The organism is Comamonas sp. BIGb0152 (assembly GCF_024809975.1).
Lineage (GTDB): Bacteria > Pseudomonadota > Gammaproteobacteria > Burkholderiales > Burkholderiaceae_C > Comamonas.
On the sequence record NZ_JANUDY010000010.1, the window covers coordinates 56,510 to 171,852 of the forward strand.

A 115,343-nucleotide genomic window follows, 5' to 3' on the forward strand; every position below is an offset into this window, starting at 1 on the left:
AAGAGCGTGGGCGTCATGGGCGATGGCCGCACCTACGACTACGTCGTGGCGCTGCGCGCGGTGCAGACCAGCGACTTTATGACGGCCGACTGGGCTGAGCTGCCTTATGGTTTGCTCAAGCGGGTGTCGAACCGGATCATCAATGAAGTGCGCGGGATCAATCGCGTTACTTATGATGTGTCTAGCAAGCCGCCTGCGACGATTGAGTGGGAATGAGCTGGCTGTAGAAAATAGCCAGAACTAGCTGGAAGGCATTCCATTCTGAGCCCGCTGCAATAGCGGGCTTTTTTGCGTCCGTCAGGCATATCCTTCCGCCGTCCAGCAACAGATCCAAGACAGGATTGGCGAGAACATCTGCTAGCCCATGGAGAGGCGATCAACTTGGGCGCCGACGCTTCCAGCCGAGGAGCGCAACCATAGCTGAAAGAACGAAGGTAGCCCAGGTTCCGAGTGATGGAACTGGCTTGGGTGCTGCCGGTGCCTGCGCGGCGGTGACTTCTATCGTGAATGACTTGGTATCGCTGAGCGCAGTGGGACTGCTGGAATCGCTGGCAGAGATCTCCACCGTGAAAGTGCCGCTCTCGGTGGGCTTGCCGGATATGACGCCTGTCACTGGGTCAAGAACCAGTCCAGCCGGAAGGTTGCTTGCGCTCCAAGTCAAAGGAGCGAGTCCACCAGTTGCCTCTACCGTAAATGGAGCATAGTCTTTGCCCTGCATTCCTGGTGGCAGACTTGCCGTAGCGATAGAAACCGGCGGAATTACCTGGGCTGCAGTGCCGGCAGTCAAATCATCAAAGCCAAAGAAATCGTCTGCGTTACTATTGTTAAATACAACAGAGACAAATGGGTTTTCTGTATCTATGAGGCCATAATAAAATACTGAGCCATCTGCGGCAGGATTGCGGTGGGGGACGGAAACTGTGCTGGATGTGCCATCTGAATAGGTGATGCTCAATTGTCCACCGAAATCAGATATATCTGTCGCATAGAATCCAAATGCCGTCTGCGGTAACGAGAAGCTGATAGTGAAGTTGGTATTGGTTTCTATGTAGTTCGAGCCAGACGTAGCAAATCTGCCCGCTCCTGAAGTGCTGTTGATCGATGCTGACCCAGAGAGGGTAGCGGTTCCGGATGCGCCCATGTTCACTGAAAACGGTGCAGTTGTACCTGTACCGATCGAGTCAAAATTCTCGGTATTTGCTCCATTCAGTCGTGCAACAAATGCATCACGTGCTGCATCGGACTGGGGGCGGGATGCGACGGAGGATCCATTAACAGCATCTTCTCCAAAAAATGTCTCTACTGCGGCATTGGTCAAACCTGATGAAATCAATCCAGCTGAGAGAATGCCGACCCTTAAAACATTAACAAAATGCATTGCATAGCCTCTTGTGCAAAAGCTGACATTTGATACAAGAGCCTTTTTGATCGCAATCCCCAAAACTAGTGATTTTATGGAGGGAGCTCGATGAGCAAAGCATTCAAGGGGAGATGTCGAGACTTCGTAACGCCAATAAATTGCTGGGTTTTGTTTGGAATGGCAATGAGATCCGGCCGTGTGCGAGTTAGGAGGGGGCGTTGTCTTGCGCCACCTTCGCCAACCACTCCCTCGGCGACACCCCCACCTTCCCCGTAAACGCCCGCGATAGCGCAGACGGATTCGCATACCCCAATTCCTCGGCCAGCACCTTGATCGAGCGCCTCTCGCGCAACCCGCTTTGCGCCAGTGCCACGCGCCAGCCCGTCAAATAGTCCGCCGGGGTTTGGCCCACCAGATCGCGGAAGGTGTTGGCGAAGGCTGTGCGGGACATGCCCGCCTGTTCGGCCATGCGCTCTAGGGTCCATGCGTCGCCCGGCGCATCGTGCATGGCCACCAGTGCGCGCGCCAAGCGCGCATCGGACATGCCATTGACGAGGCCCGGGTGTACACCTGCTTCATGGGGGTGATCCAGCAGCCAGCGCAGCAACTGGATCACCACCACCTCGAACAGCCTGTTGACCAGCAGCCGATGGCCACAGTGCAGGTGATCGGTTTCGGACAGCAGCAGCTGCAAGGCCATATCCATGCCCGGCACCTGCGCTAGCGGCAAGGCCACTAACGGCGGCAGTGAGCGGGCCAAGGGGTTGCTGGCACCCCCTTCGAAAACCAGGCGCGCGCAACTGAGGTCTGCCCCTTCAACGGGTGGGTTGTGGAAGCGGTGGGTGAACGGCGTAGGGTAGAGCAGCACGGTGGGCTGATCAAAGCGCAGCGTTTGCGGTACATCGCGGGCGCCCGGGTGGCTCACTTCCAGCGCACCACGGCGCAGCACATGCAGGTAGCCAAAGCCTTCGCCCGCATCAAAGTGGGTCAGGCCGCACAGGGCGCCGGAGTGGTGAAGTTGCGCCTTCACACGAAAGCGCTCCAGGATGCCGGAGAGGCGGTCTAGGGGTGCAGGGGATTGCATCTGTACGAATTGGTTGTATTTGTGAATTAATTAATCCAAATTATACAATTTGGCCGCGCATACTGGCTCTGTGTTCCAACCCCTTCAGGAGTTCTTTATGTCCCGCGTTTCTACCGACAACACCCCCGCTGCCAGCCAAGCCGTGCTGGCCCAGATCCAGAACGCCTTTGGCGCCACGCCGAATATGTTCAAGGTGGTGGCTAACTCTCCTGCCGCCTTGCAAAGCATGTGGGCCGCCTTTGGTGCCTTGGGCAAAGGCAGCCTGGGCACCAGGCTCGGCGAGCAGATCGCGGTGGCCATTGCCAACTACAACCGCTGTGAATACTGCTTGGCCGCGCACACGGTGCTGGGCCAAAAGGCGGGTGCCAGCTTGGCCGACATGTCTGCCGCCCAAATCGGCCAATCCGCTGATGCCAAAACTGCTGCCGCCTTGGCCTTTGCCTTGAAGGTTGTGGCGCAACGTGCACAGATCAGCGAGGCCGACGTTGCAGCCCTGCGCAACGCTGGTTTTGGTGACGAACAGGTTGTGGAAATCATTGCGCATGTGGCCTTGAACCTGTTTACCAACTACATCAATGTTGCCTTGGATGTGCCGGTGGACTTTCCGAAGGTTGCCCTGAAGTAACCCCGCATATGTGCTGGCCACGGGCACATGGCTGCCAAGGAACTGCTCAATGAAAATCGCTGTTTTTGATACCTATGTGCTGCGGCCCGATGGTCGGCGGATGCATTTCGATATCCTTGTCCGGGACCAGAGCCCGGATAAGGATGTGGATGCCGTGCTTGCGCATGGCCGCCGCTATCTGGCGGCCAAACAGCTGCCGGCTGACTCCTTGACCGCGCAGGAATGCCGCTTCTGCCATGTCGAATCGGCGTCGCCATCGGTGGAGGAGGAGATGGCGCGCACAGGCTTTGCCATTATCGAACTGCAGAACTGTGATTGATCTGCTGGCAGGTTCCCAGGCACCAGACAAGGCATAGGCGCGCGCACTGGAACCCTGTCGAAAACGTCCACCCGGCATGGCCCACATGGCGCTGAAGACAGGCCGAATCCGCCGATGACTTTTGCGGCCATCTGTCTCGTCTGGTGCAAGCCGAGAGGACTTGTTGGTGGCGCTGTCTGACCACCACGACATGGCTCTTGCGGATAGGGCTTCGGTCGTGCGGGTGGGCAGGAGATTTCTTGGACCCCGTGCAAGCTCGGACGGCTATGGCTGGCCCGCGATTGCCGCGGGGCGCAGCGCCAGAGTTAGGCGCATAACGCAAGCGCCTAAGTCCATCCCGTCGGTGTGCGGGATTTTTTTCGCCCGCTCAGATGGCATCGATGTGAAGCGGGGCGATACGACGCCATCGGAAAGGGGTGGGCTGTAGTGAGTGACATGGGCGCGGCCTAAGTCCAAGCATGGGGTAGCAGTGAATGAGTTATTAATTAAATCTTTATTCTTATCAATAGCTTTTTTGCTTGGTCCCGGGTTTTGGACGCTGAATTTGGCATCTGAAATACATGCTTGTGGATCAGAAAATCACTATTTTTGGGGATGGCGTAAATAGTGATTACACACTAAAGTACGCGCACGTGTATTTGCAACAAAATGATGCGGGCGCAACATTTTGCGATGCACTTTATCAACCGCAACCCCTCTATGCGCACACCCAGCCTCTTACGCTTCGCATCTGCAGCAAAACGCAGTGCCTCCCCTGCCTCTTCAGAAGGTCGGAAACGGCCTGGTCTGTGGCTGCTCGGCCTTGTAGCCATGATGGGTGCCAGTTCAGCCCAGGCGCAAAGCTGTGCCGTAGGCGAGACGCCTGCGGCCTTCGGATTCACGGGCGGGGAGCAGACCGTCACGGTGCCTGCCGGTGTTTTTAGCCTCACGGCCTACCTCAGCGGAGCGCAAGGCGGCCCAGGCCGCAGCGGAGCGGGCAGCATTGGAGGCAGCCCTAACTCGCCTGGCGGCAGTGGCGGACTTGGCGGACGTGTGCGAGGTACTCTTGCAGTTACTCCCGGTTCCACCTTGTCCGTCTGGGTGGGTGGGCAGGCGTCGCAGGCCGTCAACCCTGGCGGTGTGGGGCAAGGCGTCGACGGAATTGGCGGTGGAGCGACAGACCTTCGCGTTAGTGGCAATGCCATCGGAAACCGGGTTGCCATTGCTGGCGGCGGTGGTGGTGGTGGCAATGCGGGCTGGAGCACCGCCAATGTCATTGCCGGTGGCAGCGGCGGTGTGGGTGGAGGTGGAACAGGCGGCGCAGGTGCCACGGTACCTGGTGGCGCAGGCCCCTTTGGTGGCGGGGGCGGCGCGGTAGGTACCGGCGGTGCGGCTGGTGCCGGATGCGGATCATTCCCTGCGACGCAAGGCAACGCCGCGAACGGCGATGGCGGCGACGCGTTCAACTTCTCTGGTTCTTTCGTCGGTTCCGGTTTTGGTGGCGGTGGTGGTGGCGGTGCCACTATCGGCGCAGGCGGCGGTGGTGCTGGCGTAGGTACTACGAGTTGCCAGCAAAACTGGAATGGCGGCGGCGGGGGCGGGGCGGGTGGCTCCTCCGGGGCCACGGGTTTGACGGCTGTCACCATCAACAATGGGGTTCAGGCCGGAAACGGGGCGGCGCTTCTTTGTTTTGCACCAAGTACATTCTCTGTAGGCGGCACAGCTACGGGGCAGACTGGCAATGTTTCATTGCAGCTCAATGCAAGCAACCCCGCCAGCACCCAGAGCTTCGTGGTGCCTCAAGCCGCTAGCAACTACAACTTTGGCACGCAATTGCCACAAGGTGCCAACTGGAGTATCAGCGTCTTAAGTGCGCCTGCAGGGCAACTGTGTAGCGTGGCCTCTGCATCCGGTACTGCCATTAACAGCAATGTGGCCAATGCCAATCTGAGCTGTGTGACCGTAGCCGTCGGCGTCAATCCGGCAAGCTTGCCCAACGGCGCGTTGAATAGCCCATACTCGCAGACCTTGACGGCAACGAGCGCCAATGGTGGCACTGGCCCTTACAGCTTCTCGGTATCGGCAGGTGCAATGCCAGCTGGACTGACGCTTTCCTCTGCAGGCGCGCTGTCCGGTGCGCCAACGGCGGCAGGTTCGTTTAATTTCACTGCGCAAGCGACTTCCAACAATGGCTTTATTGGCGCGCGTTCTTATACGCTCACCATCGCCCAAGGCAGTCAAGCTATCAGCGGCTTTGCTGCAACTCCCAGTAGCCCTGTCTATGCTCCAGGCGGCACGTTCACCGTCAGTGCGTCTGGCGGCGCTTCTGGTAACCCCGTGGTGTTCAGCTCGACTGCGCCCGGTGTTTGTACCGTCGCTGGCAGCACCGTGACTATGGCGGCCAGCGGCGTTTGCGCGCTGCAAGCCAACCAGGCGGGCAATGCCAACTACAGTGCAGCCAGTCAGGCCGCATTGAGCGTCACTATCGGCAAAGCCGCACAAACCATTACTGCCTTTTATGCGACGCCTGCCAGCCCGGTGTATAGCACCGGTGGTTCGTTCTCGGTGGCGGCCAGTGGCGGCGCCTCCGGTCTGCCGGTGGTCTTCAGCGTGGCTGCATCCAGCAGTGCGGTGTGTTCCATCAGTGGCAATACCGTCTCCATCTTAGGCAGCGGCGTCTGTGCCCTGCTTGCAAACCAGGCTGGCAATGCCAACTACAACGCTGCCACTGAGGCGACTTTGAATGTCACCATCGCCAAGGCCGCACAAATGATTTCCGCGATAGATGTGACACCCGCCACCCCTGCCTACAGCGAGAACGGTAGCTTCACGGTGGCGGCTACCGGCGGTGCCTCGGGTCTGCCTGTGACCTTCAGCGTTGCACCGTCCAGTGCAGCGGTCTGCACTTCGGGCGGAGCCAATGGCTCGGTTATCACCATGGTGGCTGCGGGGGTCTGCACGGTTCAAGCCGGCCAAGCGGGCAATGACAACTACCAGGCAGCGCCACAGACGCAGCGGGATGTGACTATCGGCAAAGGTACGCAGGTGATTAGCTTTACCTCCAGCATCCCTGCGACGCCCAAGGTCGGTGGTTCCTACACGGCGGCAGCCACTGGTGGTCAATCCGGCAATGCGGTGACTTTCGCGGTCGATGCTGCAAGTGCTGCTGTCTGCAGCGCGACTGCGGGCGTGGTGGCGTTCAACGGCGTGGGCAGCTGTGTGATCAATGCCAACCAGTTGGGCAATGCCAACTTTGATGCGGCTGAGCAGGTGCAGCAGACTATTGTGGTCGGCCAAGGAGGCTCGTCGATCACCATCTCGTCCAGCCTCAATCCTTCGCAGCCTGGTCAGAACGTGACCTTTGGCGTTGCGGTGGCTTTTGATGCGGCCAAGCGTGCTGCACTGCAGACCAAGGCGGCGCCTGTGCCAACGGGCAGCATGGAGGTGTTTGACGGCGCCACCTCGCTGGGGGTTGCCCCCTTGGTGGATGGCGCAGCCAGCCTGACCACGAACAAGCTGTATGCGTTGGGAGCGCACGAGATAGTGGTTCGCTACAGCGGCGATGCCAATTACCCTGCCGAAGACAGCCAGGTCTTTGTGCAGACGATCGTAGCGCCCACACCGGTGCCTACCTTTAGCGAATGGGGCATCCTGCTGGCCTCCGGCTTGCTGGCTGCGTTGGGCATGTTGGGTGTGGCACGCATGGGCCGCCGCCGGGTGTAAGCGTTCGGGTTCACGCCATCCCTAGCCGCCTCCGGGCGGCTTTTTACTGCGTGGCTAGGGCTTGGCCTTACCACCTTGTCCCGGATTGCGGCGGCTTACCAGCGGGTGGGCCGCGATCCGGCCGCGCTGCGCCTGTTGCCCGTGAGCAAAACCAAGCCCGAGTCCAGCTTGCGCCTGGCCTATGCCGCTGGTTGCCGCATGCTGGGTGAGAACAAGCCGCAAGAGGCCTATGGCAAATGGGAGGCGATGCAGGATTTACCCGATCTGCAGTGATCGGTTATCGGTCACCTGCAAACCAACAAGGCCAAGCTGGTGGCGCATTTTGCAACCGAGTTCCAGGCGCTGGACAGCCTGCGTGTGGCCCTAGCGCTGGAGCAGCGCCTGCAGGCAGAAGAGCGCAGCTTGGATGTCTTCCTGCAAATCAATACATCAGGCGAGTCGAGCAAGTACGGCCTGCCTCCCGAGGGGGCTGCTGCATTCGTCAAAGTGCTGCCCGTTTGCTCTGCGCTGCGTGTGCGCGGCTGATGACCTTGGCTCTTTTTCTGCCAAGGCCGATCCTCTGCGCCGGTGCTTTGTACGCCTGCCTGGTTTGCGCCATCAGCTGCCGGCCGGCATTGACCTGGAGGAATTGTCGATGGGCATGTCGGGGATGACGAGATGGCGGTGCAGGAGGGCGCCACGCCGTGCGAGGGCAGGGGATTCTTAGCGCCCGTGCCATGCCGAACAACTATTACTGCCCTATGGCTGTTGAGCTGCAGGCGGGCTGATGTGGAGGTAGGTCAGCATGCAAGTCCCGACCACGTTGAACCGGGGTGGAATGAGGGCGCAATTACCCAGTTTCAGGGATAGGAGAAAAACACAAAAAGTAACATAATGATCAATTGTTCACATTTTGATTGCTTCTGATGTTGTCTTTGTTCGCTGCTTTGCCTTCCTGCTCCAGACCTGGGTGGGCCCGCGCCGTGCCGCTGGCTTTGTCGTTGGCGTTGGCTACTTCCATGGCCAGTGCGCAGAGCATTGATACGGTTCCAGACTGGGATGGCATCAGATTTATCAACTCCTTCGGTGTGCCAAACACGGCAACCTATGGGCAAACAATCACCGCGCCCGCGACTCCGGCGACGTTGCGTGCATTTGATGTTCGTATCAATCCGCAGGGCATCGCGGTTCCATTCAAGTTCTACGTCTATGAGTGGGATTCAGTCAACAAGCGCGCCACAAGTGGACAGTTGTACGCAAGTGCCGTGCAAACGATGCAAGCCGTCGATGAGTTTCAAACCTATGGTGTATCCGGCTTGAACATTTCTCTGGAGCCTGGCAAGCAGTATGTTCTTTTTGCCAGCGTGTCTGAAACCTCGGGTCCCAATTCCAACACCTTTTGGGCAAGCGTAGCCGACGGTTCATACGCAGGCGGGCGCTTCGTGTATCTCAATAACGGTCCAGATGTTTCAAGCTGGATCACGGCGAATTGGAACGAGATTTCCAGCGATTTGGCGTTTACTGCTGACATTGAGTTTCAGGGGCTGCCCGTTGCCCCCAATCTGACGATTGCCTCCGTGGGCGACGGTCAGGCCAGTTTTGGCCTCAGCTTGTCTGACTCCGGCTCGGCCCCCTTGCAGCAGTACAGCATTAGCTGCGAGCCGCAAGGCGATGCAGTAGGCGCCAGTGCCAGTGGTGCGAGCAGCCCCTTGGCGGTGACCGGTTTGACCAATGGCACTGCCTACGACTGCACCGCCACAGCAACCAATACCGATGGACTCACCGGTCCTGAGTCGAGCGTGGTCACTGTTACGCCAAAGGCCGCGCCGGTGGCGCCAAAGCCGGTGCCAACGCTGAGCCAGTGGAGCACCTTGCTGGTTTCAGGTGTGTTGGCAGCCATGGCTATGTTGGGAATGGCGCGCGCAGGTCGCCGCCGGGGTTAAGCGCTCTTGGGGCTTAGTCCACCGATGCCAGCCGCCTCCGGGCGGCTTTCTTTTTGCTGCATGGCGCCATCGTGGCAAAGGCGAGTCCCGCCCTCAGGCGCAGAAGGCAGGCATGATCGGCCCAGGCAGCGGCCGCTATGCAGTGCCTTGCTGGCAGGCGCTGGCCCCAACCCCTTTTGTTTTGTATGATGAATGATTCTGCACCACCACCGATTGCCATGTCTTTATCGTCACAACCCGGCAGCAGTCTGCACCACCAGGTGATGGACAGCCTGGGGCGGCTGATTGCCAGCCCCGAGTACGGGCCCGGGGCCACCTTGCCCAATGAAGAGGTGCTGTGCGAGCGGCTGGGGGTGAGCCGCACGGCGGTACGGGAGGCGATCAAGGCCATCAGCGCCAAGGGCATGCTGGAGGCGCGGCCCCGCACCGGCACCCGCGTGCGGCCGCAGGAGCAATGGAGCTTGTTTGATGCCGATGTGCTGGGCTGGCTGTGCAGCCAGGGGGTGGACCAGGAGCTGGGTCGGCATTTGATGGTGATGCGTGGCATTCTGGAGCCGGCTGCTGCATCCTTGGCGGCGCGCATGCACAGCGATGCCCAGTTGCAGGCGCTGCAGCAGGCCTTTGCGGCGATGGAGGCCGCAACCTCCATCGATGAATGGGTGGTCGCTGATCTGGCCTACCACCAGAGCATCTTGCAGGCCACCGGCAACCCCTTGCTGATCTCGCTGGGCGGCATTGTGGCCTCGGCGCTGGAGTCGCTGCTCACCGTCAACGCCCAGCAGGCCGGGCAGTTTAACGATGGCCTGCTCATGCATGGCAAGGTGCTGGCGGCGATTGAGCGGCGCAGTGCCGACGATGCGCAGCTGTGGATGCGCGCGCTGCTGGCCGACACGATTGCGCGCTGGGGTGCGCCGGCCTAAGGCGCATTCTCGTGCTGTCTCCTTCGTTGCACGGATGGCCAAATTCCTAGGGTTTGCTCTGATTTAATCATCATACAAATAAACCGATGATGGCGACTTCTGAAATTCTCAAGGTCGCCATTCCATGTCTCGTTCGCTGTTTGATCTGTCCGGCCGTACGGCGCTGATTACCGGTTCCTCGCGCGGCATTGGGCTGGCGCTGGCCCAAGGGCTGGCGGAATCGGGGGCCACCGTGGTGGTCAACAGCCGCCAGCAGGCAGCGGTGGATGCGGCCGTGGCGCAGCTGCAAGGTCTGGGCCTGAAGGTGCAGGGGGCGGCCTTTGATGTGGCCGACCAGGCAGCGGTGGAAGCCGCTTTTGCCGCATTTGATGCCCAGGGCCTGGCCATCGATATCGTGGTCAACAATGCCGGTATCCAGCACCGCGAGCCCTTGCTCGATGTGTCGCTGGAGGACTGGAACCGGGTCATCAACACCAACCTGACCGCTGCGTTTGTGGTGGGCCGCACGGCAGCGCGCCGCATGATCGAGCGCGGGACGGGCGGCAAGATCATCAACATCGGCTCGCTCACCAGCGAGGCCGCACGCGCCACCGTCGCGCCGTACACGGTGGCCAAGGGCGGCATCAAGATGCTCTCCAAGGCCATGGCGGCTGAGTGGGCCATGCATGGCATCCAGGCCAACTCGATCGGCCCGGGCTATATCCTCACCGACATGAACGAGGCGCTGGTCAACAATGTCGCGTTCGATGCCTGGGTCAAGGCCAGCAACCCCACGCAGCGCTGGGGCCGGCCCGATGAGCTGGTGGGCACGGCCATTTACCTGGCCTCGGGTGCGTCCAACTATGTCAACGGTCAGATCATCTATGTCGATGGCGGCTGGTTGGCGGTGCTGTAAGCGGGCGCGGCAATGAGCACTTTGATAACAGACGTCAAAGTCATCGCGACGGCGCCAGAGGGCATCAACCTCCTGGTCGTCAAGATCGAGACCAACCAGCCCGGCCTCTACGGCCTGGGCTGTGCCACCTTTGCCTACCGCCATTTGGCAGTGCAATGCCTGGTCGAGCAATACCTGCGGCCGCTCTTGATAGGGCGCGATGCCAGCCAGATTGAAGAGCTGTGGCAGCTGATGCACCAGAACGCCTATTGGCGCAACGGCCCCATCGAGAACAATGCCATCTCGGGTGTGGACATGGCGCTGTGGGATATCAAGGGCAAGCAGGCCGGCATGCCGCTGTACCAGCTGCTGGGCGGCAAGCTGCGCGAGGGCGTGCCCATCTACCGCCATGCCGATGGGCGTGATCTGGCTGAGCTGTGCGACAACATCCAGAAGTACCGCGAGCAGGGCATCACCCATATCCGCTGCCAAAGCGGCGGCTATGGCGGTGGCGGTTTTGGCGCGGCACCCGGCACCGCGCCGCAGGGTGCCGCCGATGGCATCTACCTGGATGCGCGCAAGTACATGCGCGAGACGCTCAAGATGTTTGACGCCATCCGCAGCCGCATCGGTTTTGAGGTGGAGCTGTGCCATGACGTGCATGAGCGCCTCAAGCCCGCCGACGCGATCCGCTTTGCGCAGGCGCTGGAGCCGTTTGAGCTGTTCTTTCTGGAAGACGCGATTGCGCTGGAAGAGGGCGATTGGCTGCGCCAGCTGCGCGACAAGACCAATGTGCCGCTGGCCCAGGGCGAGCTGTTCAACCACCCCTTTGAGTGGCGCGGCATCATCGCCGAGCGGCTGATTGACTTTATCCGCGTGCACCTGAGCCAGGTGGGCGGCATCACCCCGGCGCGCAAGCTGCAGATATTTGCCGAGCAGTACGGCGTGCGCACGGCCTGGCATGGGCCGGGCGATATGTCGCCGCTGGCGCATGCGGCCAATATCCATATCGACCTGGCCTCGCGCAATTTTGGCGTGCAGGAATGGTCGGGCACCGAGCCGCCCAATTTTGTGATCCAGGAGCTCAAGGGCCCGCGCGATGCGCTGCTGGCCGTGTTCCCCGGTTTGCCCAGCTTCCGCAATGGCCATGTCTACGCCAATGACCTGCCCGGCCTGGGCGTGGACATTGACGAGCGCGAAGCCGCCAAGTACCCCTGCAGCAGCGCGGTGACCACCTGGACGCAGACGCGCCTGGCCGATGGGAGCCTGCAGACCCCCTGATTCCCAGCATGCCGGGCCAGCAGCGCCGGCTTTTTTCGATTGACAACAAAGACGGAGACAGACAGATGAGCATCCACTTCCCACTGCGCCGCACTGTGCTGGCCACCCTGGCGGCATCGGCAATGGGCGTTGGCGCGGCCTATGCCGAAGTCAAGGCCCGCGTCGGCCACGCCATGCCCGAGAGCCACCCGCAAGCGATTGCGATGAACAAGTTCGCCGAGCTTGCCTCCACCTACACCAATGGCAATGTCAAGGTGCAGGCCTACCATAGCGCCGTGCTGGGCAGCGATGAGAAGCAGCTGCAAGCCGTGCAATCGGGCACGCAAGATCTGTACATCGGTACCCTGGCGCCGCTGTCCTCGCGGGTCAAGGAAGTGCAGGTCTGGGATCTGCCCTTTATGTTCCGCAACTCGGCCGAGGTCTATGCGGTGCTCGATGGCGCCTCGTCCAAAAAGATTTTTGAGAAGATCGCGCCGGCCAACCTGGTGGGCCTGACCTGGACCGGCATGGGCTTTCGCAACCTCTCCAACAGCAAGCACCGCGTGGCCAAGCCCGAGGATGTGAGCGGCCTCAAGATCCGTGTGATGACCAACCCAGTCGCCCTGGATACCTGGAAGACCCTGGGCGCCAATGCCACCCCGATGGCCTTTGCCGAGGTGTTCCCGGCGCTGGAGATCAAGGCGCTGGACGGCCAGGAGAACCCCCTGCAGCACATGTGGGCGAACAAGATGCAGGAAGTGCAGAAGTTCATCACCATCACCAACCATGTCTACACGCCCTCGGCGCTGGTGGCGTCCAAGAAGTTCTGGGATGGCCTCTCGCCTGCCGATAAGGCCGGTGTGCAAAAGGCTGCGACTGAGGCCGGCCTGCTGCAGCGCAAGCTGCTCGACGAAGGCGACAGCGAAGCCATCGAGAACTTCAAAAAGGCCGGCGTAACGGTCGACAGCATGCCGGCTGCCGAGCTGGCGCGCATGCAGGACAAGGTCAAGCCCGTGCTGGCCAAGTTCTCGCCGCAGATTGGCGACGAGTTCGTCAAAGGCTTCTTCGCCGAGATCGAGCAGGCACGCAAGGCCAAGTAAGGCAAAGGGGCCGCTGCTGGGACAGGCGCGGCCCGCTTTCTTCTTTGACTTTTTAAAAAGTGCTGGCGGCGCCCGATGGCGCGGCGCTGCCGGCATAGACATACAAGCATTCAGGTGGTGGCAGGGCGCAAGGCCCGGCTACCGGGAAAGGTGTTGCCATGGGCAAGGTACTCAAAAGGCTCGCTGACGGGCTGATCCGCGCGTTGGAAATCGTCATGGTGCTGTGCATGCTCGTCATGCTGGTGATGGTGTTTGGCAATGTGATGCTGCGGCTGTTCTTCAATACCGGCATCGATCTGTCCGAAGAGGTGCCGCGCTTTGCCTTTGTGTGGATGACCTTTCTGGGCGCCATCGTGGGCATGCGCAAGCGCGCCCACCTGGGCGTGGATTTGATGGTGCAGCTGCTGCCCGTGGCCGGCCGCCGCGTGTGCTGGGGCCTGAGCCAGGCCATCATGCTGGTCTGCTGCGTCTACATCGTCTACGGCACCTGGCTGCAGCACGACATCATCGCGGGCAATGCCTCGCCGGTGGCGCAGCTGAGCATGCTCTGGGTCTACGGCGTGAGTTACTTCACGGGCGCGGCCATTGGGCTGATTTGCCTGTCGAACCTGGTGCGGCTCTTGATGGGGCGTGTGCCAGACCATGAACTCATCGACGTGCAGGAAGAGGGCATGGAAGAAGCCCGCGAGGCCGAGCACGCCATGCAAGCGCAGACCGGTGCACAAGGAGGTCGCGCATGACCATCTTCATTTTTATCTCGTCGCTGCTGGGCCTGATGGCCCTGGGCATGCCCGTGGCCTTTGCCTTGATTGGCTGTGGCCTGGCGCTGATGTACTACATGGGCTTTACCGATCCGCAGATCGTGGTGCAGAATATGTGGGATGGCGCCAATAGCTTTCCGCTGTTGGCCGTGCCCTTCTTCATGCTGGCTGGCGAATTCATGAACGCTGGCGGCATGACGCGGCGCATCATCCAGATGGCGATGGCCTGGATTGGCCACATCCGTGGCGGCCTGGGCTATGTGGCCGTGGGCGCTGCAGTCATCATGGCTTCGCTCTCGGGCTCGGCCGTGGCCGATACCGCTGCGCTGGCTGCCGTGCTGGTGCCGATGATGCGCAAGGCCGGCTATGACGTGAACCGCTCCTGCGGCCTGATCGCCAGCGGCGGCATCATTGCGCCGGTGATTCCGCCATCGATCGCGATGATTCTGTATGGCGTGACCGGTGGCGTGTCCATCACCAAGCTGTTCATCGCCGGCATTGTGCCGGGCCTGTTGATGGGTGTGGCGATCTTGCTGGCCTGGCGCTGGTGCATTGGCCGCGACCCGATCGTGACCGAGCCCAAACGTTCCACCGCCGAGCGCCTCGCTGCCACGCGCCAATCGCTGTGGGCGCTGGTGTTGCCGGTGGTCATCATTGGCGGCTTGAAGTTCGGCTGGTTCACCCCCACCGAAGCCGCTGTGATTGCCGCGATGTACTCGCTCGTGGTGGGCATGTTTGTCTACCGCGAGATCAAGCTGAAGCAGCTGTTCGCGCTGATCTACCGCGCAGCAGAAACCACCGCCATCATCATGTTCCTGGTGTCGGCCGCTGGTGTGTCGGCCTGGCTGATCACCACCGCGAACATTCCGCAGCAGCTGGCTACCCTGGTTGAGCCGCTGATGGACAACAAGATGCTGCTGACCTTTGCGCTGATGGTGCTGGTGCTGCTGGTGGGCACGGCGCTGGATTTCACGCCCACGGTGCTGATCATGACGCCCGTGCTGATGCCCGTGCTCAAGCAGGCGGGCATTGACCCGGTCTACTTCGGTGTGCTGTTCATCATGAACAACGCCATCGGCCTGGTCACCCCTCCCGTGGGCACCGTGCTCAATGTCGTCTGCGGGGTGGCCAAGATACCGATGAGTGGCGCCATCAAGGGGGTGATTCCCTTCATGGTGGCCCAGACGATCGTGATGTTCTTGCTGGTGGTGTTCCCGCAGATCGTCATGTGGCCGCTGGAGATGATGAGCCGCTAAGCCCAACCCTCTCTACCAAACCCCATCCATTGAAGAGCCCCCGGGCGCTTGCCAACGCCAGTGCGAATGCAAGTGCCGGGGCGGGCTTTGCCCAAAAAAGACCAGGAGCCGACCATGAAACTGACACCACGCCGCCGCCTTTTTGCAGGCCTTGCCTGCGCCACTTTGTTGATGCTGGGCCTGGCGCCCGCGCAGGCCCAAGAGGGCAAGCGTGCACGCCTGGGCCATTCTTTTGCTGATTCGCACCCGCGCGCCATCGCCATGAAGCAGTTCGCTGCCGATGTCGCCAAATCCACCGATGGCAAGGTACAGATCGATGTCTACAGCAGCGCCACCCTGGGCAGCGAAGACAAGATGCTGATTGCAGTGCAAAGCGGCACGCAGGACTTGTACATGGGCGCGCTCTCGCCCATCGCGGCGCGCAAGAAGGCGCTGCAGATTTTTGATTTTCCGTTTCTGTTTGCCAGCGATGCCGAGGCCGCCCATGTGCTCGATGGCCCCATTGGCCGCCAGATGCTTGACGGCATTGCCGACATGAAGATGCGCGGCTTGGTCTGGGCGGGGGGAGCCTTCCGCAATATGTCCAACAGCAAGCGGCCGCTGGCGACGATGGCCGACATGAAGGGCCTGCGCGTGCGCGTGATGCAAAGCCCGATGGCGCTGGCCAGCTTCAACGCCATGGGCATGAACGCCGTGCCCATGGCCTTCTCCGAGGTCTACCCCGCGCTGGAGATCAAGGCGCTGGACGGCTATGAGCACCCGGTGGTCGACATGTATGCCAACAAGATGTACGAGGTGCAAAAGTACCTGACCATCACCAACCATGTCTATACCCCCGTCGCGCTGATCGCATCGGACAAATGGTGGGCGGGCCTGACCCCTGCGCAGCAGCAGGCCGTGCAGCAAGCCGCCGAGAAGGCCCGTACCTTGCAGCGCCGCGAAGAGCTGCGCCAGGCCGGCGAGGTGGTGGCCGAGCTCAAGTCGCACGGCATGCAGGTGGGCGAGATGCCCGCCGCCGAGCTGGAAAAGATCCGCGCGGCCGTGCAGCCGGTGATCGACAAGAACCAGGCGACCGTGGGCGTGGAGTTTGCCCAGTCGTTTTATGCGGCGCTGGCCAGCTACCGCAAGACCAAGCCTTAATTGAATCTCTTATCCAAGCCAACTAGGAACTTCTGACATGGAAGCGCTTGTTATCCACGCACCCGGCGATCTGCGCGTGCAATCCGTCCCCGTGCCTGCGCCCGGGCCTGGCCAGATGTTGGTGCGGGTGCGCTGCGGCGGCATCTGCGGATCCGATCTGCATTACTACCAGCACGGCGGCTTTGGCACCGTGCGCATCAAAGAGCCGATGGTGCTGGGCCATGAGGTCTCCGGCGTCATCGAAACGCTAGGCGCCGATGTGACAGGATTCACTGCCGGCCAGCGCATCGCAGTCAGCCCCAGCTGGCCTTGCGGCCAGTGCCGCTTTTGCCAGATGGGCCTGCAAAACCACTGCCTGGACATGCGCTACTACGGCAGCGCCATGCGCACGCCCCATGTGCAAGGGGCGTTTCGCCAGCAAATCGTTATCGAGGCGCACCAGGCCCATTTGCTGGCCGCGCAGGTCAGCGATGCCGAAGGCGCAATGGCCGAGCCGCTGGCCGTGGCGCTGCATGGTGTGCAGCGCGCAGGCCCGCTGCTGGGTCGCCAGGTGCTGGTCACAGGCTGCGGCCCGATTGGGGCGCTGGCCATCATCGCCGCGCGCCGTGCAGGCGCCGCGCACATTGTGGCCACCGACATGAGCGCGCACCCGCTGGCCAAGGCCTTGCAGGTGGGCGCCGATGAGGTCGTGCATGTGGGTGAGTCGCCCGAGGCCCTGGCCCGTTATGCGGCAGACAAGGGCCAGTTCGATGTGCTGTTCGAAGCCAGCGGCAACCCCCATGCCCTGCGCAGCGCGTTCGATGTGCTGCGCCCGCGCGCCACCATCGTGCAGCTGGGCCTGGCCGGCGCCGAGATGACTTTGCCGATCAACACCTTGGTGGCCAAGGAGTTCGACTGGCGCGGTTCCTTCCGCTTCCATGAGGAGTTTGCGACCGCCGTGGCCCTGCTCAACAAAGGCTTGGTGGATGTGAAACCGCTGATCTCCGCCACCTTGTCCTACCGCGATTCGGCCCGCGCCTTTGCACTGGCGGCAGACCGCTCGCAGGCGATGAAGGTGCTGCTGGACTTCGAGTGATCCAGACCGCACCTGCTGATTTCCTACCCCATCCTTCTCTGTTCTTCCCATGAAAATCGTCAAGCTCACCACCTTTATCGTGCCACCCCGCTGGTGCTTTCTCAAGATCGAAACCGACGAAGGCATCGTCGGCTGGGGCGAGCCGGTGGTCGAAGGCCGGGCCCATACCGTGGCCGCTGCCGTCGAAGAACTCTCCGACTACCTGATCGGTCGCGACCCGCGCAATGTGCAGGACCTGTGGAACGTCATGTACCGGGGCGGCTTCTACCGCGGCGGCCCGGTGATGATGAGCGCCATTGCGGGCGTTGACCAGGCGCTGTGGGACATCAAGGGCAAGGCGCTGGGCGTGCCGGTGTATGAGCTGCTGGGCGGCAAGGTGCGTGACCGCATCCGTGTCTACTCCTGGATCGGTGGTGACCGCCCGGCAGACACCGCAGCGCAGGCGCAAGCCGCTGTGGCGCGGGGCTTTACCGCCGTCAAGATGAATGGCACCGAGGAGATGCAGTACATCGACAGCCATGCCAAGGTGGAGCAGGCGGTGGCCAATGTGGCGATGATCCGCGAGGCCGTGGGTAAAAATATCGGCATTGGTGTGGACTTCCATGGCCGGGTGCACAAGCCCATGGCCAAGGTGCTGATGCGCGAGTTGCGCGATTTCAACCTGATGTTCATCGAGGAGCCCGTGCTCAGCGAGCACCTGGAGGTGATTCCCGAGCTGGCCGCCATTGGCGCAGCGCCCATCGCGCTGGGCGAGCGCCTCTACTCGCGCTGGGATTTCAAGCGCGTGTTTGCCCAAGGCGGTGTCGACATCATTCAGCCCGACCCCTCGCATGCCGGCGGCATCACCGAGACCTGCAAGATCGCCGCGATGGCCGAGGCCTACGACGTAGCCGTTGCGCTGCACTGCCCGCTGGGCCCGATTGCGCTGGCCGCCAACCTGCAGATTGATGCGGTTTGCTACAACGCCTTCATCCAGGAGCAAAGCCTGGGCATCCACTACAACCAGGGCAATGACCTGCTGGACTACGTCCACAACCGCGACGCCTTCCACTACCAGGACGGCTATGTCGCCATGCCCGGCGGCCCGGGCTTGGGTATCGAGGTGAACGAGGCCTATGTGGTGGATCGCGCCAAAGAGGGCCACCGCTGGCGCAACCCCATCTGGCGCCATGCGGATGGGAGTGTGGCGGAGTGGTGATCTGAGGTGCCCCAGACCCTGGTGTGCTTACGGGCTGCCAGTTGGAGCGCTGGTGGAGGTTTATGCAACACCGCCATTGGCGCGCAGCACCTGGCCGTTGATCCAGCCGGAGTCCTTGCTGGCCAGAAAGGCGACCACGGCAGCGATGTCCTCGGGCTCGCCCAGGCGCTCTAGCGGGGGCATCTTGGCAAAGTGTTCAATTTGCGCTTCGCTCTTGCCAGCAAAGAACAGCTCGGTGGCCACGGGGCCGGGGGCTACCGCGTTGACGGTGATCTGGCGGCCGCGCAGCTCTTTGGCGAACACGCGGGTAAAGGCCTCCACTGCGGCCTTGCTGCCGTTGTAGATGGCGTAGCCGGGTAGGTTCAGGGCCAGCGCGGTGGTCGAGAGGTTGATGATGCGCCCGCCTGCGTTGAGGCGCGTGGCTGCTTCGCGCAGGGTGTTGAAGACGCCCTGGGTGTTGATGGCAAAGGTCTTGGCAAACAGCGCGTCGCTGGTGTCGGCCAGGGCGCTGGTGCTCAGCACGCCGGCATTGTTGACGAGCACATCAATCTTGCCCAGCTGCTGCTCCACTGTGCTGAACAGCGCCGCGACCTGGTCGGCCTGCGAGATATCGGCGCGCACAGCGATGGCCTGGCCGCCTTCGCTGACCAAGGCCTGGGCGAGTGCCTCGGCTTCCTGGGCCTGGTGGGCATAGTTGATGGCGATGGCATGGCCGTCTTGTGCCAGGCGCCGGGCAATGGTGGCACCGATGCCGCGCGATGCGCCGGTGATCAGGGCAATGGAGGTGGATTGCTTCATGTCTGCTCTCAGTTGGGGAGGGAATGCCTGGATTTTTCACTATTCCACTGCAAAGATCATTGCCGTGATTTGAATTTTATAATTCGGTTTACTTTAACAATGGATGCCGCTACAGCGGCCATCCCCGCCGCTGATGGACCGCTTCCAGGAAATGCAGGTATTTGTGCGCGTTGCCGATCGCAGCAGCTTTGCCCAGGCCTCGGATGATTTGCAGATTCCGCGTGCCACCGTGACCAACCTGGTCCAGAGATTGGAGGCCCGGGTGGGCGCGCGCCTGCTGGACCGCACCACGCGCCAGGTGCGGTTGACCTCGGAAGGGGAGGACTATTACCGCCGCTGCACCCGGCTGCTGGCCGATCTGCAGGAAGCGGAGACGGCCTTTCGCCATGCACCCCCGCAGGGCTTGCTGCGGGTCAACCTGCAGGGCACCTTGGCGCGCTTTTTTGTGATGTCCCATCTGGGCGACTTTGCCCAGCAGTACCCCGGGGTGCAGCTGCACATGGCCGAGGACGACCGGCTGGTGGACCTGGTGCGCGAAGGGGTGGACTGCGTGCTACGCGCCGGCAGCCTGCAAAGCTCGACGCTGATTGGGCGCCAGGTCGCGTCGCTGCGCCAGGTCACCGTCGTCAGCCGCCGCTACGCCGAGCGCCATGGCCTGCCGCAGTCGCTGGATGAGCTGGCCCAACATGCCGCCGTGGCCTATGTCTCCAGCGCCACGGGCCGCCCGGTGGCGCTGGAGTTTTGCGTGGGCAAACAGGTGGTCGAGCGGCGGCTCAAGCCCAGCATCACCGTCAACGGTGCTGATCTGTACACCGGCGCGGCCATGGCGGGCTTGGGGCTGGTGCAGGTGCCGCGCTACCGCATTGCGCAGGCGCTGGACGCGGGGGATCTGCTGGAGGTCCTGCCCGATCTGCCTCCACCTCCTATGCCGGTGTCCGTACTCCATCCCTACAGCCGCCAGCCTTCGGCACGGCTGCGGGTGTTTATTGACTGGCTGGCAGAGCGCTTTGCGCAGGTGGGCTAAGAGTCGCGAACACAACCCTTGATACGTCGTTGCCCTGCCTTGTCGTACTACTGTACTGCCTGCGGCAGGACGCCTAGTCGGGGACGACTAGTCTCAACCGCAAACCTGCGGTTTGCTGGGTCGTGTTAGCGCCTCTAAGCACCCTTTGCAAAGCTCCCTGCGTTGGCCCGCCCCCACGGCTGAGGGCGCTGGATAAAGGCTTGATAAATGGTTGAAGCTGGCGGAAAAGCGTACACCCCGCCATCGCCCTGAGAAGAGAATTATCGGCACGATGAAATCGATTGAATTTAATATGTAAGCAATTATAACTAATTGCTTTTGTTTATTGACAGCACAATTGATTTGAATCTTAATGCAATATGCCTTTTATAGGCCACCTTGCTTGAACCATTTTTTCGAAATGATTATTTGCCTTCGTGATTATCATTGGCGTGAACAATGCATTGATATGCCCAATTCCGTACCAAGCCAATTGATATTCAAGGGCATCAAGCGGCAGTAAATCCCAAAATAATATACCCATGATTTTCTATTGACCGCCAAACCACTGCTTTCCCATCCATGGCCCGGGTGGGCCTGGTTGAATGCATCGCTGATGTATCGCATTGCTCAGTTCTGGGGCTGGCAGGCTTGATAAAAATAAGGCAAATGTTCTTTAATCTTGATGGCTTCCGGGGTCCTCGCGCGTAGCGCAGGGAATGAGGGAGATACGGGTTTTGCCAGCTCTGAAAATCATAAGCCGGGGTATCGTTTTTATCGTTTTACACTGAAGCTGAGGCAGGCCGCTGCCAAGCCGTTCTAGAGATTGATTTCCAGGTATTTTGCGTTGTGAAATTAAATTTCCATTAGAAAGGAGTGTAATCAAAAATACCAAATACCCCATGCCATGCATGCGTTGTCACGGTATTTTTGATGGGAGATTATGAAAGCCACGACCCGTTTACCCAGCAGAGAAGCCCTGTGCGCAAGGCATCTCATCACGGCAGCTTTATTAGTCTCAGCCATGGGGGGCGCACAGGCGCAGGATTTTTTAGCGAATAAGAAATTCTCACCTACCAATATCCCGGCCAACAGCCAGTCCACCCTCACTTTTGATTTTTTTAACACCAGCGGTGGCGCGCTGGATGCAGCGGTCACGGACACGCTCCCAGAGACGGCGCCCCCTGGGCAGCTGTGGTTCTCGCCAGCCGATTTGGCGCTCGCCACGCTCTCTGGCCCCGGCTGCACCGGTGGCGCCCTGGCGCTTTCCGATTTTTTGGATGCCCCTGCTGGCACGAAAGCCCAGACGCTGTCCGTGTCAGGGCTGAACCTGCCCTTCTCGCCCGGCAGCACGGACCCGGCTTGTCAGCTGTCTATCCCCGTGCGCTCGGGCGATGTGAGCGAAGACAGCAACCTCATCAACAGCGTCCCCCAAGGCGGCGCCTACGCCATGGGCGGATCCAATCGCTTGGAGTCCGATCCTTTTTCTGCGACCTTGCGGGTGCGTGCGCCGACCAGCCCCTTTGCCGTCGGCAAGAGCTTTGCGCCAGCCACCATCCCTGCAGGCGGGCGGAGCACCTTGACCATTACGGTCAAAAACAATGAGCCTGAGGCCAAGAGCAATGTGGGCTTTACGGATGCGCTGGTGGCCGGGTTAACGCTGCTGGAGACGCCCACGTTCAGCGGCAGCTGCGGCCCTGCCACCACCCCCAGCGCCATGGGCTCTTCATCGCTCAGCGTGGCGGGGGCGACGGTGGCGCCAGGGGGCACTTGCACGGTGACGGCCTTGGTCGAGGCCAGCGCGGCAGCCAGCGGCGCACTGGTGAACACGATCCCTGCGGGTGCCGTCAGTGATGGCAGCAGCTCCAATGTGGTCCCCGCCCAGAGCACGCTGTATGTGCGCAGCCAGATCAAGATGACCAAGGCCTTCATGAACGGCACCAGTGCCAAAACCAACCTGCTGCCCCAGCCCGCTAACCTGCATGGCCGGTTGTTCACGACGGGGGCGGCATCGGCCGTGGTGGGCCAGGCGGTGCCGGTGAGGGTGTATTTCAGCAACCCGATGCCGCGCGTTTTGACCGGCGGCGACCTGACAGACACGCTGCCAGCCGATGTGGTGGCGGTGGCCAGTGAGGTGGGGGGGACCTGCGGATGGCCGACACCCAAACCCAGCCTGGCCGCCAATGCGACCACCGTGGCGCTAAACGGCTTTACGGTGCCGGCAGCCAACCTCAGCCGTGGCTCGCTGGGGAGTTGCTATGTCGAATTTTGGGTCAAGGCGACCTCGGCCTTGGGCAACACCACGAACGCGCTGAACACCAGCGATGTGGGCTTTGACGGCATCACGGGAGCAGATATCGATGCGGCCACCTCTGCAGACCTGTCCGTCACCGCATCGGGCAGCGGCGGAGCCGTGACCTTGAGCAAGACCTTCTTCAACGATGCGCGCACCGCAAGCCATACCGGCACCACGGGAGGCTTGCAGGTTGCCAAAGGTGAAGCGTTCTGGATGCGGGTGAACGTGTTCAACCGTCTTTACGACACGACCTACAGCCAGGTGGTGGTGTCGGATCTGCTGCCCAATGGCGTCAGGGCGGTGCAGCCCTTGGAGGCCTTGGTCCAGACCAACCCCGATGGAGAAACAGCGGCCGCCAGCTGCGCGGTCAATGGCACCGTCTCTGTCGTCGACGAGGCGGGCCGAGACAGGGTCCGCTTCAGTGGCGCCAGCGTACCTGGCGCGGTAGGCGCGGCGGCCTCCAACGCCAGCCTGAACCAGGGTTGCTTTTATTGGATCAAGCTCGTCAGCAACCAGTCTGGCGGTTACCAGAACACGATTGGGGCGAACACGGTGACGACGGAGCAAGGGGTGTCGAACCCCAGCGCCGTCAACGCCCGGGTGGCCGTGACCGGCGATTTCAGCGCGAGCAAGCGCTTTACCCCCAACCAGATTGGCGCCAATGGCGGCGCCAAGACGCGGCTGGTCCTGCGCTTCGATAACAGCACAGGGGCGACGCCCATCACGAATCTGGCCGTGACGGACGCGCTGCCCGGCAGTGCTGCCTTTGGTTACCTTCAAAACAGCCAGGTGATGGCCAACACTTGCGCGGCGGCGGTCAGCATCACGCCTGGCGCAGCCAATAGCTCGGACAGGATTGACGTTACCGGGGGCACCGTAGCGGCGGGTGGTGCATGCCAGATCGAGGTGGAGCTGACGCACAACGGCGGCAACCCTTTGAACTTTGGCAAGGTGACCAACCGCATCCCGGCCAATGCCATTACCAACGACCAAAACCAAACCAATCCGCTGGAGCTGACGGCAGAGTTGTCCCAGTCGAACATGGGCATCTCCGTCGTCAAGAGCTTTCCCGTGAGTAGCGCGTTTGGTGGCCAGTCTGTGCCGTTGACCTTGCATTTCGCCGCGACGAGCAGCAGCAGCCTGCCGCAAGGCAACATCTCGATCACCGACCATCTACCAGCCGGAATGCTGATTGCCTCCGACCCCAACTTGGCCACGACCTGCAAAAAAGAGGATGGGTCTGCAGCCACCCACCTGACGATGCCTCCGGGGCATGACGCATTTACGTTCTCTGGCTTTTACTTCAGTGCCTATGGAGGTGGCCAAGACAGTTGTGACATGACCATCGATGTGTTTCTGTCATCGACCGGCAACAAGGTGAACAGCATTCCTGCCGGAGCGATCACCACGGACGCTGGAACCACGAACGCATCGGCCACGGAAGCCTCGCTGTCCGCCTTGGTCAACACCGCCGTGCAGATTGCGTTCGCGCCCAAGTCGATCAAAGCCCGTGAAACCAGCACGCTGACCTTGAGCGTGATCAATGTGGGGACCGGCCCGAGAACAGGCTTTGAGCTGACCAATACATTGCCTGCAGGCCTGGCGATTGCCCCCACGCCCAGTGCATTTACCAGCTGCAGCAACGGCGCCATCACCGCGGTGCCGGGCGGCAAGGCCCTCTCCATCACGGGTGCGGATGTAGAGGCCAACGCGAGCTGCGCGATCAGCGTGAAGGTCACCGCCATGGCGGGCACGTATGTGAACGATGCAGACGATCTCAGGGGATCGGCGTATCTCGATACCTCGCCCGCCAAGGACATACTGACCGTCGAGGACGATGGCACCGTGCCACCGAACCCGGGCTCAGGTGCAAGGCCAGTGGCGAGTCTGAACGGGCTGTCCATCGTGGCACTGAGCCTGATGGTGCTGGTCTGGGTGGGGCGAAACCGCCTAAGGGTTCGGCAATGAGGCTTCCACCTGGCACCTTCGGGTGCGCTTCAGATGCACTGCGTGGAGCCATTGCGGGCAGCGGTTGGCTGGCAACGCTGGTCGCCATCGCAGGCCTGCCCTTGGCCGCTGTGGCGCAGCAACGGCCGCTAGCCGAGGAGGGCGCCACCGGCGGCTGGGCTGTTCAGCTCACGCCCTATGTCTGGGCCAGTGGTGTGGGTGGTGATCTGCGGCCTTTTCGGGGCGGCAGTGTGGTATCGATGGACAAGTCATTTCCCGAGGTGATGAAGGACCTGGATGCCGCCTTCTTTTTGACCGGCTATGCCCGCAAGGATCGCCTGGTACTGCTGGGCGATATCAGCTATTCGTCCAGTTCGCGCTCGGGCAAGTTGCCGCTGGGCCTGCCGGCATCGGGCAGCTTCCGCCAGGCCTCTGCCACTTTGGCAGCGGGTTACCGCGCTGTCTCCAGCCCCGATATCAACCTGGATCTGCTGGCGGGCCTGCGCGCCTGGAGCGTCAAGGCCTCCGTCGATGTGGCCGGCGGCCTGGTGCAGACCTCGCCTGAGAAGCGCTTTGTCGATCCCGTCCTCGGCCTGCGTGCCCATATCCCCCTCGCACCGCGCTGGTCGGCTATGGCCTATGGCGATGTGGGCGGCTTTGGCGTGGGCTCGCGGGCCACGCACCAGGTCGCTGCCACCGTCAACTACCAGTGGCGTGAGCAGGCCTTTGTGTCTTTGGGCTACCGGGTGCTGACCCTGGATTACCGCCGGGGCGGCACGCGCATCGATGTGACGATGGCCGGCCCGCTGTTGGGCGCCACCTGGCGCTTTTGAGGACTGCGCATAAAAAAACAGGCACACAGCCTTGGGAGCGGTGTGCCTGTTGACTGGCTTGCCTATGGGCTGGGTGGCCTGCCGAAGCAGGCCCAGGCCTTAGCGGCTCGAGCGGGTCGCAATACCGGCCACCACATGGGCCGGCGCTTCGGTGTAGCGCTTGAACTCCATCGTGTAGGTGGCGCGGCCCTGCGTCATCGAGCGCAGCTGCGTCGCATAGCCAAACATCTCGGACAAGGGGACCTCGGCCTTGATGCTCTTGCCGCCACCGGCGATGTCATCCATGCCTTGCACCATGCCCCGGCGCGATGACAGGTCGCCCATCACCGTGCCGGCATAGTCCTCGGGTGTTTCCACCTCGACGGCCATCATCGGCTCCAGGATCACCGGGCTGGCCTTCTTCATGCCTTCCTTGAAGCCAAAGATGGCCGCCATCTTGAAGGCCTGCTCGGACGAGTCCACATCGTGGTACGAACCAAAGGTCAGGCGCACGCGCACGTCCACCACCGGGTAGCCGGCCAGCACGCCGGCCGCGAGCGCCTCACGCACGCCTTTCTCCACGGCCGGGATGTACTCGCGCGGCACCACACCGCCCTTGATCTCGTCGACAAAGGCAAAGCCGTCGCCGGACGCCATCGGCTCCAGGGTGAACACCACATGGCCGTACTGGCCCTTGCCGCCCGACTGGCGCACAAACTTGCCGTCCACATCCTTGACCGTGTTGCGGATGGTCTCGCGGTAGGCCACCTGGGGCTTGCCCACATTGGCCTCCACATTGAACTCGCGCTTCATGCGGTCGACGATGATCTCCAGATGCAGCTCGCCCATGCCGGCGATGATGGTCTGGCCCGATTCCTCATCGGTGCGCACGCGGAACGAGGGGTCCTCAGCGGCCAGGCGTGACAGGGCCATGCCCATCTTTTCCTGGTCGGCCTTGGTCTTGGGCTCGATCGCTTGCGCAATGACGGGCTCAGGGAAGGACATGCGCTCCAAAATAATCGGCGCGCTCGGGTCGCTCAAGGTCTCACCGGTCGTCACCTCCTTGAGGCCCACACAGGCGGCAATGTCACCGGCGCGGATCTCGTCGATTTCCTGGCGCTCATTGGCATGCATCTGCACGATGCGGCCAATGCGCTCCTTGCGGCCCCGGATCGGGTTGTAGACCAGGTCGCCCTTGCTGAGCACGCCCGAGTAGACGCGCACAAAGGTCAGCTGGCCCACAAACGGGTCGGTCATCAGCTTGAAGGCGAGGGCAGAGAACTTCTCGCCATCGTCAGCACGGCGTGTCAGCAACTCGCCGTCTTCGTCGTCCTCGCTGTGGCCGGTCACCGCAGGCACATCCAGCGGCGAAGGCATGAGCTCGACCACGGCGTCCAGCAAACGCTGCACACCCTTGTTCTTGAAGGCCGAGCCGCACAGCATGGGCTGGATCTCGGTCGCAATCGTGCGCAGGCGCAAGCCGGCCACAATGTCGGCCTCGGGCAGATCCCCTTCGCTCAGGTACTTGTCGGTCAGCGCTTCGCTGGCTTCGGCTGCCGCTTCCACCATCTTGGTACGCCATTCCTGCGCCGATGCCTGCAGCTCGGCGGGAATCTCCCGGTACTCGAACTGCATGCCCTGCGAGGCCTCGTCCCAGATGATGGCCTTCATCTTGATCAGGTCAACCACACCCGAGAACTCGGCCTCGGCACCAATCGGTATCACGATGGGCACGGGGTTGGCCTTCAAGCGGTCCACCATCATCTGGCGCACACGGAAGAAGTCCGCACCGACGCGGTCCATCTTGTTGACGAAGGCCAGGCGCGGCACCTTGTACTTGTTGGCCTGGCGCCAGACGGTTTCGGACTGCGGCTGCACGCCGCCCACCGAGTCATAGACCATGACGGCGCCGTCGAGCACGCGCATGGAGCGCTCGACCTCGATCGTGAAGTCCACGTGACCGGGCGTGTCGATGATGTTGATGCGGTGCGCAGCAAAGTTGCGTTCCATGCCCGACCAGAAGGCCGTTGTCGCAGCCGAGGTGATCGTGATGCCGCGCTCTTGCTCCTGGGCCATCCAGTCCATCGTGGCAGCGCCATCATGGACTTCGCCCAGCTTGTGGCTCACCCCGGTATAGAACAGGATGCGCTCGGTCGTCGTGGTTTTTCCGGCATCGATGTGCGCAGAGATGCCGATGTTGCGATAGCGTTCTATGGGGGTATGGCGGGCCATGTTGACCTCCTTGGGTCGAGTGATTCAGCCGGATTCAGCTGCATGTTGCAGCCCTGTGCGCTCCCACGTTGCGACATCCGGCAGCCTCACAGAGGCACCGGCACAGGGCCAGAAAACAGCAATATTAATAGTACGAAGACAGTCGTACTGTCGTCATGGGTATTGCCCGATTGGGGACAATAGCGCCAGTCTTGCTGCCAGGCGTGCAGACGCAGGCAGAATGGCGCCCTTTGAACTGGCCTGGCAGGCCGATGCACGCGCCCCGTTGGCGCATGGACCCCGGATGATCCCTCACCACCCTGAAGCTGCGCAAATCCATTTGGAAAATGTGCTCACCGCCCTGGGCAACCCCACGCGCCTGGCGGTAGTGCGTGTGTTGGCCGATGGCCAGGAGCGCAGCTGCACGGCGCTCTTGCGCGACCAGACCAAGTCCACCATGACGCACCATTGGCGCGTGCTGCGCAGCAGCGGCGTGATCTGGCAGCGCCCCGTGGGGCGCGAGAACCTGCTGTCGCTGCGGCGCGAGGACCTCGATGCCCGCTTTCCCGGTTTGCTGGACGCGATACTCTCGGCCACGACAAGCGATGCGTTGACGGACGCCAGCACCGCCTGGGGCGAGCGCAGCTAAGCGCTGCCGGCCACACCAGTCATCGCCTGCAGCAGGCGGGTATTTTTGTTTTTTGATGGATGGAGAAGCGCAGCATGCAAGACGCCAAGGCGCTGGTACTTTTTTCGGGTGGACAGGATTCCACCGTTTGTCTGGCTTGGGCTTTGAGCCGCTATGCCCAGGTCGAAACCATTGGCTTTGACTACGGCCAGAACCACCGGGTGGAGCTGGACTGCCGTGGCACCGTGCTCGCCAACCTGCGTGCGCAGTTCCCGCAGTGGGCGGCGAAGCTGGGCGATGACCACCTGCTCAATATCGATGTGCTCGGCCAGATCAGCGATACGGCCTTGACCAGCGATGCCGCGCTGGCCTACCAGGCCGATGGCCTGCCCAATACCTTTGTGCCGGCCCGCAACCTGGTGTTCTTGACCCTCGCCTCTGCCGTGGCCTACCGCCGCCAGTGCCAGGTGCTGGTGGGCGGCATGTGCGAGACCGATTTCTCCGGCTACCCCGATTGCCGCGACAACACCATGAAGGCCATGCAGGTGGCACTGAGCCTGGGTCTGGGCCGGCAGCTGGTGGTAGAGACGCCTTTAATGTGGATCGACAAGGCCGCGACTTGGCAGCTGGCGCAGGATTTGGGCGGCGACGCTTTGACGGCCTTGGTGCAAGAAGACACCCACACCTGCTACAAGGGCGACCGCAGCCAGCGCCACGACTGGGGCTATGGCTGCGGTGAATGCCCGGCTTGCGCGCTAAGAGCGCAAGGCTTTGCCCGCTGGAAGAGGGGCTAATACAACCCTTGATACAGCGTTACAGAGCCTTGTCGTACTTTGGGTACTGCCAGCGGCTCTGCGCCTCGTCTCACCCTTGAAAACCAGGCCTTAGCGCTGCGCCACCAGTGGCGCCTTGCGGTTGGCCATCGCCCGCGCAAACAGCGCCATAAAGCGGGGCGCCACCTTGGCGATGTGGTAGGCCTTGCCGGTCTCCAGCGCAGCCTGGGCATAGCGCTGGCGCCGGGCTGGGTCACCGCGCAGCTGCCGTATCGCCTCGATCCAGTCGTCGTCGTTGTCGGGCAGCAAGAGGCCGTTGACGTTGTGGGTGATCAGCTCGGGCGCAAAGCCCCAGTTGGAGCCGATCACACACCCACCGCGCGCCAGGATCTCCATCAAACCCCAGTTGGCCACGCCATAGCGCAGCGGGTAGAGGAAGAGATCGACCTCGGCCAGCAGCGCCGAGAACTGCGCATAGGGCAGGTGGCCGGGGAACTCAATCACCTCGGCGGCCGGGTAGACCTTGAGCAGGTGGTCGCGAAAGCTCTCCACCTTGCCGCCATAACGCCGCTCCACCCATTGCTGCTCATAGCCATAGGTGGAGGCCTTGGCATCGCCAATGGCGATAAAGCGGGTGTTGTGGCCATCACCGCCGCGCACCATGCGGTCCACCAGCCGGATATAGGTCTCAAAGCCTTTGGCACTCGACAGGTCACGCGCCGAGAACGCGATGGTGAAAGGCTTTTTAGTATCGTTCGCGGCATCGCTGGCCGCGCCAAAATTGCGCAGCGGCGGCTGGATGTCAAAGCCCTCGAACTGCACCGCAATCCGCTCCTGCAGCAGCGGCGGGAACATCGAGCGCGCATAGGCGCTGGGCACGATGGTCAGGTCGCTGCACAGCACCTGGTGGAAGCTCAGCATCTCGGTATTGCGGTCCCCCAGCCGCTGGGCCTGGTCGGGCGGGTAGGCGGCATCCCAGCCATGCGCCAGGTAGCTGGGGAACTCGATATAGCTGACGATGGCCGCCTCCAGCTCGCCATACAGCCAGTTGGGCGCGCCCCACAGCGAATGGGCCACCACCACATCGATCTTGCGGCCCTGCGCGGCCTCAAAGTCTTCCAGCGCCTTGAGCACGCCCCGGCAGATGCGCGCCGAGCGCTCGACCTTGTCCGAGTAGTAGTAGCTCTGGGGGCCAACGATCAGCCCATCGGGCTGGAAGGACAGCAGGTGGTCGCAGTGCTTGTCGTGGTTGGCCTTGTGGCCCGGCGTGGTCATGAACCAGGCGTCTGCCAGGCCCTGGGCACGCAGGTGGCTGCACAGTAGGCTGTACTGGCTCGGGTAGACCGCGCCTACAAAAACAATCAGGGGTTTGTCGTTCATGGGGGGCAAGGGATCGGCTTAAGAGGGAACACCTGGCAGGTCGTCGCTGGCAGCGGCGCTGATGGGAGACAGCGGCACCAGCGGCTCGCCATCCGAGATCTGGTACTTGCGCATCTTCTCCCACAGCACCTTGCGGCTGATGCCCAGCTGCTGGGCGGTGTTCTGGCGCTTCCAGCTGTTGGCATGCAGGGCCTCGATGATGCGGTTGCGCTCTTCCTGGTCCCAGTTGCCGCGCTCGGCCAGCAGCGGGCCGGCCGCAAGGGTCTCGATCGGGAAAGTGGCTGCCGACAGGCTTTGGGCCTGCAGCAGCAGGCGCTCGGTGGCACCGCCGGCATGCCAGTCCTGGGTCTGGCGGGCGGCCACACCGATGCGCTCGCTCAGGTTGCGCAGCTCGCGCACATTGCCGGGAAAGTACATCTGCGCCACGGCATCGAGGATGAACATCGGCGGCCCGCCCAGCCGCTCCATCATCTCCTCGCCCACCACCTTGCGCAAAATGCTGTTGAAGATGGCCAGCTTGTCGGCCTCGCCACGCTCTTCGAGGCTGGGCAACTGCAGCTCGATCACCGCCAGACGAAAGAACAGATCGGCCCGGAACTTGCCCGCATGCACCAGCTCGCGCAGCGATTTGTTGGTGGCCGCCACCAGGCGGAAATCCAAGGTCACGGGCGAGGTCGCGCCCAGCCGGGTGACGGTGCGCTCTTCCAGCACCCGCAGCAGCTTGACCTGCTGGTACAGCGGCAGGTCGGCGATCTCATCGAGAAACAAGGTGCCGCCATTGGCCTGCTCAAAAAAGCCCTTGTGCGCAGTGACGGCGCCAGTGAACGAGCCCTTGGCATGGCCAAAAAACAGCGACTCGAACAGGCCATCCGGAATGGCCCCGCAGTTGACCACCACAAACGGCCCCTGGCCGTAGTGCGTATTGCGCTCGTGCAGGCGTTCGGCAATGCGTTCCTTGCCGGTGCCCGTCTCGCCAAAGATCAGCACGCTGTGCTCGCAATCGGCAAAGGTGTCTACATCGCGCAGCAGGTGCAGCATGCACTCGGCCTCGGCGATGATGTCATCTCCCCGAGGCTGCCTTTGCTTGGTGCTTTGCAGGCGCCGCACAATGCGCACCAGCATGGCCCGCAGCTCGGCGCCGGTAAAGTCAAAGGGCAACACATGCGAGTACTCGGTGGCATAGCTGCCCGGGCCTTCGCCACGCGGCTTGGCGCTGACCCACAGCACCGGCATGCCGCCAAAATTGCTTTCCATCCCCTGGCGCGTGAAGCGCGCACCTTCCAGCACCGAGACACTCACCACCGCAATGGCATTGCCGCCTTGCGCCACCACGGGCGACAGGTTCAGCCCATCGGCACGCACCACATCCACATCCAGATTGACCATGCAGCGCTCCACCCGCTCTGCGATATCTGCTTGGCCTTCCCAGACGTAGATGACCAAATCGTTCTGATTCACGTTCTATTCCCTCTTGTTTTCATAGCGCTGCGCTCTCTCCTGTCTTCATTGCACCAATTGCGCGGTGTCGCACTGGATGCCCAGCAGATCCACGCTGGCGCGGCCCAGCTCAATGCCCAGGCCCTGCAGCAGCAGGTCCAGCACACCGCCAATGGAGTTGAGCAGCGGCGCGAGCAAGGCGCTCACCACCGTGACCACCACATTGAGCAGTGCATTGAGTCCCCCCAGCAAGCCGCCCAGCAGCCCCCCGAGCAAGCCGCCCAGCACGCCGTAGTACTCGGCGTTCTGTACATCCCCCACCAACGCGGGCACCTGCTTCAACAAATTGCTGACGGTTGTGCCCAGGCGCAGCCCGTTGGGGCCACTCATCCGCTCCTCATTCACCTGCATGCCGACCAGGCATTCATCCACGCCGGTGCTGTTGTAGGGGCAGGCCTGTGCGTTGGGCGCCGACGAGTAGGTGGCACCTTGCAGCAGCGAGGTGGAGAGCTTGCTTTGCACCCGCAGCCCGCCCAGCAGATTGAGCAGGTTCAAGTCCACCAGCTCGGTTTTTTGGCAGACGCCATTGGCATTGAGCTGGCCAATGCAGACATCACCAATCGCAGAGCGCACGGAGATATTGGCGCGGCGGTCGTTTCTGGCGGCGGTGCACTGGATGGCTTCCAAGGTACCGGTGCTGCGCACCAGATCGACCTGAATAGGGATGTGCACCCGGATGCCCAGCAGATTGCCCAGCAGTGCGGTCAGCAGGCCGGGGGTGCTGACATTCTTTTGCTCGCCGATGTTGACGGTCAGCCGCACCTGAGCGCTGCGCGCCTTGGTCTGGCCATTGGCCGGGCCGATGGCGTTGCGGGGTGGCTCGACCACGGTGAGGTTGGCATTCAGAATGCCGGGCAGCGTCAGGCCCAGCGCCACGCTGTTGGTGCCGTTGGCAGCAACCAGATGGGTGCGCACCAGGTCACCCAGGCCAATGGCGGCATCCAGCCCCGCACCGATGGGCGAGGCAGCGCCGCCTGCAGAGATGACGGCCAGCAGGCCCTTGTCGCCGCCCAGCGGCAGCTTGATGTTGGCAAGCTGGAAGGCAGCCAGGTAGGCGCGCAGATCCACCAGGGCCGCAATGTTGACCCCGGCATTGAGCAGGCTGTCGCTGCCGGCATTGATCGCCGCGTCGATCAGATCGATCACCGAGGCATTCACATTGGCCAGGTCGTTGGGGGTGAGCAGCGCCAGGTCATTGACGCCAATCGGCAGGCCCAGCACTTTCAGCAGGCCCGATGGTGTGATCTTGGCATTGGCGATGCCGTCCTTGTCGAGGATGGTCAGCCGCTCAATGTCCAGCCCCACCAGCGCGGTGATGCGCCCGAGCAGGCCATTGTTGTTGAAGCGCAGCAGCTGCGAGCCAATCGAGAACGCCGCCACCGGCTCGCTTTCTTTGGCGGCCGTAGCGCTGGCCGCCACCAGGCGCGAGCCCACAAAGGGCAGCAGTTGCAATACCTCCCCTTGCAGCTGCACGCGTACGGCATTGAGCGGGCTGCTGGCCAAGCCAAAGCGCAGCGCATCGGCCTTGCTGCTGTCCCAGTGGCCGCAGTCGATGCGGCGCTGTTCGTTGTCCAGCGACAGCCGCAGCTGGGTGGTCACGCTTTGGTTGGCTGCGGCCTGGCCCAGCCCGCAGGTAGCGGCATTGCCATAAGTGATGGCGTTGACGGCTTCCAACGCGGCGATGTCGGCGATGCGCTGCAGATCGCGCTTGGCGTAGTACATATAGCCAATCTGCACGGTGCCCAGCAGGGTGACCAGCACGGCGGCCATCAGTGCAAACTGCACCAGCACCGCGCCGCGCTGTGCCAGGGGGACGGGGTGGGTGGGGGTTCGGAGTGAACAGGCGAACATGGCGTTAATCCTCCTCACAGCAGCGATGCAAAGTGCACCACGCTTTTTTCATAGAGCTGGCTGGGCTCTGTGATCCACTGGCCCGGCGTGCCAAATAGCGGAACGAGCTGGTAGCGCAGCTCAAACGAGGCACTGCCCGTGCCGCTGCTAGGGCAGGCCGCTTGCCATTGGATGGGGCTGACGGTGAGTTGGTCGGCCACCGTGCCGGGGACGTCACTGCGCTCCAGGCTGGCGCGTACCGATTGCGCCACCCGCAGCTGGATGGTCGCCCGGTTGGCTGCTGCCTGCGTGGGGTGGCAGGGATCACTGACCCCCACGGCCAACACGCCCAAAATGGCCCGGGCGCCATCGCCAGCGGCCCGCGTCAGCGACTGCTGCGCCTGGAAGGCCCGCCAGTACACCGTCAGGCCCAAAAGCATCACGAGCATGAACACCGCAATCAGCGCGAACTCGATGGCGGCCACGCCGCGCTGGCGCAGCGGCTGGGCGCTGTGGCTGTGGACCAGGCAGAGGCGCTTCACAGCATCCTCCTGTCCACCAGCAAGCTGGCCTGGGCCTGCAGGCTGGCCGGCAGCACCAGGCCTAGCCCGGGGATGGCCGGGGCAATGGCGCCTTGGCGGTAGTTGTCGATGCGGTAGCTGACCAGCACCAGGCAGGGCGTATCGACGGTGCAGTCCAGCGCGGGGTTCAGCGCAGTGTCCTGGTTGCAAGCGGTATCTGCCAGGTGGCAGAGCGTGAAGTCAATATCGCCCTCGGCCGGCCGCAAACCCGGCGGCAGCCAGCTGAGCGCATTGGCCGTGGTGCGGCGCGCCTGCAGGCTGCGAAAGGCCCAGGTGGGCGGGTTGTTGCCGATGATGGTGGAGCTGGGGTAGCGCAGCGCCGCTCTGGCGCCTTCCTCGACCGCGTACTGCATCGACTGGCGCACCAAAAACGTCAGTCCGTAGCAGACGATGCCATACAGCAGCGCAAAAAACACCGGGAAGATGATGGCCCACTCGAGCGCATACACCCCACGCTGTTGGCGCGAGCGCCTGCAGCGGTGCTGAGGGGGGGGGCGGTGCGGACGCATATCTGGCTCCTGGGCGCGGCGCTTACTGCTTCACATCCAGGCCGGTGTCAAAGCGCTCGGGGATCTTGGTCTCAAAGCTCTTGAGGTAGCGCAGGTAGCTGCGGCTGGCTTGTTCACCATCGATGGGGCGTGGATGCACACCAGGCGATGCGGCCTGCAGTGCCAGCAGCCGTTCAGTAGCGTTACCAATGACGATTGGCCGACTGCGCCAGATGACCGGGTTCTCCAGCGAAGGGTTGCTGTTTTCAGTAGCGAGCGGGATATAAGGCTGCGTTGCGGGAGAGGCGCGCTCGGCGATCTCCACAATGGGCGCTTGCCGCGTCGCTTCAAGGCTGGGAATATCGACTTCTACCGACGCAACGGCTCGGCTGGTCTCGGCCCGGGCAGCCACGCCAGCCAAGCCGGTCGACACGGCCAAGCCGAGCAGCAGCACGGAACGCCAGAGGGGGAGAGAAGAGGGTTGCAACATGGTGGACTCCTGGTTCTGGGGCGGCTAGGGCGCGATCTTGCGGGCCGGGCTGGCCTCGGGGCTGTCGCTGCCAACGGCGATGCTGCGCAGGGCGGTGGGTACAGCGGGCGTGGGTTCTGCCACGGCGACTTCTGCCGCCGTCGCGGGCACGGGGACTGCGGGCAGCGCCTGGCTGCCCACCAAGGGTGCAGCGGCTGGCGCTAACTCGCCGCCACTGCGCCGGCGCATGGCGGCCTGCACGGTCTGCAGTTGGGCCTGCAAGGTTTGCATCGAGTTCGCATCGATCAAGGCAGGCACATTTTTGGCAGCGGGCTGGCCCAGGCGCTGCAGCAGTTGCGAGGCCTGCGCCTTTTGCTCGCTGGCCAGCAGATAGAGCGCCAGGTTCAGTTGCACCCGCGCATTGGCCGGGGCCAGCTGCGCCGCCTGCAGCACCGGCAGGTGGGCGGCTTCTGTCTGGCCGTCCAGCATCTGGGCATAGGCCAGGTCGCTCAGCACATCGGCATCGATGGGGTTGATCTGGCGCGCCATCTCCAGCTGCGCAATGGCGTTGGGGTATTGGCCCTGGCTGGCATACAGCAGGCCCAGGCCGCGCCGCGCGCGTGCCACCGTGCTGCTATCGGCATCGGCCAACAGCGCCTGGTAGCCTTGCTCGGCTAACGGCCCCTGGCCGGTGTTGCGCAGTGCATCGGCACGCATCAGGCGGATCTGCGGCTGGCTGCCATATTGGCGCTCAAAGGCCTGGGTGTGGGCCAGCGATGCATACCATTGGTTGGCCTGCTGCATTTGGCGAATCAGGTTCAGGTAGGTCTGCTGCGGGTCAATCTGGGTCAGCTGCGCGGCTTTTTCCATTTGCTGCTGGGCCTGGGCGGCGGTGCTTTGCTCGGCCGCGCCATAGCCTTTGGGGCCTTTGGCCGCGCAGCCAGCCAGCAGCAGGGCAGCCAGCACCAGCAGCGGTACGGCAAAGCGTCGGGATGGGGTGTGTGTTGCATGGCGCATGGTTATTTCCCTCCCATGTTCGACAGAGAACGGATCACGGCGGTAAAGCCGGGCCCTGCGGTGATCACGATCAACGCAGGCAACAGGGTCAACACCATTACGCCGGTCATCTTGACGGTGATGGTGCCGATCTTTTCCTTGAAATTGGCCTGGCGTTTTTCGCGCAGCCGAACGCTGAACTCGCGCAGCGGCTCCTGCACCGCGCCGCCATGCCGGTCCACCTGCACCAGCAGATTGACCACGGCGCTCATATCGTCATCAGCCCCCAGCATGGCCAGGCGCTGCAGCGATTGCTCGCGTGTGCGGCCCGAGCTGTAGAGCCGGTTGGCCAGGCCCAGCTCGGCGCTCAGCACCCGCAGCACACTGCCAAACTCGGTCGCCAGAATATGCAGGCTTTGGTCAATGCTCAGACCCACGCCTTGCAGCAGGCGCAGCAGGTCAACAAACAGCGGTAGTTCTTCGACGACCTGCTTGCGGCGTGTCGTCGCCTTGGAGCGCAGGATCCACTTGGGCAGCATCAGACCCAAACCAAAGGCTACAAATGCATAGACCAACGCCATAACGCCCTGGGGCTGCAGCAGCAACAACAACAAGGCGGGCAGTACCAGACACAGAACGATACGGCTGGCGACAAACACCAGGCCACCACGCGCCATCTCGATGCCTGCTTGCTCCATCAGCTTGCGGTCCTCATCGGCAAACAAGGCCTTGGCCAGGCTAGTGTCCAGCCAGGCAGGGGGCTTGAGGCGTTCGAGCACCTGCCGGGCTGTTTCCTGTTCGGCCTGGGCAGCGGCAGACTGAGACGGCTGGGTCTGCAAGCCGGGCATCGGAAAAGGCTGGATCACCGCCGCCGTCGCTTCGCGCTGCTGCAGCAATTGCGCCACGCGCTGCTCGGCCCGCGCGGTGCGCTGCTGGCGCCACAGCAAGCCAGCCGCCAGCAGCGCCAGGCCCAATGCGCCAAGCGCCAAGCTGAGCATCCACAGTTGCTGGGCGGTCATGGCTGCTCCTTGCCGGGGTGCTGCAATAGCCGCTGCCGCTCTGCAAAGGCGAGTCGGTGGCGTTCAAGGCGTATCTGCAAAGGCATGGGCGGGTCTCCTTATCGCAAACGTGCCAGCCGGTACAGCAGGAAGGATCCAAATATCTCCAGTCCTGCAGCCGCAAAGATCATTTTTTGGCCGGTGCCGTCATTCCACATGCGCATGAAGTAGCCCTGGTTGAGCAGCATGATCAAGGTGCCAACGATGATGGGCAGCAGCGCCAACACCCAGGCAGACAGCCGCACTTCGGCCGACAGCGCATGCAGTTCGCGTTCGGCAGATTGGCGGTCTCGGATGTAGGCGGACACGCGTTCGAGCACCTGGTCGACCCGGCCGCCATAGCGGGTGCTCATGCGGAACACGGCAGCCAGCAGGCCAAACTCCGGCAATTTCCAGGTGCGCTCCAACTGCGCCATCGCCTGGCCCAGGTCGGGCGATACGCTGAGCGAGGCGTTCACATGCAGCAGGGCCGCGCCCAGCGGCTCAGGCACATTGCCGCTGGCAAATTGAAACGCGGCGTGGGGGGAGTTGCCGATGGAGATAAGCCGCACCATGTTGTCCAGAAATCCGGGCAACTGCGAGAGCATCTTGGCGCGGCGCTTGCTGACCCGGTGCCAAATGGCGAACCAGACCAACACGGCATAGACCAGCAGCACCAGGCTGCCCATCACTGCACCGCCTTGCAGGCTGGCGAGCAGGACCAGGCCCAGCCCGATGGCCGCCCAGAGCACCAGCACGCGGGGGGCAAGCCCCCAGGCGCCATAGCCCAGGTGGTCATACAGCCACTGGCGCAGGTTGGAGCTGGCGGGCATCGCGCCAGGCATGCGGGGCGGCAAGGCCATGCCCGGCAGCGGGGCAGGTGCAGCGGCCAGCAGGTCGCGCTGGATATCGCGGCTGCGCTGCATATGGCCGGCAATGGATTGGCGGGCCTGCTGCTGCTGGGCACGCGAGAACAACCACAGCGCCAACGCCAGCAGGCCGCAGGCGAGCGCGCCGATGACCAGGACGGCGGGGTGCAGGTTCATCGCGGCCCTCCGCTGCCGCTGGCTTGCTGGCCCCGCCACCAGGCCAGCAATTTGGGCGAATGCGGCGAGATGCCCATGGAGACCCACTGGTCCTGCTCCTGGCCATCGGGGCCGGTCTGGGCCTCGTAGCGGTACAGCTCCTGGGTGGAGATCATGTTGTCGGTCATGCCGGTCACCTCCGTCAATGACAGCAGGCGGCGCCGGCCATTGGAGAGGCGGCCGATCTGCACGATAAAGTCCACCGCATTGGCAATCTGGCGGCGCAGGCTCACCTCGCTGCCCTGAAACCCGGCAAAGCCGGCCAGCATCTCGGCGCGGTACAGGCATTCGCGTGGTGAGCTGGCATGGATGGTGCCCATGGAGCCGTCGTGACCGGTGTTCATGGCCTGGAGCAGCTCCAGCACTTCGCCGCTGCGCACTTCGCCCACGATGATGCGGTCGGGCCGCATGCGCAGGCTGTTCACCAGCAGATCGCGGATGCTGACATGGCCGGAGCCGTCAAAGCTGCCCGGCCGGCTCTCCAGCCGCACCACGTGGTTGTGGTTGAGTGACAGCTCCGCCGTATCCTCGATGGTCACAATGCGCTCGGTGCTGGGTATGAAGCTGGCCAGTGCGTTGAGCAGCGAGGTCTTGCCCGAGCTGGTGCCGCCGCTCACCAAAATATTGCAGCGTGCCTTGACGGCCATCTCCAGGATGCGGCAAATGTCCTCGTTAAAGCTGCCCAGTTGCACCAGGTCTTTGGGGGTCAGCGGGTCCTTGCGGAACTTGCGGATCGAGACGGTGGGGCCGTCGATGGCCAGCGGCGCGATGATCACATTGATGCGGCCACCATCGGGTAGGCGGGCATCGACCATGGGGCTGGATTCATCCAGGCGCCGCCCCAGCGGCGCGAGGATGCGGCGCACGATGCGCAGCACATGCTCGTCGTCCTTGAAATGCGAGGTCTCGCGCTCCAGCAGGCCGCCGCGCGAGACATAGATGTCCTGGTAACCATTGATCAGCACATCCTCGACCCGGGGGTCTTCCAGCAGCGGCTGCAGCGGCCCCAAGCCGGTCAGCTCGCGGCTGAGCGCCTCGGACACCTGGCGCGCTTCCTGCTCGTTCACCGGCACCGCATGCAGGCGGATAAAGCTGTCCAGCTCCAGCTTGACAAACTGTGCAATCGCTGCCTGTGACCAGCGGCCAAATTCCGCGCCCAGCTCCTCGATGCGGCTGAGCAGGTGCTCGTAGGCATGGTGCTTGAGGTCGGCGAGCAACTGGCCGTGCGCCTGTGCATCGGCAGCAGCGGGGGCGGTAGAGGTGTAGTCCGTGGTCGTCATGGTGTGTTCAATGGCCGCGCAGGCGCTGGAGAAGGTGTTGCAATGGCCCGGCCGAGGCACGGGGGCCGGCGGCTTGCTGCGGGTGGTGCTGGTTCAGCAGCAGCTGGGCCAGCTGGCACACCGCCTTCACATAGGGCTCGCTGTTGCGCTGCCACTGCAGCAGCTGGCCTCGGTTGACCTCTTGCATCAAAGGGCGCCGCCGCTCAGGAATGGGGGCCAGCAGCGGCAGTTGCAGCTGGGCCGCAATATGGGCAGCCGCCAGCTCCAGCCTGCTGTCATGGCGGTTGACGATCAAGGCGATGCGCTCTTGGGCGATGCCGATGGCCTGCAACTGCTGCAGCAGCTCGGCGCTCCAGACCACGCTGGCCACGCTCTGGTCGCAGACCAGCCAGATCTGGTCAGCCTGGGGCAGCACCTCGGCCATCACGGGCAAGGGGGTGTCGGCGCCCAGGTCCAGCACCAGGTGGTCAAAGTACTGGGCCAAGCGCTGCAGCAGCGCATCAATCTCGCCGGGCTGGGGCGCAGCGCTGTGGCGGGGCATGGTCAGCAACCGCAGCCCACTGGGGTGGCGCGACAGCGCACTGGCGGCCATGCGCTTGTCCAGGCGACGCTGCTGGCGCAGCGCATCGGCCAGGCTGAACTCGCCCGGGGTGTTGAGGTAAATCGCGCAGTCCCCGCCGCTGGCCCCCATGTCCAGCAGCACGCTGTGCAGGGTCTGGGCATCGTCAGGGGCCTGGGCGGCAGCGCCCCGGGCCGCGCGCGCCGGTGCCAGGCGCTCTTGCAGCTGCCAGGCCAGGTGCGAGGCCAGCAGGCTGCAGCCCAAGCCGGCGCGGGCCGAGAGCAGCGCAGTGATGGGCGCGGCATCGGCGTGGCGCTGGTCCACGGCCGCCGGGCGTGCCAGCAATTGGCCGATCACGCGCTGGGCGGCATCCATGGGGGCGTCCAGGTCCAGAAAATCCTGCACCCCGGCGCGCAGCGCTGCCAGCAGGCATTGGGCGTCTTGTGCATGGCCAATGGCCAGGCGCGGTATGTGCGGAAAGGCCTGCTGCAGCTGGGCCACCAGCGCCGTGGCTGCCTCGACATTGGCGCTGTCGAACTGCACCAGCACGGCTTGGGGCTGCAGCTGCTGCACCTGTTCGGCCACGGTATACAGGCTTTGCGCCAGGTGGGGCTGGGCGCCGGCCAGCAGGCGCTGCATCCAGACCAGGGCCAATGCGCCTTGGGGCTGGGGGGCTTGCACCAGCAGCAGCGGCACGCTGGCCATCGCTTCGGGGGCCTGCGCGCCGGCGCTGGGCACGGGGCCCAGGCTGGGTGGCACGGCGCGCAAAGCGGGGCGCTCAGTAGCGTCGGCCTGCCCCTGTACGGGCGGCTGCTGCAGCGGCTTGGCCTGCCCAGGCCGGGGCGTGAGCAGGTCGGCCAGCGACGGGCTCTCGGCCGCCGGGCCGGCGCTGTGGGGGGCGAGGGAATCCTTGTTCATGGCATCAGTACGAAAAGCCGGGCAATGGGGAGTCTGCGTAGGGCGCACCTACGGCATAAGGCGCCCAGACGCGGCCGGCATTGGGCAGCTCCTGCTGCGCGCCGGGCAGCAAGGCCTCCAGGTTGGTGCCGGCTGGCAGCGGTTGCACCAGGCGCGGGGTGACGATGATCACCAGCTCGGTCTCTTCCTGGGAGTAGTCCAGGTTCTTGAAGAAGGTGCCCAAAATGGGCAGGTCGCCAAGCAAGGGCACCTTTTTGACGTTGGACAAGGTGGAGCGGCTGACCAGGCCGCCAATGACAAAACTCTCGCCATCGGCCAGCTCGACAAAGGTGTCAGCACGGCGGGTGCGCAGGGCTGGCACCGAGATGTCGTTGATGGTCACGCCCTGGGTGTAGTCCAGGTCGCTGGCCTCGGGCGCGACTTTGAGCGCAATGCGTTCATTGGACAGGATGGTGGGCGTCAGCTGCAGCTTGACGCCAAACTCCTTGTACTGGATGGAGATATTGTTGCTGCCGCCGCTGGGCACGGGGATGGGGATCTCGCCACCGGCCAGAAAGCTGGCGGTCTGGCCGCTGTGGGCCACCAAGGTGGGCTTGGCCAGCACGCGCGCCAGGCCATTGCCCTCCAAAAAAACCAGCTGCGCGGTGATGCCCCGGCCGCTAAAGGCCCGGCCAAACCCCAGCACCAGGTTCATCGCGCTGGCAATGGCCGTGGTGCCGCCGTCGCTGCCGCCGTTACCGCTACCTGAGGAGCCTCCGCTGCTGCTGCCATTGCTGCCGGGGGTGTAGACGCCGAACTGGAAGCCATGGTCATTGGCGCCGCCGCTGTTGAGCTGCACGCCTGCGCGGCGCATGGCGGATTTCTTGAACTCCACCACCTGTACATCGACCTGCACGGTGTTGCTGCGCACATCCACTTGGGAGCGGTCGGCCAGAGGGGTGCCCTTGGGGGCTGTCAGGGCCAGCTCGTTCAGCGCCTGCGCATGGGCGGGCAAGGAGCGCAGGCGGCGCTCCAGCAGCAAACGCGGGCCGCTGACCACCACGTTCCAGGTCTGGGGTTCGCCCTGGCTGGGCCAGACCATCAAGGTGGTGCCGCCAGCCGCCTTGGGCGTCAGCAGCAGCTCGGCAGCGCGGGCAGGCCGGGCTGCAGAAGCTTTGGCCGCTGGCCGGCCGGTCTGCGGCAGCTCGCCCAGGACCTGCACATCCAGTACGGCGGGGTCGCCGATGGCAATGCGGGCAATGGCGATGCCGGGCTTGAACAGCTGCTGCTGGCCCTGGACCAGGGCCAGGGGCTGCGCCGTGCCGGCGGCGGGCGCAAGCACCTGGGCTGGGGCCTGGGCCTGCACAGCCAGGCTGCAGGCCAGCAGGGGGAGGCAGGCGGCAGATGCAAGTGCTGGTGTTCTCATGGTCGTTTCCCTCGTCTGTCTCGTTTTGTTCGCTGGGCCTTCAGACCTTCAGGCGTCTGTAGGGGCGCAGCAAGCTGCGCGCTATCGTCAGTAGCGCACGGTCTGCACGCTGGCGCCCTGGTACACCTCCACCGTGCGCGGTCGGGCCACGGGCGCGGTGGGCGCCGGGGCGCTTGCCACCGTCGCTGCGGGTGGCCGGCGGGCAGGCTTGCTGTCGGCGCCGGTGGCCAGGTCCTTGAAGCGCAGGCCGGCAAAGGAGCGGTCCATGTCCTGCAGCTGCTCGCCCTTGGCCAGCTTGCCGGCGGCAGGCTGGAGTGCGGTGGGCAGCGCGGCAAACAGGGCCGGGTCCGGCACACGGCTGTCATCGGGGTGGCGCAAGGCCAAGGTCAGCTGGCCATAGCGCTCGGCCAGCGTCAGGCGTTCGACATCGGCCAGCGGCACGGCCAGCACGGCGGTCGCCGCATTGCGGCCATCCTGCGTATTGCGCCGGGCAGCATTGTTGGAATTGCTGCCGGTTTTGGCGGCCTCTTGCTCTTCTTGCTGGCGCTGGGCCGGGGTGAGGGGTGGGTTCTCGACGCTGGCCGCACCATAGGCCAGCACACGGCTGCGCGCCATCAGCAGGCGGGTCTGGGTGTCCACCTGGGCCTCATCGGTCTTGCCATCCAAGGTAAAGAACACATCGACAAAGTCACCCGGGCGCACATGGTGGCCAGCGGCCATGGGCTCTTTGACGGCCACAGACACGGCCCGTTGCCCTGGCTCCACCTGCAATGCCAGGCCGCTGATCAGCTGCTGCTCAAACAGCGGCGCATCGGCCGCCAAGGCCATCGTGGTGGTGCGGCCCTGCACCTGGTCGGTGCTGGAGAAGCTGGACGCCACGGCAACTGGCAGTTGCGCGAGCTTGGTATCGCCGTCAACCAGGCGCTGGCCTGCGGCCAGGGGCTTGGCGGCCACCACGACTGGGAAAGTGGGGGCCGCCTGTTCTGCGGCGCTACTGGGCGCGGTGATTGGTGCAGCAGGCCGGTTGGCCGACTGGCGGCCCAGCAGCAAGGCGCCCAGGCCCAGGGCCAAGGCTAATACCAGCAGCAGGCCGGCAAGTATCTTGGTGGCGTTCATGGTCGAGGGCTCCTTGGCGTTGAATGCGGCATGTGCTTTGCTGTCGCGGCAGCGCGTGCTGCCGAGGGGGCGACAGCAAAGCACATGAAAAAGGGCGGAGGGTTGAGGCGCATGCGTGTCGTCCTTAGCCGTGCAGAGGGCCTGTGTTGCGCAGCAGCAGCACGATGGCAACCAGGGCCATATAGCCGGCGTAAGGAATGCTGCGCACTGGGCCGCGTGCCGGCTGGCCTGTTGCGGTAGTTTCTGCGCCGGTGGCAGTGGCGGGTTGCAGCAGCGGTGCCCAGCGCAGCGGCAGCCTAGCCTGCAGCATGGCCCCTTGGGGGCTGCGAGCCAGACTGCGCCAGCCCAGCACCGCCATGCCATGCAGACCGGCCAGCAAGCTGGCACCCAGCCAGATCACCAGCAGATGGGCGGACAGCCCAAACCAGAGACCGGCCACTGCGGCAAACTTGACATCGCCCGCACCCATCCAGCGGATGGCATAGAGCGGCAGCAAGGCGGCAAACGCGACCGCCATCCCCGCCAGCCCTTGCCAGGCCAGCAGATCCAGCGGTTGCGCACCCCCGAACAGCGCTACCAGACCCGTTCCCAGGCCCAGCAGCACCATCCAGTTGCGCACCTTGCGGCTGCGCAGGTCCATGACGGCTATGGCGATAAGCCATAGCAGCAGGAGCCAGGTGAAGGCAGTGGTTGCCACGGCTGATCGCTCAGGGTGCGCTCACTCCGGACAGCGCGTCGCTGATATAGCCAAACAAGGTGTTCAGACTGCCTCCCATGGTGGTCAGCACTGCGATGATGGCCACTGAGATCAGCCCCGCAATCAACCCATACTCAATGGCGGTCGCGCCTTCTTCATCGTTCCAGAAGTTTTTGATGATGTTGGTCATGATGCTCTCCATTTACATAGCCCAGCTGAAAAACAGTGGCAGGCGTGGGCAAGCGCCTGTCGCTGTGGAAACCTGTACCTCGTCTGCCGCTACCAGCGCAGCGCGCTGGCAGCACCGGGGCTTGGCAGCTGTTTGAGTAGCTGCGTGTCCCAGCGGTGGTCCAGGCGCAGCGGCAGGCGCTGCGCCGTCAAAACAGGGGGGGCGGGGTAGGGGGGGCTGGGCCGGGCAGGGGCTGCGCGGCTGCTGGCCAGGGGCGCAGTGCCAGGGCTGTAAAGGGGACGCTGCGCCGTGGCAGGCGCGGGGGCATGGGGAGCGTGCTGGGCAAAGAGCTGGTCCAGCCAGTGTTCGGGCAAGTCGCGGGGCAGCAACTGGCCGGTGGTGCGGGTCAGGCGCAATTCGTTGATGCGCTGGTCATACATGGCGTCGGCGGCGTCCAGCATCAAACGCTGCACATCGAGCTGGGCATCGAGCACCTGCGACAGGTTGCCCCGGCCCACTTCCATCAGGCGCCGGTAACCGTCAAAGGCGGCGCTGGCTTCGCGCACGGCATCGCGCAGCTGCACTTCGCGCTCGCGCCCAGCCTGCCAGCGGCCCCAGGCGGACGAGGCGGCCTCATGCACCTGGCGGCGCACCGCCTCTTGCTGGGCCTGCTGGGCTTGCAGCTCGCTGATGGCCTTGAGGATGCGGTCGCGCAGCTCAAAGCCATTGCCAAAGTTCCAGTTCAGCTCCACCCCGTAGCGCGTGCCTTCGGTGTAGAGCACGCTCTTGGGGTCGCGGGTGTGCGATACCACGGCAGCCACGGTGGGCCAGCGCTGGGCCTTGCTGCGGTCGACCTCGGCCTGGGCGCGCTCGATCAGGTGTCCGATTTCGCGCAGCTCGGCGCTTTGGTCTTCGGCCGCCATCAGCGCGGCTTGCTCGTTGCTGGGCACCCAGAACGTCGGCACCTGGGGCGCGGGCAGCCAGGCGAGGCTGGGGATGTAGTTGAAGTAACGGGTAAAGCGGGCCTGCGCATCGATGCGCTGGGCCTGCAACGCATTTTGCTGGGCCAGCGCGCTGGCGCGGCGCGAGGCTGCCTGGCGCAAATCATTGCGGCCTACTGCGCCCAGCTCGGCGCGGCGCTCTTCGACCCTGGCCAGATGGCCGATGATGTCGGCGGATTCGGCGGCGATGCGGGACTTGGTCTCAAAGCGGTGCAGCTCCAAGAGTGCCGACAGGGCTTCGAGCAGCACGTTTTGGCGTGTGGTGTAGAGGGCACTGCCTTGCGCCGCTTCCATCGACTGCGCCGACTGGATGCCGGCACTGATGGCGCCGCCATCGAGCAGGTTCATGCGCACTTCGGCATTCACCGCCGTGTATGAGCTGCGCCGCCCGCCCTGGGGCAGGGCCGCATTGCCGGCCGAGGTGCCCAGCTTGAACGTGGGCCAGCGTGCGCCTTCGGCCGTATGGGTGTCGTAGCCCGCAGATTCAACCGCGGCGCGTGCCTTGCGCACATCGGGGTGCTCGCTCAGCATGGTGTAGAGCGCGCCCAGCAACTGCTGCTGTGCCGATTTGCCTGCCAAGGTGCTGGGGGTGAGCTTGGGTGCCAGCTGCAGAGAGGGGCCGGCGGGGGCAGAGCGGGCGGCGGCTGGCGCTGCATCCGCATGGCCCGGGGCATCGGCGCGCTGCACGCGCAGCGGCATCTCCAGCACCGGCATGGTATCGGCCTGCTCGGTGCCGGGCAGGGGCGCCGTGCCGTCAGAAAAGCCCTGGGCCTGCAGCTCGCCGCTGGACACGGCCAGCGCCAGCGCGCACAGCAGGCTGCGGACCGAGGGGCCTGCAGCGCCGGGGCGGGGTGGGGGGGCAAAGAGGTGCATGTGCATCGCTCAAGGCTCCCGGAAGGCTTCGCTCTGGATATGCAGCACGGGGCGCAGCAAGTACCAGATAAAGGGTTCGCGCCCCAGCAACAGATCGAGCTCGGCCTGCATGCCGGTGGTGATGCGGTTGTCCGCACGGCCCACCCAGGGCTGGGCCAGGCTGGCCTGGATGCGGAAATACGAGGGCGAATCGGGCACGTTCGGGTCGTGGTCGGCATCGGCCGATACCAAGGTGACCTTGCCGGGCACAAAGCCGTAGCGCAGGTAGTCGTAAGCGCTGACCTTGGCCTTGGTGGCCTGGCCGGCGCGCACATAGCCCCGGTCGGCCGGGTTCAGGCGCGCCTCGACGATGACCTCGTCCTTGTCAGGCACCACCTCCAAAATGGCCTCGCCGGGCTTGACCACCCAACCAGCGCCCGAGCTGCGCAGCCCTTTGACGACGCCGTCGGTCGGGGCCAGCACCACCGTGCGGCTGCGCTGGTTGCGGGCGCGGGCCAGGTCCTCGGTCAGGCTGAGCAGTTCGCGCTCGGTCTGGGCCAGCTCTTCGGAGGCACGGCGCCGGAACGCGCCCTGGGTTTCGAGGATCTTGGCCTGGGCCTGCTCGACCTTGGCGCGGTTGCTGACCAGGCTTTGCGTAGCGGCGGCCAGATCGGTGCGCACCAGGGTGAGGGCGCGCTGCTTGTCCAGCACTTCGAGCTGGCCGATCAGCTGCTCGGCAGCCAGTTGCCGGGCGATGGCCGCTTCTTGCTCATGCAGGGCCAGGCTGCTGCGCAGCCCATCGATGCGGGCCTGGCTTTGGGCCACATCGCCCCGGGCCTGCAGCAGCATGGCCTGGCTGGATGCCAGGCTGCCCTGGTACTCCAGCGCGCGTGAGGAGAAAGCCCCCAGCTCGGCGCGCACGATCTTGCTCTCCAGATCGCGGGGGAAATCTGTCGCCTTGAGGGCCTGGCCCTGGCTCTCGGCCGTCAGGCGGGTGCGGCTGGCCTGGGCGGTGGCGTTGCGGGCCGTCAACTGCTCCAGGTTCAGGCTGCTGCCGCCCAGGTCAATCTCCAGCAGGGGCTCGCCCCGGCGGACTTCTTGGCCTTCCTTGATGTGCACGGTGGTGACAATGCCGCCTTCCAGATGTTGCACCGTCTGCACCCGGTCCGAGGGGATGACCTGGCCGCTGGCGACCACGACGTTCTCCACCGGGTAAAACAGGCCCACCATGACCAGCACCCCCAGGGCCGCCAGCAACAGACGGCGCTGGTTGCGGCCGGGCCGGGGCGTGCCGGGGGCGGCTGCGGGCTCCAGGTTTTGCAGCACCTGGGGCAGCTGGTGCAGTGCGCGGGGGGCGTTCATGATGCCAGCTCCTCACGCAGGGCCGGGCCGGCGGGCGCCGAGGGCGCTGCCTGCGCTGCGGCGGCGTTGGCTGCGGGCTTGCTGCTGACGCCAAAAAGCAAGGGCAGCATCTGCTCGGGCTTGCCCTGGTCCACCTGGCCGTCGCCGCGCACATGGTAGATGTGCTGGGCGAGCGAGGCCACCCGCAGCGAATGGGTGACGATGATGACGGTGTGCTTGCTGGCAATCTGGCGCAAGGTTTGCAGCAGGGTCGTTTCGCTCTCGAAATCCAGGTCGTTGCTTGGCTCATCGAGGATGAGCACCGAGGGGTTGCGCAAAAACAGCTGGGCCAGGCCCAGTTTGCGCAGCTCGCCGGCCGACAGGCCTGCACCCCCTTCACCCAGCACGGTTTGGTAGCCCTGGGGCAGGCGGCTGATAAAGCCGTGTGCACCCGACAGCTGGCAGGCGGCGAGGATCTGGCCGTCATCGGCATCGGGGCTGACCATGCGCAGAATATCTACGATGGGGCCGCTGAACCAGTAGGTTTGTTGGGCGAGGCAGCCCACCCAGCGGCCCAGGTCGTTGCGCGGGAACTGCGCCATGTCGTACTCGTCGATCGAGATCGTGCCCTGGGTGGGCTGGTACAGGCCGGCAAGCAGCTTGGCCAAGGTGGATTTGCCCGCGCCATTGCGGCCCAGGATGGCATGGATGCCGCCCGGTCCGATCTGCAGCGAGACCTGGTCCAGCGCCAGATGGCCCGAAGGGTACTGGAAGCTGGCCTGCTCCAGACGGAACACACCACGCGGGCGGGGCAGGGCGATGCGCTGGCTCTCGGGCTCCAGCGGTTCTTGCAAGACCGCTTGCAGGCGGGCGGTGGCCTCGTTGGCGCGGGCCAGCGAGCGCCAGTTGCTGGCCAGCTGGGCAATCGGGCCCAGGGCCTTGCCCGACAGCAGGTTCACCGCCATCAGGCTGCCGATGCTCATCCACTGCGCATTGATGGCCAAGGCACCCACAGTGATGACGGCCACCGAGAACAGGGTCAGCAACACATGGCTGCTTTCCTTGGCGTTCTCCATCTCGCCGTTTTTCTCAAAGCTCTCTGCCAACCAGCGGTCGTAACCCGATTGCCAGGCCTGCTGGGCGGCGGCGTCGTAGCCCAGCACTTTGAGCGTGGCGCGGGCATTGCAGATCTCCGCCGTGCCCCGGTCGAGCTGGCGCGCCTGCTCCACTTCTTCCACCCGGCCACTGCGCACCTCGTCAGCCCACCACCAGGCCAGCACGCCTAGAACAAGCATGGCGACGACAATCACCGGCAGCACGGGCCAGGCGATGATGCCGATGACCACCAGCGCCAGCAGCGCCATCGGCAAATCCAGCACCGACGAGGCCACCCCGCCGGAGATGCAGGAGCGCATGGAGCCCACATCGCGGAACAATTGCAGCCACTGGGTGGATGAGCGCTGCTCCAGGCTGAGCAGCGGGTGACCGAGCATGGCGCGCATCAGGCTTTGCGAGACCTCGCGGTCAATCGTGGCGCCGGCTTCGCGCAGGGCTCGGGCACGCCTGCGGCGCAGGTACAGCTCTAGTGCCAACATGCACAGCACGCCGGCGACCATGGCCGTGAGCGTGGCAATGCCGCCACGCGAGATGACGCGGTTGTAGACCTGCAGCAAGAAGATGGAGGGCAACAGGCCCAGCAAGCTGATGGGCAGTGACAGCCAGGCGGCCTGGTGCAAATGGCCTTTGGCATGGGTAAAGGAGGTCGCGATGGCAGAGGCGAACGGGCTGGCCGTTGCCGCTTCGGCCTCCTGGGCCTGCACCGAGGCATCGGTGCGGGGCACCAATGCACGGGGTAACAGGTATTCAATCATGATGGTCTCTCCCAATTCCACTCAGCAACGTTACAGTTCCGCTGCGCAACAAACCTATTTTTTTTATTGATTTTTGTTATTAACTCAAAAACACAAACTCTTGCTGCATAGGCATTTTTGCCATTCTGCTTTGATTTTCATCAAACATATCCCGAATGAACGATCGTAAGAAATTGTATTTTTTTATGACAAATCTAATTTGGGCAGTTAGTAAATATAGTGCTGGTATAAAAAATCATTCAACAAAGCTATTGGGATTAATTGCCGTGTTGAAACTGTTTAAATGTTCAACAAAATAAATAAATTGCCATTCAGAAATCTAATAGTTGCGGTACAAAAATACTCTGAATCCATTGGTACACACACCAGTTGCTGGCCTGCTGCGGGTCTGCAAGCGCAAAGCGCTCGATAAATGCCGTGCTGGCCCGGGTGTCGGGCGGCAGAAACATGGCGGTTTCCGGGCGAATTCTTTGCGGCAAGCTGGCCTGCAGCGGCTGGCGCAGCGATGCGAGCCAGCTGCTGCTTTGCAGGTGGCGGCGGGCGCCCGCCAAGCCGGGCTGCAAAGCCAACTCGGCCACGGCAATCACCGTCCAATCCGGCTCCGGCGCGGGCACGCCCCCGTGTGCCAGCAGGTGCCACTGCAGCCAGTGGCGTGTCATCGCCTCCAACGGGGCGAAGTCTTGTGCGGCAATACCGGCGTCTGCTTGCGTTGGGTCCAGGCCAGGGGCTGGGCTGGCGCTGCCCGCTGCCAGGCTGTCCGCATAGGCCGCTTGCGCCACCAGGTGCCAGGCGGCAGCCGGATCAGCGCGGGCGATGGGCTGCAAGGGCGGGCTTTGCCGCCCCGCACTTTGCCTGGCCAGTTGCGCCAGCAGTGGCAGCACGGGGTCTGCCCGCTCGCCACGCTGGTGCTGTGCGTAGCGGGCCAGGACCAGCAGGCACAGTGCATGGGTCAGCGGCTGGGCCTGGGACGCCAGTGGCGACTGCGGCGGCTGCGGCTCGATCTGCTGGCACAGCTGCTGGGCGGCCCTGGCCAGCAACTGCGCCAGCCCCCGCTGCGCCGCCGCCGCCTGGCCCAGGTGCTGCTGCACCAGCAGCAGGGCATAGAGCCGGGCACACAAGGCCTGCACATGTGCGCTGTCCCCTTGGCTCTGGGCTGGTACCGGCGCTGCCAGCGCCTGCAGCACCACCAGGCTGGCCTCGGCATGTGCCTCAGCGGTAGCGGCATCGCTGCGGGGAAGGCTGGCGAGCTGGCCCTCGCTGCTCAAAAACAGCCCCTGGAGCTGGAGCAACCAGTGGGGGCGGGGCGTGCGCGCAGCGCGCAGCGCGAGGCTGCGTTCCACGGCGGTCTGCGCCGAGCTTGCCGCCAAGCCGGCCTGGGGCGCCAGCAGCTGGACGGACTCCAGACTCTCGTCTGCGACCGCCCAGGCCGATGCCGCCTGCCGGTGGCTGGCAGAAACGGGCACGCTATCCATCGCGCTGATCTCCAAGGGCCAGTCGACGCGCAGCTCCAGGCAATCGAGGCGGCGGCTCCAGGCCCACTGCCGCACCTGGGTGGTGCCCGCGCGCCAGGCCGCGGCCAGCGTGGGGCGGCGCACATAAAAGGTGGCTGCAGGCTCGCCCGGCGTTGATACGCTCATCAGCAAGATGCAGTCGGAGAAGGGCTCGGGCAAGGGGCTCAGGCGTGTCTTGAGGTAGTCCAGGCCCAGGGCCATCTGCTGGGCCAGACCGAGCTCCTTGCGCTGCGGGGATGCTTGTTGCGCCAACACAGGCCCTCCTGGGTGCGGGGTCAGACGAACGGCGGGGATGGGGGGCTGCGCGCCGCGCAGGCGGCCCGCAATCAACGGTATTCCAGCTCCACCCGGCGGTTGCGCTGGTGGGCCTCTTCGCTCTGGCCGGGGTCGGCCAGCCGCTCTTTGCCGTAACTGACGGCCTCGGTGCGTGCAGGATCAACGCCCAGAGTCTGCAAGCTGCTGCGCACCGACTCAGCGCGCTTTTGGCCCAGCGCCAGGTTGTACTCGATGCCGCCGCGCGCATCGGTGTGGCCCTGCAGGGTCAGTGACTGGCCGGGGTGGCTGCGCATCCAGCGCGCATGGCTCTCCAGAATGGGGCGGTCGGCGGGGCGCACGCTGTAGTCATCGAAGTCGAAATACACCACATGGGCGGTATCGGCAGGGCCTTTTTTGCCGGGCTGCGCGCTGGCCACCACGGGGGCCACGCCGGATTGGGCCGGTTCTGCGGCCGGTTTGGCCAGCGCGTAATGGTGTTCTGCGCGCTTGGAGCTGGTTGCGCTGGTGCCGCAGGCGGTCAAGCCGAAGGCCAGCCCTGCAGCGAGGCAAAGGGGTAGAAGTTTCAACATGGCAATCCTTGGTTGGGCCCCGCGCTTGCCTGTTGCCAGGCAAGCGCTGCGGACCCAGGGGCAGAAGGGGGTCACTGATCAGCGCTTGGCGCGCCTTGCATCAGGCCAATTGGTGGTGCAGCAGGTCTTGGGGCAGCACGCTGTGTGCATCGCCGCTGGCCAGGCTGCTGATGGACGTGGCCACCGGCTGCAAGGCCGAGCCGGCAGTGCTGGCCACAAAGTGCGGGGCCGCCGTGCCGCCGAGCAATCCACCCAGCAGACCCTGGCCGCCGAGCAAACCGCCCACCAGACCGTGGTCGCCGGTAATGCCCGAGAGCAGGCCCGTGTTGCCACCCAGCAGGCCACCGACCAGCCCGCCGTCACCCAGCAAACCGGTGACCAGGCCACCTTCGCCGGTCAGGCCGCCGAGCACGCCACCTGCCGTGCCGGAGGTGCCGAGCACAGCGCCCAGCACGCCTTGGTCCCCCAGCAGGCTGTCGACCGCGCCGCCCAGGCCGGCTGCTCCGCCGCCCGAAGTGACGCCACCCAGGCCCGCAACGACGTCGTGCACAGCGGAGACGACGGGCTCCAGCGCCTGGCCCGGCTCCTGGGTCAGCGCGTTGACGGCCGAGGTGACCACACCGAGTGGGCCGCTGCTGGTGCTGGTCAGGTTCTCGACCACGCTGGTGACGGGCGCCAGGGCGCCGCTTTGCGGATCCAGCAAGGCATCGACCACCGTATTGACCGGTTCGGCCACGGTGCTGCCTACCAGGTTGTCCACCAGGGTCTGGACACCGGTCACGACGCCGCTGCCATCGGTGCCGCCGGAGCCTGCGCCCAGCAGACCGCCGAGCAGGCCGCCTTCGCCGGTGAGACCACCGAGCAAGCCACCGTTGCCGCCGACTGCGCCACCGACGATGCCGCCGAGCAGGCCGCCGTCACCAGTCAGCCCACCGAGCAAGCCGCCATTTCCGCCAACGACCCCGCCGAGCAGGCCGCCGTCACCGGTCAGGCCGCCCAGCAGGCCGCCTTCACCCGTAAGCCCGCCCAGCAAGCCGCCGACCGCACCATCCGAGCCACCGCCGCTCAGCCCTGCAACGACATCGTGCACAGCAGCAACGACTGGCTCCAGCGCCTGGCCGGGTATCTGGGTCAAACCGTTGACAGCGGAGGTCACCACACCGAGTGGGCCATTGCTGGTGTTGGTCAGGCTCTCGACCACGCTGGTGACGGGTGCCAGCACACCGCTTTGCGGATCCAGCAAGGTATCGACCACCGCACTGACCGGTGCTGCCACCGTGTTGCCGACCAGGTCGCCCACCAGGTTTTGCGCCGTGCTCACCACACCGCTGCCATCTGCGCCGCCCGAGCCGCTGCCCAGCAGCCCGCCGAGCAAACCACCGTCACCGGTCAGTCCACCCAACAGTCCGCCGTTGCCGCCGAGCAGGCCACCGTCACCGGTCAGGCCTCCCAGCAGACCGCCTTCACCGGTGAGGCCACCGAGCAAGCCGCCTTCGGAGCCGAGTACGCCGCCCAGCAGACCGCCTTCACCCGTCAAGCCGCCGAGCAGGCCGCCGTTGCCGCCGAGCACACCGCCCAAGAGGCCATCGTCACCGGTCAGGCCGCCCAGCAGGCCGCCTTCCGAACCCAGCACACCGCCGAGCAGCCCGCCTTCACCGGTCAGACCACCGAGCAAACCGCCGTTGCCGCCTGTGAGCCCACCCAGCACGCCGCCGACCACGGAGCCAATCAGGCCGCCGCCCAATCCTCCGCCGATACCGCCGCCAACACCGCCTTCACCGAGGTTGCCCAGGCCGGCAATCAGCTCATTCAAGGTGCCAATCACAGGTTGCAGGCCCTGGCCTTCGACCTGGGTCAGGCCGCTGACCAGCGCGGTCAGCACGCCCAGCGGGCCGCCTTCGACCGAGGTCAGGCCTTCCAGCACGGAGGTCACGGTGGAGAGGGTGCCGGTGCCGGGGTTGAGCAGGCTGTCCAGCAGCTGGCCGACGGGCTCGGCCACGGTGCCGCCCAGCAGGTTGTCCACCACGTCTTGTGCCGTGGTGACCAGGCCGCCATCGGTGGCGCCGCCACCGGGGACCAGGCCGCCCAGCACACCGCCAACAATGCCGCCGATCAGACCACCGTCCAGACCACCGCCCAGTCCGCCTTCGCCCAGGCTGCCCAGACCGGCAATCAGCTCGTTCAAGGTGCCGATGACCGGCTGCAGTGCCTGGCCTTCGACCTGGGTCAGACCGCTGACCAGTGCGGTCAGCACACCCAGGGGCCCGCCATCGACGCTGGTCAGGCCTTCGAGCACGCTGGTCACCGTTGCGAGGGTGCCGGTGCCGGGGTTGAGCAGGCTGTCCAGCAACTGGCCGACGGGCTCGGCCACGGTGCCGCCCAGCAGGCTGTCCACCACGTCTTGTGCCGTAGTGACCAGGCCGCCATCGGTGGCGCCGCCACCGGGCACCAAGCCGCCCAGCACGCCGCCGACGATGCTGCCGATCAGGCCGCCGCCCAGACCACCTTCACCCACATTGCCCAAGCCGGCAATCAGCTCGTTCAAGGTGCCGATGACGGGCTGCAGTGCCTGGCCTTCTACCTGGGTCAGGCCATTGACCAGCGCGGTCAGCACACCGAGCGGGCCGCCGTTGACCGAGGTCAAACCTTCAAGCACCGAGGTCACGGTAGAGAGGGTACCGGTGCCGGGGTTGAGCAGGCTATCGAGCAGCTGGCCCACCGGCTCGGCAACCGTGCCGCCCAGCAAACCATCGACCACGTCCTGCACGCTGGTGACCAGGCCACCATCGGTAGCACCGCCTCCAGGGATCAGGCCCCCCAGCACGTTCTCGACGATGGCGCCGATCAGGCCGCCGCCCAGACCCCCTTCGCCCACATTGCCCAAGCCAGCAATCAGGTCGTTCAAGGTGCCGATCAGTGGTTGCAGCGCCTGGCCCTCCACTTGGGTCAGCCCATTGACCAACGCGGTCAGCACACCCAGGGGGCCGCCATCCACGCTGGTGAGGCCTTCGAGCAAACCGGTGACGGTGGCGAGCGTGCCATCGGTCGGGTTGAGCAGGCTGTCGATCAGCTGGCCCACGGGCTCGGCCACGGTGCCGCCCAGCAAACCGTCTACCACCTCTTGCACGCTGGTCACGATGCCGGGGCCGTCGGTTCCACCGGGTGGCTGGCCGGAGCCGCCGCCCAGCAAGCCGCCCAGCAATCCACCGACCCCTGCCAGCAGATCGCCCAGCACGCTGTTTTCACCCAGCAGGCCACCCAGCACCTGGTTCACCAAGCCGGGGATGCCTTCGGTGGCACCAGGCTCGCCCAGGCCCTGGATCAGGCTATTGAGCGTGGCCACCAAAGGCTCCAAGCCTTGGCCGGGAATATTGACCAGACCATCGACCAGCTCGGTCAGCACACCCAGGGCGCCGCCGTTGGTATTGGTCAGCTGCTCCAGCACGTTGGTCACTACCGCCAGGGTTCCCGTGGACGGGTTGATCAGCGAATTCACCAGGTCCGTGATGGGCGCCACCAAGGTGCCACCCCCCAGGCTCGCCAACACATCCTCCACCGAGGTGATCAGGCCATGGCCATCCGTGGGATCGGTGGGGTTGGTGGGATCCGTGGGGTTGGTCGGATTGGTCGGATTAGTCGGGTCCGTAGGGTTGGTTGGGTTAGTCGGATTAGTGGGGTCCGTTGGATTCGTAGGATTAGTCGGATTGGTGGGATCCGTTGGATTCGTAGGGTTGGTCGGATTGGTGGGATCCGTTGGATTCGTAGGGTTGGTCGGATTGGTGGGATCCGTTGGATTCGTAGGGTTAGTCGGATTGGTTGGGTCCGTTGGATTCGTAGGATTCGTCGGATTGGTGGGGTCCGTTGGATTCGTAGGATTAGTCGGATTGGTGGGATCCGTTGGATTCGTAGGGTTGGTCGGATTGGTGGGATCCGTTGGATTCGTAGGGTTGGTCGGATTGGTGGGATCCGTTGGATTCGTAGGGTTAGTCGGATTGGTTGGATTCGTTGGATCCGTGGGGTTAGTCGGATTCGTAGGATTCGTCGGATTCGTAGGATTCGTAGGATTCGTAGGATTCGTAGGATTCGTAGGATTCGTAGGATTGGTGGGGTTCGTAGGGTTCGTAGGGTTGGTGGGGTTCGTAGGGTTGGTCGGATTGGTCGGATCCGTAGGGTTCGTAGGATTAGTGGGATCCGTAGGGTTCGTCGGATTGGTGGGATCCGTTGGGTTCGTAGGATTGGTCGGATCCGTGGGGTTCGTAGGATTTGTCGGATTGGTGGGGTCGGTAGGGTTCGTCGGGGTGATGGGCGGGCTGCGGTCGTCGTCGTCATCACTGTCCAGCGCTGAAGCGATCAGCGCTGCGCCGCCCACGCCCACCAGGCCGGCGAGCAGAAAATCACCCAGGGTGGAGCCGCCCGCCTCGGCCGATTCCTGTGTCACCACCAAGCCGAGTGCGTCGGTGTCGTCGCCAGCAGGGGCAACATCCACCTTGCCGGACGCAAGATCCAGGGCCATGGCTCCCGTGCCATCCGCACCGGCCTGGTAGCCCAGGGTGGCCTCGGTGCCACCGGCAAAGGTGCCGACCAGTTTTTGACCACCACTGCCGGTGAACTGCGCCTGGGCGCTGCCATCGGCGGGGACGATGATCTTGTCGCCCATCTGCAAAGCCGTACCGGCCGGGGCGGCCATGGTCTGGCCGTCGCGCACGATCTGCACACCGGCCGAGGCCTGGGACAGGGTGGCGGGTGTGCCCTTGGCCGAAGCGGCCATCGCTGCTGCGCCGCCGGTGTTGGCTGCCATGCCATGGGCGACCGAAGCGGTAGCGGCGTTGCTGGTGGGGAGTGCGGTAGAGGTGGTCATGTTCTCTGTCCTGTTGGAGAGGGGAATATCAAACGCAAGGGCTCCGACTTGCGTCACGAGGCTTTTCTGAGGGAAGCCTGTGCAACATGCATGCCATATTTTTGTTTTTTATCTGGCTTGTTTTGGTATTTCATAAGATGTTGAAATGCAAAGGTATTTTTTAAATAATAACCAGCGGTGCCGCTTCAGAAACTATGGTGTGAGCCCATAGGCAAGCTATGTGCAATGCTGTTACCCCGAGCGTTACGTAACGTTCTGGGTTTATGGCGGAGCAAGCCGGTACATATTGGGTGTTTTGTGGGTGCATAGGATTTAAATCATGAATTCAGCGATGCCATAAAAATTTACATAAATAATCAGGTGCCGGGCTCGCATACTATTTCTGCTGTCCGCTGCGGTCGTTCTATTTTTCAAATCGCTGATCGGGCAGTCCTGTCTGCCCGGCCGTTGCCTGCCTTTCTTCTGTTTCCATGACCTTTAAAAAGCCCTCTATGTGCCTTGCGTCTCGTCACTTTTCTCGCCCCTTTGGGTTATTGCAGGCAGGTTTGCCCAGATGGGTAGCGGCAATATGCGCGGGCGGCTCGGCCGTTTTGCTGGCGCTGCCCGCTTATGCCGGCAGCGATCTGGATGCGGTTGCGCAGCTTCTGGAGCAGGGGCAGACCGAGCAGGCGGCGCTGCAGGCCGACCAGTTTTTGCAACTGAACCCGGCCGACGCCGAGATGCGTTTTTTGCGCGGGGTGATTGCCACCGAGCAAAAGCAGCAAACACAGGCCATCCAAATCTTTTCTGCACTGGCTCGCGATTACCCGGCCATGCCCGAGCCCTATAACAACCTGGCCGTGCTGTATGCCGCCCAAGGCCAGGACCGCAAGGCGGTCGATGCGCTGGAGCAGGCGATCCGGGCCCAGCCGGGCTATGCCACGGCCCATGAGAACCTGGGTGACTTGTATGCCCGCATGGCCAGCCAGTCCTACGGCAAGGCCTTGGAGCTGGACAGCGCGCGCCAGGGCATTGCGCCTAAGCAGGCCTTGATAGCCCAGATGGCAGCGGGCAAGGCGGGCGCAGCTGTGCCGGTGGCGGCCTTGCCGACGGCAACGGCAGTGCCAGTGCCCGCAGCGGCACCGGTACCCGTCTTGGCGCCCGTGCAGCCCGCCGCCCGGGTGCGTGCGCCCGAGCCGGCCATGGTTGCGCCCGCTGCGGAGCGCATCTCATCGGCCACGCCGCTGCAGCTGGCTGCTGCGGAGGCTGCCCGATCAGCCGCCAGCGCAAGCCTGGCAGCGGATGCAGCGCCTGCCGCAAAAGCCACACCGTCGCTCGATGCCTCCCCTGCAGCGGTGGAAGCGGCGGTGCAGGCCTGGGCCAAGGCTTGGGCCCAGCAGGACATGGCTAGCTACCTGGCCGCCTACAGCCCTGTCTTCAAGCCAGCCGATGGCAGCAGCCTGGCGGCATGGACGCAATCGCGCCGCCAGCGCATCGAGGGCAAGCGCGAGATCAGCGTGTCGCTCAGCGACCTGCAGGTGGTGGTGGACGGCGAGCGCGCCACGGCCCGGTTCGTGCAGGCCTATGCGGCTGGCGCTTTGAAGAGCAACTCCCGCAAGACCTTGGTGCTGCAGCCAGACCAAGGCCAGTGGCGCATTGTGAGCGAGACGGTAGGGCGCTAGTTAAAGACGAACGCAGGCGCCTGTCCCAGAGGAGCAGGCGCCTGCGTGGCGGTGGTGCTGGCGGGCTAGCCGCTGGGCCAAGCTTTATCGGGCCTGAGAGAGGCTGGAGAAATTCACCGCTGCGCTGATGGTGATCAGCAGCTGGCTGGCAATGCGGCAATCGGTCACCGGGCTATGCCGGGCGTCCGGGCAAAGCATGGCCTGGGCATGGCGTTGGCGGCTGGCCTGTGCCTGGGCTGTTTTTGGCCACACCATGCGCTGGTAGCAGGTTTTGAACAGCGACTGCATGCCCGACAGGAACTGGCTGCGCTGCGTGTGGCTGGAGAACGTGGCATGGCCCTGCTGCAAGGAACACTCCATCAGCGCTGCCGACACCCAGGGCTCGGGGTGCATCTTGCTGTGCTCCTGGTCCAGCGCCAGGGCCTGCAATTGCAGCCAGGCAGCATGCAGCCATTGGTTGTCAGTGCCGGGTGCGGTGCTGTGTGCCGTCTGCCCCTCGGGCGACGGGTGCTGGCCGCTTTTTTGCAGGCTTTGCAGTGCCAGCTGGGCCCAGGGCGCGGTGGCGCTACCGGCCTTGCTGGCTTTGCCATGCAGCTGCTGGGACAGCAGGCCGATGAGGTCGCGCAGCGGCGCAGCGCAGCCGGCACCTGGGTAGAGCTGGACATACTGCACAAGCACGATCAGGCTCATGGCCTTGAGCAACTCGCTGCCGCATTCATGCAGGCTCCAGCGCTGCATCTGCTCGGCCTGGTAAGCCATGGCGCGGTGGACGGTCATGGACGAGGCTTCGCTCGGCCCGGTCTGGCGCTGGGTGAGCAGCAAGGCGTAGGTGATGCCCAGGTGGTCGATCAAGGTGCTGGCCTCGGGCCAGCTGCCGTCTTCGCTCTGGCTTTGGGCCAGCAGCGCTTGCGTGGCCTGGTAAATGGCCGGCGCCGCGCTGCTGTGGCCATGCCGGGGCGCCGAGGGGTGGTGGCGCGGCAGGGTACGCATCTCCCCCAGCGCGCTGATATGCAGACCTTCGAGCACCAACTGCCAGCGGCTGTCGTCATCGAGCGCGACGGGGTCGCTCAACTGCTCCAGGCGGCTGAGCGCGCGGGTCATGCGCTGGCTCAGCCTGGCCAGCATCTGGTCGCGCTCCTGCGCGTTGCCCGCCAGGCTCCAGGATTGGCGCAGATCCGCCAGGGCCTGCTGGGGATCGTGGCCGGGCAGGGGCAGCACGCCGGTGGCCCAATCGATGCGCAGCTCCACGCCCGTGGCGCTATAGGCCCAGGCCCATTGCCGGATACGGGCGGCACCTTCCAGCCAGGCCTCTTCGATGCTGGCCTGCCGGGTGCTGAAGCTGGTGATGGGCAGGTGCTGGGCCGTCATGGTGAACAGCATCAGGTAGCCGTCATAGGGCATAGGCAGCGCAGCGGCCTGCTGGGCCACAAAGCGCGCTGCCAGGTTCAGCTGGTGGGCGAGGCCCGGGGAGCCCTGTGCCTCCATGCACAGGTGGCGCTCATGCGGCACGCTGTGCAGCGGCTCCAAGGGCTCCAGGCCATGCAGTGCGGTGGGATGTGTCATGCGGGTCTCCGGTTAGAGCGTTGGCCTTGCGGGCAGTGCTGCGATGGCCTTGCGTTATTCAATGCAACAGCCATGCCATGACCGATAGCCAAAGCAGTGGCCGCTCCGGATAGCAGAAGTGCATTGTTTTTGAAGAGTATTTTTTTGCGGATACCGCGCGACCAAGCGGCAGCAGGGGGCTTGCAGGGCCAGGTGTTACGGACTTGTTACGTAACGTTTGGGCTTTGTTTCGGGAGCGGTGGCACGGCGGCGGCTGGGGCGCTTGCAGCGCCTGGGTCTGTATAATCGGCCGGCTTTTACCGCGCGCTTGGCACAGCCGCCGGCCGCCGCCTGGCAAGCCAGCGGCAAGCAAGATGTCTGGCTGCTTGGTGCAGCGTTGATCCACTGCAACGAGAAAATCCCCATGCAACGTGCTTTTCCAGTGCGCTCTTCCCTGCGGGCTCTGGTGCCTGTCTTTTTTCGCCAGCGCTGGGCCGCTGTCTGCGTGGGCATGCTGATTGGCGGTGGGGTGGCCCTGCCGGGGCAGGCGGCGCCCACATCGCCCGCCGTGGCCGAAGTGGCCCAGCTGCTGCAGCAAGGCAAGGCCGCACAAGCTGCGCAGCAGGCCGATGCCTACCTGCGCAAGCAACCCGCCGATGTGGAAATGCGTTTTTTGCGCGGGGTGATTGCCACCGAGCAAAAGCAAAATGCCCAGGCGATCAAGATCTTCCAGGCGCTGACACGCGATTACCCGGGCATGCCCGAGCCGTACAACAACCTGGCGGTGCTGTACGCCGCCGATGGCCAGGAGCGCAAGGCGGCGCAGGTGCTGGAGCAATCGATGCGCACCAACCCCAGCTACACCACGGCGCATGAGAACCTGGGCGACCTTTATGCCCGCATGGCCAGCGATGCCTATGCCAAGGCGCTGCAGCTTGAAGGCGCGCCCAAGCAGGCGGCGCCCAAGCTGGCCCTGATCACCCAGATTGTTCCGGCCTCGCTGGCCAATGGCAAAAATGCCTTGGTGCAGGCCCGGGCCGATGTGGCGCCCACGCCGGTGCCAACGCCTTCTCCAGCGCCTGCAGCCGTCGCCACGCCCACGCCCACGCCAGCCGCTGCAGTGCCTGCGGCCAGCCCGCCCGCAGCTGCAACGGTTGCAACTGCGCCCGCGCCCGCAGTCGTCGCCCAGGCGGCAGCTGTGCCCGCGCCCGCACCCAAGGCGGCGCCAACACCAGCGCCAACACCCACGCCCGTCCCCGTCCCCGCGCCTGCTCCGCAGCCCAAGCCGTCGGCGACGCCCGCACCAGGCGCTGCCAGCCGTCCCGCACCAGCACCAGCCGCGCCAGCGCCTGCCGCCGCCGAGCCTGCCAAGGCCGTGGCCGCCGCCCCCGCTGCCAAACCAGCAGCCCCCGTGGCCGAGACCAAGCCCAAACCGCCGCGCGATACCGCCAAGGCCGATGTGGAGCGCGCCGTCAACACCTGGGCCCAGGCCTGGGAGAAGCAGGACATGCCCGGCTACCTGGCCGCCTACAGCGACCATTTCAGCCCGGCCGGTGGCGGCAGCCTCAGCAACTGGAAGGAAGAGCGGCGCCAGCGCATTGTGGGCAAGCAGGCCATTGTGGTGAATGTGCGCAACCTGCAGATCAGTGTGGATGGCGACCAGGCCACGGCCAAGTTCCGCCAGTACTATGCGGCCGGCGCACTCAAGACGACGACCCGCAAGACCTTGGCCATGCGCCTGGAAAAAGGCCATTGGCGCATCGTGCGCGAGACCACTGGAGGCTGAGCGGTGGCCAATCCACAGGCTATGATCGGCGCTGGTCCGCACCGACGTCAGTAGAAGGAATCACAGGCAATGCCTTTTTGCAAGCAGTTTTGGCGCTCCGGGGCCAGTGCAGCCTTGGTAGTGGCCGCCGGTACGGCGCTGGCCGCGGGCAGCCCGCCAGCGCCCCGAGCTGCTGCGCAAACCCATGCAGCGGGCGCCAGCAAAGCCCGCCAACCCGATGCCGAAGAGCGCCTGGTGCAGATCATTGCGCTGGTGCAGCGCCAGCAGCTGGACCAGGCCTTGAAGGCCGCCGCCAGCCTGACGGCCGATGTGCCGCATTTTCAGGCGGCGCAGCTGGTGTACGCGGATCTGCTGCGTTTTCGCTCTGGCCAGCCGGGCGCGTTGACGCCCGCTACGCTGGCACAGCGTGCCATGCTGCTGCCCGTTAAACATGCCCTGGTGCCGCAAGCGGATGCGCCTGCCGTGGCCAACCCCGTCGCCAGCGCCCAAGGTGTGCAAACCCTGGAGCAGCTCCAAGGCCTGCAAGACGAGATCCGCCGGCGTATGCACGGCGCCCAATCGCTGCCTGGCGCTGGCCAGGTTCCGTCGGAGTTTCTGTCGCTGTCGCCCACGGTGCGCCAGGTCATTGCCATCGATGCCAGCCAGTCGCGCCTGTATCTGCTGCGCCATGACAATGGCCGCCTGCAGCTGGTGGACAGTTTTTATGTCTCGGTCGGCAAGCTGGGCGTGGGCAAGCTCGAAGAGGGCGACCAGCGCACACCGGAAGGCATTTATTTCATTGGCCGGCAGATTGCCGGCCCGCGCCTGCCGGAGTTTTATGGCAAAGGCGCGCTGACCCTGAACTACCCCAATGACTGGGACAAGGCCATGGGCCGCTCGGGCAGCGGTATCTGGCTGCATGGCGCGCCGCCCGACCAGTTTGCACGCCTGCCCCAGGCCAGTGATGGCTGCGTGGTGCTGGCCAACCCCGACCTGATTGCGCTGATGCGTACGGTGGACAAGCAAACGCCGGTGCTGATCCGCGAGCAGCTGCAGTGGGTGGCGCAAAGCGATACGCAGCACCGCCAGAACACCGAATCTTTTACGGCTGTCGTCCAGCAGTGGCACCAGGCCTGGTTGCAGGACGATCCCCAGCAGGCGCTGCAGCTGGCTACGCCGCAATGGACGGCCTCGCCCGAAGGCCAGGCCTGGCAGACGCGCATGGCCGCGCTCTTCAAAGGCCGCAGCGTGGAACTGCAGGAGGTCTCCACCTACGGCTGGAAGGACGACAAGGGCGAGATCCGCGTGGCCAACCTCAAGCTCAAAAGCCGCGAGCAGGCGCAGCCGCTGTCACTGCGCCAGTACTGGCGCAAGGTGGGCAAGGACTGGCGGCTGTTCTCCGAAGACCTGCAAAGCCAAAGCTGATCTGCCCATGCAAAAGGCCCAAACCGAGGTTTGGGCCTTTGCTTTTGCGGGGAGCCTGGCGGCAGTTGCCAGGCCCTTGAGCGGACTCAGCGCGGTGGCTGGGTGTCCGGGTCGTCCAGCAGCTGCTGGCGCAGCTTCTGGTCTTCGGTCATCTCAAACCACATGGCGTTGAGTACCGCAAAGGCGGCGGCCAGCGGCAGGCCGAGAATCCAGGAGAAATACCACATTTTCAGTTCCTTTCTTGGTGCGGCTGTGCTTAGTAAGCGTGGCCGTTGCCGTCGTTGATGTCCTTGGCATTGACCTTGCCCCAGAGCACCGAGTAGACCCAGCTGGTGTAGGCAATGATCAGCGGAATGAAGATAACGGTGCAGACCAGCATGATGAACAAAGTCATATGGCTGGAGGACGAATCCCAGACCGTGAGGCTAAAGCGCGGATCGACCGAGGAGGGCAGGATCATCGGGAACATGGAGGCACCCACCGTCAGGATGATGCCGGCAATGCCCAGGCCGCTGGTGATCATGGCCAGACCTTCTTTGCGGGCGCGGATCAGCACGGCAGCGATCAGGCAGCCCAGCACGCCGAGGATGGGTGCGGCCATGGTCCAGGGGTACTGCTGGTAGTTCTGCATCCAGGCGCCGGGCGCGTGGGCGGCGGTCTTGAACAGCGGGTTGGAGGGGCCGGTGGTGTTCAGCACCGAGGTGATGCGGTAGCCATCGACAAACTTCCACAGCACGATGCCGGCCAGCACAAACAGCACGGCAGTGACGACGGCCGAGATGCTGCCCACGCTGCGGGCGCGGGCGGCGATGGCGCCTTCGGTCTTGATGCACAGCCAGGCAGCGCCATGCATCAGCAGCATGCTGACGGAGATGAGGCCGGCCAGGATGGCGAAGGGGTTGAGCAGGCCAAAGAAGCTGCCGTCGTAGTGGATGTACAGCTCAGGCGTGAGGCGGAAGGGCACGCCCTGCAGCACATTGCCCATGGCCACGCCGCAGATCAGCGCAGGGATAAAGCTGCCGGCAAACAGCGCCCAATCCCAGCGGCTACGCCAGGCGGGTGACTCGTTCTTGCTGCGGTACTTGAAGGCGACCGGGCGCAGGATCAGGCCGATCAGGATCACGAACATGGCCAGGTAAAAGCCCGAGAAGGACACCGCATACAGCTGTGGCCAGGCGGCAAAGATGGCGCCACCGCCCAGCACCAGCCAGACCTGGTTGCCTTCCCAGGTGGGGCCCACGGCGTTGATGATGACGCGGCGTTCCAGATCGTTCTTGCCCAGAAAGGGCAGCAGCATGCCGGTGCCCAGGTCAAAGCCGTCCATCACGGCAAAGCCGATGAGCAGCACGCCCAGCAGGACCCACCAGATGACACGCAGGGTGTCGTAGTTCAAAAGTGTATGCAAGATCATGGTGTTACTTTCCCGAAGAGGTAGGTTGTGCCGTGGCGATCGAGGCATAGCTCAGTGGCTGGGGATCGCGCTGCTCGGGCTCCAGCTCTGGGCCTTTTTGGATGGCCTTGAGCATGAGCTTCATCTCGATGACCAGCAGCACCGTGTACAGCGCCACAAAACCAAGGATGGTGATCAGCAAGGTGGTCACGCCCAGGTTGGAGGCGGCCACGGCCGTGGGCAGCACGCCTTCAATGATCCAGGGCTGGCGGCCAAACTCGGCGACGAACCAGCCGCACTCAATGGCCACCCAGGGCAACGGGATGGACCACACGGCCACCCACAGCAGCCAGCGGCGGTTTTCCAGCTGGTGGCGCGAGGCGAGGTAGAAGAACACGGCCGTCAACACGATGAAGAACATGCCAAGCGCGACCATGATGCGGAAGGTCCAGAACAGCGGCGCGACTTGCGGGATGGTGTCCGACGCCGCCTTGGCGATCTGTTCGTCGGTGGCCTGGCGCGGGTCGTCCACATAGCGCTTGAGCAGCAGCGCGTAGCCCAGCGATTGGCCATTGGCCTCGAATTGCTCGCGCAGCTCGGGCGAGATGGTCGTGGTCGAGCCGGCGTCGCGGATTTTCTCCAGCGCATCATAGGCCTTGATACCGTCGCGGATCAGCACCTCGGCATGCTTGACCAGGTCGTTGATGCCCTGCAACTCGGTATCGAGCGAGCGGGTGCCAATCAGGCCCATGGCCCATGGGATGTGGATGGCGTAATGGGTCTCGCGCGCTTCCTGGTCGGGAAAGCCAAAGGCGGTGAAGGCGGCGGGCGCAGGCTCGGTCTCCCACATGGCTTCAATCGCGGCGAGCTTCATCTTCTGGTGTTCACCCGACAGGTAGCCGGACTCGTCACCCAGCACCACCACCGACAGCGAACCGGCCAGGCCAAAGGCGGCGGCCACGGTCATCGAGCGCTTGGCCAAGGCCACATGGCGGCCCTTGAGCAGGTACCAGGCAGACACGCCCAGCACAAAGATGGAGGCGCAGACATAGCCGGCCGACACGGTGTGCACAAACTTGGCCTGGGCCACCGGGTTGCTCAGCACGGCAGCGAAGTCATTGACTTCCATGCGCATGGTCTGCGGATTGAAGACGGCGCCCACGGGGTTTTGCATCCAGCCATTGGCGATCAGAATCCACAGCGCCGACAGGTTGGTGCCGATGGCAGTCAGCCAGGTCACCATCAAGTGCTTGACCGGCGAGAGCTTGTCCCAGCCAAAGAAGAACAGGCCGACAAAGGTGGCTTCGAGGAAGAAGGCCATCAGCCCCTCGATCGCCAGCGGCGCGCCAAAGATGTCGCCTACGTAGTGGCTGTAGTAGCTCCAGTTCATGCCGAACTGGAACTCCATCACCAGGCCGGTGGCCACCCCGATGGCGAAGTTGATCCCGAACAGAACGCCCCAGAACTTGGTCATCTGGCGCCAGATGACGCGCCGGGTCATCACATAGACCGTCTCCATGATGGCGATCAGGATAGACAGCCCCAGGGTCAGGGGAACGAAGAGAAAGTGGTACAGGGCGGTGAGTGCAAACTGCAATCTTGATAGCCCGACGATGTCGAGATCCATGAAATGGTCCTTCCGTGTTGTAAGTGCTCGATCTGGTAGAAAAACTGCGTGGGTTCCAAACTGACAATCAGTGCTGAGTGGCGGTCTCCGTCGGTGTCTAGCCCGGTCGCAGTCGCTGCAGCAGGGCGTCAAACTCCGTCGTGCCTTTGCGTGCCTGCACCAGGCCTCCTAGCAAGGGGTTTATCCAAACAATGCGGTCGGCGTGGCGCGCCTCACGCTGCAAATGGCTGGCCATCACGATGGCGCCGTGGCCGCGCTGGGCATGCCAGTGCCCGATGGCGGTCATCACCTGCTTGGCCGTCTGGCGGTCCAGGCCTTCAGTCGGTTCATCCAGCAAACGCAAAGGCGCTGGGTGCAGCATCAGCCGGGCAAGGGCCAGGCGGCGCGATTCGCCACCCGAGAGGCCGGCGCCCTGGCTGCCCAGCACGGTGTTCAGTTGCTGGGGCAGTGCGCGGATGACATCGGCCAATGCTGCGGTTTGCAGTGCGGCCCATAGCGCGTCATCGCTGGCGTCGGGGCGGCCCAGGCGCAGGTTGTCGGCCAGGCTGGCCTGGAACAGCTCGGTACGCTGGGGCAGGCTGGCGCAAGGCTGGCGCAGCACCTGGCCGGCGCTGGGGAGCAGGTCACCGCCGATCAGCGCCATCAGGCTGGATTTGCCCGCGCCGCTGGGCCCTGCCAGGACCAGCCATTCACCGTCTGCCACTTGCAGATCGAGGTGCTGCAGCAGGGGCGCAGCGCTGCCCGGGTGTTGGAGGCTGACCGCCTGCATATCTACGGCCAAGCCTGCGGCGGGCGCAGGGCCTTCAAGGGGTTGGGGGGCGGGTGCGGCCTGCAGCTGCGGCGCAATGCGGCGTGCGGCCAGCAAGGTGCGGCCAGCCTCAATAGCGCCGCGACGGAGCTGGGTCAGGGGCTCGAGCGCGGCGAGCAGCAGCAAGGTGGCCAGTGCGGCAATGGGCGCACCGATCTCCGCCTTCTGCGCCAGCCAGGCCGCGCAAAGCAAGGCCACAGCGGTAGCGAGGTGGCCGACCATCGCCATCGCGATGGCCACATTGGATTCGAGCCGGTTCAGCCGGATATCGGCCGCAAACTGCTGGCGCTCTGCGGCGGCAATGCGCGCCATCTGGCGCGGCAGGCTGCCAGCCATCACCAGCTCGGTCTGAGCGCCTACGGCATCAATCACCGCAGCGCGCAGTTGCTCACCCGCAAAACTGCGGCGCAGCGCGGTCATAAAGCCATAGCGAACACACCAGGCCACACAAGCCAGGCCACCGGCGAGCACCATGGCCCCTACGAGCAGGCCGCTTTGCCAGTTCAAGAAGATGCCCAAGGCCAGCGCAGTCACGCAGGCGCTGACCAGCAGCGAGACGGCAGGGGTCAGCAGCCGCAGGTAGACGGCATCGAGCGCATCGATATCGGCCGTGAGGCGGTGCAGCAAGCGAGCAGGGCGCTGGCGCAGTGCCAATGCCGTGTCCGCCGCAGCCAGGCGCGAGAACAGCTGCACGCGCAGGGCAGCGAGCACGCGCAAGGTGGCGTCGTGGGTGACGACCCGCTCGCTGTAGCGCGCGCCGGTGCGCAGCATCGAGAAAAAGCGCACACCGGCACCGGGTGCAAACACATCAAACACCACAGCGGTGGCGGTGGACAGCCCCGCCACATAGCTCGCCGTCAAAAACCAGCCCGACAAACCCAGCAGCGACATGCCGGCGCACACGGTGATGGCCGCCAGCAAGCTGCCCAGCAGCATGCGTCGGCGGTAAGGCGATTGCGCAAACAGCTGCACGATGGGGCGCAGTGCGTTCCAGGCTTTCATGCGCGGCTCCCGGCTGCAACTGCGTGTGCGGTGTGCACGGCGGGCTGGCTGCCGTCGAGCGACAGTACCCGGTCCATGCAGGCGGCGAGCAGCGGATCATGGGTAGCGACCACCAAGGTGGCGCCCCTCGCTGCCAAAGCCAGCAGGCCCTGGCGCACAAACTGGGCAGTCTCGGCATCCAAATGCGCGGTGGGTTCATCGGCCAGAATCAGCCGGCAACCGGGTGTGGCGGCGGCGCGTGCCAAGGTCAGCCGCAAGGCCTCGCCCCCCGACAGGCCCAGGCCGCCATCGCCCACCACGGTGTTGCCACGCAAGGCCAAAACGGGGCCCAAAGCAGCGCTCTGCACCGCTTGCTCCAGCGCGGCATCGTCAATATCTCGGCCCAGGCGGATGTTGTCCATCAGGCTGGCGGCCAGCACATGGGGCTTTTGCGCGACCCAGGCCATGCTGCTGCGCAGGCTGTCGGCATGCACCGCATCCATGGGCAGGCCATCGATATGGATGCTGCCAGCGCTGGGGGCCGCCAGACCGGCAATCAGCGCCATCACCGTGGATTTGCCGCTGCCGCTTTCACCCCACAGGGCCACCCGTTCGCCGGGTTCAATCCTGGCGGTCAAAGCGTTGACCACCAAGGGGCTGTCGGCGCTGTACTGAAAGCTGAGGCAGTCGATGGTCAGCGCTGCAGCCGCTGCATTATGGGCGCTGGCCATGCGGCCTTGACTGCCATCGCCACCCCCCAACAACTGCGGGCCGGGCTGCTGCAGCGCTTGCAAAGCTTGCTCGGCTGCCACGCCGGCAGCCTTGTCGTGCCACACGGCAGACAGCTCGCGCAGCGGTTCAAAAAACGCCGGGGCCAGCAGCAACACAAACATCGCCTGGGCGAGGCCCAAGCTACCGCCCCAGCTGCCAAACGGAATTTGGCCCAGCAAGTGAAAACCGACATACACAGCGACCAGGGCGACGCCCAGCGCAGAAAACAGCTCCAGCACCGCAGAGGACAGAAAAGCAATCTTGAGCACCGCCATGGTATTGGCGCGCAACTGGTCGGCCGTATTGGACAGCTGTTGGGCCACCTGGGCCACGGCACCCAGGCCCCGAATACTGGCCAGGCCCTGCAGCCGGTCGAGCAAAAACTGGTTGAGGTTGCCAACATCCTGCAAATGCTTTTTGCTGGCCGCCTCGGCCCGCCAGCCCACCAGCGCCATAAAGATCGGAATCAGCGGCGCAGCCACCAGCAGCACCAGGCCCGCCACCCAGGACAGGCTGAACACGCAGACCAGGATGACCAGCGGCACCACCATCACCTTGGCACGCGCCGTGGTGTAACGGGCGAAGTAGGGCGTGATGTGGTCGGCCTGCTCATTGAGCACACTGGCCGCCAGCCCTGCCGATGGGCGCAGTGGGTGCAAGGGCGAGTGCTGGGCCAATGCCTGCAGCGCTTGCTGCCGCAATTGCTGCGTATGGGCACGGGCCGCTGCAAAAGCACGGCGCAGACCATAGCCATCGACCAAAGCCCGCAGCAAGCCCAGCGCCAAAAACAAGACACAAGCCTGCAGCAGCTGCACCCAGGCCGCCTGCCGGTGAATCGCCTCAATGCCCCAGGCAATCACGGCCGCCTGAGGCAGCCACAGCAGGGTCGCGATCACCTGCCACCAGGCGCCCTGGGCAGAAGGGCGCGTCGCCACAGCGGGGCGGCTGGGGGATGGGGTGGCGCTGGAGGGAGGCATGGGGATGTTTTCTAATTTTCAGAAATTCTTGAAAGTATTGTATATCCAAGATACTCATTAATTCAATTTATCGAATACCTGATAAGAACAACATTCATCGAAGGACTTGCGCTGGTCTGCCCATGCAAGGACGCAGATCGCTATAAATTTAAGAGCAACGAAGCTATAGAAATCTGGGGAATTCAGCTGTTTCACCAAATCCAAGAGCCTTCAGTCCTGGTCGCAGCAAGGTGTTTCGAGCCCGCTTTGCCAAGAGCTTGAGCCGATTGTGTTGCCTAGAGTGTGAACAGAGCTTGCTGTAAGTCAAGAACCGCACGGGTTCTCCCTAGGTGGTGTGCGAGGGGGATGGGGGGCGTTGTTTGGGGGCGACTGGGAGATCCCATTTCTATAGCAGTTGCTCAACCGCAGGCCGCTTTGAGGCGAGCGACATCAACGCTGAATCAGCGGGTATCGCCGCTCCCAACAAATGGCATCCGAAATCTCAGGCTGCTGAGCGGAGTCGACTGTCGCAGGTCCTTGTCCTGCAAACCGTACGCAAGCCAAGCAAGAGGTGTGAATGCATAGAACTCCTTCGCCTAGCGCAAAGGCCGCCTATAGCAAATTCCAGTACCGGTTCTTTGCAAGCGCTGCTTCAGACATCCGCTGTCACTCCAAAACAAGCATGAAGCCTGCGCCGTGGTGGTATGTGATAACCATCCTCGCTTATAAGCAAAGCGATCAAAGCGCACTTTTATTTCAGATGGCAAGTTCTATAAGCGTATAAAAATATAGTCAAAATAAATAGCTATCAAATATTTTGCATTGATTGTTTAAAAGCATTAGGATGTTGTCTGTGGGTATAGTGGGTTGGATGTTGGGTGGCTAGCCTGCTCAGCGACTCATTATTTCAGGATGATGCTGAAATTACTCAAAATTTGAATAGCTGTTTCTCTGTTGGGACTTACAGGGTCCGGCTGTATAAGGCAGTCGACACCGTTGATATTTGTCAATCCAATTTCTCTAAATAAATACAAGGGAGAGTGTATGAGTAAAGTGATGATGCATTTCTGCGCTTTCATGCTATTGGCATTTACCATGCGCAGTGGTGTTGCTCAAGAAGTAATACCAGACCTCTATAAAGATCCAGGTCTTTATCCCAATCGCGATTACGTGAACCAAAACGTTAGCGAGAATATCGACCCATTCACTGGGTCGTTGCAACGGCAGTACGTTGATCTGCATATTCCTGGGAATGGTGGTTTTGATCTAAAGGTGATCAGATCCTACAACAGCTCTTCTGTAGAGCCTCTCAACCCCGCAGCCTATGATTCCTCGTCTGGGGCAGGGGTGGGATGGAGTATCCACTTTGGAAGAGTTCTCAAAAATAAAGATACGACTATTTGCTTCAATAAGAATACGCAAACAGTGGCCGATAATCCTGTTTTGGAACTGCCCGATGGTAGTCGTCAGCTCCTGGCATTCACCGGCAGCGCTTCTCCCCTGATGCTGACGACCCAGCGATGGAGGGCAGATTGCATCAACAGTGGCGGGCTGAGGGTCTTTTCTCCAGATGGGGTCCAGTATGAAATGACCCATCTTGTGAATATGACTGGTGGAGTTAATCCCATATTTGCATGGTTCACTACAAAAATCATTAATAGAAACGGAAACAATGCGACTATCAAATACAAGGCCAGCGCATCATCGGAGATTTCCAGTATTGTTACCAATGATGGGCGCAACATAGCCTTCACTTATGCAGATAGCGGCGCTAGGACTCCGAGATTGAGTCAAATCCGTAGTGCAGGCCAAACATGGAATTATGCATACCAGGCTATTCCTAATGTACTTTACAGCTATTTTTTGACATCGGTTACGCGTCCGGATGGCACTGCTTGGAAGTATGCATATAATGGTAATCTAAATAACTTGCCTGGTAGTCATGTAATGAAAAATGTCACTTATCCGCAAGGTGGCATCATTAAGTACACCTACGATTTTGTATATTTTGACAACCAGGCGAACCCTTTAAGTCGGTCAACGGTTGTCAAAAGTAAAAGCAGCAGTAATGGTGGTAATTGGAGTTTTGCATATACACCAGGCGGTCTAAACAAATACGATACGACTACGGCTACCACACCCACAGGAAGCATCGTCTACCAACACGTAGGCCCCAATTACTCCAGCTCTGGCACTGTCTGGATGGTAGGTTTGCTTATATCAAAAAAAACGGGTAATACGCAAACGGAAACCTATGCCTGGGATAAGCAAAAGATATCTAGCGAAAACTATTTTCGTCCGGGTGCCTTTGTCACAAAGGTCGACTCTGGAGAAACCAATGCACCCATTCTGACAAAGAAAACGACTGTACGCGATGGCGCAACCTATGCCATGACCAACAGCCAATTTGATAGCTATGGCAACCCAAGAACCGTTGTTGAGTCCGGTACGTCAGGTGGGAGCAAGACCACCAATATTAGCTACTATGTCAACACCTCCAAATGGATCATCAATAGACCTCAAAATGAAAGCTTCTCTGGTAGCGCAATAAGCCGTGTATTTGATGGCAATGGCAATATGACATCGATTACTGAAGATGGAATCACTACTAGCTACCGTTATGATGCCCAGGGGAATATGATTGCTAAAACTTTGCCGCGATCCCAAGTCCATAGCTACTCCAGTTTCAAACGCGGTATTTCACAATCTGAAAGTCAACCAGAGAGCATTTCCATCACGCGACAAGTGGATGATGCTGGCAATGTCACATTGGAAACCAATGGAGATGGGCGTTCGACCAAGATGAAATACGATGGTTTGAATAGGATCACATCCATCGATTACCCCGCAGGTAGCTCCGTTTCGGTGGCCTATACGGCGACCACCAAAACGGCTACTCGGGGGGCTTTGGTTGAGCGAACTGTGTACAACGGCTTTGGTCAAGCAACAAGTGTGACTTTGGGTGGAATTGCCCGTAAATTCACGGTGGATGTGCTTGGTCGCCGCACCTTCGAGTCCGATCCAGATTCGAATGCTGGTACCACTTACCAGTTCGATATATTGAATCGTGTGACTCGTATTTCTAATGCGGACAACACCAATAGTAGCATTAGCTATGGTGCGGGTTCAAAACGGGTTACGGATGAGCGTGGCAAAGTCAGCATCTATACCTATCGAGCCTATAGCAATCCCGATCAACAGTTTTTGATGGGGGTCTCAGCACCTGAAGCCTCTGCTAGCGTCGTCATTACTAGAAATAGCAAAGACATGATTGCATCTGCGACGCAGGCAGGCTTGACTCGTAGCTATAAATACAATAGCAATTACTACCTGGAATCTATTACCAATCCGGAAACCGGAGTGACCAAGTATGGACGTGATGCAGCTGGGAATATGACCTCCAGCTCGGTTGGGTCCTCGGCAACTACCCGCTATGCCTATGATGCTCAAAATAGACTGACATCTATTAGCTATCCGAGCGGAACGCCAAACGTTAGCCAGACTTATAGCAAAACTCATCGGCTTTTGACTGCAAGTTCCTCCACAGGAAATCGTATCTATACCTACGATGCGAATGGGAATATGAGCAGCGAAACGCTTGTGGTGGATGGGCAGACCTTCAAGGCCTCATACACCTATAACGCGCTGGATCAACTAGCTTCGATCTCCTATCCATCCGGTACAACGGTGAGTTATTCACCTAATGTGCTGGGTCGGCCTACACAAGTCTCTGGTTATGTTCGTAACGTCAATTATTGGCCTTCAGGTCAGATCAGGCAGATGAACTATTCAAATGGCACCAGCACCGAGTATAATCAAAACTCTCGCTTGTGGCCCAGTACGTTCACGACGCGTAGAGGGGGCGGGGCGCAATATAACAATAACTCCTACAGCTACGATGGCGTGGGTAATCTGACCTCCATCTGCGATTCGGCGGATGCTGACTACAACCGAACATTGGGCTATGACGATATCAATCGACTGGTTACTTCCAATGGTTCATGGGGCTCAGGATCGGTCACTTATGGGGGTAATGGAAATATTACTAGTCAAAAATTTGGCAGCTCAACACGTAGCTATAACTACGATAGCAATAACAAGCTGACGAGCACGAAAAATGCGGGTGCAGATTTTTACTATAGCTACGACGCTTATGGAAATATTGTTGTTGGCGATAATAAAAAATACACCTATGACAATGCATCTAATTTGATATGCGTGGATTGCGATAGTCAAGCTTCTAAGGTGGTGTATGCCTATGATGCACAAAACAATAGGTCTTCTATTGTCAAATCAGGCGTCAAAAGCTATGAATTTTACAATTCCAGCCATAATTTGCTGGTTGAATATTCACCTGCGGAACTACACAAAGCCACTGAGTATATATATTTGGGTGGTAAGCGTGTAGCTCAGCGTGTTTTTCAATCGAAAAAGTAGTGAGGGGGAGTTATGAATAAAAATACATATGCAAAGCAACGTCCACTGAAAACAAGTATTTTTCATTTTTATAAATTCGCGGTTTTTATTCTATTGCTTTTGGGTATGGGTAATTTTGCCCGTGCTCAGGATGACTCTCAATTGTTTATGACGGGTATACAGCCTAGCATGGTCGAGGGAGATATCTATCGATTTCAGATTGGCTATCGAAATACCGGAACTACCACTTGGTCCGCAGGCCAGGGCTATGTGTTGGCATCTCCCCAAAATAACTGGGATGCAGGGCCTATCTCCATAAAGCCCGGTGAGCCCATTCCGCCGGGTAGAGAGTTCAGTACTTATGTTACGGTAACCGCTCCGCCTTGTTGCAATACACGCCTTGATTGGCAAATGAGAAAGGGGCGTCAAGAATGGTTTGGCTCTACAGCATTCTGGGAGAAGGATAATTACTCTACGGGTACTTTCATTCAGATAACCCGAAAACCACAAATCCCTAATCGAGCGAGTTTTCATTCCCAAGACGTGCCACTTCAGATGGTAGGAGGGCAGACGTATACGATTTCGGTGACGATGAAGAACACTGGAACGGCTACTTGGAATGAAGCGGGTCAGTATCATCTGGGTTTGCTAAACTCAGCAAATCCTACAGTTTGGGGCGTAAGTCGTGTTCCGGTTAAAGGCTCTGTAGCGCCAGGCCGACTCCATACTTTTACATTCGATATCACTGCCCCTTCCACACCGGGAACGCATAAACTTATTTGGAAGATGCTACAAACCGGTGTTGAGTGGTTTGGCAGCTCAAGCTGGACTCTCGATATTGATGTCTCACCGCCTGAGCCTAACAGTGCATCATTTTTATCGCAAAGTGTGCCAGTGAACATGGTTAGAGGGCGGCAATACACTGCATCAGTGACCATGAAGAATACAGGAGCGCAAATATGGTCTGAGGGTGCACAGTACCGGCTTGGCTCTCAAAATCCCCAAGACAATGCCAACTGGGGTTTGGGCAGGGTGCAGCTAACGGAATCCGTAGCTCCGGGGCAGTCTTATACATTCAGTTTTCCCATCAATGCCCCCACTACCCTTGGTATCCATTATTTTCAGTGGCAGATGGTGCAAGACGGTGTTGAATGGTTTGGTTCAAAATCAACAAATCTCGCAATCGATGTTGCTGATCCGGTACCGAACGATGCAGAATTTGTATCGCAAACCATCCCTGAAAATATGGTGGCAGGGCAGCCATACCTCGCATCTGTGACTATGGTAAATACGGGTACTGCCACCTGGTCTGAGGATGATGGGTATCGGTTAGGTTCACAAGCGCCACAGGATAATGCTCTCTGGGGACCATCCAGAATCTTTATCGCTAAGCCTGTGTTACCTGGAGAGCAGTACACATTCAGTTTTCCGATCATGGCACCTATGCCTGTCGGAACTTTCTCCTTCCAGTGGCAAATGGTACAAGATGGTGTTCAGTGGTTCGGCAGCAAGTCCGACGAGTTGAAAATACCACTCCTGGCTCCTGTACCCAATAGCGCTGCGTTTGTATCGCAAAGCGTGCCAGAAAAAATGGTCGCAGGACAGCAATACAGTGCATCGGTAACGATGAAGAATACCGGCACCGCAACTTGGGCAGAGGCTGATGCATTTCGCCTCGGCTCTCAGAGTGCTCAAGATGATATTTGGGGCGTATCAAGAATATCCCCAACCAATTCCGTCGCGGCAGGTGAGCAGTACACGTTCAATTTTCAGATTACAGCACCAGCCATGCCTAATACTTATGGCTTCCAATGGCAAATGGTACAGGGCGATGCTGCCTGGTTTGGGGGTAAATCTGATAATAGGGAGATCGTTGTAGCTGCACCAGCCGGTAGCAACAGTGCCATTTTTGTTGCACAAAATGTCCCTGGTAGCATGATTGCGGGCGAGAGTCACCAAGCGCTGGTCACCATGCGCAACACAGGTACTACCACGTGGACGAGCGGTAACGGTTATCAATTGAGGGCGCAGAACCCAGCGGACAACAATATATGGAATGCGGGCCCGGTTGCGCTCAATGGCACAGTACCGCCCGGGCTGGAGTACACCTTCTCCTTCCCGATCACAGCGCCTACAGAGCCGGCAAGCTATAACTTCCAGTGGCAAATGGCACAGGGTACGCAGTGGTTCGGCGCTGCATCTACGAACACGGTTGTTCCCATCTTGGAGTCCACTGGAGACGATGGCGCTGACTTTGTCTCGCAAAGCCTGCCTGCGACAACCATGACGACTGGGCAAAGCTACACAGTGTCCGTCACGATGAAAAACACCGGCACTTCTACTTGGTCCGCTGGTGACATGTACCACCTGGGTGCGCAGAACCCGCAAGACCCTGTTAACACCATCTGGACGGGTACAGGTCGGGTGTCACTGGATACCCCTGTAGCCCCCGGCGAGGAATACAGCTTTAGCTTCCCTGTCACAGCGCCCGCCAATCCTGGCACCTACAACTTCCAATGGAAGATGCTCCGTGGCGATGCAGCTTGGTTTGGCGCACAGACGACCAACATCGCGGTGCCTGTCGTCGCAGCAACCATCACGGAAACGATCACGTTTTTCCACAACGATGTCTCCGGCTCCCCCATGCTGGCCACTGATGCCAGCGGCAACCTGCTCTGGAACGAAAGCTATTTGCCTTATGGGGAGCGCCTTAACGACATTGATGGCAGCGACAATACCCTGTGGTTTACGGGTAAGCCGCATGATAGTGATACGGGTTTGTCATACATGGGGGCGCGGTACTACAATCCTGTGTTGGGGCGGTTTATGGGTATCGATCCTGTGGGATTTGATGCTGATAATTTACATAGCTTTAATCGCTATGCCTATGCTAATAATAATCCTCATAAATATGTAGACCCGGATGGGAGAGCATCTGTAATTGCGATCGTTGGGGTTGTGCTGTTATCCGGAGGGGCTTCATATGCGCTTGCTCCTCCTAGTAGGCAGCAGGAGATGCGAGATTCGTTAAGTCGGCTTGGGCGTGCTTTTAGTGGGGTCTTTAATTCTTCTTCAAATTCATCTGCATCGGGTACAAATGCGCCTACCAATGGAGGTGGCGCTAATGGTAACAAACCGAGCCTGCTAGACCCCAAAGGAGAGCAGCATATTTTAGATGGTGACAAAACGGGTGGAGGTCATCGCCCCGGAACTGGAAAACCAAACAAAAGCGAGTTTCCTACTGGCTGGTCAGATGACAGAATTAAAGGAGAGATATCAGATGTGGCTACGGACCCGGCTTCAACAAGACTCCCTGGTCGTAGAGGTCGCGAGGTTGTGCGTGGGACTCGCGGCGGTATTGACATTGAGGTCATTGTTGAACCAAATGGAAGAATTGTTACTGGATACCCAACAAACGTACCGCGTAATCCGCCATAAGGTGCAATATGCCTGATTTTAAAAATATTGAATATCTATTGTCGCAGCTGATGCTGGAGGCGCAATTGGTCTTCTCAGATGTTGAAATGAGCGAGGTTCAGAGATTTATTGCCGTAGGAGAGTATGGTCTTGCTTTAGAGACAATAGTAGATATTTACTTTGAAGAGAAAAAGGTTGCTTCAATGCGAGCTATTAACATAATTGAAAGTCTTGCTTATGCGATGTCAATGGATCCAATTTCATTATTGCGAGGTATTTCTAAATAGCTTTATTTGTCGCATCCCTGACGATTGAAACTATAGATACCGCTAGTCGCTGTTCATGGCTCGCGAGGTGCTGCGCGAGCTTATACAGTAGGAGTCGCTAACATCACTACCCAAAAGACCCGCATGCAGCAGCTATGCTTCATGTACCCATGGCAAGACAACCCGTTAGCAAAGAACTGTGGCTGCAGTTGCAGCCCCTGATACCCACCTTCACTCCATCCACCAAAGGTGGCGCACGCAAGCTCGCGGTGAGCGATGAGGCCGCCCTCAATGGCATCTTGTTTGTGCTGCATACCGGTATTCCCTGGGCTGACCTCCCACAATCGCTTGGCTATGGCAGTGGCATGACTTGCTGGCGGCGACTTCGGGATTGGAGCGCAGCAGGGGTTTGGCAGAGGTTGCATCAGTCCATGCTGATACGTTTGCGTGAACACGACCAGATTGATTGGAGCCGGGCGAGCATTGATGGCTCTTCGGTGCCAAGCCCCCGGGGGGCCAGGAAACGGGTCAAAACCCCACCGATAGAGGAAAACTCGGCTCCAAACGACACCTCGTCGTAGACGCCAGAGGCATCCCGCTGGTAGTTCTTGTCAGCGGTGCGAACAGACATGACTCCATGGTGTTCGAGCGGTGCGTGGACGCGATCCCTGGCATTGCAGGCCTGCAGGGCCCGGCTCGCAAGCGACCAGCGAAGTTGCATGCAGACAAAGGCTATGACTACAAACGCTGCCGTGCCCATCTGAGGCAGCGAGGCATATCCAGCCGTATTGCCAGGCGCGGCATTGAAAGCAGCGAAAGGCTGGGAAAGCATCGCTGGGTGGTGGAGAGAACGCACGGATGGTTTGCTGGCTTTGGCAAGCTGCGAATCCGCTTTGAAAGGCGTCTGGACATCCACGAAGCGTTTTTGAAACTGGCAGCCGCGATCATCTGCGCACGCTTCGTAGATAGGTGGTGTTAGCGACTCTTAAAAGCCTTGTGCGCCTGCGTACGTTCGGCTGGCTTGAGCGCGTTGAGATTGCCTACGCCGTGCCTGCGCAGGCACCGGTCCAGGCCCGAGCGCGATACCGTGCTGCAGATGAACTCGCGGGTGACGGCTAGCAAGTCATCGAGGGGCAGCAATAAGGCTCGGCGAAGATGTACCACCACAATTTCTTGCGCGGGTGTGAGTTGTGTTTGTAAGCGATGGGCGGTGTGAGAGGGGTCTTGCACGCTTTCGCGCTTCTTCCATTTGTAGACCGTCTGTTCGGTCATGCCAAAACGCTGGGCCAGTACGATGGCGGTCTCATCGCTGGCAGCGATCTGGGCACGCACTGCTGGGGTGGTGCGTGCATTCTTGTGCAGAGCTCTTTACATGACAGGCTCCCGGTGGACTGCACTGACTGTACAAGCTCGCGCTACACCTCGCGAGCCATGAATAGCGGATAGCGGTTTTTGTCTATGCAATCATCAGGGATGTGACAACTAACAAAAAGTGATAAATAAGAATTGATTTTCATGCATAAAAAAATACTTTTCAACTATGGCGACGCTGAGTCCGATGAATTAAGTTTGGAAAGCATCTGGGTGATTCCTGTAGACAGAGGTTTTAAGATTGATAATATTCCATTTTATGTTAGAGGAATTGCATTGAATGATATTGTCAGTGCGAAAAATGATGAGGATGGAGTTCTTAATTATGTGAGTATAATCCAAGCTTCTGGGCATAGTACTATTCGACTATGGTTCTCCGAAAATCATAAAAAGGATATTCTGTTGATGAGGAATATTCTTCGGGTTAGAGGTTGCGAATCCGAGCAGAGCGAACTTTCTCGATTAGTGGCTGTGGATATTCCTCCGTCGGTCTGCTATGAGGGTGTTCGTGCTATCTTGGATGAGCAGGAAAAGCTGGGTGTATTCGAGTATGAGGAAGCATGCTTGGGATTCCTGTAGACTTATTGATTAATAGATGTCTTTTTTAGATTAAAAGCCCTCTATTTTTAACGAGAGAATAAAATTTTAATTTTCGAAAACCCTTTTTATTAAAGGGCAAAAGAATGATGGGTTAACACTGGCTGTCTCATCGCTGGCAGCGATCTGGGCGCACACTGCTGGGGTGGTGCAGGAATTCTTGTGCAGGGCTATTTGTATGACAGGGTCCCGGTGGGCTGAACTGACTGTGCAAGCTCGCGCAGAACTTCGCTCGCCATGGACAGCGGATAGCGATTTTTATCTATGCAACCTTCCAGGATTCGACATTGAGCGCTATGCTTCATTGGATTGGAATAGGTGTTTCAATTTAAACAATGCGCCTATGTCAAATCGTATTGACCTCATGAAAAAATCACTGATTTTATAAAATGAAATACGTTTGTAATTTTATTTATACGAATTCTTCCCCTGATGCTGTGTTGTTGGTGTTGGAGCCTTGGGGGGAAGAGGTGTTGCTTGCTTCTGGGGGGAGTGCGGAAGTGATTGGAGAAGGTGGTTTGGCTGGTTCCGCTTTCGAGCTTGAGCAGTTAGATGATCGATTGATTGTGTATGCATGGCCGGATTCGGTAGCTTCAATCAGTATCTTATAGTCATTTTCGGATATTTTCGCTCTATGCGTTTATTTGCATGGAATTTTATACAATATCTAATCAAATGATTGAGTATATTGGGGGTTTCTTAAGAATTTATTGACGGAAAATTTTAGCTTAACTGTGCAAGGAAAACTTTTATGCCTGATAAAAAATGGAAGACGCTCATTTTAAGTGATGTTAACTATCAAAGCTTATTAGCGGAAGTTAGTTATGACGGCCAATTTTTATTGCTTTTTGACCGTGAGCAGGGGCATAACTGCGTCTGCATAACGTTCCCACAAGACGATGGAATGTTAGGTGTGAGAATATCCCTGTCTGAGTTCGTTGCCCAGCTAAAAACTTCTGCAGAAAATTTGTATCGCTGATATTTTTGCTTTGAAGTCATTCAATCAATTATTTAATATTTTGATTTCGATGGAGTTATATCGCTGCTGAAGCAGGCAAGTGGATGGGCCAACAATGGACCTACTATCGGCGCAAGTTATTTTGGTCGCGCGATGCTCTGCTGCCAACAACAGAGGTACATAATTATGCGATTACTTGAATTTGACACTGAAGGCCTATATTCTATTCAAGGCTTGCTTCGCCAAGGAATAGTTGGCTACGCCACTGACACTCCTACGCCGCGCGGTATATCAACTATTTGGCTTTTCCTTGCTAATGATTCCATACTGAAAATCTATACAACGATGCACGATACGGTGGGTTGGAATGAGGTCGGTACCCTTGTTTTTCGACTTGTTGAAAAAGATGAAAATGTGCCCGAAATATTGCCATTGCCGCAAGCCTGGAGGGACATAACGGTTATCGAAAAAATGCTAGTGATGGACGATTATTTCACGGCAGAAAGTGGACTTCAGATCAGCAATGGCTTAGGTGAAGCATTCACCATCGTTTGCTCTGCAAACGTATATCAAATTGAAGTCGCGGCACCTTTTTTTCATGGAGATTTTTTGCCTGAGTATGAGGTATACCATTGCAAATGCCTGTCCTTATGATGTAAATCTCTCAGTGGATTCGAGCTGCTTTATGAAGTGATAAGCGCATGAGTGAATGGAGCCTGGGTGCCATATTTAAGAAGAAGCTACAGCGCATGCGTAAGACGATGCAGATCACAGGTATCTATTTAATGGTGTGCAGGGACTATCAGCTTTCTGATATTTCGATTTCGATAGTAGGATTGAAATACGATGTCTGCATCCAATTTACAAATAATCAATTTGCGATCAATCGGATCGATTGAGTTGACCCCGCGCTCGACGGTGTGTTTGCTGGTCATTGACGCTGTATCTCCTGCCATGGATTTCGAAGGTTTGGTGCGAGCCCTTATCCCCGCAGGATGTCAATACTTTATGATCTTAGGTCATGCAGCGGAGGACGTGCATGAGGCTTTGGATCATGCTATTGAAGATTGTGATTTAGGGTATTATGGTACGCCTACTGCTGTACACAACGATGAATCCGCTGATGACGTAGCATCTTTTTTGATTAATGCAGCGATTCCAGGTCAAGCAAATGTGCGTTGCGTAGTTGGCTACGACAAAGAAGACGATGCAGTGCGTGAAATCCTGAAGAAATTGCGTATTGAATCTTCGAGGAAAAAGTGATTATTTAATTCAACGCCATCAAAAGGGGTATGCGCCATGTCCTCGTTGAGTGGTCTGCATGGTTTCAACGACTGTTAAGATCATCGCTTAACGAGCAGTTTGATATTTTCCAAAATTATCATTCAATAGATATTCAGATGACATCTAGCATAGATATATCTAAGGATACGCGAAGTGAAAATGGTTTTGTCTACGAAATAGATATCGACGCGCATCGAGAGGTGGTCCCACTCATCACCACCAGATGGTCTCCTGAGGCCTACAAAAAGCAATGGGTGGAGGCGCTTAAATTTCTTGTTGCATCCCGTTCGAGCCGATGTGCTCTTATCATATGCATTCAGCCGGAATCTGATAGTTATGGAATTACTTATTGGGCCTTGTTCAGAGAGGGTGATTTTGTTTATTTTCAAGAAAGGTTTATTCGTGAAAATTATCGAAGATTTCTCATTTCACCCAGCATGGTAGAGAGATATATGCCCGATAGGATGGAAGGTGCTTTCGAAGAGTACAGCAAAGTATCAGAGTGGATTTTGCCAATTTCATATTCAGAGGTTTCTGTTGTCTGTAAACGATGAGTATTTTGAAAATCATCATTTGTAAGCTAGATTGTTTGTGTAGCTGTGTCAGCGCAGAGCAAACCCTTGCGATATGAGAAATCGTCGGCAGCACCAAGGTCTAGCTACAATGGACGTTTACAGCTCCCATCATCTATAACGGGCATAAAAGTGATAGTGGCATGTTGGATTTCAAAATTAACCATATTTACATCGACGCCTTGTGCCTCAAAAAGCTTTTTTGCTTTTGATAAATTTCCTTTTCGGGCTGTGACAACAATACGGTTAATTTTGTAATCAATTTGCGATCCGGTGATGTATTGGTTGCTATTAAATTTGTTGATAACCTGGTTGTGAAACCTCTCCAGCTCCGCAATACCATATTTGACATAAGCAATACGCAGATTTTTCTGAATATCTTCATTCAACGCTATTGGTGATGTCAGGCCGAGCACCAATTTACCATCGCTGCCCAGCCACATGCCGGCGTATTTGTCGCCAGCCGCTTTAAAAATAGCAGCGCATTGGCTTTCTGTCGGGGCGAGTGTGTTGAAAGCGTTTGCGGCGGAATGGGCGACGAGTAGTGGGAAGGCAATGGCTAAGAAAACTCTAATCATGTGAATCCACCTGCTGATCGGTAGTGCCTGTGTCCCCAACAGCGCCCAAGCCATCCCCACGCCCCTTCTGCTCCAACTTCTGCAACACCCAGTGGATATGGCTGCGCAGCGCATACAGCTCATCCGCATACGACAGCGGCACGGTGATCTTCTCCACCTTGCGGCTGAGCTCCAGCAGTTCGGCCTTTATGCCATCGCGGTCGGGGTTGGGCTGCTCCATGTCGTGCTCGATGGCGCGCAGCTGGCCGTACCACTTGAAAACGCGGGAGCGCACGCGGAACTGGTAGAGGGGCGGCACCACACGGGACAGCGGCAGCATAAAGGCCAGCAACACGCCCAGCACCAGCCACATGCGCTCGACCAGGTTGGCCAGCCAGAAGGGCAGGTAGCGCTGCAGCAAGGGGGCGGGCTCGTTGATGGCGCGTACGCCTTCGGGGGCGACGGCCAGCTCGCTGCTGCGGGTGTTGGGAAAATCACGCGCCCGGTTGAACCAGCCGGCCTGGCTGTGGATGCCCTGCGAGGCCTGGGCGAAGAGCTGCTTGATGGCAGGGTGGGTGTCATCGCGGGCCAGCAGCGAGGTGGTGGAGGCCAGCAGGTGCACGTTTTGCGGCGGCAGATTGGCAGCGAGGTCCACAATGCCGCGCGGCAAGGTGACAGGGCTCAAGAACCTGAACTTGCGGCCATAGGCCTCGTTTTGCGGAAAATCCATCAGCTGCACGCCGGGGGTTTTCAGCAGCATCTGCACCATCGGTGATTCGGGCGCGGATACCAGGACCAGCGCGTCGATCTTGCCGGCCAGGAACTCGACGGTGGCGGGGGTCTCGGCCAGGTGTGACAGCCGCAATTGTTGGAGGCTGAGGTGGTTGGCTTCCAGCAGCTGGTTGAAGAGGTTGGGCACGCCGCTGCCGGCAGTGCCAACATTGATGCGCCAGCCCGCCAGCTGGGTGAGATTGCTCAGGTGCTGGCGCTTGGACAGGCGCTGGGCGGAGTCTGTGCGGTAGAACAGCCAGACGGGTTCGACAAACAGTGCGCCCAGCGATGTCAGATTCTCTTGGTCTTCTTCGGTCAGCTCGGCGGTGCCGCCTTGCACAAAGGCCAGATCGACTTTGCCATCGCGCAGCAACTGCAGGTTGTCGAAGGAGCCTTCGCTGCCCACCAGTTCGACGCGGATTCTGTTTTTGGCCAGGGTGTTGCGGTACTGCTCGCCAAAGCTGGCGTAGGCGCTTTGGGCGGGGCCGGTGGCCAGCTTGACCTGCGAGGGCGGGTTGGGCTTGAGCCACCAGTAGGCCGACACGATCAACGCGACAGCCAGGATGACCAGCGGGCCGCCGGAGACCACGGCATCGCGGATATTGAGCACCAGGGTGATCAGGGTTTGGCGCAGCCCGTAGGCTTTCTGGCGCATGGACGTGGAGCGGTCACCCATGGTGTGTGGTGGGCTGCCGGGGCAGCGCTGTTGGAATGGCTCTTACTGTAAATCAGCAGCGCTGGGCAGATGCACCGCTTTGTGGTTATCTCCGGCTTCGATTTGTAAACGATTGGCATGCAGCACGGCCTGCAAGGTGGCCTGGGCCACGGCCTCGGCGGCCATCGTTGCCAGCACCATCATGCCCAGGCTGCGCCCTGCAGCGCCGGTGCCCAGGCAAAACAAGGTATCGCCATCGGACATGGTATGCACCGGGTTGATGGCGCGCGCCAGCCCATCGTGGCCCACGGTGGCCAGGCGGCTGGCCTGCGCCTTGGTGATGACCGCATCGGTGGCGATGACGCCAATGGTGGTGTTGGTGCCCGCCAGCAGGGGCTGGGGCGGCTCGCCGCGCAGCAGGGCGCGGCGCGTGTCGATAAGGCCGCTGCCATCGCGGGTGCGTGCACCGGCCACCACTTGGGCGGTGTCTGGGTCCAGCACATCGCCCAGCGCATTGCAGGCAATGATGGCACCGACTGTGACGCCATCGATGGTGACCGAGGCGGTGCCAATGCCACCTTTCATGGCCCGCTGGATGCCAAAGATCTTGCCCACCGCAGCGCCCGCGCCTGCGCCCACATTGCCCTGCGCGGGCATGGCGCTGCTGGCAGCCTGGCAGGCGGCATAGCCGGCCTGGGCATCGGGGCGGATGCGCATATCGCCCACCAGCACATCAAACAGCACGGCGGCGGGCACCAGCGGAATGCGGCCTACCGAAATATCAAGGCCCACACCTTGCTCTTCCAGCCAGCGCATCGCGCCGCTGGCCGCATCCAGCCCCCAGGCGCTGCCACCCGCCAGCATGATGGCGTGTACGCGCTCGACCAGGTTGGTGGGGTGGAGCAGATCGGTTTCGCGGGTGCCGGGTGCGGCGCCGCGCACATCAACGCCGCCCACCGCCCCGGCCTTGGCCAGGATGGCCGTGCAGCCGGTGGGGCGGCGGCTGTCGGTGAAGTGGCCCACTTCGATGCCTTGGACCAAGGTGATGGAGCCGGCCGGAGCCATGGGGAGGGTTTGGGAGGACATGGCCCGATTGTGGGCCAACTGGGCTTGTCGCTGTGGAGGCAAAGACAGCGGGCTGTCAAACAGGTGTCTGACAGCCCGCAAAGAGGGAGAGGCAGCAGCGCCTGCCGATCAGGGCCGGATGACGATCTGCGGGCTGATGACAATGGCCTCGGGCCGGCGCGGTGCCACCAGCACCGGGGCGGCATAGACGGGCTGCGGCGCGTAATAGGCCGCCGGGCGGTCATGGCAGCGGCGCTTTTCCTTGTACTCGCCATTGCGCTTCCATTTGCGCTCTACCTTGCAGTTGCCGTCCCAGAACTGTTCCTTGTGTTCCTTGCGGTGGTGGTGGCGTCCGTGGCCATCACCATGGGCCCAGCTGGCATCGGCCAGGCAGGACAGCGCCAACGCAGTGAGCAGTGGGGTCAACAAACGGTTCATGGCAGGGTCGGGGGCAGTGGAGGATGCTGGCAGCTTAGCGGAAAATCCTGTATCAAAAGATGAGCAATGGTTGCTTTGTACATCAGCCATAGCGGCTGTTTTGATGGTGTAAATCTATGGTGATGGCTGCTACGATTTTTCCATCTGTAAGCACCCGTTGCCGCGCTGGCGTCGGGTGCTGTACAGCATCAGGCGTTGACGGTGGTCTGCTGCTGCTCGCCGAGGCCTTCAATGCCCAAGCGCATCGTTTGGCCGGCCTTCAGGTAGACAGGATGGGGCTTGATGCCCAGGCCCACGCCGGGCGGGGTGCCGGTGGAGATGATGTCGCCGGGCTGCAGGCTCATGCACTGGCTGACATAGGCGACGATCTGCGCGACGGTAAAGATCATCGTCTTGGTGTTGCCGTTCTGGAAGCGCTTGCCATCCACATCCAGCCACATGGACAGGTTTTGTGGGTCTGGCACTTCATCGCGGGTCACCAGCCAGGGGCCGATGGGACCAAAGGTGTCAAAGCCCTTGCCCTTGTCCCAGGTGCCACCGCGCTCGATTTGCCATTCGCGCTCTGAGACATCATTGACCACGCAGTAGCCGGCGACATGCTCCAGCGCTTGCGCTTCGGTGATGTATTTGGCGGCCTTGCCGATGACCACGCCCAGCTCGACTTCCCAGTCGGTCTTGGTAGATCCACGGGGGATCTCGACCGCATCGTTGGGGCCGCAGATGGCGCTGGTCCATTTGTTGAAGATCACCGGCTCGGTGGGGATGGCGGCGCCCGATTCGGCCGCATGGTCGGCGTAGTTGAGGCCGATGCAGATGAACTTGCCCACGCGCGCCACACAAGGGCCGATGCGTGGCTGGCCGGGAACTGCTGGCAGCGTGGCTGGGTCGATCGCGCGCAAGCGGGCCAGTGCGGCGTCGCCCAGTTGCGCGCCTTCGATATCGCTCAGCACGCCCGACAGGTCGCGCAAGGTGTTGCTGCTGTCGAGCAGGCCGGGCTTTTCCTGGCCCACCGGGCCGTAACGCAGTAGTTTCATGTCATCTCCAAAGGGTCAAATTGCATGCAGGCGCCAGTCTAGGTGCCTGCAGGTATGGATGCTGTCGCGCAGCGGTAAAAGTGGGGGGCAGGCGGGCTTTAGTTGGACCAGCCGCCATCAATCACATGGGCCTGGCCGGTGGTAAAGGCCGCCTCGTCCGATGCCAGGTAGGCCACCAGTGCGGCAATCTCTTCGGGTTTGCCGACGCGGCCCATCGGTTGGCGGGCCACAAAGGCGGCGCGTACCGCGTCCACCGACAGCCCATCGTGCTGGGCCTGCGCGGCAATGCGCTGGCCCAGTGATGGCGAATCGACCGTGCCCGGGCAGATGGCATTGCAGCGCACGCCCCGGGTGCAGTAATCGGCAGCGATGGACTTGGTCATGCCGATGACCGCTGCCTTGGAGGCACTGTAGGCAAAGCGGTTGGGCACGCCCTTGATGCTGGAGGCGGCTGACGACATATTGATGATGCTGCCCCGGCCGAGCTGCAGCATGCCGGGCAAAAAGGCGCGGATGCTGCGGTACATGGCTTTGACATTGAGGTCAAAGGCCAGGTCCCAGTCGTCTTCGCTGCATTCAAGCACGCTGCCGGCATGCACAAAGCCTGCGCAGTTAAACAGAATGTCGATGGGCCCGAGCACCTCGGCCAGCGTTTGCACCTGCACGCTGTCGCGCACATCCAGCTGGCGCGCATCCAGCCCCGAGCCCGCCAGCGGGCCGATATGGATGTCGGTGGCAATCACGCGGGCGCCTTCGGCGGCCAGGCGCTCGGCGCTGGCGCGGCCAATGCCTTGGGCGGCTGCGGTAACCAGCGCCACCTTGCCTGCCAGGCGGCCGCTGCGCACGGAAGAAATTGTCATGGAGTCATTCCTGTGAAAGATGCCGGGCGCGCCACGGGGCAGCACGCCAGGCGGGGGGGTAAAAGCCGGAGGTGTTTAGAAATGCCCGTCGTGGGCCAGCTTGGCCGGGCTGGCTGCTGCGCTGGGTAAGGCGTCGGGTAAGGCGCTGGATTCTGTTGCCGCTGGCTGCGCGCGCCGGCCGTATTTGCGGGCCCACATGGCCGTCAGAATCGGCACAAGGATGGCGGTCAAGAGGCAGGCCGTGGCGGTAATCGCGGTGGCGGAATCGGCCATGGACTTGAGCTCGGGCACCATGCTGCCGATGATTTGCGGATTGGCGACCGCCGCGCCGGCGGTGGATGAGGCAGCAAGCCCTGCGGTGCCATTGCCCCCGCCGATAAATTTGTCCGCCAGGATCAGCGGGATGCCGGTGACGATGATGACGGCCACGCCGACAAACACACCGGTAAAGCCGCTCTTGGCAATAACGCCCAGGTCAATCGAGCAGCCCAGCGCAAAGCCGAAGAAGGGGATCAGCGGGTGTACGCAGCGGCCAAAGAACTCGCGCAGCTTGGGATCCAGGTTGCCCAGCGCAAAGCCGATCAAAAACGGCAGCACTGCGCCGGCAAACAAACGCGGCTCAAACACCGCCACGCCGGTGGCGCCCAGGATCAGCATGCTGACCAGCGGGCCCGACTCGATGGAGGTGAGCACAAAGGCACCGGCTTCCTCTTGCGTGCCGTACTGCTGCATCAGCGCGGCATACAGCCCGCCATTGGTCATGTCCATCGCGGTGACCAGGGCCAGCACCGACAGACCGGTGAACAGCCCAGTCTGGATGCCGCCGGCGGGCAAAAAGCGCGTGGCCACCATCGCCACCACCCAGGCCACCAGGATTTTGGTCAGCACCAGGGTGCCTGATTTTTTGAGCACCACGCCCGTCGCCTTGAGGTTGATCGTCGCCCCCATGCAAAAGAACCAGACCGCCAGGATGGGCACGGTCCCCGTCATCAGCCCGTTGGTGAACGAGCCAAAGTATTTGCCGGCGTCCGCCGCAAAGGTGTGCACGCAGGCACCCAGCAGCAGGGGAATCAGCATGAGCCCGCCGGGCACACGCTCAATGGTTTTCTGGATTTCCATGTCTCGCTCCTCACACTTTGGTGATGCATTTGTTATCGGTTGTAGAGGTGTTGTCCGATGACTACCGAAGCAACCGGGACAGTGTTCCATAAATTTAAAATCTGAAAATAGCTGGTAAACCCTTTGTCTAATTCCATTCATAAAAATTTACGGAACAGTGTTCTGAAAAAATCGGACTGTGTTTCAATAGAGGCCATACCTCTTGGCAGCCCGGCTTTTCGCTGGCTGCTTTTGTGTTCCCTCCAAGCCCCGATCCATGTCCTATTCCCCGATTGCCCCAGCGCCTGCCGCATCAGCGTCCATCCCCCACCACCCCTTTGGTCTGCAGGGCCGGGTAGCCTTGGTCACAGGCTGCAATACCGGCATTGGGGCGGGCATTGCGGTAGCGCTGGCGCAGGCGGGGGCCGATATCGTCGGCCTCAACCGCAGCGATGCCAGCCAGACGGCTGCCCAGGTGCAGGCCTTGGGCCGGCGTTTTATCGCTGTGCAGGCGGATCTATCCCGCACGGCAGCCATTGCCGATGTGCTGGCGCAGGTGCTGGCAGCCTGTGGCCAGGTTGACATCCTCGTGAACAACGCCGGCATCATCCGCCGTGCGGATGCGCTGGATTTCAGCGAGGACGACTGGGATGCGGTGATGAACACCAACCTCAAAAGCCTGTTCTTTCTGTCGCAGGCCGTTGCGCGCCACATGCTGGAGAGCGCCGCGCAGCAGGGCGCGCAGTGGCAGGGCGGCAAGATCATCCACATTGCATCGCTGCTGTCGTTCCAGGGCGGGGTGCGGGTGCCGTCGTACACAGCGGCAAAAAGCGGGGTGCTGGGCTTGACCCGCTTGATGGCCAATGAGTGGGCCAGCAAAGGCATCAATGTGAATGCGATTGCGCCTGGCTATATCGAGACCAATAACACCGAGGCGCTGCGCCAGGATGCGGGCCGCGCCGATGCGATCTTGCAGCGCATCCCGGCGGGCCGCTGGGGCCAGCCGGCCGACCTGGGCGGGGCGGCGGTGTTTTTGGCTTCCAGCGCGGCCAATTATGTGCATGGCCATACCGTGGCCGTGGATGGCGGCTGGCTGGCCCGATAATCGAGGCCATCCAGCACAGCAACCCTAGAAGGACGGACCGATGAGCGAGAGCCCCGCAGCCATGGACAAGACCGATACCGTCGCCGCGGTGGAGAAGGCTTTTGCCATTTTGGAATGCCTGGGCAACCAGCGCGATGTCAGCGTGACGGCGCTGGCCCAGCAGCTGTCGCTGTCCAAGTCATCGGTACACCGGCTGCTGCAAACCTTGAAGGCGCTGGGCTATGTGGCGCAGGATGGCGAATCGGAGCTGTACCGCGCCACCTTGCGGCTGTTTGAGCTGGGCGGCAAGGCGCTGGAGAACACCGACTTGGTGCGCGAGGCCGATGAGGACATGCGCCACCTGGGGGCGCTGACCCGCGAGACCATCCACCTGGGCGCGCTCGATGAAGACGCCATCATCTACATCCACAAGATCGAATCGGATTTTGGGCTGCGCATGCAGTCGCGCATTGGCCGGCGCAAGCCCTTGCACAGCACTGCCATCGGCAAGGTGCTGCTGGCCTTTATGCCTGCTGATCAGGCCCGGGAGCTGTTGTCGTCGCAGCCGCTCAAGCTGTTCACGCCCCGTACTTTGAACTCGGTAGATGCGGTGATGGACATCCTCCCCCGGGTGCGTGCGCAAGAAGTGGCCGAAGACGACGAGGAGGCCGAGCCCGGCCTGCGCTGCATTGCGGTGCCGGTGTTTGACCGCTTTGGCCATGTGATCGCGGCGCTGTCGGTGTCCTTCCCCATCATGCGCTGCGGTGCGGACACGCCGCACTACTACCGCAGCTTGCTGAAAGGCGCGAGTGCTGCGATCTCGCAAAAGATGGGCTGGCATGCGCCGCAAGCTGAACCAGGCGAGCAGGGCAGCGCCAGCGGCAGCCACGAGCAGCTTTAAAGGGGCAAGCGCAGGCCTTTGTCAGGCGGGCGCCAGAACAAAGTCGCAGGGGTCAAAGCGTGCGCTGGTATCCATGCGGACCTGGCGCAGGGCGGTGGTCTGCTGGTGTGCGTCATACAGCACCTCGGCGGCATAGTTGATCAGCAGGCTGCGGCGGTGCGCACCGCTGGGGTTGAGGCTGGCGGCATGCAGCAGATCGACATCAAACACCAGAATATCGCCGGCCTGGCCGCAGATTTGTACCGCTTGGGATTCGTCATGCGCGCTGCGCGCCGCTTCTTCGGCGCTGGGCCGGTGGCTGGCCGGGACCAAGCGGGTGGCGCCGTTCTCCGGCCCAAAGTCATCCAAAAACGCCAGTGCACCCACGGTGTCGCCCGGCCGTTGGTTGGACAAGTCGCGGTGCAGGCGCTGGTAGCCGCCACCGCCAACGGGCTCGCGTCCCTCCACCTGCGACAGAAAAAAGCGCTCCCCGATCAGCACACCCGCAGCGGCCAGCAGCTGCGGCAGCTGGCAAACGGCCAGCATCTGGGCGTTGTCATCGACCAGCGCATGGCGCCAGTCCCAGCCCCGGGGCACGGGCCAGTGGCTGGTGATGCCGGCATCAAATACCGCGCGCAAACCGGGCAGCCATGCGGCCGGAATGGCCTGGCGCAGCAGCACATAGCCGTCTTGCTGGAGCTGTTCGCGTGGGCCCATGGTCTGCCTTTCAAGCTGCGGGGTGGGGTTGTGGGGAGGCAGCGGGCAGTATAGCCAGCGGGGGCGAGGTGTTGCCATGGGTACCCGGCGCGCGCAGCGGCAGCGATTCGGCCATGCAGTCGATAAACACCCGCAGCTTGGGTGCCAGCTGTTTGCTCGATGGCCACAGCAGCCGAAAGCAGCCTTCGTGGACCACATGCGCATCCAGCACAGTCAGCAGCTGGCCGCGTGCGATGGCATCGCGCACCATAAAGTCGGGCAGGCAGGTAATGCCTAGGCCCGCAATGGCCGCTTCCATCAGGGCCGATGTGGTGGTGCAGACCATCGACGTGGGCAAGCTCCAGGCGGCGGCGCCCGGCTCGGCGCGCAGCGGCCAGGCTTCAAGCTTGCCGTTGCTGGGAAAGCGGTGCTGCAAACAGGCATGCGCCGCCAAATCGCCGGGTTGCTGGGGGGTGCCGCGCGCTGCCAGGTAGCCGGGCGCGGCCACCAGCTGCAGCGCAAAACTGCCCAGCACCCGCGATACCAGGCGTGAATCAGCGGGCTCGCCTGTGCGCATCACCACATCAAAGCCCTCGTCGATCACATCGACCAGCCGGTCGCTAAAATCCAGATCCAGGGTGATGGCCGGGTAGCGCTGCATAAAGGCCGTGAGCGCGGGCATGACCAGCGCATCCACCTGCGGCAGGCTCACCCGCAAGCGCCCGCGTGGGGACTGCCAAGTCTCGGACAGCTCCAGCTCTGCGGCCTCCACCTCGCACAGAATGCGGCGGCAGCGCTCCAAAAACAAGGCGCCTTCGGCCGTCAAGGTGATGCTGCGGGTGCTGCGGTGGAACAGGCGCACGCCCAGGCGCGTCTCCAGCCGGCATATGCTTTTGCCCACGGCTGATGCGGAGACGCCGAGCATGCGCCCGGCTGCAGAAAAGCTGCGCGTATCGGCAGCCTGTACAAAAAAGGCGATGCCACTCAATGCGTCCATGGCGCTCCTATTGCAGACAATTTGTCCGATATGTTTTGAACTTCGGCATTATTGTCTTGCAAGGCCAATCCCTGCACCATGGCGGCTCATTGGTTTTCTCCCGCCGCAGGTCACCCGATCAGCGCGGATTTGTACAAAGGCTTTCGCCGTTCCGCCATGCCAGATGCTTCTTCACTCTCCCACCCCCATCGCCCCGGTATGGGCAGCTCCTGCCCACCCCACACCGGCGGCTTGCCCATTGCATCGCTGCTGGCGCTTGCGCTGGCGGGTTTTGTCACCATCTTGACGGAGGCCTTGCCGGCCGGCTTGCTGCCGCAGATCAGTGCGGGGCTGGGCGTGTCGCAGGCCATGGCCGGGCAGCTGGTCAGCCTGTATGCCATTGGCTCCTTGGTGGCGGCGATCCCGTTGACGGCGGCCACCCAGCGCATGCGCCGCAAGCCCTTGCTGCTGGCGGCATTGGCCGGCTTTGTGCTGGCCAATACGGTTACCACGGTGTCGGGCAGCTATGCACTCACCTTGCTGGCCCGTTTTGTGGCTGGTGTGGCTGCCGGCCTGCTATGGGCCCTGCTAGCGGGCTATGCCACCCGCATGGTAAGCCCGCAGCAAAGCGGGCGCGCCATTGCGATTGCCATGCTGGGCGCACCGCTGGCGCTGTCTTTGGGCCTGCCGCTGGGCACCTGGCTGGGGCAGCACTTGGGCTGGCGCCTGTGTTTTGGCAGCATGAGCGTGCTGGCGCTGTTGCTGATGGGCTGGGTGCAGCTGCGCCTGCCTGATTTTGCCGGACAGCCTGCAGGGCAGTCCTTCAAGCTGCGCCAGGTGTTCCGCCTGCCAGGTGTGCGGCCGGTGCTGCTGGTGGTGCTGACCTATGTGCTGGCGCACAACCTGCTCTACACCTACATAGCCCCTTTGCTGGCACAGGCCGGCCTGGCCACGCAGGTAGACAGGGTGCTGCTGGTGTTTGGCCTGCTGTCGGTGCTGAGCATCTGGATCACGGGCGTGCTGATAGACCGGCATTTGCGCACGCTGACTTTGGCGAGCACGGGGCTGTTTTTGCTGGGCGCGCTGCTGCTGGCGCTGGCCATGGGCTCACCCACTGTCGTCTACCTGGCAGTGGCCGCCTGGGGCCTTGGTTTTGGTGGGGCCGCCACCTTGTTGCAAACGGCCTTGGCCAAGAGCGCCGGCGCGGCGGCCGATGTGGCCCAGTCCATGCTGGTGACCTCCTGGAACCTCGCGATTGCCGGCGGCGGCATGGCCGGTGGCCTGTTATTGGCCCACTGGGGGGTGGGCGCCTTCTCACCCGCTGTATTGGCGCTGCTGGTACTGAGCCTGGCGGTGGTGCTGGCAGCAAAGCGCCACGGCTTTGCCGCTGAAAAGCGCTGACGGGCAAAGCAAGGGCAGGTGCTGAAGACCTGGAGTTCAGCGCCTGGGTGGCGGCCTACCAGCTTCAGAATTTGGCCGTCAAGGTCGCTGCCCCGCCTGGCATGCAATGGCATGGGGCAGCTGCGTATCCAGCCCACAGCTCGGGTCGCGCTTGAGAGGGCCGCTATCTGCGCGTAGGATGCGTATTCCCTCTCGCAGGTGTTCAAAGGTGAAAGCAGGGGGCAACTTTTAAGACTACGGAGTTAAATCATGAGCGACAAACCTACTATCGTCTTGGTCCATGGCTTCTGGGGCGGTGCGGCGCACTGGAGCAAGGTGATCGTTGAACTTTCGCGCAAGGGCTATACCAAGCTGCGCGCGGTTGAGCTGCCGTTGACCTCGCTGGCCGACGATGTGGAGCGCACGCGCAAGATGGTCGCTCAACAGTCTGGCCCGGTCCTGCTCGTCGGACATTCCTACGGCGGCGCCGTCATCAGCGAAGCAGGCAATCTGGGCAACGTGGTCGGCTTGGTGTATATCGCCGCCTTCGCGCCTGACGCAGGCGAGAGCCCAGGCAGCATCAGCCAAGCCCATCCGCCTGCCGCTATTGCCAATCTTGCGCCCGACAGTGATGGTTACCTGTGGGCCCAGTATGAGAAGTTTCACGAAAGCTTTTGCCAGGACCTGACCGCAGACGAAGCCCTGGTCATGGCGGTAACGCAGAAAGCGCCACTGGCCAGCACCTTTGGCGACAACATCACGGCACCCGCGTGGAAGAACAAGCCCAGCTGGTATCAGATTTCTAGCGAAGATCGGATGATTCATCCGGAAAACCAAAAGATGATGTCAGCGCGGATGAACCCGCGAAAGGTCCTCAGCTTGGACGCAAGCCATGCGTCACTCGCGTCCAGGGCGGCCGATGTGGCGGCCTTGATAGACGAGGCGGCCACCGAGCTGAGCAAACACTAGGGATAGGCTCCGGGCCATGCGCCCGCGCAAAAACGCCCCCACAGCGTTTGCTGAAGGGGCGTGGCGGGGAGAAAAGGTGCCTGCGTTACACAGAACCCTGAGACCGCACTTTGCGGGCCCCAAAGGCCGCCAGCAATCCGCCCAATGCCAACAAGGCCCACGGCGCATCTGCGGGCACCGGGGTAGGCGCTGCCGGCTCGGGCGTGACTGGTTTGACCACGTTGATGCTGGCTGACGCCGCACACTGCGCGGCACCCGCACCACCAGACGCTGCAGAGCACTGTGTGGTCGTGGCGTCCGGCGTAGCTTGGACCGTGTTGGTCAGTGACCCTGGCGTTGCAGTGGCGTTCACGCTGGCTTGGAGGGTGAACGTCAGTTGTCCGCCAGTGCCTCCCGTTAGCGCGGCGGGTGGCAAAGCCAGATTGCTGAGGTTGAGAGGACCTGTGCCGCTGCTGGGGACGGGGCAGCTCGCGCCATTGGCTGCCGTGCAGGCCCAGGCGTTCAGTGTGATATCAGCGGGCGGGGTGTCCGTCAGTTGCGAAACGCTGGCCTGCTGCGAGCCTTGGTTGGTCAGCACAATGTCGTAGCTGAAGGTGCCGCCCACGTTGACTTGGCTCGCACTGGCGGTTTTGGTGATGTCGACCGTGGTGGGGTTGCACACGGCCTTGGGCTCAGCCTGCACCAGCAAGCCCGTCACCCAGCCATAGTCCAGAACCTGAAAAACGATTTCGTTCAGACCGGGCTTCCAGTCCTGCGTCAATGTGCGCGAGACGGGCGGCGTTGAAAATGCCGAGCCCGGGCTGATGACGGGGTCATACGTGCTTTGGGCAACGCCGTTGACGTAGATTTCCGTCGCGACATCGTCAACCAGGTAGGACAACTGAACCGACAGATCCGCTGGATTGACCGCAGGGTCCAAATTGAACTGGTACCGGTAGTAGCCCCAGCGTTGGCTGGCTGCCCTGTTAAAACCAAGCGGGGAAACCCAATTGGCATTGTTGTAGGGCGACGTGCTCCAGGGTGATGTCCAATAAACAGTGAGCGGTGTCCAAGCGGCGGGCGATATGGCGCTCAGCGCGACGGCTGGGTTACTGACTGGACTGCCAGCAAACGCAAATTTCCAAGATGGCTCTGCCGAATCTTGAGCTAAAGCGCCACCGGTTGATGCGTCATGTCCCGTGCTGAATGCCGCCGATGACGAACTGCATGACACCGTGGGCAGCGCCGCCTGCGCCTGCACGCCAAAGGACGACAGCAGCCCCGCCAATGCGATGAACAGCCCAGTCGCCGTAGGGAGCATGGCTGCGCGGACACCCTTTAACCGGGGCATGTTTGAAGAAATGTGGGACTTCACAATATGACTTTCTGTTGGGATACCTACGCGAGGCGCAGCTGGACTGACAAAAGCGGTACGCATGACGTATCGGCCGGAATTCTAGGCTTATAAGATCTGTAAAAATGCGCTGTAAACTTTGTTGGCACTCTGCCAGTTATTGTAACTATAGTTACAAAATGAGTCTATTATTTATCGGCATCCTCGGGAGAGGCCTTGTCCATCTCCAATGGACAGACGGGAGGCTTGGGCGTGTTGCGCATTCGGCTCTATCTATAGCCGCAAAAGACTATGCAATGCATGGCCCGGGACGCATGTACCCGGCGGCAGGCAGTTTTGCGCACGGTTTGTAGCGGGGTCGCGTTGGAATGGGGCGATAGCCCTGCTGGCGCGCGGTGGTCTTGTAGCAGGCTGCGCGTCGAGAAATAGGTTGACCCGTCCCAGGCTTGGATGGCGGGCCTCCAGGGGGCCCCTCAGGCCGGCAACTCAATCACCGCCCGCAACCCGCCTTGGCTGCGGTTGTGCAGCTTCAACTCCCCACCATGCGCCCTCACGCAAGAGCGGGCAATCGCCAGCCCCAGCCCAAAGCCGCCGGTCTCGCCATTGCGGGCCACCTCCAGCCGGCTAAAGGGGCGAAAGGCCTGCTCCATGTCCTGGGGCGCAATGCCGGGGCCTTGGTCTTCGATCTCCATGCGCAGGCTGCGCGCTGCGCTCTGGTCTGCGGCACCGGTTACCGCCAAGCGGACCTGCACACGGCCGTAGCGCGCGGCATTGTCGATCAGGTTGGCCAAGGCGCGCTTGAGGTGCGCCGGGCGGCAGCGGTAGCTGATGGGGGGTGGGGGGCTCCAGTCCACCTGGCGGCCCAGGCTGCGCTGCTGCTCCACCACCTCGCCCACCAAGGCATCCAGGGCCACATGCTGGGTGGTCTCGCGCATGGCGTCGTCCTGGGCAAAGTGCAGGATTTCTTCGACCATGCTGTGCATCTCGTTGATGGTGGTCACCATGGCTTGGCGCAGCTCTTCGTCGTCGACCAACTCGGCGCGGATGCGCAAGGAGGTAAGGGGCGTGCGCAGGTCATGGCCGATGGCGGCGACCATGCGGGTGCGGTCGTTGACGACGCCGAGCAGGCGGTCTTGCATCTCGTTGAAGGCGTCGATGATTTCGCGCACGCCTTCGGGGCCCGAGAGCGGCAGATGGGCCGAGCGCTCGCCCCGGCTGATGCGCTGGGCCGCATCGGTGAGCATGCGCAAGGGCTGCATGATGCGGCGGCCAAACAGCACGGCAATGACGATGATGGGCAGTACCCCCACTGGGATGGAGAAGCTCAGCACCCGGCTCCAGTGGCTGAGCAGCATGGTCGGCAGGTGCCAGCTGCTCAGCCACTGGCCATCGGGCAGACGCACATCCACATGCAGCATCCAGCTGCCATCTTCTTCAAAGGCCGGGCTCAGCAGGGCGAGGATGTCCTGGTCCACATCGCCGGCCTGGCTGGCGGCCAAGGGCGAGCGCATGCGCAGGTGGACGCGCAGGGGCGCGTCTGCTGCTCCAGCACTGGCCTCCAACCCCAGGCGTTGCTGCAGGCTGGCCGTTATCTTGGCCTCTTGCTCGGACATGGGCTGGCCATCATCAAAGGGCTGGGGCCGGATGCGGAACTGGGAATCGGGCAGGCTGATGCTCTGCACCAGCCGCTGGGCCGACGCGGGGCTGCTCTCTATTGCACGGTAGGCGGTGGCAACCCGGGTTTCGATGGTGTGGGCCGACAGCGGGTGGACTTCGTCACTGTCATGGCGCAGCCAGGTGAGCACCAGCACGGCGACCAGGTGGGCCACGATCAAGGCCAGCAGCAACAGGGCCAGCAACTGGCCGGCCAGGGTGCGTGGCAGCAGTTTCATGGCGCGAGCGTGATGCTTCTGGCCGCCAGCAGATAACCATCACCGCGCACGGTTTTGAGCATGCGCGGTTGGCGCGGGTCGGATTCAAGCTTTTTGCGCAGGCGGCTGATCTGGGTGTCGATGCTGCGGTCAAAAAAGGCCGCACCTTCGCGCTGGGTCAGGTCCATCAGCTGCTGGCGGCTGAGCACGCGGTTGGGGTTCTCCAGCAGCGCGCGCAGCAGGTGGAACTCGGCGGTGGTCAGGGGCACGGGGCTCAGGCTGGGGTCGTGCAGCTCGCGGGTGGTCAGGTCAAAAGACCAGCCTTCGAACGCGTAGCGTTTCTCGGTCCCCGCCTCGGGCGCTGTCGCGCTTGCCAGCGCCGCATCATCGGCCCGCCGCCGGGCGCCGCGCCGCAGCACGCTGCGCACCCGCGCCACCAGCTCGCGCGGGTCAAAGGGCTTGAGCACATAGTCGTCCGCACCAATCTCCAGGCCCGCCACCCGGTCGGCCTGGTCGGTCATGGCCGTCAGCAAGATGACCGGGGTGCCAATGTGTTCAGTCACAAAACCGCAGAGGGACAGGCCATCTTCGCCGGGCAGCATGACGTCGAGAATGATGAGGTCATAGCTGCGCTCCTTGAGCAGCTGCCGCATGGCCAGGCCATCGCAGGCGGTGTCGACATCGAAGTCGTAGCGGCGCATGAAGGTGGCAAGAGGGTCGCGGATGCTCTGGTGGTCATCGACGATCAAGATGCTGCGTCGCACGTTCATGGAAATACAGGTGGTGACAAATGAGATTACTTCTTATTATCGCCAGCCGTCGCCGTGTGACGCTGGTGCATGGTCAATCCCGCACCTTGCCGCGCTGAGCCTTGACGCCGGCGCGCAGGCTTTTGCTCTGCAACCGGCGCTGCTGCGAGCCCCAGGTGGGCTTGGTGGCGCGGCGCTTGCGCGGCACGGTCGCCGCGCTGGCCACCAGGGCGTTGAGGCGTTCGAGCGCATCCCAGAGGTTTTGCTCCTGCGTGCGGTAGCTTTGGGCCTTGATGACGACCACGCCATCTTGGGTGATGCGCGAATCGGCCAGGGCCAGCAAACGGGTCTGCACGTCTTCGGGCAAACGGGATGCCCGGATGTCAAAGCGCAAATGGATGGCGCAGCTGACCTTGTTGACGTTCTGGCCACCGGGCCCCTGGGCGCGGATGGCCGTCCACTGCACATCGGCTTCATGCATGGTCAAGGTGGAGGCGAGCGGCGTGGTCATGGCAAAGGCGTGGGGGAGGCGGGTTTCACAGTGCTGTCGCGCAGGGCTGGCATAAGAGAGGCGGCAGGCCGCCATTTTCCAGGAGGCAGAGCGCATGGCTCAACAATTCGCCAGCTCAACTCTTGTATAAGACTTAAAAAGCAGCGACAATCCTGTGTGTTGAATTCCGTATTGTGATATTGCATTGCAGCATTCGAGGGGCATTCCCTGGGATGGCGGGCAAGCGGTACATGAGGGAGTTTACGCGGGCGCGCCAAGGGCCAAGTAGACAGGGCCAGCTAGGCGCGACGCACATCAGAACTTTTGCCACTAGAAAGACCAGATGACTACCCAGCAACCCACCATCATCTATACCCTGACCGACGAAGCGCCTCGCCTGGCGACCGCGGCGTTTTTGCCGATTGTGCGCAGCTTTGCAGGCGCCGCTGGCATCAATGTGGCCGATAGTGATATTTCGCTGGCAGCCCGCATTCTGGGTGAATTCCCCGAGTTCCTGACCGAAGCGCAGCGCGTGCCTAACAACCTGGCCGAATTGGGCAAGCTGACCCTGACGCCAGATGCCAACATCATCAAGCTGCCTAATATTTCGGCATCCGTGGGCCAGTTGCAAGAAGCCATCAAGGAGCTGCAAGACCATGGCTACCAGCTGCCCGACTACCCGGACAACCCCACGAGCGATGCTGAAAAAGACATCAAGGCCCGTTACAGCAAGTGCATCGGCTCGGCCGTGAACCCGGTGCTGCGCGAAGGCAACTCTGACCGCCGCGCACCGTTGGCTGTGAAGAACTTCGCCAAGAAGCACCCCCATTCGATGGGCGAGTGGAAGCAGTGGTCGCAAACCCATGTGTCGCACATGGAAGAGGGCGATTTCTACCACGGCGAAAAGTCCATGACCTTGGACAAGGCACGCGAAGTCAAGATGGTGCTGGAGACCCAATCCGGCAAGACCGTGGTGCTCAAGGACAAGGTCAAGCTGCAGGACGCAGAAGTGGTGGACTCGATGTTCATGAGCAAGAAGGCCTTGCTGGCTTTCTATGAAAAGGAAATCGAAGACTGCAAGCAGTCCGGCATCCTGTTCTCGCTGCACGTCAAGGCCACGATGATGAAGGTGTCCCACCCCATCGTGTTCGGCCACTGCGTGCGTATCTTCTACAAGGAAGCCTTCGAAAAGCACGGCAAGCTGTTCGAGCAGCTGGGCGTGAACGTGAACAACGGCATGGCCAATCTGTACGAGAAGATTGAAACCCTGCCCGCCTCGCAGCGCGAAGAAATCATCCGCGACCTGCACAAGTGCCAGGAAGGCCGCCCCGCGCTGGCCATGGTGGACTCTGCCAAGGGCATCACCAACTTCCATTCGCCCAACGATGTGATCGTGGACGCATCGATGCCCGCGATGATCCGCACCGGCGGCAAGATGTGGGGCGCCGATGGCAAGCCTTACGACTGCAAGGCCGTGATGCCCGAGTCCACCTTTGCCCGCATTTACCAGGAAGTAATCAACTTCTGCAAGTGGCACGGCAACTTTGACCCCAAGACCATGGGCACCGTGCCCAACGTGGGCTTGATGGCGCAAAAGGCTGAGGAATACGGCTCGCATGACAAGACCTTCGAGATCAGCGAAGACGGCGTGGCCAACATTGTGGACACCGCTACCGGCGAAGTGCTGATGAGCCAGAACGTGGAGCAGGGCGATATCTGGCGCATGTGCCAGGTCAAGGACGCGCCGATTCGCGACTGGGTCAAGCTGGCCGTCACCCGCGCCCGCAACTCCGGCATGCCTGCGGTGTTCTGGCTGGATCCGTACCGCCCGCACGAAGCCGAGCTGATCAAGAAAGTGCAAACCTACTTGAAGGACTACGACACCAACGGCCTGGACATCCACATCCTGTCGCAAGTGCGCGCCATGCGCTTCACCCTGGAGCGTGCAGCGCGTGGCCTGGACACCATCTCGGTGACCGGCAACATCCTGCGTGACTACCTGACCGACCTGTTCCCGATCCTGGAGCTGGGCACCTCGGCCAAGATGCTGTCGGTGGTGCCACTGATGCAAGGCGGCGGTCTGTACGAAACCGGCGCCGGCGGCTCGGCCCCCAAGCACGTCGAGCAGCTGGTGGAAGAGAACCACCTGCGCTGGGATTCGCTGGGCGAGTTTCTGGCGCTGGCCGTGTCCTTCGAAGAGCTGGGCATCAAGAACAACAACGAGCGCGCCAAGCTGCTGGCCCAAACCCTGGACCAGGCCACCGGCAAGCTGCTCGACGAGAACAAGTCGCCATCGCGCCGCACCGGTGAACTGGACAACCGGGGCTCGCAGTTCTACATCGCCCTGTACTGGGCCCAGGCCCTGGCCGCCCAAACGGCGGATGCCGAACTGGCCGCCAAGTTTGCACCGCTGGCCAAGAGCCTGACCGAGAACGAAGCCAAGATCGTGGCCGAGTTCAAGGACGTGCAAGGCAAGCCTGCCGACATCGGCGGCTACTACCAGCCTGACGTTGCCAAGCTGGACGCCGTGATGCGCCCCAGCAGCACCTTCAACGCAGCAGTGGCTGCACTGGGCTGATAAGGCCCGCGCCCGGGCAGACTGACGTCGCCCAGGCTGTTTGTATAGAACCGGTAGACCCGTGAGGGCTGCCGGTTTTTTTGTGCCTGCTTGGGGCTGATGCTCCAACGGTAAGTGCTGTGCCCCGCTTCTTGGTCTTTGCGGACAAAATAGTCAAGAGAAAATCCCGCTTTCCAGGCGTAAAGATATGATCATTGAATTAACCAAAAATTGATTTTTTGGTTAAAATATTGACCAAATGAATTTGTCCGAAACCCAGCCACTTCTCGAACGCCAATTGCTTCTGCAGTTGGGTGATCGATTGCGGCGCCTGCGCAAATCACAGGGGCTGGGAACCGTGGAGATGGCTGAGCGCGCAGGAATGACGCGCAATACTTTGCGGGCGATCGAGACCGGTGACCCGGCGCCAACGATGGGCAGCTATTTGCGTGTCATGTCGGCTTTGGGCGTGAGCGGGGACTTGGCGTTGCTGGCGGGTGATAGCTTGCATTTCGCACCCCTTGGTTCTGCAGGCGCACGCTCTGTTCGGCCTGCGCCGGTTGTGGAGGTCCGCATCTCTGCAGATGCCACAAGGCATCAGCTGCAGGATCTGCAAAGCCTGGCCTTGCATGATCAAGCGGTTCGCTTGGCCAAGGCCCAACCCGAGGTGCTGGAGCTGGCGCAGCAGACGCTGGCGCGTTGGCTGCTCAAAGCCGATTCACGCTCGGCGCCTCTGTGGCGCGAATGGGCTGAAATCTTGAAAACCAGGTCATGGCGCAAAGTGCTGGGCAAGACCAGACACGCTCAGCAGCTGCGGCAAGCGTCGCCCTTGGTCACTGCGCTGCCAGCCGAAGTGCGCCAGCGTATCCTGGCCCAGGCCAGCGCCCTCAAGCAAGGGGTTGTGCTTGGGCACACACCACAGCTGCCCGTCACCGAGGACGATTCATGACCCGAGAGGAACTGGAGCACCTCATTCGCGCCAGCGCAGATATCACCGACCAGTATGAGTTCGTCATCATTGGTAGCCAATCCATGCTGGGCGCAGTTCCTCACCCTGAAGAGGTGTTCACCGTCTCCATGGAGGCGGACATCTACCCGCTGCAGGCGCCCCATCTGGCAGACAAGATCGATGGGGCCATCGGCGAGGGTTCGCAGTTTCACCAAACCTATGGCTACTATGCCCAGGGCGTCGGTCCTGAGACAGCGGTATTGCCCAGCGGCTGGATGCTGCGGCTGCACCGTGTGCAAAACAGCAATACCCACGATCGGATTGGCTACTGCCTTGATCTGCGCGATCTCTTTTTAGCCAAGGCCGCAGCGGGGCGCGAGAAAGACCGCGCGTTTTGCATGGCACTGCTGCAGCATGGCTATGTAGTACCCGCCGCTTTGCTTGGGCTGGTGGGCGATATGCCGTTGGATGACAAGGCGCAGAAGACACTGCGTGCCACCATCCGCCGCTGGGCCAAGGTGTTGCGCGACGATGGTCATCCTATCGCTCAGGGCTGAGGAGCAAGGCCCCTTGGCAGCTGCCCAAGGCTGATCAGCTCCTCTGTGGAGTGCACTGCGTCCCGCAATGGCTTTGGGGCCATGGGCGGGTCAAACCAGGGCATTGCTTGGTTTTGTGCCTGATACCTTGGTATAGCAGTCCCATCCTAATGGCACCGGCTTGCATCCCAAAGATCACTGGCGATCCGCGCGTCAGCCTGCGAGAATTCTTTTTGTCGTCGCGAGAGCATTGTTTTCTCGCCCTCCACCCCAACAAACCTCAGCCCATGTGCCGGCCCGGCGATTGCCGCCGATGTTCCCTTCAGTTGCTGAAGGCTTGGTCGAGATAGGCCCGGTTAACCAGGAGAAGAAAACATGGACCCCGAACCTGATCCTTCTATGCGCTGCTGCAAGCGCCCAACCCATTTGCAGCCCACTCCAGTCACCACCCATCGGGCACTCGCTCCGAGGTCATCGCGCATCTAGATGCATGAGAGGCCTTGGCGGCAGGCTGCCCCAAGGAGAATCTCATGCTGTTCTTCCACTCCCGCTCCCTCCCACTTTTGCAGCGCGTCATCCGGGCCGCTGTGGTTTCCCGCTCGCCGTCTGCGCTGTCGGCCTTTTTGGCCTCGCACGGCGACAAGCCCTTTGCCCAGGCGCTTTCGGGCCTCTCAGGCCCTGTCATGGCCGAGGCGCTGTCCCTGTTGACGGCCCAGGACCGCGTTCGGCTGCTGCCCCAATTGAGCCGGGTGGCGCGCAACCGCCTGCACCAGCTCGACCGGGGCGATAGGCCCGCAGCCTCTCGCACGGCCAGCCGCTCCCGTGCGCTGTGCTGGCTGATGGGGCCGCGCGCAGATGTGCCCGCAGCGGCCATCCCCTGTGATCTCCATCGACTGCCGCTGACACCAGCGTCTGCCAAGCGCAGCGCCTGAGGCCGCTCTTCGCTCTTTTCACCATGCTGCCCCGCCAGCCCATGACGCACCTAGTCTGCGTCCTGGGCGGAGCCGGGGCGCCCAGACAAGGCTGCACCATGCCGCATACCCACTGCGTTCCGCCAGGCGGATCGTTTCCATCCGCCCAACTGCCCCTCCATACCTTGGTCTGGAGTCGGCCTGCGCGCCGACCTTGTCGCGTGCTGCCGCAGGCACCCCGCTCCTGGTCGCGCTATGAGCGGCTGTCATTCTCGATGCTGGGCCTCACCTGGGGCATCCTGGTTCTGGCCGTGGCGGCTTTGCATGTGGGCAATTACGACCGGGAGACCAAGACCTCGTCCACCTCGGGCTCGCATTCGGGCTTTTATGAAAGCGCGCGTGCGATCAAGTCCGATATGCCACCACCCCAGCTGCAGACCCCGCAAGGATCGCCCCCATGAACCTCCACCAACGACCCGATCTTTCTCCCCCTGCCGCAGACGCACGCCCTGATGCCATGCCCGCCTGGCTGCGGATCAGCGCCGACGAGTCCGGCAAGCTGGCCGGGCTCCTGCAAAGCCTGAGCATCGACCTGAACCACAGCTTGCAAGGCAATCTGAGCCACGACGGCGATCGCAGCTACTTTGCGATCACCTTTTTGGGCATGGAGCAGGGGCGCAAGCAGGCCAGCCGCGTCGTGTTGGTTGTCGGCCGTGGCATGGCCTTGTCGCTGGAGCCCAGCCCGGCGCCACAGGCCTTGGAGATGGCGCAGAGCCGGTTAGGGCGCCAGGGGCACGCGGCGGGCGCATTCGAGAGCTTTGCAGTGATTTTGCAGGCGATCAATGATGCCTGCGATGAGCTGCTGGACGCGCTCAACAGCGATTTGGGCCGGGTCTTGGTGCAGACCAATTCCGTGCTCAATAGCCTGGAGGCGCGGGATCGCGATTTCGGCGTCAGCGATGTGGTCTCGGCCCAGCTTGATTTGGGTGAGGTCGAAGAGCTGCTGTCGGACTGCATCGAGAGCCAGTTGCAGCTTGCACTGGCTGCCCGCCATGTGCTGTCACGCCTGCCTGCCAGCGATGCGCAGCTCCAGCCGCTGTTTGCCAGCTTGATCGAGGACATCGAGGCCGTCGAGGACCATGTGAGCTTTGTGCATGACCGGGTGCGGCTGCTGCAGGCGACCAACAACATGGCGCTGAACGTCAAGCAGAACCAGATCGTCAAGGTCTTCTCCGTGGTGACGGCCGTGTTCCTGCCTGCGATGCTGATCTCCACCTACTACAGCATGAATGTGGCCAGGATGCCGATTCTGGAGTGGCAGTACGGCGAGCCCATCACCATCGTGCTGACGGCGGTGCTGGCGCTGTTGCCGCTGCTCTACGTCAAACACCGAGGCTGGCTGCGCTAAACCGCGCGATGGCCATTGCCAAGCCAGGCCAGGCCAGGCCGGGCCGGGCCGGGCCAGTCCGGGCTGCCAACGACTGGCGCTGCCAAGTTGCCCTTATGGCTTACCCCCTTCACAAGAGATACTCCGATGCCGCATCCCATTGACCAAACCAAGACCACGTACACGACGCTCTCCCGCAACCTGGAGGGTCTCGTCTGGAATGCCGATCTGACACTGCAGGACGCGAGCCAGGCGGCCATGCAGCGCCGCCAGGCCATCAACGAGGCACGTGCCAACCGCCCACGCACAGCGCAGATCGAGCGCGAAATCATGATCGCCGTGGTGGTGCTGTACGCGCTCATTATGGGCAGCTTTGCAGCGCTGCATGTTTACGGTGGCTATGTGATGGCAGCGCAAGACAAACCCTCAGCACTGGCTGAGCCAGCCGAGCCCGCCGAGCAGCGCGGTCCCGTGGTGCTGGCGACCCCGGCGGAGCAACCATGAACTCGGCGCATATCAATGCCAATATCGCTGGCGGTCTGATGGATGCGCGCCTGGCCCAAGCTGGCTGGCTGCGGCTGAGCAGCGCACAGCGCGATTCCTTGGAGGCCGTGCAGCGCCTACAGGGCCTCGATCTGTGCACCCGGCGCGGTAGGGCGGCGCTGGAAGAGGGCGATTTTGTCGTGATTCCTGTGGAACTGGTGATTTGCCAGGATGGCGAGTTTCTCGAAACCACCGTGGTCTTCGCCCTGGGCAAGCAGGTGTTGATCAGCGTGGAGCAAGGCCTGCGTTTAGATGCGTTGGACCAGGCCGGTGAGCAGCTGTTTGCGGCCATGGGCGACGGTTGTGCGCTCGACCCCTGCGCGATGCTGTTTTGCATGCTCGAAGCGCTCAATGACGCCGCCCATGGGACCATACGCGATATCGCCGCGCGCCTGGATGAACGCAGCGATGCCGTGGCCGCCGCCAGTGGCGGCTTTGATACGGCCAAGCGCCAGGCCGGCGTGGCCGATATTGCCGACACGGCCATCGCGCTGGGTGAGGCGGAAGAGCTGGTGGCCAAAACGGTTGAGGGCCAGTTGATGCTGGCGCGCGCAGGCCGCTGGCTGCGCCGGGCCGCGGGCGATGCGCGCTTTGCCCAGCGCCTGCCGGTGCTGCTGGCCGATATCCACAGCCTGCGCCGTTATGCCCGCTTCCAGCACGACAAGATCCGCAACCTGCAGCAGTCGCTGATGACCACCTTGGACATCAAGCAAAACCAGGTGATCAAGGTGTTTACCGTCGTCACCGCCGTCTTCACGCCGCCGACCTTGGTGGCTGCGTTCTATGGGCAGAACTTTGCCTATATGCCGGAGCTGGAGTTGCCCTGGGGGGAGTGGATGGTGATGGCGCTGACGGGCCTGTTCGCCTTGATGCCCCTGGCCTACATCAAACGCAAGGGCTGGATGCGATGAACCCGATCCCAGAGTTGTCTGCCTGGCGTCGACTGCATGCCAGCAGCCCCGAGGCGCTGCAAGCGCTTGGCCAGCACCATGGCATGGACCTGGTGCCCCAGATGGCGGCGCGGCCAGGCGCTGCCCTGCGCATCCGTTGTGCCCGCGTGCAAGAGGGGCAGGTGCTGGTTGCCGACCTGCTTTGGTGCGCGTCTGGCGATGCCCAGTGCTTGTACACGGTGGAAACCGGCTACCCCATGCTGCGCCCGGGCCAGGCGCTGGAGCGCATTCAAGCCCAGGGCTTGTCGCCCGACAGCGCCCAGGCCATCGCACTCGTGCTGCTGCACCAGCTGCTGGCCCAGGCCAGCCTGGTGCTCGATCGCATCGACGAGGGCCTTGCGGTCTCCATGCAATCGCTGCGGGCCTTTCAGCTGGCGGTTGGCACCCAGGGCACGCGTGGTGCGCAAGACCTGACCGATGTTGACAGCCATCTGTCCATGCTCAACCGCCCGCTGTCGGTAGTGCTGCAGTCGCTGGACGACCTGGCGCGGGCGGCGTCACACCTTCGCCGTGTTGCCTGGCGCGGGCCCGTGGGGGACCGGCTCCCGGTCGATGGCTTGCTCGCTGAGATTGAAGGCGTGCAGCGCAGAGGGCGCTTCATGCTGGAGCGCCAGCGCTTCCATCGCCGCGCGGCCGAGGAGACTGTGGCCACCAGCGACCTGAATGTCACCAAGGTCTTCAGTGTGCTCTGGGCGGCTTTTATTCCGGGCACGGCCTTGATCAACTGGTACGGGCAGAACTTCCGCGTGATGCCCGAGCTGTCCTGGGAGGGCTCGCTGTGGATGCAGCTGCTCGCCGTGCTGGTGCTCACGGCCATACCGGTCTGGATGGTCAAGCAATCGGGCAGCTTGCGCTGAATGCAGGTGCTTTTGACTGAAGGGCGTCACAGGGCGGTGCGGGCATGGCCTCAGCGGCCCGCTGTTCTGGATGCCTGTCCCTGAGTCCTTGGGTTGTTTTTTGCACCAATGCTTTGTTGCCCGCTTGCCCTTTATCTTTCACCTGCCTATCTTCAGCTACCGGGCCCAGCCATGTACCTCTTAGCCATGCCATTTCCGTTTCTTGATTTCATTGCCCCGGGCTCGGCAGCGTCGCCCCGGCCCCAGCCGCGACCGAGTGGGCCTGGCCTGCTGGTCAGTTGCGCAGCAGCCCTGGCCGCGTGGCTGGCGGCGCCTGTCCATGCCCAGACCGCCGTGCGCCTGTATGGCACGGTCGATACCGCCATGGCCTGGACCCGGGAGAGTGGCACCGCGACGGTCAAGGGCCTGCTGAGCGGCGGCCAATCGGACTCACTGTGGGGCTTGCAGGGGCGCGAGATGCTGGGCGGCGGCAGCTACGCCGCCTTTGTGCTGGAGGGCGGTATCGACACAGTCCATGGCGCGCCAGACGATCCAGCACGACCGTTCAACTACCAGTCCTGGGTGGGGCTGGGGCATCCCAGCCTGGGGGAGCTGCGGCTGGGGCGCCAATACACCGTAGGCCAGGCCTTTGTCAGTCTGATCGAGGTGGGGTCGTGGAAGGATTTCGGCCTGGGGGCGCTGATGCGCGCCTCGGACAACTACCAGGTGCCCCGGCAATTGAGCTGGCGCAGCCCGCAGTGGGGCGGTGTGCAACTGGGAGCCAGTTACAGCTTGGACAGCGCAGACGCGGGCGCAAGCGCCGGCGCCGCCAGTGCATCCCACAAGCTCTATGGCCTGGCGCTGCGCTACGAAGACGGCCCCTGGCTGCTGGCTGCGAGCTGGGAGCAGGCCAGCAGCGTGCGCCTGCCGGGGATGGGCGACCAGCGCCCCAGTGCTGCGCAGCTGGGTGCCAGCTACAACTTTGGCTTTGCACGCTTGGCCGCTGGCTGGAGCCGCCAGCGCAATGGCTTTGTCGGGCGCAATGGCGGTGATGGCCCTGTCGAGCTGCAGGCGGCAGGCCTCCAAGGGCTGGGGCCGATCGAGTTTGTGGATGGCGGCCGCCTGGATGCCCTCTATGTGGGGGCGTCCATTCCCGCTGGCCCGGGAGAGCTGCAGCTGCAATGGTCCCAGGCGCGGCCCAACTGGGCATGGCAGGGCAGTGGCGCAAGCGCCAAAACCAGCCAGGTGATGTCTCTGGGCTACATCCACCCGCTGTCGCTGCGCACCAGCCTGTATGCTTTTGTGGCCCATGGCCGGGCCTATGCACTGGATGCGGCCGTGGATGCGACGCAGCCCACCGTGAGCCGCATGGCTTTTGGAGTGAATACCCGTTTCTGATGCGGCCCGCCTTTGCCACGATGGCGGGCCCGGGGCGCCGCTTGCCGTGTTAGCCTTTTGCGATCCATGCACCCCGCATTCACTATTTTTTGACGGAACTTGATGAAGACCCAGCCCCTGCCAACACCGCGCTGGCGCAGCCGAGGCGCCCATTTGACGGCCATGGTGCTTGCCATTGCCGTGCTGTTTCTGATCGATACCACCACCCGCTACGAAGTGGCGGTGTCGGTGTTCTACACCGTGGTCATCCTGGCCATGGCGCATGTGCTGGCCGAGCGTGGGCTCATGCGCTTGACAGGGGCTTGTATCGGCCTGACCTGGCTGAGCTTTTTCATCACCACCGATGGCGACTACCGCGCAGGCCTGATCAATATGCTCATCAGCACGGTGGCCATCTTGATCACCGGCTACCTCGCCTACAAAGCAGAGGCGGCACGCGTAGCGGCCCATGATGCCCAGGAGCGCCTGCAACGCCTCTCGCGCATCCACAGCCTGGAGGGCTTGACGACCTCGATTGCGCATGAAATCAACCAGCCCCTGGCCGCCATCGTCACCAGCGGCCATGCCTGCCGGCGCTGGATGGAGCAGGAGCCGCCCAACCTGGACAAGGCCAGGCAGGCGGTGCATCGCATTCTGGGTGATGCGGACCGGGCCAGCGGCATCATTGGCCGGGTGCGCAATCTCACCAAAGGTGCGCCTGCCTGCACCCGTCCTTTTGTGTTCAACGCAGCCGTGCGGGAGGTGCTGGCGCTGTCGCAGGCAGAGCTGCAGCGCCAGTCGATCGCGCTGCGTGCCGACCTGGCAGACGCGCTGCCCCTGGCGCTGGCAGACAGCGTGCAGATTCAGCAAGTCGTCGCCAACCTGCTGCGCAATGCGATGGAGGCCAGCGCTGCAGTGGACGTCCCGCGCCGCACCATCCTGCTCGAAACACTTCTGGTGGATGACAAGATCGTCCTGCGGGTATCGGACAGGGGCGCGGGCCTGCCAGCCGGGGCGCAGGAGAAGGTGTTTGAAGCCTTCTGGACCACCAAGCACGAGGGAATGGGCGTGGGCCTGAGCATCAGCCGCAGCATGGTGGAAGCCAATGGCGGCCACATCTGGGCCGAGCCCCGTGCCCAGGGTGGTGCGGTGTTTGCGTTCAGCGTGCCGGTGGCACAAGAGGAGGCCGCAGCATGAGCGAGGCCGCCATGGTGTACGTGGTCGATGACGACAACTCGGTGCGCGCCGCGCTGGAGGATTTGCTCGCCTCCGTTGGTCTGCAGGTGCGGGCCTTTGCGTCCACCGCCGAGTTGCTTGCCCAGCCGCTGGCCGATGCGCCTGCCTGCCTGGTGCTGGATGTGCGCATGCCTGGGCAAAGCGGCATGGAGTTTCAGCGCCAGATGCAGTCGCTGGGCCTGCATCTGCCGGTGGTGTTCATCACCGGCCATGGCGATATTCCGATGGGGGTCAAAGCCATTAAGAGCGGTGCCATCGACTTTCTGGCCAAACCCTTTCGGGACCAGGACCTGCTCGATGCGATCCACCAAGGCATTGAACAAAACCGTGCCTGGCGCCTGCAGCAGGCCGCCCGGGCGGAGATCCAGGGCCGTTGGCAGACACTCAATGACGGCGAGCGCGAGGTAGTGCGCCTGGTGGTGCAAGGGCTGTTGAACAAACAAATTGCACACCAATTGCAGCTGAGCGAAGTCACCGTGAAAGTGCGCCGGGGCCATGCCATGCGCAAGCTGCAGCTGACATCGCTGGCCGACCTGGTTCGCCTGACCGAAAAACTGGGGCTGTAAATCGGCCGGCCTGCCTGTGGCACCGCGCGGGCTTGCACCAAGCCCTTGGGCTGGGAGCCAGCGGTGCTTACGCCATGTTGACGGCAGGGGTGTTTCTTTGCGATGCGTTGCTATCTAATTGATAGCTTTAATCCCATATGTGTGATGCTAAAATGCCGCTTTTTGCTTGTAAAAAATGTGCCAGGGTGTAGGCGGTGCCTGTGGCCTCCCCCAGCAGTGGCGGTTTGGTCTTAATATGCTGCACCTGCCTTTGCTGCATCGCCGCATTGCTGTGGCCTGCGGGCCCCTTGCAGGAGCGCGGTAGGCCGTTGAAAGCGCGGCCATCGCAGGCATTGCAGCCGTGCCCACCACAGGCCCGGGCGTAGGCCCTGTGCGGCTTGGAATTTATCGACAGAACTGAGAAAGATCAGCAGGGGTGCCGCCCGCCGGTGAGCGCCCCCGCTTGAGCAACACATTACATGCTGGTTCCTTTTTTGATCATGCTGCGCGAGGGCATTGAAGCCGCGCTGATCGTTGGCATCATTGCCAGTTTCCTCCGCCACACGGGCCGTGCGCGCCTGATGCCCGCTGTCTGGGCCGGGGTGTTTCTGGCGCTGGGGCTGTCGCTTTTCGTCGGCGCTGGCCTGCAGTGGATGGCGGCCGAGTTTCCGCAAAAGCAGCAGGAGCTGTTTGAAGGCCTGGTCGGCTTTATCGCGGTGGGCATGCTCACCGGCATGGTCTTCTGGATGCGCAAGGCCTCCCGCTCGATCAAGGGCGAGTTGCAGGCCTCCGTCGACAAGGCGCTCAGCACCTCGGGCAGCGCCAGTTGGGCGCTGATCGGCATGGTCTTTTTGGCTGTGGCCCGCGAAGGGGTCGAGTCCGTCTTTTTCTTGCTGGCCATCTTCCAGCAAAGCTCGGGCTGGAGCGCGGCTGCCGGCGCCTTCCTGGGCGTGGCGCTGTCGGTGCTGCTGGGCATCGGTCTGTACAAGGGCGGCGTGCGCATCAATCTGCGCCAGTTCTTCCGCTACACCGGCATCTTCATCTTGGTGGTGGCCGCGGGCCTGCTGGCGGGCGCGGTGCGCCGCCTGCACGAGGCCGGTATTTGGAACCACCTGCAGCAAGTGGTGTTCGACAGCAGTGGCGTGCTGCCCGAAGACAGCCCACTGGGTGTGATTTTGGGTGGCTTGCTGGGTTATATGCATGCGCCGGTCGTCGGCGAAGTGCTGGCCTGGGCGCTGTACCTGATGGTCACCTTGCTGATGTTTTTCTGGCCGGTCAAAGCCGCGCCTGGTGCCGCAGCCGTTTCCGCCCCTCAAGTGCCCGCCGCAGCGCGGACCAGCCCTGATTCTGCAGAGTCTGCACCCCGCCTGGGTCCCGTGGTGCTGGGCAGCCTCGTCGTTTTCGTGCTCGGTGCTGCCGCCTTTTGGCAGGCATCGACTGCCCCGCATGCCCGCATCGCGGGTGGCGGCGGCGATCCCGCAGCCGATGGCGTACCGGTGGTAACCATCGAGATCAACCAGGGCACCTGCACCCCCAACGCGGTCACCGTACCTGCAGGCAAGGTGATTTTTCGCATTGTCAACCAGTCGCAGCGCGCGCTGGAGTGGGAAATTCTGGACGGCGTGATGGTGCTCGAAGAGCGCGAGAACATTCTGCCCGGCATGACCCAGCAGCTCAGCGCCCGCCTGGCGCCCGGCAGCTATGAGATGACCTGCGGCCTGCTCAATGCCGCGCGCGGCAGCTTGACGGTGACGACGACCGAGGCCTTCAAGGCCGAGGCGGCCAAGCCGCCCGTTACCGCATTCTTGGGCGCTTTGGCTGAGTACCAGGTCTATATGCTGACCGAGGTGGCCAGCCTGCAAGAGATGGTGGATGCCTTGCAGCAGCGCCTGGCGCAGCCGGCAGACGGCACGGCCGCGCCCGCCGATGGCTACCCGGCCGATGCGCTGCAACTGGCGGCGCTGGCGCGCGGCCAATACCAAAAGCTGGCACCGCTGGCGGTGCAGTACGGCGATTTGAACGCCCGCATCGATGCGCGTGCCGCGGACTTTGCCTTGCGCGACAAGGACCCGGCCTTTGTCGGCTTGCAGCGCATTGCGGCAGGCCTGCAAGCGGGCGAGGCCTCAGATCAGCTGCTGCCGCTGGCCACCAGCCTGCAGCAGGATGTGCAGCAACTGGCCCAGCGCCTGGGCGATGTGGCCCTGCAACCCCAGAGCATTGCCGCAGCGGCTGCCAAGGCGCTGGAGCGGGCCTCCACCCTGATCCCGGGCGAGGCGACCACGGCCGAGCAGGGCCGGGCGGTGCTGCAGTTTGTCTATGGCAGCTGGGCAGCGGCCAACAAGGCCCAGCAGGTGCTAAGCCCCGTGCTGGCCCATGCCAATCCGGGCTTGAACCAGCAGCTGCAGGACAGCCTGGCCAAGCTGCGCCAGCGCCTCGATGACCTGGGCGTGCCCGCCGATGACAGCCAGGCCGCTGATATTGCCGGCGTGGCGCTGAACCCGGTGCAGTGCCAGAACCTGGCCCAAGCGCTTTACCAGGTATCGCAAAGCATGGCCAAGGTCAATGCAGCGCTGGGCTTGCAGCCCTAAACTTTTCGCCTTCTATTTCTACAAATAACACACAGAAAGCAGCGCATGTCTTTTTTTAAAAACAGGAACGCGTCTCAATCCATCGCGCCAGAGGGTACCGACCCCAGCAGGCGGCGCTGGCTGGGTGAGGCCGCTGGCGTAATGGGCGCCGGCGTGCTGGCGGGCATGCCCGCGCGCCAGGCATTGGCTGCCGAGGACGCCTCTCCCGGCAATACCCAGGTGGCAGACGCACCGCACAGCAGCGTTACGCAGCAGCGCGTGCCGTTCTATGGCAAACACCAGGCCGGTATCGTCACCCCCCGGCCGCTGGCGGGCATGGTGGTCAGCTTTGATGTTTTGGCCAGCAACGCGGCGGAGCTGGAGCGGCTCTTTAAGACCCTGACCGAGCGCATCCGCTTTCTGACCCAAGGCGGTCTGCAGCCCACGCTGGACCCCAAGCTGCCGCCAGCAGGCTCCGGCATTCTGGGCCCCGATGTGCAGCCCGATGCCTTGACCGTGACGGTCGGCGTGGGCCGCAGCCTGTTTGATGCGCGCTTTGGCCTGAAAGACCTGGCGCCCAAGCGGCTGACCGCCATGCAGCAGCACCCCAACGATGCGCTGCAGGCCGCTTTGTGCCATGGCGATTTGTCGATCCAGTTTTGCGCCAACACGCCCGATACCAATATCCACGCGCTGCGCGACATCATCAAGAACCTGCCCGATTTGCTGGTGGTGCGCTGGAAGCAGGAGGGCTCGGTGCCGCCCATCCCCGCTGCCGTGGGCCAACCGGCAGAGAGCGCGCGTAACTTTCTAGGTTTCCGCGATGGCTCGGCCAACCCCCAGTCCGATGATGACGCGATGATGCGCCGCATTGTCTGGGTGCAGCCCGGGTCGGACGAGCCCGCCTGGGCCGCTGGCGGCAGCTACCAGGTGGTGCGCATCATTCGCAATTTTGTCGAGCGCTGGGACCGCACGCCCCTGGGCGAGCAAGAGGCCATCATGGGCCGCGACAAGGACAGTGGTGCGCCGCTGGACGCCCGCACAAAGACCGAGCACGACACGCCGGACTATGCGGCCGATGCCGAGGGCAAAAAGACGCCGATGGATGCCCATATCCGCCTGGCCAACCCGCGCACGCATGCCAGCGAAGCCAACCTGATTTTGCGCCGCCCGTTCAACTACTCGAATGGCGTGACCAAGTCGGGTCAGCTGGAGATGGGCCTGCTGTTCATCTGCTACCAGGCCGACCTGGACAAGGGCTTTGTCACCGTGCAAAAACGGCTGGATGGCGAGCCGCTCGAAGAATATATCAAGCCGATTGGCGGGGGCTTTTTCTACGCCCTGCCAGGCGTCGCCGATGCCCATGACTGGCTGGGCCGCAGCCTG

95 protein-coding genes and 2 pseudogenes (2 of these 97 running past the window's edge) are annotated in these 115,343 nt (G+C 62.1%); 51 read left to right on the plus strand and 46 right to left on the minus strand.

The genetic code is table 11. The features are described 5' to 3' along the window. Positions 1 to 216: the final stretch of a glutamine-hydrolyzing GMP synthase gene (gene guaA, locus M2375_RS18200; RefSeq protein ID WP_259169339.1), read on the plus strand. Its footprint begins 1,401 nt before the window's first position; 216 of the gene's 1,617 nt are visible here — the last part of the coding sequence; its start codon lies beyond the left edge, outside the window; its stop codon occupies positions 214 to 216. Between the two features lie 160 nt (positions 217 to 376). On the opposite strand, the gene M2375_RS18205 is transcribed toward guaA, so the two are convergent. Together M2375_RS18205 and M2375_RS18210 are read right to left on the minus strand one after the other, a co-directional pair. Then, positions 377 to 1,378, minus strand: coding sequence for a putative Ig domain-containing protein (locus M2375_RS18205; protein WP_259169340.1), 1,002 nt, complete (start codon positions 1,376 to 1,378; stop codon positions 377 to 379). 187 nt (positions 1,379 to 1,565) lie between these two features. Next, on the minus strand, positions 1,566 to 2,444 hold the full coding sequence (locus M2375_RS18210) for an AraC family transcriptional regulator (protein ID WP_259169341.1): 879 nt from the start codon (positions 2,442 to 2,444) through the stop codon (positions 1,566 to 1,568). 97 nt (positions 2,445 to 2,541) lie between these two features. Between M2375_RS18210 and M2375_RS18215 the strand changes: the two genes are divergently transcribed. The 4 genes and pseudogenes from M2375_RS18215 to M2375_RS18230 all read left to right on the plus strand — a co-directional run. Then, positions 2,542 to 3,069, plus strand: a complete 528-nt coding sequence (locus tag M2375_RS18215) for a carboxymuconolactone decarboxylase family protein (RefSeq protein ID WP_259169342.1) — start codon at positions 2,542 to 2,544, stop codon at positions 3,067 to 3,069. A 49-nt stretch (positions 3,070 to 3,118) separates the two neighbouring features. Further along, entirely contained in the window at positions 3,119 to 3,388 is a 270-nt protein-coding gene (locus M2375_RS18220) for a DUF2024 family protein (protein ID WP_259169343.1), read from the plus strand. A gap of 813 nt (positions 3,389 to 4,201) precedes the next feature. Beyond that, positions 4,202 to 7,090 carry an IPTL-CTERM sorting domain-containing protein gene (locus tag M2375_RS22490; RefSeq protein WP_310473187.1) on the plus strand — a complete coding sequence of 963 codons (2,889 nt, stop codon included), beginning with the start codon at positions 4,202 to 4,204 and terminating at the stop codon, positions 7,088 to 7,090. 69 nt (positions 7,091 to 7,159) lie between these two features. Then, positions 7,160 to 7,857 (plus strand): annotated as a pseudogene (locus M2375_RS18230) (YggS family pyridoxal phosphate-dependent enzyme); the annotation flags it as partial. Between the two features lie 110 nt (positions 7,858 to 7,967). Here M2375_RS18230 and M2375_RS18235 read toward each other — a convergent pair. Next, entirely contained in the window at positions 7,968 to 8,090 is a 123-nt protein-coding gene (locus tag M2375_RS18235) for a hypothetical protein (protein ID WP_259169344.1), read from the minus strand. Here M2375_RS18235 and M2375_RS18240 point away from each other — a divergent pair. The 10 genes from M2375_RS18240 (at position 8,089) to dgoD (ending at position 18,596) form a co-directional block, all read left to right on the plus strand. After that, positions 8,089 to 9,012 (plus strand): fibronectin type III domain-containing protein, encoded by a 924-nt coding sequence (locus tag M2375_RS18240; protein WP_259169345.1) that lies wholly within the window; start codon positions 8,089 to 8,091, stop codon positions 9,010 to 9,012. The two genes, M2375_RS18235 and M2375_RS18240, sit on opposite strands and share 2 nt — an antisense overlap. A gap of 218 nt (positions 9,013 to 9,230) precedes the next feature. Beyond that, entirely contained in the window at positions 9,231 to 9,932 is a 702-nt protein-coding gene (locus M2375_RS18245; RefSeq protein WP_259169346.1) for a FadR/GntR family transcriptional regulator, read from the plus strand. A 124-nt stretch (positions 9,933 to 10,056) separates the two neighbouring features. Then, complete coding sequence (locus M2375_RS18250) at positions 10,057 to 10,827, plus strand: SDR family oxidoreductase (protein ID WP_259169347.1); 771 nt, start codon at positions 10,057 to 10,059, stop codon at positions 10,825 to 10,827. A 12-nt stretch (positions 10,828 to 10,839) separates the two neighbouring features. After that, entirely contained in the window at positions 10,840 to 12,087 is a 1,248-nt protein-coding gene (locus tag M2375_RS18255; protein ID WP_259169348.1) for an enolase C-terminal domain-like protein, read from the plus strand. 65 nt (positions 12,088 to 12,152) lie between these two features. Beyond that, positions 12,153 to 13,166, plus strand: coding sequence for a TRAP transporter substrate-binding protein (locus tag M2375_RS18260; protein ID WP_259169349.1), 1,014 nt, complete (start codon positions 12,153 to 12,155; stop codon positions 13,164 to 13,166). 158 nt (positions 13,167 to 13,324) lie between these two features. Further along, a complete protein-coding gene (locus tag M2375_RS18265; protein ID WP_259169350.1) occupies positions 13,325 to 13,906 on the plus strand; it encodes a TRAP transporter small permease in 582 nt (193 codons plus the stop codon). After that, entirely contained in the window at positions 13,903 to 15,183 is a 1,281-nt protein-coding gene (locus M2375_RS18270) for a TRAP transporter large permease (protein WP_259169351.1), read from the plus strand. The genes M2375_RS18265 and M2375_RS18270 overlap by 4 nt, the downstream gene beginning before the upstream one ends. 114 nt (positions 15,184 to 15,297) lie before the next feature. Further along, a complete protein-coding gene (locus M2375_RS18275) occupies positions 15,298 to 16,323 on the plus strand; it encodes a DctP family TRAP transporter solute-binding subunit (RefSeq protein WP_259169352.1) in 1,026 nt (341 codons plus the stop codon). Between the two features lie 37 nt (positions 16,324 to 16,360). After that, a complete protein-coding gene (locus M2375_RS18280) occupies positions 16,361 to 17,398 on the plus strand; it encodes an L-idonate 5-dehydrogenase (protein ID WP_259169353.1) in 1,038 nt (345 codons plus the stop codon). A gap of 49 nt (positions 17,399 to 17,447) precedes the next feature. Next, positions 17,448 to 18,596 carry a galactonate dehydratase gene (gene dgoD / locus M2375_RS18285; protein WP_259169354.1) on the plus strand — a complete coding sequence of 383 codons (1,149 nt, stop codon included), beginning with the start codon at positions 17,448 to 17,450 and terminating at the stop codon, positions 18,594 to 18,596. 60 nt (positions 18,597 to 18,656) lie between these two features. Here the strand turns inward: dgoD and M2375_RS18290 are convergent, their stop codons facing one another. After that, the gene (locus M2375_RS18290) at positions 18,657 to 19,394 is read right to left on the minus strand and encodes an SDR family oxidoreductase (protein ID WP_259169355.1); all 738 of its coding nucleotides are present in this window, start codon (positions 19,392 to 19,394) and stop codon (positions 18,657 to 18,659) included. Positions 19,395 to 19,527: 133 nt separating this feature from the next. Here M2375_RS18290 and M2375_RS18295 point away from each other — a divergent pair, with 133 nt between their 5' ends. The 3 genes from M2375_RS18295 to M2375_RS18305 all read left to right on the plus strand — a co-directional run bounded on the left by M2375_RS18295 (position 19,528) and on the right by M2375_RS18305 (position 25,473). Beyond that, positions 19,528 to 20,418, plus strand: a complete 891-nt coding sequence (locus M2375_RS18295; RefSeq protein WP_259169356.1) for a LysR family transcriptional regulator — start codon at positions 19,528 to 19,530, stop codon at positions 20,416 to 20,418. Between the two features lie 1,003 nt (positions 20,419 to 21,421). Continuing rightward, positions 21,422 to 24,661 carry a DUF11 domain-containing protein gene (locus M2375_RS18300; protein WP_259169357.1) on the plus strand — a complete coding sequence of 1,080 codons (3,240 nt, stop codon included), beginning with the start codon at positions 21,422 to 21,424 and terminating at the stop codon, positions 24,659 to 24,661. Further along, entirely contained in the window at positions 24,658 to 25,473 is an 816-nt protein-coding gene (locus tag M2375_RS18305) for a hypothetical protein (protein WP_259169358.1), read from the plus strand. The genes M2375_RS18300 and M2375_RS18305 overlap by 4 nt, the downstream gene beginning before the upstream one ends. A 99-nt stretch (positions 25,474 to 25,572) precedes the next feature. Here the strand turns inward: M2375_RS18305 and fusA are convergent, their stop codons facing one another. Then, positions 25,573 to 27,684: an elongation factor G gene (fusA, locus tag M2375_RS18310; RefSeq protein ID WP_259169360.1), complete on the minus strand. Its 2,112-nt coding sequence runs from the start codon at positions 27,682 to 27,684 to the stop codon at positions 25,573 to 25,575. A 283-nt stretch (positions 27,685 to 27,967) separates the two neighbouring features. Here fusA and M2375_RS18315 point away from each other — a divergent pair, with 283 nt between their 5' ends. Continuing rightward, the gene (locus M2375_RS18315; protein ID WP_310473188.1) at positions 27,968 to 28,312 is read left to right on the plus strand and encodes a helix-turn-helix domain-containing protein; all 345 of its coding nucleotides are present in this window, start codon (positions 27,968 to 27,970) and stop codon (positions 28,310 to 28,312) included. Between the two features lie 74 nt (positions 28,313 to 28,386). After that, positions 28,387 to 29,085 carry a 7-cyano-7-deazaguanine synthase QueC gene (gene queC / locus M2375_RS18320; protein ID WP_259169362.1) on the plus strand — a complete coding sequence of 233 codons (699 nt, stop codon included), beginning with the start codon at positions 28,387 to 28,389 and terminating at the stop codon, positions 29,083 to 29,085. A gap of 90 nt (positions 29,086 to 29,175) precedes the next feature. Here the strand turns inward: queC and M2375_RS18325 are convergent, their stop codons facing one another. From M2375_RS18325 to M2375_RS18425, 21 genes are all read right to left on the minus strand, one after another. After that, a complete protein-coding gene (locus M2375_RS18325) occupies positions 29,176 to 30,444 on the minus strand; it encodes a glycosyltransferase (protein ID WP_259169363.1) in 1,269 nt (422 codons plus the stop codon). A gap of 18 nt (positions 30,445 to 30,462) precedes the next feature. Beyond that, entirely contained in the window at positions 30,463 to 31,902 is a 1,440-nt protein-coding gene (locus tag M2375_RS18330; RefSeq protein WP_259169364.1) for a sigma 54-interacting transcriptional regulator, read from the minus strand. Positions 31,903 to 31,947: 45 nt separating this feature from the next. Next, entirely contained in the window at positions 31,948 to 33,792 is a 1,845-nt protein-coding gene (locus M2375_RS18335; RefSeq protein WP_259169365.1) for a TadE/TadG family type IV pilus assembly protein, read from the minus strand. Between the two features lie 14 nt (positions 33,793 to 33,806). Then, positions 33,807 to 34,313: a TadE/TadG family type IV pilus assembly protein gene (locus M2375_RS18340; protein WP_259169366.1), complete on the minus strand. Its 507-nt coding sequence runs from the start codon at positions 34,311 to 34,313 to the stop codon at positions 33,807 to 33,809. After that, complete coding sequence (locus tag M2375_RS18345) at positions 34,310 to 34,861, minus strand: TadE/TadG family type IV pilus assembly protein (protein ID WP_259169367.1); 552 nt, start codon at positions 34,859 to 34,861, stop codon at positions 34,310 to 34,312. Before M2375_RS18345 ends, M2375_RS18340 begins: the two co-directional genes overlap by 4 nt. Positions 34,862 to 34,883: 22 nt before the next feature. Further along, positions 34,884 to 35,330 carry a DUF3613 domain-containing protein gene (locus M2375_RS18350; RefSeq protein WP_259169369.1) on the minus strand — a complete coding sequence of 149 codons (447 nt, stop codon included), beginning with the start codon at positions 35,328 to 35,330 and terminating at the stop codon, positions 34,884 to 34,886. A 24-nt stretch (positions 35,331 to 35,354) separates the two neighbouring features. Then, complete coding sequence (locus M2375_RS18355) at positions 35,355 to 36,326, minus strand: lipopolysaccharide assembly protein LapB (RefSeq protein ID WP_259169370.1); 972 nt, start codon at positions 36,324 to 36,326, stop codon at positions 35,355 to 35,357. A 2-nt stretch (positions 36,327 to 36,328) separates the two neighbouring features. Then, positions 36,329 to 37,324, minus strand: a complete 996-nt coding sequence (locus M2375_RS18360; RefSeq protein WP_259169371.1) for a type II secretion system F family protein — start codon at positions 37,322 to 37,324, stop codon at positions 36,329 to 36,331. A gap of 98 nt (positions 37,325 to 37,422) precedes the next feature. Further along, complete coding sequence (locus M2375_RS18365) at positions 37,423 to 38,388, minus strand: type II secretion system F family protein (protein WP_259169372.1); 966 nt, start codon at positions 38,386 to 38,388, stop codon at positions 37,423 to 37,425. After that, the gene (locus M2375_RS18370) at positions 38,385 to 39,707 is read right to left on the minus strand and encodes a CpaF family protein (RefSeq protein ID WP_259169373.1); all 1,323 of its coding nucleotides are present in this window, start codon (positions 39,705 to 39,707) and stop codon (positions 38,385 to 38,387) included. The genes M2375_RS18365 and M2375_RS18370 overlap by 4 nt, the downstream gene beginning before the upstream one ends. 7 nt (positions 39,708 to 39,714) lie before the next feature. Continuing rightward, entirely contained in the window at positions 39,715 to 41,184 is a 1,470-nt protein-coding gene (locus M2375_RS18375; protein ID WP_259169374.1) for a pilus assembly protein CpaE, read from the minus strand. 4 nt (positions 41,185 to 41,188) lie between these two features. Continuing rightward, positions 41,189 to 42,589, minus strand: coding sequence for a type II and III secretion system protein family protein (locus M2375_RS18380; protein WP_259169376.1), 1,401 nt, complete (start codon positions 42,587 to 42,589; stop codon positions 41,189 to 41,191). A gap of 87 nt (positions 42,590 to 42,676) precedes the next feature. After that, positions 42,677 to 43,705, minus strand: coding sequence for a Flp pilus assembly protein CpaB (cpaB, locus tag M2375_RS18385; protein ID WP_259169379.1), 1,029 nt, complete (start codon positions 43,703 to 43,705; stop codon positions 42,677 to 42,679). Positions 43,706 to 43,829: 124 nt separating this feature from the next. Next, positions 43,830 to 44,402 (minus strand): prepilin peptidase, encoded by a 573-nt coding sequence (locus tag M2375_RS18390; RefSeq protein ID WP_259169380.1) that lies wholly within the window; start codon positions 44,400 to 44,402, stop codon positions 43,830 to 43,832. A gap of 10 nt (positions 44,403 to 44,412) precedes the next feature. Next, positions 44,413 to 44,592 (minus strand): Flp family type IVb pilin, encoded by a 180-nt coding sequence (locus tag M2375_RS18395; RefSeq protein ID WP_259169382.1) that lies wholly within the window; start codon positions 44,590 to 44,592, stop codon positions 44,413 to 44,415. 89 nt (positions 44,593 to 44,681) lie between these two features. Continuing rightward, on the minus strand, positions 44,682 to 46,445 hold the full coding sequence (locus M2375_RS18400) for a TolC family protein (RefSeq protein WP_259169384.1): 1,764 nt from the start codon (positions 46,443 to 46,445) through the stop codon (positions 44,682 to 44,684). Between the two features lie 9 nt (positions 46,446 to 46,454). Beyond that, complete coding sequence (locus M2375_RS18405) at positions 46,455 to 47,786, minus strand: HlyD family type I secretion periplasmic adaptor subunit (protein WP_259169386.1); 1,332 nt, start codon at positions 47,784 to 47,786, stop codon at positions 46,455 to 46,457. Further along, positions 47,783 to 49,636 (minus strand): peptidase domain-containing ABC transporter, encoded by a 1,854-nt coding sequence (locus M2375_RS18410; RefSeq protein WP_259169388.1) that lies wholly within the window; start codon positions 49,634 to 49,636, stop codon positions 47,783 to 47,785. The genes M2375_RS18405 and M2375_RS18410 overlap by 4 nt, the downstream gene beginning before the upstream one ends. Positions 49,637 to 49,947: 311 nt before the next feature. Further along, a complete protein-coding gene (locus M2375_RS18415) occupies positions 49,948 to 51,402 on the minus strand; it encodes a hypothetical protein (RefSeq protein WP_259169389.1) in 1,455 nt (484 codons plus the stop codon). 71 nt (positions 51,403 to 51,473) lie between these two features. Beyond that, a complete protein-coding gene (locus M2375_RS18420; protein WP_259169390.1) occupies positions 51,474 to 51,992 on the minus strand; it encodes an OmpA family protein in 519 nt (172 codons plus the stop codon). 100 nt (positions 51,993 to 52,092) lie between these two features. Beyond that, a complete protein-coding gene (locus M2375_RS18425) occupies positions 52,093 to 56,850 on the minus strand; it encodes a hypothetical protein (protein WP_259169391.1) in 4,758 nt (1,585 codons plus the stop codon). Between the two features lie 545 nt (positions 56,851 to 57,395). Between M2375_RS18425 and M2375_RS18430 the strand changes: the two genes are divergently transcribed. Continuing rightward, on the plus strand, positions 57,396 to 58,511 hold the full coding sequence (locus tag M2375_RS18430) for a tetratricopeptide repeat protein (protein ID WP_259169392.1): 1,116 nt from the start codon (positions 57,396 to 57,398) through the stop codon (positions 58,509 to 58,511). An 84-nt stretch (positions 58,512 to 58,595) separates the two neighbouring features. Here M2375_RS18430 and M2375_RS18435 read toward each other — a convergent pair whose 3' ends face one another. Further along, positions 58,596 to 60,074 carry a hypothetical protein gene (locus M2375_RS18435; protein ID WP_259169393.1) on the minus strand — a complete coding sequence of 493 codons (1,479 nt, stop codon included), beginning with the start codon at positions 60,072 to 60,074 and terminating at the stop codon, positions 58,596 to 58,598. A gap of 403 nt (positions 60,075 to 60,477) precedes the next feature. Between M2375_RS18435 and M2375_RS18440 the strand changes: the two genes are divergently transcribed. Then, entirely contained in the window at positions 60,478 to 61,839 is a 1,362-nt protein-coding gene (locus tag M2375_RS18440) for a tetratricopeptide repeat protein (RefSeq protein ID WP_259169394.1), read from the plus strand. Positions 61,840 to 61,908: 69 nt separating this feature from the next. Continuing rightward, a complete protein-coding gene (locus M2375_RS18445; RefSeq protein WP_259169395.1) occupies positions 61,909 to 63,243 on the plus strand; it encodes a murein L,D-transpeptidase family protein in 1,335 nt (444 codons plus the stop codon). A gap of 86 nt (positions 63,244 to 63,329) precedes the next feature. Here M2375_RS18445 and cydX read toward each other — a convergent pair whose 3' ends face one another. The 5 genes from cydX to cydD all read right to left on the minus strand — a co-directional run bounded on the left by cydX (position 63,330) and on the right by cydD (position 69,797). Beyond that, on the minus strand, positions 63,330 to 63,470 hold the full coding sequence (cydX, locus tag M2375_RS18450) for a cytochrome bd-I oxidase subunit CydX (protein ID WP_259169396.1): 141 nt from the start codon (positions 63,468 to 63,470) through the stop codon (positions 63,330 to 63,332). Positions 63,471 to 63,499: 29 nt separating this feature from the next. Next, positions 63,500 to 64,654, minus strand: coding sequence for a cytochrome d ubiquinol oxidase subunit II (cydB, locus tag M2375_RS18455; RefSeq protein WP_259169397.1), 1,155 nt, complete (start codon positions 64,652 to 64,654; stop codon positions 63,500 to 63,502). Positions 64,655 to 64,658: 4 nt separating this feature from the next. Then, positions 64,659 to 66,260 (minus strand): cytochrome ubiquinol oxidase subunit I, encoded by a 1,602-nt coding sequence (locus tag M2375_RS18460; protein WP_259169398.1) that lies wholly within the window; start codon positions 66,258 to 66,260, stop codon positions 64,659 to 64,661. 97 nt (positions 66,261 to 66,357) lie between these two features. After that, positions 66,358 to 68,070 (minus strand): amino acid ABC transporter ATP-binding/permease protein, encoded by a 1,713-nt coding sequence (locus M2375_RS18465; RefSeq protein ID WP_259169399.1) that lies wholly within the window; start codon positions 68,068 to 68,070, stop codon positions 66,358 to 66,360. Next, positions 68,067 to 69,797 (minus strand): thiol reductant ABC exporter subunit CydD, encoded by a 1,731-nt coding sequence (gene cydD, locus M2375_RS18470; protein WP_259169400.1) that lies wholly within the window; start codon positions 69,795 to 69,797, stop codon positions 68,067 to 68,069. The genes M2375_RS18465 and cydD overlap by 4 nt, the downstream gene beginning before the upstream one ends. A 1,023-nt stretch (positions 69,798 to 70,820) precedes the next feature. Here cydD and M2375_RS18475 point away from each other — a divergent pair. The 4 genes from M2375_RS18475 (at position 70,821) to M2375_RS18490 (ending at position 78,854) form a co-directional block, all read left to right on the plus strand. After that, positions 70,821 to 74,213 (plus strand): RHS repeat domain-containing protein, encoded by a 3,393-nt coding sequence (locus tag M2375_RS18475; RefSeq protein ID WP_259169401.1) that lies wholly within the window; start codon positions 70,821 to 70,823, stop codon positions 74,211 to 74,213. A 12-nt stretch (positions 74,214 to 74,225) separates the two neighbouring features. Beyond that, positions 74,226 to 77,630, plus strand: coding sequence for an NBR1-Ig-like domain-containing protein (locus tag M2375_RS18480; RefSeq protein ID WP_259169402.1), 3,405 nt, complete (start codon positions 74,226 to 74,228; stop codon positions 77,628 to 77,630). 8 nt (positions 77,631 to 77,638) lie between these two features. Next, positions 77,639 to 77,896 (plus strand): MafI family immunity protein, encoded by a 258-nt coding sequence (locus M2375_RS18485; RefSeq protein WP_259169403.1) that lies wholly within the window; start codon positions 77,639 to 77,641, stop codon positions 77,894 to 77,896. A gap of 149 nt (positions 77,897 to 78,045) precedes the next feature. Next, positions 78,046 to 78,854, plus strand: a protein-coding gene (locus M2375_RS18490; protein ID WP_259169404.1) for an IS5 family transposase whose coding sequence is annotated in 2 segments (ribosomal slippage) — positions 78,046 to 78,373 and positions 78,373 to 78,854 — 810 coding nt in all. Because the reading frame shifts where the segments join, the coding sequence is not laid out codon by codon here. A 2-nt stretch (positions 78,855 to 78,856) separates the two neighbouring features. Here the strand turns inward: M2375_RS18490 and M2375_RS18495 are convergent. Continuing rightward, positions 78,857 to 79,237, minus strand: a pseudogene (locus tag M2375_RS18495) (IS481 family transposase); the annotation flags it as partial. 153 nt (positions 79,238 to 79,390) lie between these two features. On the opposite strand from M2375_RS18495, the gene M2375_RS18500 reads away from it, so the two are divergent. The 6 genes from M2375_RS18500 to M2375_RS18525 all read left to right on the plus strand — a co-directional run bounded on the left by M2375_RS18500 (position 79,391) and on the right by M2375_RS18525 (position 82,639). Further along, entirely contained in the window at positions 79,391 to 79,825 is a 435-nt protein-coding gene (locus tag M2375_RS18500; protein WP_259169406.1) for a DUF4265 domain-containing protein, read from the plus strand. 407 nt (positions 79,826 to 80,232) lie between these two features. Further along, entirely contained in the window at positions 80,233 to 80,454 is a 222-nt protein-coding gene (locus tag M2375_RS18505; RefSeq protein ID WP_259169407.1) for a hypothetical protein, read from the plus strand. Positions 80,455 to 80,594: 140 nt separating this feature from the next. Further along, positions 80,595 to 80,822, plus strand: coding sequence for a hypothetical protein (locus M2375_RS18510; protein ID WP_259169409.1), 228 nt, complete (start codon positions 80,595 to 80,597; stop codon positions 80,820 to 80,822). Between the two features lie 165 nt (positions 80,823 to 80,987). Further along, on the plus strand, positions 80,988 to 81,455 hold the full coding sequence (locus tag M2375_RS18515; protein ID WP_259169411.1) for a hypothetical protein: 468 nt from the start codon (positions 80,988 to 80,990) through the stop codon (positions 81,453 to 81,455). Between the two features lie 192 nt (positions 81,456 to 81,647). Continuing rightward, on the plus strand, positions 81,648 to 82,064 hold the full coding sequence (locus M2375_RS18520) for a hypothetical protein (protein WP_259169412.1): 417 nt from the start codon (positions 81,648 to 81,650) through the stop codon (positions 82,062 to 82,064). A gap of 137 nt (positions 82,065 to 82,201) precedes the next feature. Beyond that, complete coding sequence (locus M2375_RS18525) at positions 82,202 to 82,639, plus strand: hypothetical protein (protein WP_259169413.1); 438 nt, start codon at positions 82,202 to 82,204, stop codon at positions 82,637 to 82,639. A 104-nt stretch (positions 82,640 to 82,743) separates the two neighbouring features. Here M2375_RS18525 and M2375_RS18530 read toward each other — a convergent pair whose 3' ends face one another. The 7 genes from M2375_RS18530 to kdgT form a co-directional block, all read right to left on the minus strand. After that, the gene (locus M2375_RS18530; protein WP_259169414.1) at positions 82,744 to 83,235 is read right to left on the minus strand and encodes a S1 family peptidase; all 492 of its coding nucleotides are present in this window, start codon (positions 83,233 to 83,235) and stop codon (positions 82,744 to 82,746) included. Continuing rightward, positions 83,228 to 84,661, minus strand: a complete 1,434-nt coding sequence (locus M2375_RS18535; RefSeq protein ID WP_404979349.1) for a TAXI family TRAP transporter solute-binding subunit — start codon at positions 84,659 to 84,661, stop codon at positions 83,228 to 83,230. The genes M2375_RS18530 and M2375_RS18535 overlap by 8 nt, the downstream gene beginning before the upstream one ends. 42 nt (positions 84,662 to 84,703) lie before the next feature. Continuing rightward, complete coding sequence (locus tag M2375_RS18540; protein WP_259169415.1) at positions 84,704 to 85,726, minus strand: P1 family peptidase; 1,023 nt, start codon at positions 85,724 to 85,726, stop codon at positions 84,704 to 84,706. Between the two features lie 108 nt (positions 85,727 to 85,834). Further along, positions 85,835 to 86,143, minus strand: coding sequence for a hypothetical protein (locus M2375_RS18545; protein WP_259169416.1), 309 nt, complete (start codon positions 86,141 to 86,143; stop codon positions 85,835 to 85,837). Positions 86,144 to 86,331: 188 nt separating this feature from the next. Next, the gene (locus tag M2375_RS18550) at positions 86,332 to 87,177 is read right to left on the minus strand and encodes an ureidoglycolate lyase (RefSeq protein ID WP_259169417.1); all 846 of its coding nucleotides are present in this window, start codon (positions 87,175 to 87,177) and stop codon (positions 86,332 to 86,334) included. Positions 87,178 to 87,275: 98 nt separating this feature from the next. After that, positions 87,276 to 88,037 carry an SDR family oxidoreductase gene (locus M2375_RS18555; RefSeq protein ID WP_259169418.1) on the minus strand — a complete coding sequence of 254 codons (762 nt, stop codon included), beginning with the start codon at positions 88,035 to 88,037 and terminating at the stop codon, positions 87,276 to 87,278. Between the two features lie 75 nt (positions 88,038 to 88,112). Next, positions 88,113 to 89,156 (minus strand): 2-keto-3-deoxygluconate transporter, encoded by a 1,044-nt coding sequence (gene kdgT / locus M2375_RS18560; RefSeq protein WP_259169419.1) that lies wholly within the window; start codon positions 89,154 to 89,156, stop codon positions 88,113 to 88,115. 256 nt (positions 89,157 to 89,412) lie between these two features. Here kdgT and kduD point away from each other — a divergent pair, with 256 nt between their 5' ends. Together kduD and kdgR are read left to right on the plus strand one after the other, a co-directional pair. Further along, on the plus strand, positions 89,413 to 90,240 hold the full coding sequence (kduD, locus tag M2375_RS18565) for a 2-dehydro-3-deoxy-D-gluconate 5-dehydrogenase KduD (RefSeq protein WP_259169420.1): 828 nt from the start codon (positions 89,413 to 89,415) through the stop codon (positions 90,238 to 90,240). Between the two features lie 40 nt (positions 90,241 to 90,280). Beyond that, a complete protein-coding gene (gene kdgR / locus M2375_RS18570) occupies positions 90,281 to 91,120 on the plus strand; it encodes a DNA-binding transcriptional regulator KdgR (protein ID WP_259169421.1) in 840 nt (279 codons plus the stop codon). 21 nt (positions 91,121 to 91,141) lie between these two features. Here the strand turns inward: kdgR and M2375_RS18575 are convergent, their stop codons facing one another. Further along, positions 91,142 to 91,816: a phytanoyl-CoA dioxygenase family protein gene (locus M2375_RS18575; protein WP_259169422.1), complete on the minus strand. Its 675-nt coding sequence runs from the start codon at positions 91,814 to 91,816 to the stop codon at positions 91,142 to 91,144. 10 nt (positions 91,817 to 91,826) lie between these two features. Next, positions 91,827 to 92,792, minus strand: a complete 966-nt coding sequence (locus M2375_RS18580; RefSeq protein ID WP_259169423.1) for a LysR family transcriptional regulator — start codon at positions 92,790 to 92,792, stop codon at positions 91,827 to 91,829. A gap of 198 nt (positions 92,793 to 92,990) precedes the next feature. On the opposite strand from M2375_RS18580, the gene M2375_RS18585 reads away from it, so the two are divergent. Continuing rightward, the gene (locus M2375_RS18585) at positions 92,991 to 94,172 is read left to right on the plus strand and encodes an MFS transporter (protein WP_259169537.1); all 1,182 of its coding nucleotides are present in this window, start codon (positions 92,991 to 92,993) and stop codon (positions 94,170 to 94,172) included. A gap of 249 nt (positions 94,173 to 94,421) precedes the next feature. Next, positions 94,422 to 95,120, plus strand: a complete 699-nt coding sequence (locus M2375_RS18590; RefSeq protein ID WP_259169424.1) for an alpha/beta hydrolase — start codon at positions 94,422 to 94,424, stop codon at positions 95,118 to 95,120. Between the two features lie 85 nt (positions 95,121 to 95,205). Here M2375_RS18590 and M2375_RS18595 read toward each other — a convergent pair whose 3' ends face one another. From M2375_RS18595 to arfB, 4 genes are all read right to left on the minus strand, one after another. Next, positions 95,206 to 96,537 (minus strand): DUF11 domain-containing protein, encoded by a 1,332-nt coding sequence (locus tag M2375_RS18595; RefSeq protein WP_259169425.1) that lies wholly within the window; start codon positions 96,535 to 96,537, stop codon positions 95,206 to 95,208. Positions 96,538 to 96,926: 389 nt separating this feature from the next. Next, the gene (locus M2375_RS18600; RefSeq protein ID WP_259169426.1) at positions 96,927 to 98,345 is read right to left on the minus strand and encodes an ATP-binding protein; all 1,419 of its coding nucleotides are present in this window, start codon (positions 98,343 to 98,345) and stop codon (positions 96,927 to 96,929) included. Then, on the minus strand, positions 98,342 to 99,094 hold the full coding sequence (locus tag M2375_RS18605; RefSeq protein ID WP_259169427.1) for a response regulator: 753 nt from the start codon (positions 99,092 to 99,094) through the stop codon (positions 98,342 to 98,344). The genes M2375_RS18600 and M2375_RS18605 overlap by 4 nt, the downstream gene beginning before the upstream one ends. Positions 99,095 to 99,167: 73 nt before the next feature. Beyond that, positions 99,168 to 99,584: an alternative ribosome rescue aminoacyl-tRNA hydrolase ArfB gene (gene arfB / locus M2375_RS18610; protein ID WP_259169428.1), complete on the minus strand. Its 417-nt coding sequence runs from the start codon at positions 99,582 to 99,584 to the stop codon at positions 99,168 to 99,170. A gap of 322 nt (positions 99,585 to 99,906) precedes the next feature. Between arfB and M2375_RS18615 the strand changes: the two genes are divergently transcribed. The 14 genes from M2375_RS18615 to efeB all read left to right on the plus strand — a co-directional run. Then, positions 99,907 to 102,141, plus strand: a complete 2,235-nt coding sequence (locus M2375_RS18615; protein WP_259169429.1) for an NADP-dependent isocitrate dehydrogenase — start codon at positions 99,907 to 99,909, stop codon at positions 102,139 to 102,141. 238 nt (positions 102,142 to 102,379) lie between these two features. Next, the gene (locus M2375_RS18620; protein ID WP_259169430.1) at positions 102,380 to 103,069 is read left to right on the plus strand and encodes a helix-turn-helix transcriptional regulator; all 690 of its coding nucleotides are present in this window, start codon (positions 102,380 to 102,382) and stop codon (positions 103,067 to 103,069) included. Continuing rightward, positions 103,066 to 103,626, plus strand: a complete 561-nt coding sequence (locus M2375_RS18625) for a DUF6036 family nucleotidyltransferase (RefSeq protein WP_259169431.1) — start codon at positions 103,066 to 103,068, stop codon at positions 103,624 to 103,626. Before M2375_RS18620 ends, M2375_RS18625 begins: the two co-directional genes overlap by 4 nt. 509 nt (positions 103,627 to 104,135) lie before the next feature. After that, complete coding sequence (locus M2375_RS18630; RefSeq protein WP_259169432.1) at positions 104,136 to 104,537, plus strand: hypothetical protein; 402 nt, start codon at positions 104,136 to 104,138, stop codon at positions 104,535 to 104,537. Between the two features lie 98 nt (positions 104,538 to 104,635). Continuing rightward, on the plus strand, positions 104,636 to 104,977 hold the full coding sequence (locus M2375_RS18635; protein ID WP_259169434.1) for a hypothetical protein: 342 nt from the start codon (positions 104,636 to 104,638) through the stop codon (positions 104,975 to 104,977). Continuing rightward, positions 104,974 to 105,924 carry a CorA family divalent cation transporter gene (locus M2375_RS18640; RefSeq protein WP_259169435.1) on the plus strand — a complete coding sequence of 317 codons (951 nt, stop codon included), beginning with the start codon at positions 104,974 to 104,976 and terminating at the stop codon, positions 105,922 to 105,924. The genes M2375_RS18635 and M2375_RS18640 overlap by 4 nt, the downstream gene beginning before the upstream one ends. Before the next feature lie 126 nt (positions 105,925 to 106,050). After that, complete coding sequence (locus tag M2375_RS18645) at positions 106,051 to 106,407, plus strand: hypothetical protein (RefSeq protein ID WP_259169436.1); 357 nt, start codon at positions 106,051 to 106,053, stop codon at positions 106,405 to 106,407. After that, on the plus strand, positions 106,404 to 107,357 hold the full coding sequence (locus M2375_RS18650) for a CorA family divalent cation transporter (RefSeq protein WP_259169438.1): 954 nt from the start codon (positions 106,404 to 106,406) through the stop codon (positions 107,355 to 107,357). Before M2375_RS18645 ends, M2375_RS18650 begins: the two co-directional genes overlap by 4 nt. Beyond that, complete coding sequence (locus M2375_RS18655; RefSeq protein ID WP_259169439.1) at positions 107,354 to 108,253, plus strand: CorA family divalent cation transporter; 900 nt, start codon at positions 107,354 to 107,356, stop codon at positions 108,251 to 108,253. The genes M2375_RS18650 and M2375_RS18655 overlap by 4 nt, the downstream gene beginning before the upstream one ends. A 186-nt stretch (positions 108,254 to 108,439) precedes the next feature. Continuing rightward, positions 108,440 to 109,630, plus strand: coding sequence for a porin (locus M2375_RS18660; RefSeq protein WP_259169440.1), 1,191 nt, complete (start codon positions 108,440 to 108,442; stop codon positions 109,628 to 109,630). A gap of 102 nt (positions 109,631 to 109,732) precedes the next feature. Next, positions 109,733 to 110,806 carry a sensor histidine kinase gene (locus M2375_RS18665; RefSeq protein WP_259169441.1) on the plus strand — a complete coding sequence of 358 codons (1,074 nt, stop codon included), beginning with the start codon at positions 109,733 to 109,735 and terminating at the stop codon, positions 110,804 to 110,806. After that, positions 110,803 to 111,411, plus strand: a complete 609-nt coding sequence (locus M2375_RS18670; protein ID WP_259169442.1) for a response regulator transcription factor — start codon at positions 110,803 to 110,805, stop codon at positions 111,409 to 111,411. Before M2375_RS18665 ends, M2375_RS18670 begins: the two co-directional genes overlap by 4 nt. A gap of 458 nt (positions 111,412 to 111,869) precedes the next feature. Then, positions 111,870 to 113,978, plus strand: coding sequence for an iron uptake transporter permease EfeU (gene efeU, locus M2375_RS18675; RefSeq protein WP_259169443.1), 2,109 nt, complete (start codon positions 111,870 to 111,872; stop codon positions 113,976 to 113,978). Between the two features lie 45 nt (positions 113,979 to 114,023). Next, positions 114,024 to 115,343 carry the 5' portion of an iron uptake transporter deferrochelatase/peroxidase subunit gene (gene efeB, locus M2375_RS18680; RefSeq protein ID WP_259169444.1) on the plus strand. 24 nt of this gene lie beyond the right edge of the window, so 1,320 of the gene's 1,344 nt are visible here — the first part of the coding sequence; it begins with the start codon at positions 114,024 to 114,026; the stop codon falls past the right edge of the window.

What these genes read in the sequence shown, in the direction of transcription:
- M2375_RS18205 (WP_259169340.1), bottom strand. Translation starts at nt 1,378, where the DNA reads ATGCATTTTGTTAATGTTTTAAGGGTCGGCATTCTCTCAGCTGGATTG.
- M2375_RS18210 (WP_259169341.1), bottom strand. Translation starts at nt 2,444, where the DNA reads ATGCAATCCCCTGCACCCCTAGACCGCCTCTCCGGCATCCTGGAGCGC.
- M2375_RS18215 (WP_259169342.1), top strand. Translation starts at nt 2,542, where the DNA reads ATGTCCCGCGTTTCTACCGACAACACCCCCGCTGCCAGCCAAGCCGTG.
- M2375_RS18220 (WP_259169343.1), top strand. Translation starts at nt 3,119, where the DNA reads ATGAAAATCGCTGTTTTTGATACCTATGTGCTGCGGCCCGATGGTCGG.
- M2375_RS22490 (WP_310473187.1), top strand. Translation starts at nt 4,202, where the DNA reads ATGGGTGCCAGTTCAGCCCAGGCGCAAAGCTGTGCCGTAGGCGAGACG.
- M2375_RS18240 (WP_259169345.1), top strand. Translation starts at nt 8,089, where the DNA reads ATGGCCAGTGCGCAGAGCATTGATACGGTTCCAGACTGGGATGGCATC.
- M2375_RS18235 (WP_259169344.1), bottom strand. Translation starts at nt 8,090, where the DNA reads ATGGAAGTAGCCAACGCCAACGACAAAGCCAGCGGCACGGCGCGGGCC.
- M2375_RS18245 (WP_259169346.1), top strand. Translation starts at nt 9,231, where the DNA reads ATGTCTTTATCGTCACAACCCGGCAGCAGTCTGCACCACCAGGTGATG.
- M2375_RS18250 (WP_259169347.1), top strand. Translation starts at nt 10,057, where the DNA reads ATGTCTCGTTCGCTGTTTGATCTGTCCGGCCGTACGGCGCTGATTACC.
- M2375_RS18255 (WP_259169348.1), top strand. Translation starts at nt 10,840, where the DNA reads ATGAGCACTTTGATAACAGACGTCAAAGTCATCGCGACGGCGCCAGAG.
- M2375_RS18260 (WP_259169349.1), top strand. Translation starts at nt 12,153, where the DNA reads ATGAGCATCCACTTCCCACTGCGCCGCACTGTGCTGGCCACCCTGGCG.
- M2375_RS18265 (WP_259169350.1), top strand. Translation starts at nt 13,325, where the DNA reads ATGGGCAAGGTACTCAAAAGGCTCGCTGACGGGCTGATCCGCGCGTTG.
- M2375_RS18270 (WP_259169351.1), top strand. Translation starts at nt 13,903, where the DNA reads ATGACCATCTTCATTTTTATCTCGTCGCTGCTGGGCCTGATGGCCCTG.
- M2375_RS18275 (WP_259169352.1), top strand. Translation starts at nt 15,298, where the DNA reads ATGAAACTGACACCACGCCGCCGCCTTTTTGCAGGCCTTGCCTGCGCC.
- M2375_RS18280 (WP_259169353.1), top strand. Translation starts at nt 16,361, where the DNA reads ATGGAAGCGCTTGTTATCCACGCACCCGGCGATCTGCGCGTGCAATCC.
- dgoD (WP_259169354.1), top strand. Translation starts at nt 17,448, where the DNA reads ATGAAAATCGTCAAGCTCACCACCTTTATCGTGCCACCCCGCTGGTGC.
- M2375_RS18290 (WP_259169355.1), bottom strand. Translation starts at nt 19,394, where the DNA reads ATGAAGCAATCCACCTCCATTGCCCTGATCACCGGCGCATCGCGCGGC.
- M2375_RS18295 (WP_259169356.1), top strand. Translation starts at nt 19,528, where the DNA reads ATGGACCGCTTCCAGGAAATGCAGGTATTTGTGCGCGTTGCCGATCGC.
- M2375_RS18300 (WP_259169357.1), top strand. Translation starts at nt 21,422, where the DNA reads ATGGGGGGCGCACAGGCGCAGGATTTTTTAGCGAATAAGAAATTCTCA.
- M2375_RS18305 (WP_259169358.1), top strand. Translation starts at nt 24,658, where the DNA reads ATGAGGCTTCCACCTGGCACCTTCGGGTGCGCTTCAGATGCACTGCGT.
- fusA (WP_259169360.1), bottom strand. Translation starts at nt 27,684, where the DNA reads ATGGCCCGCCATACCCCCATAGAACGCTATCGCAACATCGGCATCTCT.
- M2375_RS18315 (WP_310473188.1), top strand. Translation starts at nt 27,968, where the DNA reads ATGATCCCTCACCACCCTGAAGCTGCGCAAATCCATTTGGAAAATGTG.
- queC (WP_259169362.1), top strand. Translation starts at nt 28,387, where the DNA reads ATGCAAGACGCCAAGGCGCTGGTACTTTTTTCGGGTGGACAGGATTCC.
- M2375_RS18325 (WP_259169363.1), bottom strand. Translation starts at nt 30,444, where the DNA reads ATGAACGACAAACCCCTGATTGTTTTTGTAGGCGCGGTCTACCCGAGC.
- M2375_RS18335 (WP_259169365.1), bottom strand. Translation starts at nt 33,792, where the DNA reads ATGTTCGCCTGTTCACTCCGAACCCCCACCCACCCCGTCCCCCTGGCA.
- M2375_RS18345 (WP_259169367.1), bottom strand. Translation starts at nt 34,861, where the DNA reads ATGCGTCCGCACCGCCCCCCCCCTCAGCACCGCTGCAGGCGCTCGCGC.
- M2375_RS18350 (WP_259169369.1), bottom strand. Translation starts at nt 35,330, where the DNA reads ATGTTGCAACCCTCTTCTCTCCCCCTCTGGCGTTCCGTGCTGCTGCTC.
- M2375_RS18355 (WP_259169370.1), bottom strand. Translation starts at nt 36,326, where the DNA reads ATGCGCCATGCAACACACACCCCATCCCGACGCTTTGCCGTACCGCTG.
- M2375_RS18360 (WP_259169371.1), bottom strand. Translation starts at nt 37,324, where the DNA reads ATGACCGCCCAGCAACTGTGGATGCTCAGCTTGGCGCTTGGCGCATTG.
- M2375_RS18365 (WP_259169372.1), bottom strand. Translation starts at nt 38,388, where the DNA reads ATGAACCTGCACCCCGCCGTCCTGGTCATCGGCGCGCTCGCCTGCGGC.
- M2375_RS18370 (WP_259169373.1), bottom strand. Translation starts at nt 39,707, where the DNA reads ATGACGACCACGGACTACACCTCTACCGCCCCCGCTGCTGCCGATGCA.
- M2375_RS18375 (WP_259169374.1), bottom strand. Translation starts at nt 41,184, where the DNA reads ATGAACAAGGATTCCCTCGCCCCCCACAGCGCCGGCCCGGCGGCCGAG.
- M2375_RS18380 (WP_259169376.1), bottom strand. Translation starts at nt 42,589, where the DNA reads ATGAGAACACCAGCACTTGCATCTGCCGCCTGCCTCCCCCTGCTGGCC.
- cpaB (WP_259169379.1), bottom strand. Translation starts at nt 43,705, where the DNA reads ATGAACGCCACCAAGATACTTGCCGGCCTGCTGCTGGTATTAGCCTTG.
- M2375_RS18395 (WP_259169382.1), bottom strand. Translation starts at nt 44,592, where the DNA reads ATGACCAACATCATCAAAAACTTCTGGAACGATGAAGAAGGCGCGACC.
- M2375_RS18400 (WP_259169384.1), bottom strand. Translation starts at nt 46,445, where the DNA reads ATGCACCTCTTTGCCCCCCCACCCCGCCCCGGCGCTGCAGGCCCCTCG.
- M2375_RS18405 (WP_259169386.1), bottom strand. Translation starts at nt 47,786, where the DNA reads ATGAACGCCCCCCGCGCACTGCACCAGCTGCCCCAGGTGCTGCAAAAC.
- M2375_RS18410 (WP_259169388.1), bottom strand. Translation starts at nt 49,636, where the DNA reads ATGATTGAATACCTGTTACCCCGTGCATTGGTGCCCCGCACCGATGCC.
- M2375_RS18420 (WP_259169390.1), bottom strand. Translation starts at nt 51,992, where the DNA reads ATGTTGAAACTTCTACCCCTTTGCCTCGCTGCAGGGCTGGCCTTCGGC.
- M2375_RS18425 (WP_259169391.1), bottom strand. Translation starts at nt 56,850, where the DNA reads ATGACCACCTCTACCGCACTCCCCACCAGCAACGCCGCTACCGCTTCG.
- M2375_RS18435 (WP_259169393.1), bottom strand. Translation starts at nt 60,074, where the DNA reads ATGACACATCCCACCGCACTGCATGGCCTGGAGCCCTTGGAGCCGCTG.
- M2375_RS18440 (WP_259169394.1), top strand. Translation starts at nt 60,478, where the DNA reads ATGCAACGTGCTTTTCCAGTGCGCTCTTCCCTGCGGGCTCTGGTGCCT.
- M2375_RS18445 (WP_259169395.1), top strand. Translation starts at nt 61,909, where the DNA reads ATGCCTTTTTGCAAGCAGTTTTGGCGCTCCGGGGCCAGTGCAGCCTTG.
- cydX (WP_259169396.1), bottom strand. Translation starts at nt 63,470, where the DNA reads ATGTGGTATTTCTCCTGGATTCTCGGCCTGCCGCTGGCCGCCGCCTTT.
- cydB (WP_259169397.1), bottom strand. Translation starts at nt 64,654, where the DNA reads ATGATCTTGCATACACTTTTGAACTACGACACCCTGCGTGTCATCTGG.
- M2375_RS18460 (WP_259169398.1), bottom strand. Translation starts at nt 66,260, where the DNA reads ATGGATCTCGACATCGTCGGGCTATCAAGATTGCAGTTTGCACTCACC.
- M2375_RS18465 (WP_259169399.1), bottom strand. Translation starts at nt 68,070, where the DNA reads ATGAAAGCCTGGAACGCACTGCGCCCCATCGTGCAGCTGTTTGCGCAA.
- cydD (WP_259169400.1), bottom strand. Translation starts at nt 69,797, where the DNA reads ATGCCTCCCTCCAGCGCCACCCCATCCCCCAGCCGCCCCGCTGTGGCG.
- M2375_RS18475 (WP_259169401.1), top strand. Translation starts at nt 70,821, where the DNA reads ATGAGTAAAGTGATGATGCATTTCTGCGCTTTCATGCTATTGGCATTT.
- M2375_RS18480 (WP_259169402.1), top strand. Translation starts at nt 74,226, where the DNA reads ATGAATAAAAATACATATGCAAAGCAACGTCCACTGAAAACAAGTATT.
- M2375_RS18485 (WP_259169403.1), top strand. Translation starts at nt 77,639, where the DNA reads ATGCCTGATTTTAAAAATATTGAATATCTATTGTCGCAGCTGATGCTG.
- M2375_RS18500 (WP_259169406.1), top strand. Translation starts at nt 79,391, where the DNA reads ATGCATAAAAAAATACTTTTCAACTATGGCGACGCTGAGTCCGATGAA.
- M2375_RS18505 (WP_259169407.1), top strand. Translation starts at nt 80,233, where the DNA reads ATGAAATACGTTTGTAATTTTATTTATACGAATTCTTCCCCTGATGCT.
- M2375_RS18510 (WP_259169409.1), top strand. Translation starts at nt 80,595, where the DNA reads ATGCCTGATAAAAAATGGAAGACGCTCATTTTAAGTGATGTTAACTAT.
- M2375_RS18515 (WP_259169411.1), top strand. Translation starts at nt 80,988, where the DNA reads ATGCGATTACTTGAATTTGACACTGAAGGCCTATATTCTATTCAAGGC.
- M2375_RS18520 (WP_259169412.1), top strand. Translation starts at nt 81,648, where the DNA reads ATGTCTGCATCCAATTTACAAATAATCAATTTGCGATCAATCGGATCG.
- M2375_RS18525 (WP_259169413.1), top strand. Translation starts at nt 82,202, where the DNA reads ATGACATCTAGCATAGATATATCTAAGGATACGCGAAGTGAAAATGGT.
- M2375_RS18530 (WP_259169414.1), bottom strand. Translation starts at nt 83,235, where the DNA reads ATGATTAGAGTTTTCTTAGCCATTGCCTTCCCACTACTCGTCGCCCAT.
- M2375_RS18535 (WP_404979349.1), bottom strand. Translation starts at nt 84,661, where the DNA reads ATGGGTGACCGCTCCACGTCCATGCGCCAGAAAGCCTACGGGCTGCGC.
- M2375_RS18540 (WP_259169415.1), bottom strand. Translation starts at nt 85,726, where the DNA reads ATGTCCTCCCAAACCCTCCCCATGGCTCCGGCCGGCTCCATCACCTTG.
- M2375_RS18545 (WP_259169416.1), bottom strand. Translation starts at nt 86,143, where the DNA reads ATGAACCGTTTGTTGACCCCACTGCTCACTGCGTTGGCGCTGTCCTGC.
- M2375_RS18550 (WP_259169417.1), bottom strand. Translation starts at nt 87,177, where the DNA reads ATGAAACTACTGCGTTACGGCCCGGTGGGCCAGGAAAAGCCCGGCCTG.
- M2375_RS18555 (WP_259169418.1), bottom strand. Translation starts at nt 88,037, where the DNA reads ATGACAATTTCTTCCGTGCGCAGCGGCCGCCTGGCAGGCAAGGTGGCG.
- kdgT (WP_259169419.1), bottom strand. Translation starts at nt 89,156, where the DNA reads ATGGAAATCCAGAAAACCATTGAGCGTGTGCCCGGCGGGCTCATGCTG.
- kduD (WP_259169420.1), top strand. Translation starts at nt 89,413, where the DNA reads ATGTCCTATTCCCCGATTGCCCCAGCGCCTGCCGCATCAGCGTCCATC.
- kdgR (WP_259169421.1), top strand. Translation starts at nt 90,281, where the DNA reads ATGAGCGAGAGCCCCGCAGCCATGGACAAGACCGATACCGTCGCCGCG.
- M2375_RS18575 (WP_259169422.1), bottom strand. Translation starts at nt 91,816, where the DNA reads ATGGGCCCACGCGAACAGCTCCAGCAAGACGGCTATGTGCTGCTGCGC.
- M2375_RS18580 (WP_259169423.1), bottom strand. Translation starts at nt 92,792, where the DNA reads ATGGACGCATTGAGTGGCATCGCCTTTTTTGTACAGGCTGCCGATACG.
- M2375_RS18585 (WP_259169537.1), top strand. Translation starts at nt 92,991, where the DNA reads ATGGGCAGCTCCTGCCCACCCCACACCGGCGGCTTGCCCATTGCATCG.
- M2375_RS18590 (WP_259169424.1), top strand. Translation starts at nt 94,422, where the DNA reads ATGAGCGACAAACCTACTATCGTCTTGGTCCATGGCTTCTGGGGCGGT.
- M2375_RS18595 (WP_259169425.1), bottom strand. Translation starts at nt 96,537, where the DNA reads ATGCGTACCGCTTTTGTCAGTCCAGCTGCGCCTCGCGTAGGTATCCCA.
- M2375_RS18600 (WP_259169426.1), bottom strand. Translation starts at nt 98,345, where the DNA reads ATGAAACTGCTGCCACGCACCCTGGCCGGCCAGTTGCTGGCCCTGTTG.
- M2375_RS18605 (WP_259169427.1), bottom strand. Translation starts at nt 99,094, where the DNA reads ATGAACGTGCGACGCAGCATCTTGATCGTCGATGACCACCAGAGCATC.
- arfB (WP_259169428.1), bottom strand. Translation starts at nt 99,584, where the DNA reads ATGACCACGCCGCTCGCCTCCACCTTGACCATGCATGAAGCCGATGTG.
- M2375_RS18615 (WP_259169429.1), top strand. Translation starts at nt 99,907, where the DNA reads ATGACTACCCAGCAACCCACCATCATCTATACCCTGACCGACGAAGCG.
- M2375_RS18620 (WP_259169430.1), top strand. Translation starts at nt 102,380, where the DNA reads ATGAATTTGTCCGAAACCCAGCCACTTCTCGAACGCCAATTGCTTCTG.
- M2375_RS18625 (WP_259169431.1), top strand. Translation starts at nt 103,066, where the DNA reads ATGACCCGAGAGGAACTGGAGCACCTCATTCGCGCCAGCGCAGATATC.
- M2375_RS18630 (WP_259169432.1), top strand. Translation starts at nt 104,136, where the DNA reads ATGCTGTTCTTCCACTCCCGCTCCCTCCCACTTTTGCAGCGCGTCATC.
- M2375_RS18635 (WP_259169434.1), top strand. Translation starts at nt 104,636, where the DNA reads ATGCCGCATACCCACTGCGTTCCGCCAGGCGGATCGTTTCCATCCGCC.
- M2375_RS18640 (WP_259169435.1), top strand. Translation starts at nt 104,974, where the DNA reads ATGAACCTCCACCAACGACCCGATCTTTCTCCCCCTGCCGCAGACGCA.
- M2375_RS18645 (WP_259169436.1), top strand. Translation starts at nt 106,051, where the DNA reads ATGCCGCATCCCATTGACCAAACCAAGACCACGTACACGACGCTCTCC.
- M2375_RS18650 (WP_259169438.1), top strand. Translation starts at nt 106,404, where the DNA reads ATGAACTCGGCGCATATCAATGCCAATATCGCTGGCGGTCTGATGGAT.
- M2375_RS18655 (WP_259169439.1), top strand. Translation starts at nt 107,354, where the DNA reads ATGAACCCGATCCCAGAGTTGTCTGCCTGGCGTCGACTGCATGCCAGC.
- M2375_RS18660 (WP_259169440.1), top strand. Translation starts at nt 108,440, where the DNA reads ATGCCATTTCCGTTTCTTGATTTCATTGCCCCGGGCTCGGCAGCGTCG.
- M2375_RS18665 (WP_259169441.1), top strand. Translation starts at nt 109,733, where the DNA reads ATGAAGACCCAGCCCCTGCCAACACCGCGCTGGCGCAGCCGAGGCGCC.
- M2375_RS18670 (WP_259169442.1), top strand. Translation starts at nt 110,803, where the DNA reads ATGAGCGAGGCCGCCATGGTGTACGTGGTCGATGACGACAACTCGGTG.
- efeU (WP_259169443.1), top strand. Translation starts at nt 111,870, where the DNA reads ATGCTGGTTCCTTTTTTGATCATGCTGCGCGAGGGCATTGAAGCCGCG.